Raw genomic sequence first — 115,343 nt, 5'->3', positions numbered from 1 at the left:
TGATCGTACTAAATGAAAATTATTCAAACTTTTTGCTGAGGTGTTTACCCTCGGCCTCCGTGTAGTGAATGAAAAGCAATCTTATTCGCACTCACTTCACACGGATCACCACTCATGAAACACCCTGCAGCGATGGCACCCGGCGCCGAGATGGCGGCACAGTTGGCGATTGGCGGCGTTTGGATCGGGGGCAAGCCCCCTCGCTACAAGGGCGCGGCGTGCGCGGCAGGCGTGTTGATGCTGGCGCTGGGGCAACCGGTGTGGGCTGCTGACGCGGTCGAAATCGGCGCCGTGAACATCGACAGCAGCGCCGACCAGACCGCCACCGAAAAAAGCCAGGTCAGTTACCAGGCGGTCAGCTCGACAGTGGCTACGCGCACCGAGACGCCGCTGATCGAAACGCCGCAGTCGGTCAACGTCGTGACCCATCGGGTCATCGAGGACCGCGCGCCGCAGAGTCTGGACGAAGCGATCAACGCGGTCAGCGGCGTCAAGCAGGGCAACACCCTGGGCGGTACCCAGGACGCGATCATCAAGCGCGGCTTCGGCACCAACCGCGACAATTCGATCATGCGCGACGGCATGCAATCGGTGAACGCGCGCAACTTCACCCCCACCACCGAGCGAATCGAGGTGCTCAAGGGCCCGGCGTCCATGCTCTACGGCGTGCAGGACCCAGGCGGCGTGATCAATGTGGTGACCAAGAAGCCGCAACTGACCCAGGCCAATTCCATCTCCGCCTGGGGCACCAGCTTCGGTGGCGGCGGCGCACAGATCGACAGTACCGGGCCGCTGGGCAATACCGGCCTGGCCTATCGCTTCATCTACGACAAGCAGCAATACGATTACTGGCGCAACTTCGGCAGCACCGATCAGGAAGTGATCGCGCCGTCGCTGTCCTGGTTCGGTGAAGACACCACGGTCACCGCGGCCTACGAGCACATGGAGTATTCGGTGCCGTTCGACCGCGGCACGCAGATCAACACCAGCACCGGCAAGGTCCTGGACATCCCGCGCTCGAGGCGCCTGGACGAGCACTTCAACATCACCACCGGGCGCTCGGACGCTTTCAACCTCACCGCCGAGCATCGCCTCAACGACGACTGGACCCTGCGCGCCGCCTACGGCTACAGCCGCAACTATTACAACGACCATCAGCAGCGCTACATCTCCGGCAACTTCGTCACCGGCAAGATCACTCGCCGCGGCGACGCCACCCGCGATGCCGTGCAGTACGCCCACACCGCCACCGTCAATGCCCTGGGCAACCTCGAGTTCGCCGGCATGCGTCACGAGCTGCTGGTGGGCGTCGACTTCATGAAGAATGACCGCACCCTGGGCGACTTGATGCGCAGCGCCAACGAGAGCTCCTTCAACTACAACGATCCGGTCTACGGCAACGTACCGGTGCCCAGCACCGTCAGCGCCAAGGACAGCGACCAGACCGACAACCTGAAAACCCATGCGCTGTTCGTGCAGGACAACATACACCTCAACGATCAGTGGATCCTCCAGGCCGGCCTGCGCTATGACTCGTTTACCGAATACACCGGCAAGGGCCGCCCTTTCATCGTCGGCTCCGATCAGGATCGCAGCAAGGTGGTGCCGCGCGTAGGCCTGGTGTACATGATCCGCCCGGACTGGTCGGTGTATGGCAGCTATACAAAGTCGTTCCGCCCGAACACCTCGATCGCCACGCCGATCGGCGACCTGCCGCCCGAAGAAGGCACCTCTTACGAGATCGGCACCAAGTTCCAGAACGACAGGGTCACCGCCACCCTGGCGGCGTACAACATCGTCAAGAAAAACGTGCAGACCAGCGCCACCTGCGGCACCGAGACCTGCACTCGAGTGGGCGGCGAAGCGCGCTCGCGTGGCGTCGAACTGGACGTCACCGGGCAGCTCAGCGACGCCTGGAGCGTGACCGGCAGCTATGCCTACGACGATACCGAATGGACCGAAGACCCGATCCTCAAGGGCACCCCGTTGGACGGCGTGTCGAAAAACACCGCGGCGCTGTACCTGACCCGCGACTTCGGGCAGGTCGGCATCGGCAATCTGCGCGCCGGCTTCGGCGGCCGCTACATGAGCAAATGGGGGGTCAACGACGGTGCGACCGGCGCGGCCAACCACGAGTACTACCTGCCTGAAGCCAAGGTCGCAGATGCCTTCGTCGCCTACAAGCTCAAGGTCGACCAGAAGGATGTGACCCTGCAGCTCAACGTCAAGAACCTCTTCGACGAAACCTACTACGTCAGCAGCAGCGGCCTCGGCTCCCCCGCCATCGTGATCGGCGAACCGCGCCAGGTCATCGGCAAAGTGACCCTGGCGTTCTGATGCCCGTTACCCTTGAAGGACCGACCATGACCACCACTCTCCTGCGCGCCCTGGCCCTGGCCACGGGCGCCCTGCTCGCCGGCCACGCCAGCGCGGCCAAGCCACCGATGCTGGATGCCGGGTTGAGCGACTACAAGGCGCAAACCTTGAGCCCGACCGCAGGCGCGTCCTACCTCGACGCTACCGGTGCCATCCGTATCGGCGGTGCCGAACACGTGAACTACATCGTCGAGCGCTTCAACACCGCCCTGCGCAAGACTCATCCGGGCTGGCGCTTCGTCAACGAGTCCAAGGGCACCACCAGCGCGGTGCCCTTGCTGACCCACGGCGTGACGCTGTTCGGTGCAATGGGTCGCGGCATCAACGAACTGGAAACCAGCGCCTACAGCAAGATCGTCGGCACCGCGCCGCTGGAAATCCGTATCGCCTACGCGGCCAACGACACCTCCCAGCACCTGGCCACTTCGCTGGCGGTTTACATCAACCGTGCCAACCCGCTGGCGCAGCTCAGCGCCTTGCAGGTGACTCGCGCCTTGAGCGTCGGCAATCCGGAAGGCGACCTGTCGACCTGGGGCCAGTTGGGCCTCGCGGGCGAGTGGCGTCTGCGGCGTATCCATCCTTACGGCACGCCGGAGTTCACTGGCTTCGGCACCTATATGCAAGCCGCTCATCTGCGCGGCCGTCCCTTGGCGCCGGGCTATGAAGCCTATGGCAACACCGAATCGATCCTCGAGCGTCTGGCTGCCGACCCGGCCGGCCTGGCCGTGGCCGCCATCGGCCTGGAGAACGCGCAGATCAAGCAGTTGCCGATCGCCGACGACACCGGCGCCTTGACCACCGGCACCCCGGCTGAAGTGCGCGAGGGCCGTTATCCCTATGGCCGTTATCTGTACCTGTACCTGCGTCGCGAACCGGGCAAGGCCATCGACCCTGTCGCCCGGGAATACCTGCGTTTCGTGCTGTCGCGTCAAGGTCAGCAGATCATCGCCGCGCAGCCCAAGGGGTACTTCCCGCTGAGCGCTGCGGATGCCCGTGCCGAATTTGCCAAACTGGATGAGGTAGCACCGCAATGATCGGCCCTGCATTGATCAAAATGACCCAACGCGCCGCGTTGCTGGCACCTCTGCTGATCGCCACGCAACTGTATGCAGCGGTGGCTCGGGCGGACGACCTCCGTGCACCGGCCAAGGCCGGCTACCTGACCGCCGACGGCGCCATCGCCATTATCGGCAACGACGGCATGCAACCCTTGATCGAGCAGCTGGATGCGCTGTTCATCAAGCAGCATCCGGGCTTTCGCTTTGCCGTGCGCGGCGAAGGTTCTTCGGTCGGCTTGCCGGCCCTGACTGCGGGCGCCGCGGCGATTGCGCCGCTGTCGCGGGAAGCCTGGCTGGGCGACATGCACGGCTATGAGCAGGTATTCGGACGCAAGCCGCTGGACATCCGCATCGGTTATTCCGGCTGGGGTCCACGGGACAGCGGCAAGACGCCGCCGGCCGTGTATGTGCATCCTGACAACCCGCTGGCACAGCTGACGCTGCAGCAATTGGCGCGGGTGGTCACCGCCGGGCAGGCCGAAGGCGATATCAATACCTGGGGCCAATTGGGGCTTGGCGGCGACTGGGCGGCGCGGCGCATTCATGTCTACGGGCTGCGCGATGACGGCGGTTTTGCCACCAACCAGCGGATGGATCGCTTTGGCGGCCTGCCGTTCAGCCTGCACTACGAGGCGCTGGACAGCGTCGCCGAGGTGCTCAAGGCGGTGGCTGGAGATAGCCATGGCATTGCCCTGACCGGTTGGGCCGACGCTGGCAAACTGGCGCCGGGCTTGCATCTGGTGGCCTTGAGCCGTGCAGCGGGAGAAGCGCCCCATGGCCCGGCCTATGACGAGGTCGCCAGCGGCGCCTATCCGTTGTCGTCGTACCTGCACTTGTTCGTCAACGGCACGCCCGGGCAACCGCTGGAGCCGTTTATCAAGGCGTACCTGCAGGTGGCATTGAGCGATGAGGGTCAGGCGCTGGTGAAGGCGCAGCGCGATACCGCCGAGGGGTACGTGGCGCTGAGCCCTGAGGATCTGGCGAAAGAACGCAAGAAGCTGGAGGGGTTGTAAGGTCGATCCAACCCTGTAGCGAGGGGGCTTGCCCCCGATATGTCGTGTCAGGGACTGATGCAGTGTCTGACACGGCGTATCGGGGGCAAGCCCCCTCGCTACAGAGAGATGCGTCAGCGGTCAGGCCAGCTCGCTTAGGTCGGCGGCATTGAAAGGCTTGAGGCTTTCGCTGTCGCCCGCGCGGACCTTGGCGACCCAGCGTGGATCGCTGAGCAGGGCGCGGCCCACCGCGATCAGATCGAACTCGTCCTTTTCCATGCGTTTGACCAGCTTGTCGAGGCTGGTTGGTTGCGAGCTCTCGCCGCCGAATGCGGCCATGAAATCCCCGGACAAGCCCACCGAGCCGACGCTGATGGTTGCCGCACCGGTGAGCTTTTTCGCCCAGCCGGCGAAGTTCAGGCCGTCTTCACCGTCCAGCTCCGGGAACTCCGCTTCCCAGAAACGCCGTTGCGAGCAATGCAGAATATCGACCCCGGCTTCGACCAAGGGCACCAGCCAGTCGGTCATCGCCTGCGGGGTGGTCGCCAGGCGCGCGGTGTAGTCCTGCTGCTTCCACTGGCTCAGGCGCAAGATGATCGGGAAGTCCTCGCCCACCGCGGCGCGCGTGGCCTTGACCACTTCGGCGGCGAAGCGCGAGCGCTCCTTGATGGTCGCGCCGTTGAACGCGTCGGTGCGCTGGTTGGTGCCGCCCCAGAAAAACTGGTCGAGCAGATAACCATGAGCGCCGTGAATTTCCACGGTATCGAACCCCAGCCGCTGGGCATCGGCGGCGGCCTTGGCATAGGCGGCGATGGTATCGGCGATGTCCTCATCGGTCATGACGGCGCCGCGCGGGGTATCCGGGGCTACCAGGCCCGACGGACTTTCAATGCCGTGGCCCGGCGTCCAGTCGGTGAGGAAGCTGGCGACCGCGCCGACATGCCAGATCTGCGGGCCCATCTTGCCGCCTGCCGCGTGGACTTCGTCGATCACGTGCTGCCAACCGGCCAAGGCTGCTTCGCCATGGAAAAACGGAATGCCTGGATCGTTGCGCGAGGCCGGACGGTTGATCACCGTGCCCTCGGACAGGATCAAGCCGACATCGCTTTCGGCACGGCGGCGGTAGTAGGCGGCGATATTGGCGTCCGGCACGCCTTCGGGGGCGAAGGAACGGGTCATCGGCGCCATGACGATGCGGTTCTTCAGGGCCAGTGATTTGAGCTTGAAAGGCTTGAACAACGGATCGAGGCTGGATTGGCTCACGGCGAAAGGCTCCATTGGAAATGAACGCCCATAGTATAAGATGTATACCTGATATCAATCAGGCACCACCAAGCTATCAGGTATACCCGAGGAAACCACCCATGCCCGCCCAGCCAGATGAACACGCCGAACCCAAGGTGTTTCGCGCCGATTGCTCCAGCCGTTTGTTGCTGGAACAGATCGCCGACAAGTGGTCGGTGCTGATCCTTGCGGCGTTGTGTCCGCAGCCGTTGCGCTTCAACGAAGTGCGCCGACGCCTCGACGGCATCACCCAGAAAGCCCTGACCCAGGCGCTGCGGCGCCTGGAGCGCAGCGGCATCGTCGCGCGGCGGGTGATCCCCAGCTCCCAGGTGGCGGTGGAATACAGCATCACGCCACTGGGGCGGACGCTGGAGGAGCCGTTTCGGGTGTTGTATCTCTGGACGGTGAAGCATTCGGATCAGGTGCTGCAGGCGCAGCAGGCGTTCGATGCGCGGGCGCTGGAAATGGCGGAGTGACGCCGGATGCTGTGGCGAGGGGGCTTGCTCCCGATAATCGGTACCGGCACCTTGCGGTGTGTCAGTGAAGGCCTATCGGGGGCAAGCCCCCTCGCTACAGGGAGCTTACTTGGCCAGTTCGGCTTCGATCGCCGCCAGCAACTGCGGATCATGGGCGGCGATGTCCGGCGTGAAGCGCCCGACCACTTCGCCGGTACGGCTGATCAGGAATTTCTCGAAATTCCACTGCACTTCCGGCACCGGACGTACCGCAATGCCCTTGCCCGTCAGACGCTCACGCCAAGGTCCCTCGCCAACAGCGTCCGGTTTCGCCGCAGTGAGCGCCTGGTACAGCGGATGCTTGTCTTCATCCACCACGGAAATCTTCGAGAACAACGGGAATTTCACGCCGTAGGTCAGGCTGCAAAACGCTTTGATCTCGTCTTCGGTGCCCGGCTCCTGCGCCTTGAAGTCGTTGGCCGGAAAGCCCAGCACTTCCAGCCCTTGCTCGTGCTTCTCCTCGTAGAGTTTTTCGAGGCCTTCGTACTGCGCGGTCAGGCCGCACTTGGACGCGACGTTGACCACCAGCAGCACCTTGCCGGCGTAGGCTTTCAGGGTTTGCGGGGCGCCGTCGATGGTGGTGACCGGGATGTCATACAGGTTGCTCATGCTCAGTTCCAATAGAGAAGTCGGGCAACCACTGTAATGTTGGAGGCCGGCACCGACAATCAAATGTTCCCGTCGCGCGGCCCTGTCGATTCAGGCCTGGCGCGGCTGATCGTCATCGCTGAGGCGCTGCGCATCATGCAGATCCATCGGGCTGCCGAGCAGAAATCCCTGGATACGATGCACGCCCAAGGCGCGCAAGGCGTCCAGCTCGCCGGTGGTTTCAACGCCTTCGGCGATCACCGTGCTGTCGGTTTCCCGCGCGAAGGCGATCAGCGCCGAGGCCATGGCGCGCAAGGTCGGGTCCTGATCGATGCCACGGGTCAGGCTCATGTCCAGCTTGATCATGTCGGGCGCCAGCTTGACGATGTGACGCATGCTGGCAAAACCCGCACCGGCATCGTCGATGGCCAGGCGTACGCCTGCACGGCGCAGGTTGACCAGAGCCGTCTGCAAGCGTTCGTAATCGCAAATCACTGAGTGTTCGGTGATTTCCAGCACGATGCGGCGGGCCGAATAACCGTGCAGCAACGGCGTCAGGCGACCACTGAAGATCAATTGCGGTGAGCAGTTGATACTTACATAGATGTTATCGGGCAACCGCGACAGTCCCAGCAGCGCCAGCTCGACCGCCCGACACTCGAGCTCGATCCCCAGGCCGGCCTCCGTCGCGTCCTGAAACCACACGTCTGGCGTGCGCACGGTATCGCTGGTGAATCGGGACAGCGCCTCCCAGCCACTGATGGCCAGGCTCGTGGCATCGAAGATCGGCTGATAGACGATCGAGGGCTGAAACTCCTGGAGCAAGGCCGTGATTCGGCGGTGCTTGACGGTGCGCTCGCTCACGGCCTGGAGGTCCAGTTCGAGCTGCTCGGTGACCAGGTCGGCGAAGGCGCGCATCATTTGCAGGTCACGGTCGCTCAGGCTCTGGTCAGGGGCGAAGCCAAAGCAGCAGAAGGTGCCATACAAATTGCCGTCACTGAGGTAGATCGGCACGCTCATGTGCGAACCGATCGGCAAGGCCAGGGTTTCCGGCAAACTCATGGCCAGGGGCACCTGAGAGGTATCGGCGATCAGTTCGGGCAACACGCCGTCGACCACGCGTTGGCAGTATCCGACTTCCAACGACAGCACGTCGCCCTGTTTGATGGGCGAAACGCCCTCGGCATCGACATGCATGAACACGCGGTCGGCACTGCGAAAGCGGGAAACGAAGGCGACATCCATGCCCAGATGTTTGCGCAGGGCTCGCAGGACCCGTTCGATATGCCCGGCATCGGCATTGACGGTGTCCTTGAGACTGATCAGTTCGGCGAGTTGAACGGCTGACATTCCATTGACCTCCAGTGGCCTGCGACTACCAAAAAAACACGCGGGTATAGGGGGAGCACTGTGCTTAGGTTAGCAGCATTATGTAACGCCAGTGAACCAGGCGCTGAACGGCCGTCAATCAACTGACGAAGCCGCCAAGCCGAGGAACCAGAAGGGATTTGCAGCGTATCGGCGATAAAGATAGCGCCGCGCCTCGAACTCCCGGCGATGCGTGCCTACACTGCTAAGCAGTCAATTAACGCACCAGATTAGGACGTCTATGAAGCGTTTAGCAGCGACGGGACTCTGCTGCATTTTGGCAGGTTGCAGCACAGGACAATTTTCTGACGGGCAGAACAGCAGCTTTCCGGTCCAGATCGAACAGATGAACGCCTCGATCAACAATGCCAACGACAGTGTCGACGTCGCGGTGCAGGTCAAGAACGCCTCGGGGGTGGCCATCCGCTCGATCACCCTGGTGCTCACGCCCTATGACGTGGGCGGCAACCGCACCGCGGCGCCTGGCGGCGAGGTCACCTTCAACGGCCCGTTGAAATCTGGCGATAGTGCCGGGCCGCAGACGTTCAACAACGTCTGGCAGGGCTCCGATGTACGCTGCGTGGAAGTGCGGCTGGTCAAGGTCACGCTGATGGATTACTCCAGCTCAAGCATCAGCGGCCAGGCCGCTAACAATCTGGTGGCCAACAACAGCCGACGTCAATGCCATATCGACAGTGACAGCTGAACAGGATCCTGTATCACCGCCGTTACTCACTGGATACGCGATTTCACTTGCCTGGCCCGGGGTGCAAAGATGAGCATCGCGCACCTTTTTCTACCTGTGTGAGTCATGCGAATGAAAGTCCTTTCTGCCCTGGCCCTGGCATTGTCCCTGGCAAGCACCGGCGCCCTGGCCAATGAAGTCGTGGGCGCGGTGGTAGGCGGCGCCGCGGGTGCCGTGGTGGGCAATCAGGCGGCCGGTACTCAGGGCGCTGTCGTCGGCGCGGTGGCTGGTGGTGTGCTGGGCGCAGTGGTGTCCAACCTGCTGGATGACGGCCACGGCGGTCATCACGACCATCGTGACGAGCGCGGCCACGGCGGCGGCCCTGGGCCAGCGATGATGCGCGGGCCAGGCCCCGAGCACTTCCACGATGATCGTCGTGGCCCGCCCGGTGAAGGCCCGCGCTGACCCGAATGATCGCCAGCGCCTTGCCAGCGCCGTGACTGCGGTGCCAGGCAAGGCGGTCAGTCAGCTCAGAAGACCACCTGCAATATTCCTTGGCGGCACTCCTTCAAGGCTTTCTTGATGCTGTCATGGGCCTCGGCGATTCGCGCGGTGGGGCCGACCACAGAAATCGCATAGCGCCCCTGATCTGTCTGCAGACTGGTCGACACTGAACCCACCCCGATTCGATGCTCGCCCGTGTCATAGGCGAAGCCCTCAAGGCGAACCGCCGCCAGCTCGACCAGCAACTGCTCCAGCGACAGCGTAAACGGTGTCAGTTGCTTCATCTTGCCGCGCAACATTTCGATCACCACTTCATCGCTCTTCGATGCCAGTTCCACTTTGCCAGCGGACGACGCATAGACTGTCAGAAAAGTCCCGGAACCAGGCGCTACCCGCAGCTCCTGGTGGGACACCACCGAATGCAGAATCAGCATCTCCAGACCGTTGGCGTGGGTCAGCACCGCGGTTTCACCGGTTTGGTGGGATAACCCTTCGAGGAAAGTACGGGCGCGGTGGGTGATGTCGACGTGGCTGCGCGAGGCGAGGCGCATCAGCATCGGCCCCAGGCACACACCACCCGCCCCGCGGACCTCCAGCAGTTGCTCCAACGCCAATGCATCGACCAGCCGCTGCACGGTGGAACGGGGCAGTTCGATACGTTTGGCGATCTCCCCCAGGCTCAGCCCCGTGGGCTCGTCTTCGAGACTGCGCAGGATCGCCGCCGCGCGAGAAATCACCTGAATGCCGCTGCGCTCTGCATCGTCGGAACTCATCTGTCTTGCCCTCTGTATCGCTGATCGGTACACTGCATCGAATTCTAACCCATTTTATGTTTGGCGCCGCCAGTTTAATTCAGCTGGTCGGGCGTCGAGCCCTCTTGCGATGAAACCTCCGTCATGAGCCCCCCTCCTGCTCCACCTGCCCCCGCGCCCTTTACCTGGCGCCTGGCCCTCGGCCTCGTCGGGGTGCTGATCGCAGCCCTGACCTCGGGGATCAACGACCGCGTCACCGACATCGCCCTGATCGACTTGCTCGGCCATTTCGGCCTGGGCCACGACCAGGGCACCTGGATCAGCACCGCCTACGCGGCTGCCGAAGTCTCGGCCATGCTGCTGGCGCCGTGGTTTGCCGTGACCCTGTCGCTGCGCCGCTTCGCCATCGTCGTGACCTTGCTGTTCGTGACCTTTGGCATGCTCTGCCCGTTCGCCCCCAACGTCGCCAGCCTGGTGACCCTGCGCGTTTTGCAGGGCCTGGCCGGGGGCGCGCTGCCACCATTGCTGATGACCGTGGCGCTGCGGTTTCTGCCCTGGCATATCAAACTCTATGGCTTGTCGGCCTATGCCCTGACGGCCACGTTCGGCCCCAACCTGGCGCTGCCGTTGACCGCCCTGTGGACCGAGGGCGCCGACTGGCGCCTGGTGTTCTGGGAGATCGTTCCGGCCGGGCTGCTGGGCGCGGCGCTGATCGCCTTCGGCTTACCTCAGGACCCGGTGCGCTTCGAGCGCTTCAAGCAATTCGACTGGCGCGGCGTGCTGCTGGGCGCTGGCGGCCTGAGCATGCTGATCGTCGCCCTGACCCAGGGCGAGCGCCTGGACTGGCTGGAATCCCCGCTGATTGCCTGGCTGCTGCTGGGTGCCGCGGCGTGCCTGCCGTTGTTCGTGCTCAACGAGTGGTTCCACCCGCTGCCGATCTTCAAGATCCAGCTGCTGGAGCGACGCAACTTCGCCTTCGGCGTGCTGACGCTGATGCTGTTCCTGTTCGTGAGCATGGCCGGCAGCGCAATTCCGACGGCCTATCTGACCTCGGTCCAGGGTTACCGCCCGCTGCAAAGCATGCCGCTGGCCCTGAGCATCGGCCTGCCGCAACTGGTGCTGGCGCCGCTGGTGGCGACACTGATCAACCGCAACTGGGTCGACGCGCGCTATGTGATCGGCACCGGCCTGGTGTTGCTGACCCTCGCCTGCCTGGGCGGATCGCAACTGACCGCTGAGTGGAACCGTGACAACTTCTATTGGCTGCAGGCCCTGCATGCCGTGGCGCAACCGATGATCGTGGTGCCCCTGCTGATGTTGGCCACCGGCGTGATCCACCCGATGGAAGGCCCGTTCGCCTCGGCCATGGTCAACAGCATGCGCGGCCTGGCCTCGGTATTGGCCAGCGTCGCCCTGGAGAATTTCATCACCGCCCGCGAACACTTTCATTCCAACGTACTGCTCGACCAACTCGGCAACCAGCGCACGGCGCTGACCCCGCTGCTGGACAGCAGCAGCGCCGAGCTGGCCGCCCGGGTTCATCGCCAGGCCTTGGTGCTGACCTATGCCGACGCCTATCTGGGTGTGCTGGTGATCATCGCCATCCTTGCCGTGGTGCTGTTGATCCTGCCCAAGCGCGCCCTTCCCCCGCAACCTCCGATACCCACGTGAGTCCTCGTCCGATGAAACATAGAACCGCTGTCTCCCTGGTCAGCCTGGCCGTCGTCCTGTGCGTCGCCTATGGCGCCTTCCACCTGCTGCGCAGCGATGCCCGGCAAAGCACCGACGACGCCTACATTCGTGCTGATTCGGTGCTGATCGCGCCCCGTATTGCGGGCCAGATCAGCGAGGTGGCCGTCGAGGACAACCAGCGCGTCAAGGCCGGCCAATTGCTCGCACGCCTGGACGACGGCGATTACCTGGCCGCCCAGGCGGCTGCGGCGGCGACCCTGGCCGGGACCCGCGGCGAGCTGAAAAACCTCGATGCCAGTATCGCCCGCCAGGCGGCGATCATCGACCAGGCCGCCGCCGCCACCCGTGCCAGCAGCGCCGCGCTGAAATACGCCCAGGCCAATGCCCAGCGCTATCGCAACCTGTCGAGCAGCGGTGCCGGTACCCAGCAGGAAAGTCAGCGCTCCGACGCCGACCTGCAAGGCGCCGAGGCCGCCCGCGATCGCGACGCCGCCGCACAAGTGGCCGCTGCCCGCAGCCTCGACGTGCTCAGGGCGCAACGGGAAGTGGCTCAGGCTACCGTGGACCACGCTGGGGCCGCGCTGCGCCAGGCTGATCTGAACCTCAGCTATACCCGCATCACCGCGCCACAGGACGGCATGATCGGTCAGCGCTCGGCTCGCGCCGGCGCCTATGTAGCGGTGGGTACACCGTTGATGGCGGTGGTACCACTGAACGACATCTACGTGGTGGCCAACTTCCGCGAAACCCAGTTGGCCGACATGCGCGCCAACCAGCCCGTGAGCATTCATGTCGACAGCCATCCGGACCAGGTCTTCAAGGGCCATCTGCAGAGCCTTTCGCCGGCCACCGGCCTGAGCTTCTCGGCCATCGCCCCGGACAACGCCACCGGCAACTTCACCAAAGTCGCACAGCGCATTCCGGTGAAGATCATCTTCGAGCCCGGCCAGGCGCATATGGATGCGCTGCGGGTAGGCATGTCGGTGGTGGTCGATGTCGACACCCATGGGGGCCAGTGACATGCGTCGTCTTGCCCTGTTATTGAGCATCGCCAGCCTCGCCGCTTGCAGCGTCGGGCCGGATTTCATCAAGCCGGTGCCGGCGCTGCCCAGCCAATGGCAGGCGGACCAGACCAAGACCCAGGCCGCCCCAGTGGATCGCCAGTGGTGGCAACAGCTGGGTGATCCACAACTGACCGCGCTGATCGAACGCGCGGCCAAGGCCAACCTCGATATACGCACCGCCAGCAATCGCCTGGATCAGAGCCGCAACAGTCGCCAGATCAGTGGGGCCGCGCAGTTGCCCGGCGTCAGTGCCAGTGGCAGCTATCAACGGGCGCGCAACAGCGCGGATGGCCTGAACGATCCGTCATTCGAGAGCGGCAAGGCGCCCTATGAACTGTGGAACAGTACCGTCGATGCCAGCTGGGAGGTCGACCTGTGGGGCCATGTGCGCCGCAGCCTGGAAGCCGCCGATGCCGACATCGCCTTCACGCGGGCCGAACGCGATGGCGTAGTGCTGAGCATTACCGCGCAGATGGCCGACGATTATCTCCGCCTGCGCGGCGTTCAGGCACGTCTGGACGTGGCCCGGCAGAACCTGGAGATCGCTCGCCAGAACCAGAAGCTGACCCAGACCCGCTTCGACAACGGCGTGACCACCAACCTCGATACCGCCAATGCAGCGGCGGCGGTCGAAACCATCCAGGCGACATTGCCGATGCTGGAGGCGGAGCAAGCGCGCTTGATCAATGCCATGAGCTTCTTGCTGGGGGCGGCGCCCGGAGCGCTACACGGCGAGTTGCAGACAGCCAGGGCGATTCCCCATCCGGCGCCGGATGTGCCCTTGGGACTGCCGTCGGAACTGGCCCAGCGCCGTCCCGACATCCAGCGCGCCGAGGCCGCCCTGCACCGTGCCACCGCCGCCATCGGCGTGGCCAAGGCGGACTTCTATCCGCGCATCAGTCTGGGCGCCAGCGTCGGCTTTCAGGCGCTGGATGGCAGTGACTTCGGCGGCTGGAATTCCCGGGAATGGAGCTACGGGCCGAGCCTGTATCTGCCGATCTTCCAGGGTGGACGCCTGACTGGCACGCTGGCCTTGCGCGAGCATCAGCAACAGGCCGCGGCCATCGACTATCAACGTACCGTACTGGCCGCCTGGCATGAAGTGGACGACGCGCGCACCGACTACGCCGCCGAACAGCAGCACTACGCGGCGCTGAACCGCGCGGTCGAGCAGAACCAACTGGCCTTGAGCACCGCGCGCCAACGCTACAAGGAAGGCGCGATCGACTTCATCAATGTGTTGAACGTGCAGCGGGCGTTGCTGGAGACGCAAAGCGCGCTGGTGGGCAGCGCGACCCAGGCGGCGCTGGATCGAGTGCAGTTGTACAAGGCGTTGGGCGGCGGTTGGCCGCAGGATCTGCGGTAAGTCTGCCGGCCTCTTCGCGGGCAAGCCTTGCTCCTACAGTGCAAACAGTTGCAGCGACGTGCGCTTGTGGGAGCAAAGCAAACAGCCCAGCGGCGTGCATTTGTGGGAGCAAAGCTTGCTTGCGAAGAGGCCATCAACCGCAGCACAGAACTCAGCTCTCGCGCACCATCAGTTCGAACCCCAGATCCTGCACCTGCGCCCCACCGGGCTTGTGATCCAGCAGATCCAGCAGCTTCTGCGCCGCCAAGCGGCCGATGGCGGCGCGCGGGGTGCGGATCGAGGTCAAACGCGGTACCACATGAGCCGAGGCCGGCAAGTCGTTGAAGCCGATCATCGCCACCTGCTGCGGCACCGCGATGCCCTGCCGCGAGGCTTCATAGATCGCACCATGGCCCAGGTCGTCATTGCAGAAGAACAAGCCATCGACCTGCGGGTGATCGCGCAGCACCTGGGCGAACATTTCGCCGCCCAGGCCGATGGACGATGGCAGCGGCGACATGAATTCCAGTGCCGGGTCGTAGCAGCCGGCCTCGCGCAGCGTCTGGCGAAAGCCTTCGGCGCGCTGCATCACCCGCGGATCCAGCTGCGCCGCGACATAGCCGATATGCCGCCGCCCGCGCTCCAACAGATAGCGGGCCGCCACCTGCCCTGCCTGTTGCTGGGAAAACCCCACGCACGGCGCCTCGCTCTGCGCCTGCAACTCCATCATGTGCACACAGGGCACGCCGCTGGCCGCCAGCATGCGCCGGGATGCCTCGGTGCGATCGAAGCCGGTCAGCAGAAAGCCGCGCGGCTGATACGCCAGGTAGTTGCGGATCAGGTTCTCTTCGGCGCCGACGTCGTAATGGAAGTTGCCGATCAGCACTTCCAGACCACGGCCATGCATGACCTGGTGAATGGCTTCGAGGGTATCGATGAACAGTTGGTTGGACAGCGACGGGATCAGCACCACGATCGACTGGCTCTGGGCACTGGCCAGCGCGCGCGCCGCGTTGTTGGCGACATAGCCCAGGCTGGCGGCGGCCGCCTGGACCTTGGCCACCAGCTCGGGGGCGACAGTGGGCACGCCACGCAAGGCACGCGAAGCGGTAATGGGAGAAACGCCGGAGAGCTTGGCCACCTCGCTGAGCGTAGGACGACCGGTGGTACGGGTGCCGATTCGGGTCATGATTTTTGTTTTTTTCGACTTGCAAGGACAGGGAACGGGCACTAAGGTAGCGCTGTCTCAGCGTAGTGGCAATATTGCTTTGTAACGCGCTGCTACACTGCGCCGATCAATGCGTATGACGACGTTGCGCAAACAACATAAATAAAATCAAGGGCATGGCAGATCTCGACACCTTTGACGGTGATCGATGACCGTTATGACCCCCCTGGAGGTACCGATGGTTTCCCCTCTTTCCGCGATCGTGGTCATGGGCGTGTCAGGTTGCGGTAAAAGCAGCGTCGGCGCCGAAATTGCCAAGGTCAGCGGCGGTCACCTGATCGAAGGTGACAGCTTTCACCCCGCTGCCAATATCGAAAAAATGAGCGCCGGCCATCCGCTGGATGATACCGACCGTGCCGGATGGCTCAGCAAGCTGGGCGAAGAGCTGGCGCGCTGCGTCAACGCCGGTGAACGGCCGATCCTGACCTGCTCGGCGCTAAAGAAAGCCTACCGCAAGACCCTGCGTGACGCGGTGCCCAACCTGGGCTTCGTGTTCCTTGAACTGACGCGCACCGACGCCGCCTACCGCGTGTCCCATCGCCCAGGGCATTTCATGCCTGCCAGCCTGATCGACAGCCAGTTCGCCACGCTCGAATCACCTACCGGTGAACCCCTGACCTTGACGGTAGATGCGTCAGTGCCTATTCCCGAGATCGCCGTGCAGGTCGATCACTGGATCGCCGACCTCGGCGCACCGACCCTTACCCGTACGGCTTGAAACGCGCATTCGCGGGGTCGCAAAGACAGCGCTACCCCACAATGATCGGCCTTGAAAAAAACCACAAACAAGATGAGGCATTGAGTCCATGTTTGGATTAGCGAACGACACCTACCTGCTGCTGGATGCGCTGGTCACCATTATCGGCCTGATCCTGCTGATCACCTGGGCCAAGGTTCACCCCTTCGTGGCCTTGACCATCGCCGCGGGCTTTCTGGGGCTGACCTCCGGCATGCCAGTGGCGAAGGTGATGAAGTCCTTCCAGGACGGCTTCGGCGGCGTACTGGGTTTTGTCGGCATCGTACTGGCGCTGGGCACCATGCTCGGCAAACTGATGGCCGACTCCGGCGGCGCCGACCAGATCGCGCAAACCCTGATCCGCAAATTCGGCAAGCAGAACATTCATTGGGCGATGATGTTCTCGGCATTCCTGGTGGGCATCCCGCTGTTCTTCGAAATCGGCTTCGTGTTGCTGATCCCGCTGGTGTTCATCGTCGCGCGGCGCTCCGGTGTGTCGCTGGTGAAGATCGGCATTCCGCTGCTGGCCGGCCTCTCCGTGGTTCACGGCCTGGTGCCGCCGCATCCCGGCCCGCTGCTGGCCATCGGCGTGTTCGGTGCCGATATCGGCAAGACCATCCTCTACGGCCTGATCGTCGCCCTGCCGACCGCCATCGTAGCGGGTCCGATCTTCGGCAACTGGATCTCCAAGCGCATCCCGGGCAATCCGTCCACCGAGCTGATGGACCAGATCGCCAAGGAATCGACCCACGAGAACCTGCCAAGCTTCAGCATCACCCTGATCACCATTCTGCTGCCGGTGTTCCTGATGCTGCTCAAGACCTTCGCGGACATCATCCTGCCGGCCGATCACATCTTCCGTCAGTGGATGGACTTCCTCGGTCACCCGATCACCGCGCTGCTGGCGGCGCTGCTGCTGGCCTTCTACACCTTCGGTTCGGCGCGTGGCTTCAGCCGCCAGGCGATCATGAAGATGCTCGACCAGAGCCTGGCGCCTACCGCAGCCATCGTGCTGATCGTCGGTGCCGGCGGCGGCTTCAAGCAGATGCTGGTGGACACCGGTGTCGGCAACATCATCGGTCACATGGCCGTGCAGGCGCAGATCTCGCCGATTTTGCTGGCATGGCTGGTGGCGGCGGTGATTCGCGTGGCCACCGGTTCCGCGACCGTGGCGACCATCACTGGCGCCGGTATCGTCGCGCCGGTGGTCGGCCTGATTCCGGGCGTCAACCGCGAACTGCTGGTACTGGCGACCGGCGCCGGTTCGGTGATTCTGTCCCACGTCAACGATGCGGGCTTCTGGCTGGTGAAGCAGTATTTCAACATGACCGTGGCCGAGACGTTCAAGACTTGGAGCATGATGGAGACCATTCTTTCGGTGGTCGGCATCATTCTGATCATGCTGCTGTCGCTGGTGGTCTGACCCACAACCTGTAGCGAGGGGGCTTGCCCCCGAAAGATCTGCCTGTCATCGCCCTACTTCAGGGGATGGCGTCGGGGCTGAGTCTTTCGGGGGCAAGCCCCCTCGCTACAGGCTGAGGAACATCCGATACGCCGGAGTTAGAGTCAGCTGAGAAACATCCGATACGCCGGGTTATCGCTCTCATCCCAGTAGCGGTAACCCAATCGGCTCAACGCCTGCAGCAACTCCCCCCGCGAGCCCTGCCCCACCTGTAACGCCACCAGCACTCGCGCATCCGCCGAACCATGATTGCGGTAGTGGAACAGGCTGATATTCCAGCGCTCGCCCAATGCCCGCAAAAATGTCAGCAAGGCGCCCGGCCTTTCGGCGAACTCGAAACGCAACAGGCACTCCTCGCCATGGTGCAAGGCATGGCCGCCCACGGTATGGCGCAGGTGCGCCTTGGCCAGTTCGTCATCGGTCATGTCGAGCACCGCAAAGCCCTGCTGGCCAAGGCTCTTGAGCAGCTGCGCGCGCGGATCCTGCTGCGGGTGAGTCTGCACGCCAACGAACAGATGGGCCGCGCGGTCGCTGTGGTAGCGGTAGTTGAACTCGGTGATCTGGCGTTTGCCCAGCGCCTGGCAGAAACGCTGAAAGCTGCCAGGGCGCTCGGGGATGGTCACCGCGATGATCGCTTCGCGCTGTTCGCCGACTTCGGCCCGCTCGGCCACGTGGCGCAGGCGATCGAAATTGACGTTGGCACCGGAATCGATGGCCACCAGCGTCTGACCCGTGACGCCATAGCGCGCCACATAGCGCTTGATGCCTGCAACGCCCAGCGCGCCCGAGGGCTCGGTGATCGAGCGGGTATCGTCGTAGATGTCCTTGATGGCCGCGCATAATTCATCGCTGCTGACCGTGATCACTTCATCCACCAGATGCCGGCACAGCGCGAACGGGTACTCGCCGATCTGCGCCACTGCCACACCATCGGCAAAACTGCCGACCTGGGGCAACACCACCCGCTCGCCTGCGGCCAGGGCCATCTGCAGGCAATTGGAGTCATGGGGTTCGACACCGATCACCTTGACCTCCGGGCGCAGGTACTTGACGTAGGCGGCGATGCCGGCGATCAAGCCACCGCCCCCCACAGGCACGAAGATCGCGTCCAGTGCGCCAGGTTGCTGGCGCAGTATCTCCATGGCCACGGTGCCCTGGCCGGCGATCACGTCGGCGTCGTCGAAGGGTGCCACGAAGGTGTAGCCCCGCTCCGCGAGCAGGAGTGCATGGGCCAGCGCCTGGGGGAAGGCATCCCCCTCGAGCACCACCTGGCCACCCCGTGAACGCACGCCTTCGATCTTCAGCGACGGTGTGGTGGTCGGCATGACGATGATCGCCTCGATGCCCAGCTCCCGCGCCGCCAGCGCAACGCCTTGGGCATGATTGCCCGCCGACGCGGTGACGACGCCCTTGGCGCGCTGCTCGGCGGTCAACTGCGCCAGCTTGTTGTAGGCACCGCGAATCTTGAAGGAGAAGGTCGGCTGCAGGTCTTCACGTTTGAGCAGCACCTGGTTGCCCAACCGCTCGGACAACGCCGGGGCGGCGTGCAGCGGTGTCTGCACGGCGACGTCGTAGACCGGCGCGGCGAGGGTCTTCTTCACGTATTCGGCGAGCAACGGCGCGAGTGCCGGGGGCGGCAACAGCGCCGGGCGATGGACAGGCTCGGGTGACGTCGGGGTGGTTTCGGCGCGGGTGGCAAAGGTGCTGGGCATGCAGGTCTCCGGATTGCGGTACGCCCAGAGACAGAGAAAAAACCCGCCTGTTGGGCGGGTTGGGTGCAGATGTGCGCTAGCCCGCCAAGTGAGGAATGGCGGTAATAATAATGCTGGCGGTAAACATCGGCGTGGTCAGATTCATGGCAGCGAAACTAACCCGGGGCGCGGGCGGCCGTCAACCACTCGTCGCCTCGACGGCACCTGCGTCGCGCAGCGGCAGCCCAACTACAGGACACCCAAAATAACGGAGATCGACCATGATCCGCACATCGTTCACTGCCTTGACCTTCGCACTGGTGATGGCCGGTTGCAGCATCGGCGCACAGGCCGACGACAGCACCGGCCCGACCAACCCGGCCCCCAAGGGTACCAACCCGTCCACCGTCGGCGTGCCTGCCGGCACCAGCAAAGGCATGCCCAACGGCAACACCGACGGCTCGGCCACTACCGGTTCGGCCGGCAGCAGCGGCGCCAACATCACCCCGCAGAAATCCGGCAATCCGGAGGGCAGTTCGATGGGCAACCAGACGAACAAGGCCAACAGCGCTGGCGATGATGACGACGACGATGATGACGCCAAATAAATAACCGTACGGGAGAACAGCATGAGCACTCAAACGCCAACTCCGAATGAAGACACCCCACGCACCCCTTCGGACCCCGCAGCTGGCCGCAATGATCCGGCGATCGACCCGGACGGCAAGCTGCCCGAAGGCAGCGAGACCACCAGCGGTGCCGGCGACGACAAGGCGAAGGAAAACAGCTTCAGCCCGGACTTCGCGCCGGAACCCGATCCGGACAAAACCAGACCGGGGGTCGCCAAGGATGCCGATATCGATACCGACGGCGGCTAGTCGCCGCCCGCTGTAGCGAGGGGGCTTGCCCCCGAAAACTCTGGCGGTCATCGCCGTGCTTCCAGGATGGCGCCGGGTTGGAGTTTTTCGGGGGCAAGCCCCCTCGCTACAGATTCGATGGGGCATCGCGTCAATTTCCTTCAATACCTCCCTGCTCCCGCCTCGCTAAGGTCAGTGCTCCTCTGGCTATCTGGCGATCCTCGCATGTCTCTGTTGCTGTCCATGGCCGCCTTCGCGCTGGTCTCATCCATCACCCCCGGCCCGGTCAATCTTGTCGCCCTCGGCAGCGGTGCCCGCCATGGTCTAAGGGCCTCACTGGCGCATATCACCGGCGCCACCGCCGGGTTCACCCTGCTGCTGGTGCTGATCGGCCTGGGGTTATACGAAGTGCTGATCCGCTGGCCATTGCTGATCAGCGGGATTCGCCTGGCCGGCGTGCTTTACCTGCTGTATCTGGCGTGGAAACTGGCCAGCGATAATGCTCAGCTACAGGCCGACGGCGGCGCGCCACGTCCTACCTTGCTCGGTGGCGCGGCCATGCAATGGCTCAACCCCAAGGCCTGGCTGGCCAGCGTCGCCGGCATGGGCGCCTTCGCCGCCGATGGCAGCAGTGGCACGGTAGGGTGCTTTGCGTTGATCTACTTCGTCGTCTGTTACGCCTCCATCGCCTGCTGGGCAGTGGCCGGCACTTATCTGCAGCGTCACCTCGACAAGGCCGCGGGGGTGCGCTGGTTCAACCGGGTCATGGCGTTGTTGCTGATGCTGTGCGCGGTGGGGTTGCTGATGCAATGACCGACACAAAGTTGACGACTTCGGCGGCGAACAGGCCAATGAATGCGCCGCAACCTTACCGCCCTTGGCGATAGTGCCCGGGCGTGGTCGCCAGGCTGCGTTTGAACAGCCGTTGCAAGTGCGCCTGATCGGCAAAACCCGCTGCCTGAGCGGCATCAGCGATCGCCACCCCTTCGCGCAGCTGTCGGCGCGCGTGCTGCAGCCGTGCGTCATTGAGCCAGGCGTGGGGCGTCATGCCGTAACGCTGCTTGAACGCGCGGATCAAATACGACGGTGACAGCGCCGCCACTTCGCTCATCTGCTCCAGGGTCAATGCCTCAGTGCACTGCGCACGAATGAACGCCGCCACTCGCTGCAACGGTTCACTGGCAAGCCCGCTGCCCTCATCGACGACCGCCAGCGTGCGCAGCATGGCGGTAAAGAAGCCCACGGCCCGGTGTTGCTTTTCGGTGGTGGCGCAGTGCGCGTCGACCAGACAGGCATGCAAGTCGACCACCCCATTGAACCAGCGCTCGTCGGTCGACAGCAGCGGCGCCAGAGGTACTAGCCGCTGGCCGTCACCCAAGCCCAGGCGCCCCTGCAGCGCCGCCAGCCAAGGTGCATCGACGTAGAGCATGTGATATGCCCAGGGCTGATCGTCGACTGGATTGCAGGCGTGCACCGCCCCAGGGTTCATCAACACCACGGTACCTGCACGGATATCGCAGCGCAGGTCACCGTTGAGGTAGGTGCTCTGCCCGGCGATGACCGCGCCAATCGAGAAGCTCTCATGGGAATGCAAGGCATGGCTGATGAAGCGGCCATCGTTGACATCCCGGGCTTCGATGAACGGCAGCGCCGGGTCTCGCCAGAAACGCGAAACGGCGTCGGCTTTTATCGAAGCAGGCACGGGCAAGGCCATGGCAGTTCCTATGCTGAAGGCACAATTCCCCAAGGTTACCCCATCGTCGTCACGGTGACACCGGTGGCAGGTACGTCAGGGTGGTACCCAGCACCCACAGCAGGAACAACACCAGCGGCGCATGCACCAGCAACTGCACGAACGAGAAGCCGATCAAATCTCGCGCCTTGAGCCCCAGCACCCCCAGCAGCGGCAGCATGTAGAACGGGTTGATCAGGTTCGGCAACGCCTCGGCGGCGTTGTAGATCTGCACCGCCCAGCCCAGATGGTATTGCAGGTCCTTGGCGACCTGCATTACATAGGGCGCCTCGATGATCCATTTGCCACCGCCCGACGGAATGAAAAACCCCAGCACTGCCGAGTAGATGCCCATCAGCAAGGCGTAGGTATCGTGGGAAGCGATCTGTACGAAAAAGCTCGAAATATGATGGGCCAGCGTCTGCCCGTCAGCACCCTTGACCGTGGTCATGATCGCTGCGATCGAGCCGTACAACGGAAACTGGATCAATACCCCGGTGGTGGTCGGCACCGCACGTGCCACCGCATCCAGGAAGCTGCGCGGGCGCCAGTGCAACAACGCCCCGAGCATGATGAACAGAAAGTTGTACGTGTTGAGGCCCGAGATCGCGGTGATCGCCGGCTTGCTCGAAAATTCGTGGTACAGCCATCCCACCGCCAGCAGCACCAGCAGCAAGGTCAGCACCGGGCTGTATTCCAGCCATTCGCCAGGCCGCGTGCGCGCTGTGATCGGGGCCACGCTGACGCCCGGGTCGATACCGCAGGCCTTGGCGTCCCGGGCGCTGTCAGGCCCAGGTGCAGTGGCGTAGGCGACCACCAGCGAGACCACCATCAACACCAGCAGCATGAGCGCCGATTGCCAGAGGAAAATGGTCTGGGTGAACGGGATAAGCCCGGTGATCGACAGGATCGAAGGCGGCAGGCTCGCCGGGTTGGCCTGCAACTGCGCCGCCGAAGACGACAGCCCCAGCGCCCAGACCGCGCCCAGCCCCAGATAGGCGGCGGCACCGGCGGCGCGGTAGTCCATCTTCAAATCGGTGCGGCGGGCCAGCGCTCGCACCAGCAAGCCGCCGAACACCAGCGACAGGCCCCAGTTGAGCAGGGAGGCGACCATCGAGATCACCGCCACCCAGGCCACTGCCGAGCGACCGTTGCGCGGCAGCCGAGCCAGCTTGTCGATCAGCCGCGCAGCCGGTGGCGAGCTGGCCACCACGTAGCCACCAATGACCACGAAGGCCATCTGCATGGTGAAGATGATCAGGCTCCAGTAGCCATCCCCGAAGGCCGTGGCGGTCGCCGTCGGCGTGCCACCGATGGCCAGGGCGCCGATGGCCACCACCAGCACCGCAACGGCGGCAAAAATATAGGAATCGGGGAACCAGCGTTCCGCCCAGTTGGAACACCGCAGGGCGAACAGGGCGTAACGGCTTTCCTGCAACGACGCAGCCATCGGTTAGTACCTTTTTCTTGGAATTATTATGAGCGACACATAGCGTTTGCAGCGGTGCTCCGGGCCCTGTCAGGCGGCGAAGGTCATCTCGGGTACATGCTCCGGCACGATCAGTTTGCCGGCGGTCTTGGCGACGATCTCTTCGACACTCACGCCAGGCGCTCGCTCGCGCAGGATGAACGCACCGTCTTCGATCTCCAGATAGGCGAGATCGGTCAGCACCTTGCGAATGCACCCGGCGCCGGTCAGCGGCAGGCTGCACTGCGCCAGCAGCTTGGACTCGCCGTCCTTGGAGGCGTGGGTCATGGTAACGATGATGTTGTCGGCCCCCGCCACCAGGTCCATGGCGCCGCCCATGCCCTTGATCAGCTTGCCGGGGATCATCCACGAGGCGATGTTGCCCTGCACATCCACCTCGAAGGCGCCGAGCACGGTGAGGTCGACATGGCCGCCCCTGATCATGGCGAACGACTGCGCCGAATCGAAGATCGACGCGCCTTTGCGTGCAGTGACCGTCTGCTTGCCGGCGTTGATCATGTCGGCGTCGATGGTCGCTTCGGTGGGGAATTCGCCCATGCCCAGCAGGCCGTTTTCCGACTGCAGCATGACGTCGATGCCTTCGGGCACATAGTTGGCGACCAGGGTCGGAATGCCGATCCCCAGGTTGACGTAGAAACCGTCCTTGAGCTCGCGCGCCACACGCTGAGCCATCTGTTCGCGGGACAATGCCATGATCGAACCTCTTGTTATGGTGGGTTGGCCATCAAGCCTTGAGGGTGCGTTTTTCGATGCGTTTCTCGAAGCTGCCGAGGATCACGCGGTCGACGAATATGCCCGGGGTGTGGATCTGGCTGGGCTCGAGCTCGCCGGGTTCGACGATCTCTTCCACTTCTACCACGGTGATCCGACCCGCGCTGGCCGCCAGCGGATTGAAGTTCTGCGCCGTGTGCCGATAGACCACGTTGCCGAAGTGATCGGCCTTCCAGCCCTTGACGATGGCGAAGTCGCCAATGATGGCCTCTTCGAGGATGTAATGGCGGCCGTTGAACTCACGTACCTCCTTGCCTTCGGCCACTGGGGTGCCGTAGCCGGTGGCAGTGTAGAACGCCGGGATGCCGGCACCGCCTGCGCGCATCTTTTCCGCGAGGGTGCCTTGGGGGGTCAGTTCGACTTCGAGCTCGCCATCGAGCAACTGCCGCTCGAACAGCGCGTTCTCGCCTACGTAAGAGGCGATCATCTTGCGAATCTGCCGGTCTTCGAGCAACACGCCGAGGCCGAAGCCGTCGACGCCGCAGTTGTTGGAGACCACCGTGAGGCCGCGTACGCCCTTGCGCTTGATCTCGGCGATGAGGTTTTCCGGGATGCCGCACAGACCGAAACCGCCGGACAGCACCGTCATGTTGTCGGTCAGTCCTTCCAGGGCCTGTTCCAGGGTTGCGACACGTTTGTCGAGTCCAGCCATGCTAAATCCGCCTTTTTGTCGTTATAGAGTCGGCCGCGGATCGCCGGGGACCCGCGTAATAGAGCGTAGGGCTATATTCCTCTGTACGCAGTCATTTGATAATTTTGTTTTTCTGATAGATTCATTTGCATACCTCATCAATCCACGATCGAGCCTCGCCGTGAACCTCAAGCAACTGCGTGCCTTTCTGGCGGTAGCCCAACACCTCAGCTTCGTCCAGGCCGGCGAGCGCCTGCATTTGTCGCAGCCGGCCCTGAGTCTGGCGATCAAGAGCCTGGAGGACGATCTCGGCGGCGCGCTGCTGACCCGCACCACCCGCAGCGTCGCCCTCACCCCTGAGGGTGAAACCCTGCTGCCCCTGGCGCGGCAACTGCTGGCCGACTGGGACAACACCGAGGAGCTGCTGCGCCAGCATTTCACCTTGCAACTGGGCAAGGTTTCGATTGCGGCCATGCCCTCCTTCGCTGGCAACCGGCTGCCCGAGGCGCTCAAGCGCTTTCGCGACCATTACCCCAAGGTCAATGTCGCCGTGCACGACGTGATCAACGAACAAGTACTGGAGATGGTCCGTCATCGGCGCGTCGAATTGGGCATCGGCTTCGAGCCGGAGTCCACCCAGTCGCTGGTGTTCGTGCCCTTCCATACCGATCGTTTCGTCGCGGTGGTGCCGGCGGATTCGCCCCTCGGTGAACGGCCTCAGGTGACCTGGAAAGAACTGCTGGCGCACGATTTCATTACCCTGCAACGCCCCTCGGCGGTACGGTTGCTGCTGGAGGCGGACCTGCACGAGCGCCATGGCAAGCTGGCGGTGGCCTTTGAAAGCCATCAATTGAGCACGGTCGGACGCATGGTCGCTTGCGGCCTGGGCGTCAGCGCCGTGCCGTCATTGTGCATCGAGCAGATGCAGGAGCTCGGCGCGCGCTGCGTCCCCCTTGAAGAACCCCGTATCGAGCGGCGCATTGGCCTGATGCATCTGGCCGATCACAAACTCTCCGCCGCCGCCCAGGCACTGCAGGAGGTGCTGATCGCCTGTGCATCAGGTTGAACCCGCACTGGCTGCGTCTGCCAAAGCAGAACTATCGCCATCGTCATCAATTTGCCAAAAGGCAGGAGAACCCCATGAAAACCCTGCAACTCGCCGGCCGTACCGTCCCCGTCATCGGCCAAGGCACCTGGCGCATGGGCGAAGACCCCAGCCAGCGCGCTCAGGAAGTACGGGCGCTGCAACAAGGCCTGGAACACGGTCTGAGCCTGATCGACACCGCTGAAATGTACGGCGAAGGCGGCGCTGAAGAAGTGGTCGGCCAGGCCATTCGCGGTCAGCGCGACAAGGTCTTCCTGGTCAGCAAGGTCTATCCCCACAACGCCAGCCGTCACGGCGTGCGCGAAGCCTGTGAACGCAGCCTCAAGCGTCTGGGCACCGAGCATATCGATCTGTATCTGCTGCACTGGCCCGGCAGCGAGCCATTGGAAGAAACCGTCGCGGGCTTCGAATCACTGGTGGCGGACGGCAAGATCGGCCGTTGGGGAGTATCGAATTTCGACGTGGCCGACATGGAAGCACTCGCCGACAGCCGCTGCGCCACCAATCAGGTGCTCTACAACCCCCAGGCCCGCGGTATCGAGTTCGACCTGTTGCCATGGGCGCAGGCGGCGGATCTGCCGATCATGGCCTACTGCCCGATTGCCCAGGGTGGCGGCGTATTGCAGCATCCGGCGTTGCGCCAGGTCGCCGAGCGCCACCGCATCACCGCTGCCCAGGCGTGCCTGGCCTGGGTGCTGCGCCATCCAGGGATGATCGCCATTCCCAAGGCCAGCAGCAGCGCCCATGTCGTCGAAAACGCGGCCGCCGCGAATCTGCATCTGGATGCCGAAGACTTCGCGCTGATCGACGCTGCCTTTGCGCCACCCCAGCGCAAACAGCGGCTGTCGATGGTCTAGCACGGCTCTTTCCTACTTCAGCATCGGGTACAACGAAGCCACCAGCAGCGCCGCCATCAGGCCATTGAACAGCAGCAGCCAGCGGCGCTGCTGCAGCACCCGGCGCAGGGCGCTGCCGCAGCCTACCCAAATGCACACACTGGGCAGGTTGACGATGGCGAACACCAGCGCCACCACAAAGACATTGGCTACGTAACCATCAGCCGGCGTGTAGGTAGTGATCGCCCCTATCGCCATCACCCAGGCCTTGGGATTGACCCACTGAAACGCCGCGGCGCCGAGGAAGCTCATCGGCCGACGCTCGCTGGCCTGGCCGTCGGCATTCATCGGCCCGGACGTGGCGATCCGGTAGGCGAGATACAGCAGGTACGCGGCACCGGCATAGCGCAGGATGGTATAGGCCACCGGCACCGCCTTGAACACTGCGCCCAGGCCCAGGCCCACCGCCAGCACCATCAGCATGAAACCGATGCTGACTCCCAGGGCATGGGGGATGCTGCGACGAAAGCCGAAGTTCACCCCTGAGGCCAACAGCATAGTGTTGTTCGGCCCCGGCGTGATGGAGGAGACAAACGCGAAGAGGGTAAAGGCAGCGAGCAGATCAAGGGTAAAAGACATCAGTGCACATCCAGGCTAAGGTTTCTGGTTATGCACCCACGGTATCGATTCACCCGGCGCGCCGACCCGTACAGTTGCCACAAATTGTTACATGACACTTTTCTGTACTGTCAGCAGCGCAATATCCTCATCAACCATCGGCGCAATCGCACACCAGCGTCTATGCTGCAACCCGTGAGCAATTTCCCTTCGTCGGTGCGTCTTCAGGCGCCCTACAGAAGCAACATCCGGCGCCGATAGGATCGGTACCGCGCGACACTTTCGCCGTAGCGCGAAAGATAACGCCAACAAGACTCTTTGTCGTACAGGGAAGCAGTAGACATGAAAAAAGCCAGCAGTCGCTTTGCCCGTCTTTCTCTCGCAATGCTGATGAGCGCCCCGCTCGCTCATGCCGCGGATCTGGTGATCTCCAACTGGGACGGTTACATGGCACCGGAGACCACCGACAACTTCGAAAAGCTCACCGGGGCCAAGGTCATCACCGACATCCATGCCACCAACGAGGAGATTCTCGCCAAGGTCCTGCCCAAAGGCGGCGAAGGCTTCGACGTACTGTTCGTTTCTTCGCCGACTGCGGAGATCCTGCGCAACAAAGGCTTGCTGGCAGAGATCGATCCCGCCAAGGTGCCTAACCTCAAGAATCTCTATCCCGAGGCCACCCGCCTCGACTATGACCCTGGCAATCACTTCTCCGTGCCCTATGCCTGGGGCACCACTGGCATCTGTTACCGCGCCGACAAACTCTCACCCGCTCCAGACAGCTGGAAACAACTGCTCAACCCCAGCGACGCGCTCAAAGGCAAGGTGACGCTGTTGAGTACCGAGCGCTGGCTCATGGCGGCGGGGTTTCTGGCCAACGGCTGGGATGTCAACGACAGCAACCCGGCGCATATCAAGGCGGTGCGCGATCAATTGCTCAAGACGCGCAAGCGCATACTCGGTTTCGATGACACCACCTTCCACGCGAAGCTGGTTTCCGGCGAGACCTACATGGCCCATGCATTCGATGGCTGGTGCAACTACGGCACGGCGGAGAACCCGGACGTGAAGTTCATAGTGCCCAAGGAAGGCTCCGACCTATGGGTCGACACCATGGTGATCCTCAAGAGCTCGAAGAACATCGATACCGCCCAGGCCTTCATCAACTTCATTCTGACGCCGAAGAACCATGTCTGGGTGGTCGAGAACGTCGACTACAAGATCCCCAACAAGGTGGCGATGGAAGAGGTCGATCCGGCGTTGCTGGCGAAGTTTCCCAACTTGACGACAGCACCCGCCGATCTCTTGAAACTGCATTTGCTACGAGATGTCAGTGATGCGACTCACAAGGCCTATACCGAAACGGTGAAGGACGTGGTCACCGCACACTGAATACTGTCACGAGGCATGGACCTTGAGCGCCTCTTCGACAGAGTCGATCATTTGGCCGATGGTCCAAGGCTTGCGCAGGAAGGTCACTTCCTCGCCCACACCGGAACTTTCTCGCGTCTCGTGCCCGGACATCACCAGAATGGGCAACTGCGGCCAGGTGTCACGCGTTCTGTTCGCCAACTCGACGCCGTCCATGCTGCCCGGCATACGGATATCGGTCATGAGCAAGGCGAACCGTTGCGCATTCTTCTCAAGCTCTTCAAGAGCGCGATCGGCATTTTCCACTGCGAACGTAGAAAATTTTTCCGACTCCAGCATCTCGCATACGAACTCGCGAATGATCGGTTCGTCTTCAACGACCAATACCAAGCCCCGATCTTCGGGGGAGCGTTCCATCATGATTGCATTCACGTTCAGTTACCCATCGTCAGTGGTGCCATCGAGCATTTTCAACAGCCTGTGCAAGATGTGAGCGACGAAGGGCGACAAGATTCAGTTTTGATACAACCGATTGTCTACTTGGCGGGTGAAAAGGCCATTTTCAGGCCTTGCACAGCACGTAAACGCGCCAGAGGGCGTAGAGAGGAAAGGCATCGAGGCGTTCCTGTACGCGAAAACCCGCCTGGCGGAATTCGGCCTCGACCGTTGCGCGCGGGATAACGAAGCGGTGATGTTCGTCCCGTTGCGGCCCCAGCAGGTGACGGCGCTGCTCCAGACGCTTGCGTTTCCAGGACTTGAAATTGCCATCGATCCACAGCGAGACGATGAGGGTTTCACGGGTCACGCGGTGAAATTCCTTGAGCATCTTCAGGCGCTGGGCGGCGTCACCGACGCGATGCAGCATGCGCATGCTGAAGATGCTGTCCACGGCGTTGTCAGGCAGATCGATCGCGAAGGCCGAGGTCTGCAAGGGCCGGATGCGCGCCGCCAGCTCGGCGGGCTGCAAGGCTCTGGCGGCGGCGATGGAGGCTGCCGAGCTGCCGGCGGCGATGATCACGCGATTGGGTTTTTCCCCGAGCATGGGCCAGAAACGCCCATTGCCGCAGGGCAGATCGAGAATCAACCCCGGGTCGCCCGCGCGGGACAGCGCCTTGCGGGCCAGTTGTTCGTCGCGGTGCTGCGACAGTCTGCGTGAGAGCGTTGCCTGATCTTTCATAAAATCGCGCGAGGCATGTTCCTGATCGTTTTGATGAGGTGTGATCGGGCCGCTCATGGCGCTCTCCGGTTATGCATGAGCGATAGATTACCGCGTTAGTTCGCGCAGCATGGCCAACCATTTGTGAAAAAACTGTCATGTTTTCGGGGGCTTGGGCGATCAGGTCAGGCTTTTGCCAATGCGAGCGGATGAACGGCGCCCCATTCGACGCTGAAGCGACAGCCGTGGGGCTCGCGGCTGGTGAGGGTCACGTGCCAGCCCTGGCTGTTGCAGATGCGCTGCACCAGCGACAGGCCAAGGCCCAGACCTTCGCCCCGCCGCTCGTCGCCGCGTACGAAAGGCTGGAACATGGCGTTGCGCTTTTCCTCGGGAATGCCAATGCCGCTGTCCTCGACCATGAAGCCATTGGCCTGCAGGGTCAGGCGCACGAAACCCTGGTCGGTGTAGTGCCAGGCGTTGCGCAACAGGTTGCCCATCACCGAATACAGGCAGGTGTGGTTGAACAGCGTCGGGCTGTCGACCTCGCACTCGTAGGAAAACTCCAGGCCCTTTTCGTTGATCTGCCGCCCCCAGATTTCCGCCAGATCGTCGGCCACCTGATGCAGGGTCGCCTGTTGGCCGGACCCCGCGGCTGGGTCACTGGCACGGGCGAGCAGCAGGAAGGTTTCGATCAACTGGTGCATCTCGGCGCTGGCGCGGGCGATGCGCACCACCTGGCGCTGGGCGCGAGGGTCGATGTCGGGGTTATCGAGCAAGGACGTGCAGGCTTGCTGCAGACCTTGCAGCGGCGTGCGCAGTTCGTGGCTGACGTCGGCGGTGAACTGCTGTTCCCGGCCCAGGGCCGCGCGCAGCTTGCCCAGTGTCTGGTCGAAGGCCACTGCCAGTTCACCGACTTCGTCAGCGGCATAATCGGTAGACAGCGGCGGCGCCAGAGCGATGGTCTCGTCGCGCTGGCGGATCTGCCGTGCCAGCAGAATCACCGGCGCCATCACCCGCCGCGCGAGCAGACGCCCCAGCACCATCGCCAGCACCACGCTCAAGGCAAAGCCGCCGACCACCACGGCAATGAGCAACTGCTCGCGATGCTCGACGCTCTGGCGATCGCGCAACAGCACGTACTTGCGTCCATTGACCTCGCCGACCATGGCGAAATACGGGTCCTGGTTGAACACCGCGTCCTGAAAGCCGATGGGCAGCGCGCGCAGTTCGTCGGTCAGGGCCAGGTCGCGCGGGCCGTTGTCGGCGAAGAACAGTTCGTCCTTCTCTGGCCGATGCACCCAGTCCTGGGCGTTGTCGACCTTGAGCAGGCGATTAAGGTTGCCGCCCATGCTGGCATCGGTCAGGCGGCGTTCGACCACGTGTACCGCGGCGACGATACCGATCGCGAAAATACCCGCCACGACGGTGCTCATCAGCGCGAAGACTATGACGATGCGCTGCGCCAGGCTCTGTTTGAAATCCATGGTGGTTCGGTGTTCCTTATGACAGACGAGATCGAAGCGATGCAGAAGATAACTACTTGTGGCGTGCAAGTCCCGTGGCCTGGAGAAAAAACGCTACGGGGCTGCCGGTTTCACGCCATCAAAAGCGCCGCCGAAGCTGCCATGGAAACAATAGCCCGCGCCAGCCACGGTACGGATCAAGGAATACCCGAAGCCCTCGTCGAGTTTGCGCCGCAAGCGGTGGATATGCTTGTCGATGACGTTGTCATTGGGGTCGAAGGCATAGTCCCAGGCGCTGTCGAGCAGCATGTCCCGCGTCACCACCTGGCCGCTGTGGCGCATGAGCTTCTCCAGCAGCAGGGTCTCGCGGTGCTGCAGGGCGATGAGCCGACCCTGGCGCGTGGCCACCCGAGTGGCGCAATCCAGGCTCAGCTCACCCACCGTCAGGCGCCGCGGCTGGTTCAGCGACTGGCCCTGCTGCTGGCGCCCTCGGCACAGCGCATCCAGGCGGGCCAGCACCTCGGCGAAGGCATAGGGCTTGGCCAGATAGTCATCGCAGCCGGCGCGCAGTCCCTCGACACGGTCCTGGGTCGAGGCTTGGGCGCTGAGCATCAACACCGGTGTCTTCACGCCTTGCTGACGCAGACGCGCGATCACCTGCAGACCGTCGATCCCCGGCAAGCGTCGGTCCACCACCAGCACGTCATGAATGGCCTCCAGGGCCATGGCCAGGCCGTCATGCCCGTCCACGGCGACATCTACCACATGGCCGCCCTCGGTCAAGCCGCGCAACAGGTAATGGGCTGTCGGGCTATCGTCCTCTATCACCAGCACCCGCACGCTGCACCCCCATAAACTTTTGTTTAGGTGACGGCGACATTTGCCGCCCTCACCCCGTGGCACACTATGCCATGCAGCCTCATTGTAAAAGAGCCTCGTAAAGGAGTGGTGCCCCGCCATGACCCACGTTCTGGTCGTCGAAGATGACTTCACCACCGCCCGCGAAATCGAAGCCGCTCTGCAGGACCACGGTTTCAGCGTCAGCCACATCGACAACGGCCGCGATGCGCTGGTCAAGGCGCTGAGCGAAAGCTTCGATCTCATCGTCCTCGACCGCATGCTCCACGGCGCCCTCGACGGCCTCGCCGTGCTCACCGCCCTGCGTGCCGCCGGGGTGGCCACGCCGGTGCTGATCCTCAGCGCCCTCAGTGCCCTGGACGAACGCGTGCGCGGACTGCGTGCCGGCGGCGACGACTACCTGACCAAGCCCTTCGAGTTCATCGAGCTGACCGCGCGCCTGGACGCCCTCGACCGGCGCCGTACCGGCCCCCTCGCAGGGCACAGCGACAGCCGCCTGAAAGTCGGCCCGCTGGAGGTCGATCTGCTCAAGCGCAGCGTGCGCCGCGGCGAACGGGTCATCGAACTGGTGCCGCGCGAATACGCCCTGCTCGAACACCTGATGCGCAACCCGGACCAGGTGGTGACCCGCACCATGCTGTTCGAAGCCGTGTGGAACTACAGCTACGACGAACGCACCAACGTCATCGAAGTGCACATCGGCCGCCTGCGCCGCAAAATCGACGCCGAGCACGAGCCGCCCATGCTGCATACGGTCAGAGGAGCCGGCTATGTACTCCGTGCGCCTGAGTGATATTCCGCGCACCATCAGTTTCCGTACCGGCCTGATGTTCCTCGGGCTGTTCCTGTTCTCCTTCCTCGCGCTGTTCGGCTACATCTACTGGCAGACCACCGGCTACCTGCGCGCCGAAGCCGATGCCGCCCTGCATCGCCAGGCCGACAACCGCAACCGCCTGAGCAGCGTCGATCGCCTGCAGGAAATCCTCGGCCATGCCCGCCAGGACGCCGAGCAACGCACGCCGCACTCGCTGTTCGACGCCCAAGGCAATCATCTGGCCGGGGCAGTCAAGCAGCTGCCGGACACCAAGGCCTTCGATCGCCCCCAAGACTACAACTGGCACAAGGCCGACGACCGCCACCGCCCTCTGCGCTTCATGCTCCACCGCTTGGACGACGGCAATATCCTCATGGTCGCCCAGGACGCGCACGACATTCACGAGTTCAACGAGTTGCTGGTGCGCGCCATGATCTCTGGCGGCGTGCTGTTGTTGCTGGTGGGTCTGGTGGGGGCGATCGCCCTGGGCTATTTCGCCCGGCGCCGGCTGGATGCGCTCAGCCATTCGATCAGCGAAATCGTCAAGGGCGACCTGTCGCGGCGCCTGCCGACCCGCGGCAACAACGACGACGTCGACCGCATTGCCATGGTGGTCAACGGCATGCTCGATGAACTGGAGCGATTGATGAGCGAGGTCAAGGGTGTGTGCGACGACATCGCCCACGACCTGCGCACGCCGCTGACTCGGTTGATGGCCGGCCTCGAACGCGCCCAGCGCCGCGGCGTGACGCCCGACGACTACGCCCGCACCATCGATGCGGCGCTCAATGAAGCCGGGGCGCTGCTGTCGACCTTCCGCGCGCTGCTGCGCATTTCCGAGATCGAAGACAGCGCGCGCCGCAGCCACTTCGCCCCGGTGGACCTGAACCTGATCGCCGCCGATGCCACGGAACTGTTCGAGCCGCTGGCCGAGGAGCGCGGCATCAGCCTCAGCTACGCGCCCTGCCCCAACCCCCCAATGATCCCGGGTGATGCCCAACTGCTGTTCGACGCTACCTGCAACCTGCTGGACAACGCCATCAAGTTTTCGCCGGACCAGGGCGCAGTACGGCTGACCATCAGCGAAGGCCCTGAGGGCGTGAGCCTGCAGGTCAGCGACAACGGCCCGGGTATCGCCGAGGCCGAGCGCGAGGCGGTGCTGCGCCGCCTGTACCGCGCCGAAGCCAGTCGCCACACCCCAGGCAACGGCCTGGGCCTGAGCATGGTCGCCGCCGTGGCGCGGCTGCACGACATGACCCTGCGCATCGGCGACGCCCAGCCTGGCTGCCTGGTGGAGTTGCGAGTCAAGCCGGTGCGCGGTTGATACTGGACGTGATCTTGCGAGGCTTGCTTCGACTCAGGACAGTGCACCCTGGGCGATGCCGGTGCGTCCTGGGGTGGAAACGGCCCACCAAGGTGGCGCAACGCCATCTATCTTGTCGATTACGTTGAACCATCCATCCCGTCAACCCACCAATACCCTATGAATCCAGGACCGTGACCTACGGAAATCGCAAATCGCGCCGATTCAAAGGTATCGCAAGCGTAACGCCAGCATTGGCGCAGCCCTTGCATATGACAGATTGATGAAGGTTTTATGACAGCAGGTGCACCCATGAAGCAGCGCGCCACTATTCTCTGCAAACGCGACCGCGAAATCCTCTTCGTGCGCAAGCCCAAGGCCAAGTGGAATCTCCCCGGTGGCAAGGTCGAAGACGGTGAAACGCCCTTCGAAGCCGCCCTGCGCGAGCTCGCCGAGGAAACCGGGATGCTGGTGCCCAACCTCGACTTCGTCGCCCTCTATGAAGGCGACAATGTCCTGCATCACGTCTTCGCCATCGACGTGCCGAAATCCACCAAGGCATCGGCCCAGAACGAAATCGCCAGCTGCAAATGGCTGACCTGGAAAGAACTCGGCGACCGCCAGCTCAGCTCTTCGATCAAGGGCCTGGTCAAGGTGCTTGGGCGCTAGGCAGGACGTTCTCCTGGGGTATTGATTCCCTCTGCCGTTTCTGTATCCTTGCGGATACAGTGCGCAGATGTCTTATTCAATCGAACAAACTCAATCATTTGCGCATTGGCACGCCAATTTACGGGATCTGCGAGCCAGAATGGCCATTGCGCGCAGAATCGATCGCGCTGCAGCTGGCAATCTCGGTGATGTAAAGCCGGTCGGTGCGGGCGTCAGTGAGCTGCGGATCGATGTTGGAGCGGGGTATCGCATCTACTTCATCCAGCGGGCCGAAATGATCATTGTGTTATTGGCTGGCGGCGACAAGTCATCGCAACGGCGAGATATTCAACGGGCTCATCTGCTGGCCTTGGAGGTACGAACGTGACCAACACCCTCATTCCATTCGACATGGCTGCGCTACTGGATACCGACGAGGCCGTCAGCGAATATTTGTCGCAAGTACTTGCCGATGGTGACAACGCTGAATTTTTGCGCGCCATTGGCTACGTCGCCAAAGCACGCGGAATGGCACAGATCGCAAAGGACTCTGGCATGGGCCGCGAAAGTCTTTACAAGGCATTCGCGCCAGGCGCCAAGCCCCGCTTTGATACTGTGCTCAAGGTATTACATGCGCTTGGGCTTAGCCTCGTCACTCAGCCAGGCCACGCACGCCTCCCTTGAGCACGGGTTTTACTCCACCACCACCTCACTGATCTGAATCAGCGGCACCAGGTCGGTATAGTTCTTGATATCGCCATTGACGATGTCGGCATGTGGCCCCATGCCGGCCTGGAACGCTTCCACCGATTCGCAATACAGATGGCAGGCCGCGATGTAGATCGGTGGCTTGCCTGGCTCATCGCTGCCCAGGCCCTTTTCGATGCTGTAGCGCAACAGGCTGGCGCCCATGTACTGCTTGACCAGCGGCAAGTGACTGTCACGGTAATAGTCGTGGTCGAAACGGGCATCGGCTTGGTAGGGGTACAGCACGCTGACTTTGATCACGAAGCGGTTCCTCGGGCGCATAGGGTAGCGGCCAGTATGCAGCGATGCCGTGCAGCACGCCAACTGCCCTGCCCCATATAGCCAATGCAGCATCTTCGCGATAGGCAAATAGCCAATCGGTCTTGCACCGCCTTGCAGCTCATCCCCGCTGCCTTGACGCATCACAGTGCCACTACTAGATTTGACGTCAACAAACAGTCAAAAGCGCTGTTTCGTCGCGTGCCAATCTTAGGTCGGACGAGCGGCGTCATCTTCCCGTTGTCGTTGCCGATGGATAAGCAATGCCCTGAATAACGCGCGTAAGAGCACGCGCGCTCAGCGGCGGGGAATTTCAAGTCGTACGGCCGGAGGCCTGCCCGAACATGAACAAAAAACGTCATTCGCACAGTTCTTCCATTCGAATTGCCCTGGAAACCCGAATGATGTTCGACGGCGCTGCCGTCGTCACCGCAGATGCCGCTGCCCATGCGCCCGCCGCGGCGGCGGTTGCAGCGGCGGCTGCGGCACCGGCGGTGGATGCCCATGCCACGGCACCGGCCGATGCGCATACCGCAGCGCCCTCAGACGCGACCCATAACGATCCAACCCAGACGCCCAGTGCCGCTCAATCGGCGACACACAGCACCGATGCGCCGCCGGCCGCCGACGCCGGGCATGCCGTTGCAGACCAGGATCAACACCATTCGAGCGTGACCGATGCCCTGCACGACGCCCTCACCGCTACAGCCCCAGTGGATCTCGCTTCGGCCCGCCAGGAAATCTTCTTCGTCGACTCCAGTCTGCCCGACCTCAACACCCTCGTCGCCAACCTGCCAGCCCATGCCGACATCGTCTACCTGGACAGCCACAGCGATGGCCTGACGCAGATCGCCGCCGCCTTGCAGGGCCGGGAAAACGTCGACGCTATCCACATCATCACCCACGCCACCGAGGGCTCGGTGGTGATCGGCGACAGCATCCTCAACACTGCCTCGATCGAAGGCCAGTATCACGAAATCCTTGCCGAAATCGGCGCGCACATGAGCAGTACCGGCGATGTGCTGATCTACGGTTGCGACTTCGCCGCCGGCACCGATGGCGCGGCCACGGTGATGTCGCTGGCCCAGGCGCTGAACGCTGACGTCGCGGCGTCGACCAACACCACCGGTGTCGATGGCGACTGGGTGCTGGAAGACCATGTCGGCACCATTGAAACCGCATCCATTCAAGCCACCGACTGGCAGCATGACCTGCTGCTGACCAATGCCGACTCGGCCACGGTGTTCTACGGCAAGGGCAACGTCATCAACGTATTGGCCAACGATGCGCTCGGTGGTCTGCTGCAGTCGATGACCATTGGCGGCAATCCGACCCACGGCAGCATCGTGCTCAATGCCGACAACACCATCACCTACACGCCGACCGCCGGATCGTCCTATACCGGCACCGATACCTTTACCTACACCGTCAAGCTGGCCGGCATTCTCTTGCCGGAAACCCAGACCGTCACCGTATTCCTCGACCATCCACCGACCATCACTGCCCCCGCGCTGGTGAACGGCACCGAGGACAGCAACCTGACGTTGTCCGGCAGCAATGCCATCGTGATTGCCGACAGCGACGTCAGTCAGACCACTACCACCGTCACCCTGAGCGTGCCGGCCGGCAGCCTCGCCCTGGCCAGTGCCGCCGGCCTGACCTTCAGCCAAGGCAGTGCCAGCGGCAGCTCGATTCTGACCTTCAGCGGCAGCATCACGGCGGTCAACAGCGCCCTCAATGGTCTGACCTATACACCGATCGCCGACGCCAACAGCACCTCGGTCGCGCCGATCAACCTGACGGTCACCGCAGTCGACCCTTCCGGTGGCACCACCGTGTCCAACGTCGGCCTGGTGCTGGCGCCGGTGGCGGACATCGTCGCCGATACGGTGATCACCAAACAAAGCACTCCCGCCAGTTTCAACGTGCTGGCCAATGACAATTTCGAGAACGCCGGGCGCGTGGTCACCGGCTACAGCGCGCCGGCTCACGGCAGCGTGACCGTCGACGCGCAAGGCAACGCGGTGTACACCCCGACCGCCGGCTATGCCGGCACCGATACCTTCACCTACACCGTCACCTCCGGCGGCAGCAGTGAAACCGCCACCGTCACCGTCACCACCCTGCTCAACTACGCGCCCACCATCAGCGCCCCGACCACCCAGACGTTCAACGAAGACACCACCCGGGTATTCTCCAGCGCCAACGGCAACGCCATCACCCTGGCCGATGCCAACAACGACATCCTCACCGTCACCCTGGCCTCGACCAAGGGCGTGCTGACCCTGTCGCAAACCACCGGCCTGACATTTACCAGTGGCGACGGCGTTGCCGATGCCAGCATGGTGGTGAGCGGTACCGCCGCCGCCATCAACGCCGCGCTCAATGGCCTGCAGTTCATTCCGGTGGCCGACTACAACGGCGCCGCGACCATTTCAGTGCAAGCCAGCGACGGCATCGCCGCGGTGCAAAGCACCAGCGTCGCGCTGAACCTGACCCCGGTGGCCGACGGCGTGGCCGACAGCGTGACCACCTCGATACTCACGCCGATCACCTTCGCGCCGCTGGCCAACGACAACTTCGAAGGCACTCCGAACGTCACCGCCATCAGCGCCCCGCTGCACGGCATCGCACTGCTGGTGGGCAACAGCATCACCTACACCCCGGCGCTGGGCTATTCGGGCACTGACACCTTCACCTACACCGTGACCTCCGGTGGCGTCACCGAAACCATCCCGATCACCGTGACCGTCGGCGATAACGCCCCCACCGGCCCGGCCTCGCTGGGCGCCCTGGCGACCGTCGACAAAGGCCTGGTGCTGGTCAATGTCGGCTTGCAGTTCCAGGACGCCGACCTGCTCGACGTACTGCGCTTCACCGCCACTGGTCTGCCAGCCGGCCTCACTATCGACCCGCTGCTGGGCACCATCACCGGTATCGTCGATGGGCATGCGTCGGTCAACGGCGTCAATGGCACCGGCACCTATAACGTGGTGGTCACGGCCACCGACCTCGCCGGCGCCAGCGTCAGCTCCAGCGGCACTATCGTGGTCACCAACCCTGCGCCGATCCCCTTGCTGGGCCTGTCGGTCGGTGGCAGCCAGGACGCCTTACTGGGCATCGGCGTACAGGCGCTGGCGATCATCGATCCGGACGGCGATGCCTTCAGCATCACCGCCGCCACCGCCGCCCATGGCACCGTGACCATCAACAACGATGGCTCGCTGAGCTACCAGCCGAATGTCAATTATTACGGTGCCGACACCATCACCTACACGGTGCGTGACGTCGACGGCGGCCAGGCCACCGGCTACGTCGCCGTGTTGCTGGCACAGGTACCGCACCTGCCGGTGCTGAGCCTGCCGACCATCCCGCTGCTGCTCGAAGACACCCCGTTGATCTTCGCCAACCTGCTGGGCCAGCAGATCAGCGTCGGCAACATCGATGGCGATGCGGTGACCATCGACCTGAATCTGCCGATCGGCGTGGGTGCCTTGAGCATCGCCAACATCAGCAACCACACCGGTGTGTCGCTGACCCAGACCAGCGATACCCTCGGCACGCACCTGAAAATCAGCGGCCTGACCGCCGACGTCAACGCCGCCCTCAACGACTTGATCTACACGCCGGCCGCCGACTACAACGGGCCGTTGAACATCACCATCGGCCTGGGCAAATTGCTGGGCGGCATCATCAGCGTCAATGCCACGCTGCCGATAGGTATCGCTGCGGTCGCCGACATCAATGACGACAACGTCACCGCCGTGCTCAACACGCCAACCTCCTTCAACGTACTGGCCAACGACACCTTCGAGAACGCCGGGCGCGTGGTCTCCAGCTACACCACACCGCTGCACGGCACCGTGACCATCGATGCCCAGGGCAACGCGATCTACACGCCGACCACCGGCTACACCGGCAGCGACAGCTTCACCTATACCGTCACCTCCAACGGCACCGTCGAGACCGCCACCGTCCATATCAACGCCATACTGCCCAACTATGCGCCGACCATCAGCGCGCCGACCACGCTGACCCTCAACGAGGACACCACCCAGGTGTTCTCCAGCGCCAACGGCAACGCCGTGACCGTCGCCGACCAGAACAACGACATCCTCACGGTCACCCTCAGCACCAACCATGGTGCCCTGACCCTGCAGCAAACCACCGGCCTGACCTTTACCAGCGGTGACGGCAACGCCGATGGCAGCATGACCTTCTCTGGCAGCTCGGCGGCGATCAACGCCGCACTCAACGGCATGAGGTTCATCCCCACCGCCGACTACAACGGCAGCGCCACCATCAGCGTGCAAGCCAGTGACGGGATCGCCGCGGTGCAGAGCTCAAGCATTGCCGTGACCATCAATCCAGTGGCCGATGGCGTCGCCGACAGCATCAGCACCGGGCCCCTGGCGCCGGTGACGTTCTTCCCGCTGGCCAACGACAATTTCGAAGGCACACCGATGATCACCGGCATCAGCCAGGGCGCTCATGGCCTGGTAGTGCTGGGCCTCAACGGCGCGGTCACCTACACCCCGGCGCTGGGCTATCTGGGCGCAGACAGCTTCACTTACACCGTGACCTCCGGTGGTGTCAGCGAGACCGTCACCGTCAACGTCACGGTCGGCAACCATGCGCCTACTGCCAATGGCAACCTCGGCACTCTGGCGGTGTTCGACAGTCAACTGGCGATCGCCGTACCGACGGCCCAGGCCTTCAACGATGTCGATACCCTCGACGTCCTGCACTACAGCGCCACCGGCCTGCCCGCTGGCTTGACCATCAACTCGCTGACCGGGCTGATCTCTGGCCAGGTCGATGGCCATGCATCGGTCAACGGCGTGAACGGCACCGGCACCTACAACGTAGTGGTCACCGCCACCGACCTGGCCGGCGCCAGCGTCACCTCCAGCGGCACCATCGTGGTCACCAACCCGGCACCGGTTCCGCTGGTGGGCCTGGTGGTCACCGGCAACGAAGACGTGCCGATCGACATCAGCGCCGCCGCCCTGGCGATCGTCGATCCGGACGGCGACGCCCTGACCATCACCGGTGCCACTGCCTTGCACGGCACTGTCGCCATCAACGCCAACGGTTCGATCCGCTACACCCCGAACGCCGACTACAACGGCATCGACACCATCACCTATCAGGTCCGCGATGCCGATGGCGCCACGGCCACCGGTTATGTCGCGGTGACCGTGCTGCCGATCGTCGACCTGCCGACCATCAAGCTGCCGTCCGTGACCCTACTGGCCGAAGACACGCCCCTGGTGTTCGCCAATATCCTTGGCCAGCATCTGGAGGTCGGCAACGTCGACGGCGATCTGGTCGACGTGCGCTTGAGCGTACCGGCGGGCCTGCTCAGCCTGACCAACAGCACCGGCGTCTCTTTGTCCGAGGGCAGTACCACCGGCTCCACCGTGCTGCATTTTTCCGGCACCACGGCAGCGATCAACGCTGCTCTGAACAACCTGGTCTACACCCCGGCCGCCGATTACAACGGCCCGCTCAATATCACCATCGGTCTGGGCCATTTGACGGCCGGCATCCTGACCGTCAACACCCTGCTGCCGATCAGCATCGCGCCGGTGGCCGATATCGTCGACGACCATGTCTCGACCGTGACCAACGCCGCGGTGTCGTTCAACGTCCTGGCCAACGACAGCTTCGAGAACGCCGGCCGCGTGGTCGACAGCCACACCGATCCACTGCACGGCAGCATCAGCATCGATGCCCCGGGCAACGTCACCTACACGCCTGCCACCGGTTTCACCGGTACCGACAGCTTCCAGTACACCGTGCTGTCCAATGGCACCTACGAGACCGCCACGGTCACCATCGCCATCAACACCGCGCCCAACACCAATCCGGTGGCCACGCCCATCGGCAACCAGAGCGGCACTGACAGCCAGCCCCTGAACATCGATGTGCACGGTTATTTCACTGACGCCGACACCAACGACACCCTGTCCTACAGCGCCACCGGCCTGCCCAGCGGCATCAGCATCTCCAGCACCGGGGTGATCACCGGCACGCTGGGCAGCAGCGCCTCGACGGCGGTGCCCAGCGGCGCTTACTCGGTAGTGGTCACCGCCAGCGACGGCCACGGCGGCCTGGTCAGCCAGAGTTTCGTGCTGGTGGTCGCCAACCCGGCACCGACCGCCAATGACGACACTGCCAGCGGCGCCGAAGACAGCGTCATCACCGGCAACGTGCTTACCAACGACTCCGATATCGACCGCGATACCCTGCAGGTCAGCACTACCCCCGTGCAAGGCCCGGCCCACGGCACCTTGGTACTCAACAGCGACGGCAGCTTCGCTTACACGCCGAATGCCAATTTCAACGGCACCGACTCCTTCACCTATCGGCTCATCGATGCCGATGGCGGCACCTCCACCGCTACCGTCATCCTCACCGTCAACCCGGTCAACGATGCGCCGATCAGCACCGGTACCATCGGCACGCAAACCAGCACCGACAGCAGCAACTTCAGCATCAACGTCGGCAACCGTTTCACCGATGTCGATGGCGACGCTCTGGCCTATACCGCGCTGGGCCTGCCGACCGGCCTGAGCATCAGCTCCGCCGGCCTGATCAGCGGCCAGTTGGGCAGTAGCGCCTCCCACGGCGGGCCTAATGGTGACGGCAGCTACAGCATCACCGTGACCGCCAGTGACGGTCACGGCGGCTCGGTCAGCCAGACCTTCGTACTCAATGTCGGCAACCCGGCGCCCACCACCGCCGACAGCAGCCAGACCACCAACGAAGACACCGCCTTCACCGCGACCCTGTCGGCCAACGATGTCGATCGCGATACCCTGACCTTCTCCGCCACCACCCCACCGGCCCACGGCACCCTGGTGCTGAATGCCAGCACCGGGCTCTATACCTACACCCCGGCGGCCAACTTCAACGGTACCGACAGCTTTACCTACCGCGTGGTGGACGCCGATGGCGGCGTTGCTACCGCGACCGTCAATATCACCGTCAACGCCGTCAACGATGCCCCCGAAGCGGTGGGCAGCATCGCTGCGCAGACCGGCATCGACGCCGCCGGCTTCAACCTCGACGTTGCCAACCGCTTCAGTGATGTCGATGGCGACACCCTGAGCTACAGCGCCAGCAACCTGCCGGCCGGTCTCGGCATCGACGCCAACGGCGTGATCAGCGGTACCCTGGCTCCCAACGCTTCCCATAGCGGCCTCAACGGCACCGGCCTGTACAACGTGGTCATCACCGCCAGCGACCCGAGCGGCGCGAGCATCACCCAGAGCTTTACCCTTAACGTCAGCAACCCGGTACCGCTAAGCGCCAACAGCGCCCAGATCACCGCCGAGGACACGCCGATCACCGCCACGCTGACCGCGACCGACGACGATGTGGTGACCTTCACGCCGGCCACCGGCCCGAGTCACGGCACTCTGGTGCTCAATGGCACCACCGGCGTGTATACCTATACGCCGAACAGCAACTTCAACGGCAGCGACAGCTTCACCTACACCGTCACCGACGCCGATGGCGCCACCACCACCGCCACCGTCAGCTTCACCGTCACACCGGTCAACGATGCCCCCGTGACCAATGGCACCATCGCGGCGCAGACCGGCAATGACGGCGCGCCATTCAGTCTCAACGTCGCTGGCGCCTTCGCCGATGTCGACAACGACACCCTCAGCTTCGGCGCCACTGGCCTGCCGGCCGGGCTGAGCATAGATCCGGCCACCGGGCTGATCTCCGGCACCCTGGCCAGCAGCGCCTCGCAAGGCGGCACCGGTGGTGTCTACAGCGTCACCATCATCGCCAACGACGGGCATGGCGCCACCGTGGCCCAGGTCTTCAACCTGACGGTCAGCAACCCGGCGCCCACCGCCAGCAACAGCACCCTGGTGCTCGACGAAGACACCGTCGCCACCGGCAACCTGCTGGTCAACGCCAACGATATCGACGGCGACACCCTGCGCCTGGATACCACCCCGGTGACCGCGCCACAACACGGCACACTGGTACTCAACGCCAACGGCACCTACATCTACACCCCGGCCAGCGATTTCCATGGCAGCGATACCTTCAGCTATCGGGTCATAGACGCCGACGGCGCCGCGGTCACTGCGACGGTCGCCATTACCGTCAATTCGGTCAACGATGCGCCCGTCGCCAACGGCACCCTCGCCGCTCAGAGCACCAACGACAGCAGTGCCTTCAGCCTCGACGCCAGCAATGCCTTCCGCGACGTCGACAGCACCTTGAGCTACAGCGTGACCGGTCTGCCCACGGGCTTGAGCATCGACCCGGCCACCGGGCTGATCTCCGGCAACGTGGCCAGCAGCGCCTCGCAAGGTGGCAGCGGCGGCGTCTACAGCGTGGTGGTCAGCGCCAGCGATGGCCAGGCCAGCGTCACCCAGACCTTCACCCTGACGGTCAGCAATCCGGCGCCGACCGCCAACACGCTCACCGTCACCCTGGCCGAGGACGCCAGCGCTACCGGCAACCTGCTGCTCAATGCCAACGATCCGGACGGCGACGTTCTGCGGCTCGACACCACGCCCGTGAGCGCACCACTGCACGGCAGCCTGACCTTGAACGCCAATGGCACCTACACCTACACGCCCAACGCCAACTTCAATGGCACCGACAGCTTCAGCTACCGGGTATTCGACGCCGACAATGCGTCGGTGATCGCCACCGTGAACTTCACCGTCACGCCGGGCTATGACGCCCCCGTGGTCAACGGCACCTTACCGGCCCTGAGCGCCAACGATCACGGCCCGGTCAGCGTCAACGTCACCGGCGCGTTCACCGACATCGACGGGACCGCGCTGACGTACGCTGCCAGCGGCCTGCCCAGCGGCATCAGTATCGACCCCGCGACAGGCCTGATCAGCGGTACCCTGGGCAGCAGCGCCTCCACCGAAGGCCCAGGTGGCCACGGCGTGTACACCATCGTGGTGACTGCCAGCGATGGCCAGGGCGGCATTGCGACCCAGACGTTCACCCTGACTGCCAACAACATTGCGCCCACGGCCAGCAACGGTACCGTGCCGGTGGCCGAAGACAGCGTCGCCAACGGCACCCTGCTGAACAATGCCAGCGATGCCGACGGCGATGCCTTGACGTTCGTTGCCACCAGCCAGCCGACCCATGGCACCTTGGTACTCAACGCCAATGGCAGCTACAGCTACACACCAGCGGCCAACTACAACGGCAGCGACAGCTTCAACTATCGGGTCACCGACGCTGACGGTGGTACTACCACGGCCACTCTCACTTTCAACGTCACCCCGGTGTACGACGCCCCAAGCGCCGGCGCGCCGATCGCCGCAGTAAGCGCCAACGACAGCAGCGCGGTCAGCCTCAATGTCGCCGGCAACTTCAACAACGTCGACAATGCGGCGCTCATTTACAGTGCCAGCGGCCTGCCCAATGGCATCAGCATCAACCCCACCACCGGCCTGATCAGCGGCACTTTGGGCAGCAGCGCTTCGACCTCGAGCCCCGATGCCAATGGCGTCTACACCATCGCCGTGACCGTCACCGACACCACCGGCGCCACCGCGACCCAGCTGTTCACCCTGACGGCGGTCAACACCCTGCCAGTGGCCAGCAACAGCACCGTCAACCTGCTCGAAGACAGCGCCGCAGTGGCCGGCGACCTGCGCGGCAGTGCCAGCGACGCCGATGGCGACGCCTTGACCTTCGCCGTCACCAGCGGCCCGAACCACGGCAGCTTGACCTTCAACGCCAACGGCACCTACAGCTACACCCCGAGCGCCAACTACAACGGCGCCGACAGCTTCACTTACCGCGTCACCGATGCCGACGGCGCGGTCAGCACGGCGGTGGTCACTTTCAATATCGCCCCGGTGTACGACGCCCCCGTGGCCGGTACCCCGATCAGCACCCAGGTCGCCAACGACAGCAGCGCCATCAGCCTCAACGTCGCCGGCAACTTCAGCGATGCCGACAACCGAGCCCTGACCTACAGTGCCAGCGGCCTGCCCGCTGGCCTGAGCATCAACGCCACCACCGGCCTGATCAGCGGTACCCTCGGCAGCAGCGCCTCGGCCTTGGGCGCCGGTGGCAACTACAACGTGGTCATCACCGCCAGCGATGGCCTGGGCGGCATCGCCACCCAGGCGTTCACCTTCACTGCGGTCAACACCCTGCCGGTGGCCAGCAACGCCACCATCGACCTCAACGAAGACAGCGCTTTCAACGGCGACCTGCGCACCAACACCGCTGATGCCGACGGCGATTCGCTGACGTTCGTGGTCAGCAGCGGACCGACTCACGGCAGCCTGACCTTCAATGCCAATGGCACCTACACCTACACCCCGACCGCCAATTTCAACGGCAACGACAGCTTCAGCTACCGTGTCACCGACGCCGATGGCGCGGTCAGTAACGCGGTCATCACCTTCAACATCGCCCCGGTGTACGACGCTCCCGTGGCCGGCACGCCGGTCAGCGCCCAGACTGCCAACGACGGCAGCGTTGTCAGCCTCAATGTGGCCGGCAACTTCAGCGATGCCGATAACCGCGCCCTGGTCTTCAGCGCCAGCGGCCTGCCCACGGGCCTGAGCATCGACGCCAATACCGGCCTCATCAGCGGCACCCTGAACAGCAGCGCCTCCACCCAGGGCATCAACGGCAGCGCCAACTACAGCGTCATCGTCACGGTCAACGACGGCCTGGGCGGCAGCGCCACCCAGACCTTCACCTTCACTGCCGTCAATACCTTGCCGGTGGCCAGCAATGCCACGGTCAATCTGCTCGAAGACACTTCGGTGACCGGCACCTTGGCCAACAACGCCAGCGACGCCGACGGCGACGTGCTGACTTACGCCGTCACCAGCGGCCCAAGCCACGGCAGCCTGCAGTTCAATCCTGGCACCGGTGGCTACACCTACACCCCGGTCGGCAACTACAACGGCAGCGACAGCTTCAGTTACCGGGTCACCGATGCCGATGGTGCCGTCAGCACCGCCGTCATCACCTTCAATGTCGCGCCGGTCTACGATGCTCCCCAAGCCAACGGCAACCTGCCGGCCCTGAGCGCCAACGACAGCAGCGTCATCAATCTCAACGTCGCCAGCAGCTTCAGCGATGCCGACAACCGTGCCTTGACCTACAGCGCCAGCGGCTTGCCCGCCGGCCTGAGCATCGACGCCAACACCGGTCTGATCAGCGGCACCTTGAACAGCAGCGCCTCGACCCAGGGCAATGGCGGCAGCGGCAGCTACAACATCGTAATCACCGCCAGTGACACGCTGGGCGGCAGCGCTACCCAGGCGTTCGTGCTCACCGCAGTCAACACCCTGCCGACCGCCAGCGGTACCAGCCTCACCCTGGCCGAAGACACCGTCGCCACGGGCGATCTGCACACGCTGTCCGGCGATGCCGACAACGACACACTCACCTACAGCGTTGCCCAGGCCCCGGCCAACGGCGTCCTGGTGATCAACGCCAACGGCACTTACAGCTACACGCCGAACGCCAACTTCAACGGCACCGACAGCTTCAGCTATCGGGTCACTGACGCCGACAACGCCACCACTGTCGCCACCATCAGCCTGACCATTACCCCGGTCTACGACGCACCGAGTACCAACGGCCCGATCGCGGCGCAACAGGCCAACGACAGCAGCACCTTCAACCTCGCTGTGGGCAATCGTTTCGCCGACGCCGATGGCGCTACCCTGACCTTCAGCGCCACCGGCCTGCCCGCTGGCGTGAGCATCGATCCGACCTCAGGCCTGATCAGCGGTACCCTGGGCAGCAGTGCCTCAAGCCAAGGCACCGATGGCAATGGCGGCGCACCTGGCAGCGGTGGCAACTACAGCATCGTCGTCACCGCCAGCGATGGTGTCGGCGGCAGTATCAGTCAGACCTTCGTGCTCACCGCGATCAACCCGGCGCCAGTGGCCGGCGACGCGGCCATCAGTCTCGGCGAGCACAGCAGCACCAGCGGCAACCTCAACAACTACGCCACTGACGCGGACCGCGACGCCCTGACCTTCAGCATCGTCAGCCCGGTCAGCAACGGCAACCTGGCGCTCAATGCCAACGGCAGCTTTACTTACACACCCAATAACACCTTCGTCGGCAGTGACAGCCTGACCTACCGCGTCACCGATGCCGACGGTGGCACCAGCACCGCGGTGCTGGTCTTCAACGTGGTCGCCGACAATGGCGGTCCGGTGCCCAACGGTACGATTTCGACCCTGGTCGCCAACGACCACAGCGCGGTCAATCTCAACGTCGCCGGCGCCTTCATCGACAACACAGCCGGGGCGCATCTGACCTACAGCGCCAGCAATCTGCCCACCGGTTTGAGCATCGACAGCGCCACCGGGATCATCACCGGCACCCTCGACAGCAGCGCCTCTGCCTTGGCGCCCGGTGGCGGCGGCAACTACCAGGTGACCATTACCGCCACCGACGATTTCAACCGCAGCGCGACCCAGAGCTTCACGCTCAGCGCGGTCAACACGGTGCCGATCGCCAACAACGCCACCTTGACCATCGGTGAAGATGGCACCGCGACAGGTAACCTCAACGATTACGTGACCGATACCGACGGCGACGCCCTGACGTTCTCGACCGTGCAGCAGCCAAGCCACGGCACCCTGACCATCAACCCGGTCACGGGCGCCTACACCTACGTGCCGAACGCCAATTTCAACGGCACCGATAACTTCATCTATCAGGCCACCGACGTCGACGGCGGCTTCGGTCGCTCCACTGTCATCACTATCGTCACCCCGGCCTACGATGGCCCGTTGCCCAACGGCACGCTGCCGACCCTGACCGCCTTCGATCACAGTAGCGTCAACCTCAACATCGCCAATGCTTTCAGCGACGCTGATGGCACCGCCTTGACCTACAGCGCCAGCAACCTCCCCACCGGCCTGACCCTCGACCCCAACACCGGGCTGATCACCGGTACCCTGAGCAGTAGCGCGTCGACCCTGGGCAGCAATGGCGCCGGTGGTGCCGGCGGCAACTACACGGTGATCATCACCGCCAGCGACGGCCTGGGCGGCTCCGCGACTCAGAGCTTCACCCTGGTGGCGGTCAACACCCTGCCAGTGGCGAGCAACGCCACCGTCAATCTGCTCGAAGACACCCCGGTGAGCGGCTCTCTGGCCAGCACCAGCAGCGACGTCGACGGCGACACCCTGACGTTCGCGGCCATCACCCAACCGGCCCATGGCAGCCTCAGCCTCAATGTCGCGACCGGGGCCTACACCTATACCCCGGCGGGCAATTTCAACGGCACCGACAGCTTCAGCTACTCGGTGACCGACGCCGATGGTGCGGTCAGCAACGCGATGATCACCTTCACTGTGGCGCCGGTCTACGACGCCCCCGTCACCACCGCACCGATCACCGCCATTACCGCCAACGACCACAGCAGCGTCAGCGTCAATGTCACTGGCAACTTCAGCAGCCCCGACAACCTGCCGTTGACCTACAGCGCCACCGGTCTGCCCGCTGGCATCACTCTGGACCCGAACACCGGCCTGCTCGGCGGTACCTTGAGCAGCAGCGCTTCGACCTTGGCCCCGGGCGGCCTGTACACCATCGTGGTCAGCGCCAGCGATGGCCAGACCAGCATCAGCCAGAGCTTTACCCTGACGGCGGTCAACACGCTGCCGGTCGCCAGCAATGCCACCGTCAACCTCGTTGAAGACAGCACCAGCACCGGCGACCTGCGCAATAACGCCACTGACGCCGACCAGGACGCCCTGAGCTTTGCCGTGACCACCGGTCCGACCCATGGCAGCCTGCTGTTCAACGCCAATGGCAGCTACACCTACACGCCAAACGCCAATTTCAACGGCAGCGACAGCTTCAGCTACCGCGTGACCGACGCCGACAGTGGCACCAGCAGCATCGCCACCATCACCTTCAACGTCGCTGCGGTGTACGACGCGCCGACCACCAATGGCACCATCGCCGCGCAGACCGGCAACGACGGCAGCAGCTTCAACCTCAATGTCGCCGGCAATTTCAGCGACGTCGACAACACCCCGCTGACCTACAGCGCCAGCGGCCTGCCCACAGGCCTGGCCATCGATCCCGACACCGGTCTGATCAGCGGCACCCTGGGCAGCAGCGCTTCTACCGGCGGCAGCAACGGCGCCGGCGGCCCGGGCAACAGCTACACCGTGACGGTCAGCGCTACCGACGGCCTGAATACCGTTACCCAGACCTTCACCCTTACCGCCTTCAATATCGCGCCAACGGCCAACAACGCCACCGTGCCGCTCCTCGAAGACAGCATCGCCACCGGTAACCTCAACAACTACGCCAGCGATACCGACGGCGACGCCCTGACCTTCAGTGCCAGCACTCAACCGACACATGGTGTGCTGGTGCTCAATGCCAACGGCACCTTCACCTATACCCCCGTGGCCAACTTCAACGGCGCGGACAGTTTCAACTACACGGTCACCGATGCCGACGGCGCCAGCCGTACCGCGACCCTGACGTTCAATGTCGCACCGGTCCACGACGCGCCGGCGGTCACTACGTCGATCGCCAACCTGACCGCCAACGACCATGGCAGCGTCAGCGTCAATGTCTCAGGCAACTTCACCAGCGTCGACAATCTGCCGCTGACCTACAGCGCCACCGGCTTGCCTGCGGGCGTCACCCTCGACCCGGCCACCGGCCTGCTCAGTGGCACCTTGAGCAGCAGCGCATCGGCCCTCGCACCGGGCGGCCAGTACAGCATCGTGGTCAGCGCCAGCGACGGCATCAGCAGCACCAGCCAGACATTCGTGCTGACCGCGGTCAACACCCTGCCGACGGCCACCAGCAGCACCGTCAACCTCAGCGAAGATACGACTGCCAACGGCGACCTGCGCCTTAGCGCCAGCGATGCCGACCAGGACGCGCTCAGCTTTGCCGTCGCCAATGGCCCCGCCCACGGCAGCCTTGCCCTCAACGCCAACGGCACCTACAGCTACACCCCGGCCGCCAACTTCAACGGCAGCGACAGCTTCACCTACACCGTCACCGATGCCGACGGCGCGGTCACCAGCGCGACCCTGACCTTCAACGTGGCACCGGCCTATGACGCACCCGGCGCCGGCACGCCGATCGCCACGGTCACCGCCAACGACCACAGCAGCGTCAGCATCAACGCGGGCGGCAATTTCACCAATGTCGACAACGCCACCCTGACCTACAGCGCCACCGGTCTGCCCACTGGCCTGAGCATCGATCCGGCCACCGGCCTGATCAGCGGCACCCTCAGCAGCAGCGCATCGGCGCAGGGCAGTAACGGCAGCGGCGGCGCCAACACCGGCGGCAACTACAGCATCGTGGTCAGCGCCAGCGATGGCATCAACACCGCCACCCAGACCTTCACCCTGACGGCCGTGAACACCTTGCCGGTGGCCGCCAACGCCAACCTGGCGCTGCCTGCCGGCAGTAACGTCAGCGCCAGCCTGCTCAACTATGCCCAGGACGCCGACGGTGACGTGCTGAGCTTCACCGCCAACAGCGTGCCGACCCACGGCACCCTGGTGCTCAGCGCCAATGGCAGCTTCACCTACACCCCGACGCTGGGCTACATCGGTACCGATACCCTGACCTACACCGTGACCGATGCCGATGGCGCCAGCACCACCGCGACCCTGACCTTCAACGTTGCGGCCGGCTACCTGCCGCCCGCCGCCAACGGCAGCGTGGCGCCGCTCAATGCGGCCGATCATTCTCAGGTCAACGTCAATGTCGCGGGCAACTTCAGCGATGCCAACGGCAACCCCCTGACCTACAGCGCCGCCGGCCTGCCCACCGGGTTGAGCATCGACCCCGGTACCGGCTTGATCACCGGTACCCTGAGCAGCAGCGCGTCGACCCAGGGCATCGGCGGCAGCGGTACCTACACCGTGGTCATCACCGCCAGCGATGGCTTGGGCGGCAGCGCCACGCAAACCTTCGCCCTTACCGCGATGAACACCCTGCCGAGCGCCACCGGCACCACCCTGAATGTCAACGAGGATGGCACCGCCAGCGGCGATCTGCGCAGCGTGGTCACCGATATCGACGGCGACGCCTTGAGCTTCGCCGCCGTCACCCCGCCGGCTCACGGCACCCTGGTGCTCAACGCCAACGGGCTCTACACCTACACGCCAGCGGCCAACTTCAACGGCAGCGACAGCTTCACCTATCAAGTGACCGACGCCGATGGCGCCAGCGCAACGGCGACCATCGTCATCAACGTAGCGCAAGTGCTCGATGCGCCGAGCGCCAATGGTAGCGTCGCGGCGCAAGCGGCCAACGACGGGTCCAGCTTCAGCCTCAGCGTGGCCGGCAACTTCAACAATCCTGACAACGTGCCACTGAGCTACAGCGCCACTGGCTTGCCTGCCGGCCTGGCCATCGACGGTAACGGTCTTATCACCGGTACCCTGGGCAGCAGCGCTTCGGTGCTGGGCAGCAATGGCGCCGGCGGGCCCGGCGGCAACTACACGGTGGTGGTCAGCGTCACGGACGGCACCCATACCGTCACCCAAAGCTTCGTGCTCACCGCCATCAACACCGTGCCCACGGTCAGCAACGCCAGCGTGCCGGTGCCCGAGGACGGTTCCGTCACGGGTGACCTCAACAGCATCGCCAGCGATGTCGACCAGGACGCCCTGACCTTCAGTGCCAACAGCCAGCCGGCCCATGGCGTGCTGGTGCTCAACGCCAACGGGAGCTACACCTACACGCCGGTGGCCAACTTCAACGGCAGCGACAGCTTCAACTACACCGTCACCGACGCCGATGGCGCCAGCCGCACCGCGACCCTGACCTTCAACGTCACCCCGGCCTACGATGCGCCGAGCGTGACCGCGCAGATCGCCACCCAGACCGCCAACGACCACAGCAGCGTCAGCCTCGACGTCGCCAGCAATTTCACCAGCGTCGACAACCTGCCGCTGACCTACAGCGCCACCGGGCTGCCGGCCGGCCTGAGCATCGATCCCAACACCGGCCTGATCAGCGGCACCCTGAGCAGCAGTGCGTCGTCGCTGGGCAGCAACGGCAGCGGTGGCCCCGGCGGCAACTACAGCGTGGTCGTCAGTGCCAGCGATGGCATCTCGAGCGTAAGCCAGACGTTCACCCTGACCGCGGTCAACACCCTGCCGACCGCCACCAACGCCAGCGTCACCGTACAACAAGGCAGCGACCTCATCGGTAACCTGAGCAACTACGCCAGCGACGCCGATGGCGATGCCCTGAGTTTCACTGCCGCGACCCAGCCCGCCCACGGCGTGCTCAGCGTCGGAGCCAATGGCGTCTACACCTACACGCCGACTGCAGGCTTCATCGGCCAGGACAGCTTCACCTATCAGGTGACCGATGCCGACGGTGGGGTGACCTTGGCCACCGTGGTCGTCAACGTCTCGACCCAGCCGGACCAGGCGCCCGTGGTCAGCGCGCCTGTGCCGACTCAGACGGCGACCGATGGCGCCACCTTCAATCTCAACGTCGCGAACGCGTTCAGCGATCCGGATGGCGACACCCTGACCTACAGCGTCAGCGGGCTGCCCAACGGCCTGACCTTCAATCCGCAGACCGGGCAGATCACCGGCACTCTACCCGGCAATGCCTCGAGCCAGGCACCCGGGGGCGTCTACACCCTGACCCTGACCGCCAGCGACGGCACGGTCTCGGTCAGTCAGCAGGTCGAACTGGTGGTCAGCAACCCGCTGCCCGTCACCACCGGCGCGAGCTACACCCTGCCCGAGGACAGCTCGATCAGCGGCGTGCTCACGGCCAGCGATCCGGACGGCGACAGCTTCACCTTCGGTATCGCCCAAGGCCCGACTCACGGCAGCCTGACGCTCAATGCCAACGGCAGCTTCACTTACGTGCCCAACCCGGACTTCAACGGCACCGACAGCTTTACCTATCAGGTCCGCGACAGCGACGGCGGTATCACCAACGCGGTGGTGAGCTTCACCGTGACGCCGGTCAACGACACGCCCGTGCTCGTCACTCCGCCGGGAACCGTCGTAGTGCCTCCTGATGGCCCGACCGTCATCGATGTGCTGCCCGGTATCAGCGATGCGGATGGCGACCCGCTCACCGTGGTCGGTGCCGGCGCCAGCAGTGGCACCGTGGTGATCAACCCCAATGGCACGCTGACCTACACCCCGGCCCCAGGCTACAGCGGCCCAGCCACCCTGACGTACACGGTCAGCGATGGTGCCGGCGGCAGCCTCACCGCCACGATCACACTGTCGGTCAGCGCCGCGCCTGGGAACGGCGGTGGTACGGGTACTGGCTCGGGGACTGGTACGGGAGGGGGAACGGGAACGGGTGCTACCACGCCGGACGGCTTCGTCGGCGTGACCAGCACGCAGATCGTCACCGCTGGCCTGACCGGCATTCCGCCAAGTTACACATCGCCTGAATTCTCGACCTACGCCCGGGTCACCCACTACGACCCGGTGCTGCTCGATGCGGTCAACGGCGTCAAGCGCCTGGACGGCCTGACTCAGCTCAGCGAAGACCGGCCCATGCAGGAGGTCGCCACCGGCATGGCACCGCTGGCCGCCACCACCGAGATCAGCAGCAACGCAGCGCCCATGGCTCAGGCTACCGGCGATCTGCAGGAGCAGAACCGTCAGCAACTGGACGTCGATGACATGCGTGCGGGCGCACCGGGCACCACTCAAGAGGCGCCCACTCAGGCGCCGCCAGCCGCCACCGAGCCTGCCACTGCCCCAGGCGCCGCCGCCCCTGAGACAGCGCCACAACAGGCGCCTGGCAGCGGTGGCGATAATCCGCAGGCCAATAACGTGACGCCGCTGCCGTTGACCCTCAACGAGCAGCTGCAGGCCGCCAGTCAGGCACGCCTGGCCGAACGTGACGCGCTGGCCCGGTTGCTGGCGAGTTGAAGAGCGTAGCGAGGGAGCTTGCTCCCTCGCTGCAGGGCACCATTAGCGTCATAAGCGGCGTAGCGCACATATAAATTCGCCATTTTTTTGCTTAATCAGCGGGGCCTGCTTCACTAAGGAAAGAAGTTCCGGATTCAGCTCCATTGGAGCCGCAGCTCTAGCGTCATGGTTTCAACCCCCGCGCCATCCTTCGTCGGCCAGGCCCTCCCTGTCGACAGGGCGCCGGTCCAGCCGATACAGACAGGAGTCGATCGTGAGTCATGTACCCGTAATGAATACTTTGACCTTTCGGACAGAATGCCTGCAGCCATGCACGCCCTTGCCGATGCCAAGGTAATGAAAATAAAGGTCGCATCCGAAGCCTTCGCTGCACGGCAGCAGTCGGGTCGCTAGCCAACCCACGGTCATTGACGCAGAGAACTTATGGACAAGCCAATTCCCCTGGCGTTGGGGTCAGCTGTACGCCAATGCTTGTTGTTGATGGTGGGTTGCCTCTATCTGTCGGCCTGCACCATCGTTCCGCAGCCGGTAGATGTCGATCAACAGGCCCTCGATCAAAAGGCCAAGATCGACGCGGTGATCGCCTCTGAAGAACCGGTCACCCACCCCCTGAGCCTCTACGAGGCCATGGCCCGGGCCCTCAAGTACAACCTCGACCAGAAGATCGAGGTGCTTGACGAAGAACTGCGCCAGAAACAACTGGAGCTCAACCGCACCGGCATGCTGCCCGAGTTGTCCCTCGGTGGCGGCGTCGCCAACCGTAGCAACGAGGCAGGCTCCAGCAGCCGCTCGCTGCTGTCCGGCAACCAGTCGTTGGAGCCCTCGACCTCCAGCGATCGCACCACCGAAAACGCCAACCTCACCGCCAGCTGGGACATCCTCGACTTCGGCCTGTCCTACGTGCGCGGCCTGCAGGATGCCGACGAGCAGCTGATCTCGGCCGAGCGGCGGCGCAAGGTGGTCAACCGTATCCAGGAAGACGTGCGCACCGCCTACTGGCGCGCGGTCAGCGCCGACCGCACCTACAAGAAGCTGGTCGACCTCGAAGCCCTGGCGCAAAAGGCCCTGCTGCAGACCCAGCAACTGGAGTCGCGGCGCCTGGTACCGCCGCTGACCGTACTCGACTATCAGCGCAACCTCCTGCAGGTGCAGGGCGATGTGCAAAAGCTGCAACGCGAACTGTCGCTGGCCAAGAACCAACTGGCGGCGCTGATCAACCTCAAGCCCGACACCCGCTTCTCGCTGGAATTGCCCGACCGCACCGACGTCGTCCCCGAGCTGCCCGGCTCGGCCGATGAAATGGTCATGGTCGGCCTGCGCTTTCGCTCCGAACTGCGCGAAGGCAGCTACCGCGCGCGCATCAATAAGAACGAAATGAACGCCGCACTGATCCGCGCCCTGCCCAGCCTCAAAGGCGTGATCGGCCTCAACTACGACTCCAACAGCTACCTGTACAACCAGAGCTGGGCCAACGCCGGCGCGCAGATGACCTGGAACCTGATGAACGTGTTCCGCTACCCGGCGCAAAAACGCGCGCTGGTGGCCGAAGGCGCAGTGATCGATCAACGTCAGCTGGCGCTTACCTTGGCGGTCATGACCCAGATCCACGTCTCGCGCGTGCGCTTCATCCGCTTCTCTCAGGAACTGGGCACCATCCGCAGCTCCGAAGAAGTCCAGGAGCGCATCCTGGCGCTGTCCCGTGGCGGCTTCCAGGCCCACACCGTCAGCCAGCAGGACCTGGTGCGCGAAGAGATGAACTCGGTACTCGCCGAGATCAAATACGACGCCGCCTACGCCGACGTACAGAACGCCTACGCCAACCTCTATGCGTCGATGGGGCTGGACAACTTCGATATCGATATCCAGCCCGATACGCCAATTGCCGAGATCGCCAGCAAGTTGCAACAGCACTGGACCGAACGCGCCAGCAGCCTGCCACCGATGCCGGAACCCCCGGCCGCTGATGACACCTCCAATACCGCGACGCAAGGGAGCACGCCACAATGAGCCGCAAGTCACTAGGCTTGATCATGCTGTCCGGGACGGGCTTGCTGATCGCCGCGATGTATCACGCTAACTCATCCAACACCCTAGCCAGCGCGCCGGTACCACCGCTGATGCTGATCAGCAGCGCTCAGGCTGCCGATGGCCCGGCCGTGGCCAAGCCATTGGTGGCGCTGCCCCCGGCGGTACCCGGCACGCCGGCCACCGCCTCGCCGCTGGTCTCGCCCTTGCCGGCTGCCATGAGCGGCCCTGGCCCTGCCGACCTGCAAAAGAAGCCGTCGGACAACGGTTCCCAGACCGACGCCAACGGCGGCAAGGCGCGCGGCGTGGTTCGTGCAGTCAATGAAGCGACGCTGTCGTCATCGATGGTGGCGCAGATCACCCAGATGAACTTCAGCGAAGGCTCAGCCTTCAAGAAAGGTGACTTGCTGGTGGCGTTCAACTGCGATCGCGCCCAGGCCGATCTGCGCGCCGCCCAGGCCGGGTTGCAAGTGGAGCAGAAAACCGTCGAGACCAATCAGGAGCTCGAGCACTTCAACTCGGTCGGCAAGTTCGACGTGCTGATCTCGCAGTCCAAGCGCAACAAGGCCAAGGCCGAAGTCGAGGCACTGCAGGCGCAGATCAAGGAATGCAAGGTCTACGCGCCCTTCAACGGCCGGGTCATCGAGCGCATGAAGCACGTCCACGAATCGGTAGCGGTGAGTGAAGCGATGCTCAAGATCGTCGACACCAGCAGCCTGGAAATGGACCTCATCGTGCCGTCCAAATGGCTGCAATGGCTCAAGCCCGGCTCGCCGTTCACCTTCGCCGTGGATGAAACCGGCAAGAGCAGCGAGGCAGTGGTTGATCGCCTGCTGCCCGAGGTCGACCCGGTCAGCAAGACCTTGAAGATCATCGGTCGCTTCAACTCCAGCGACCATGGCCAGACCATCCCCGGCATGAGCGGCACCGCGACCTTCAAGGCGGGAGGCTGACTGCGCCATGAGCATCAACATACAACTGCCCCCGCAGCCGCCCACGGATGACGGCAAGGCGCACATGGCGGCGCTGCACCTGTTGACCCTGGAAGCAGAGATCCGCCGCCAGCCCTCGCGCCAGGACCTGCTGTTCCATCTGGTCAACGCCGTGCAGGACATGATCCCGTACGGTCAGGCCATGGCCTGGCGGCGCACGCACAAGGGCGGCAAGTTCCAGCTCAAGATGGTTTCGGGCATCCCGGTCGCCGATCGACACACGCCGTTGGCCGAGGCCCTGCAAGGGGTATTGAGCGAGCACGACAAGGCCGGCTTCCTCACTTCCCAGGTAGCCTTCGAGCTGCGCCCGCCTGCCGGTGCCGGGGCGGTGCGCTCGCCCCTGGCCGACTTTGCCCTGGGCCATGCCTTGTGGATTCCACTGCGCGACTACGATGGCGCGGTCAATACCGGTGCGCTGCTGCTGCGCGATACGCCGTTCAGCCCCCGCGAACAAACATTGATGCAGCGCCTGGGGGAAACCTACGCCCATGCCCTGCGGGTGTTCGGCCGCCAGCGGCGGCTGATCGACCGCTTGCCCCTGAACAAACGCACCCTGGCCATAGGCGTGGCGATGGTGGTCGCGGCGGCGTTGATTCCGGTGCGTCTGAGCGTGATGGCGCCGGTCGAGGTGATCGCCGATCAACCGTACATCCTCACCGCGCCGATCAACGGTGTGATCCGCAACATCCTGGTGGCGCCCAACACCCAGGTGACCGTCAATCAGGCGCTGGTGCAGTTCGAAGATATCCAGCCACGCAACGAAATGGTCCTCGCTCAACAGCAACTGGCCGTGGCCCAGGCCAAGGACAGCCGCACCTCTGCAGCGGCGTTCAATGACGCCGAAGCCGCCCACGAACTGGCCATCGCCGCCGCCGAGCATGATCTGGCGCGGGTGAATTACGAGTACACCCTCGAAGTCCTGCAGCGCACCTTGATACACACCCCCAGCGCCGGCCTTGCGGTGTACAGCGACCGGCGCGACTGGGAGGGGCGTTCGGTGCAGGTCGGCGAGGAGATCCTGCAAGTCGCCGATCCGCAGCGCATCGCCTATCGCATCGACCTGTCCACCGGTAACGCCATCGAACTCAAGCCCGGCAATCCAGTGGGCATCTACCTTGAGAGCTCGCCACTGGGCGGCATCGACGCCGATCTCAAGTCGGTCAGCTACACGCCCAAGACCACTGGCGGCAACCTCACCAGCTACACCGCCATCGCCATGCCGTCTGGTGCTGAACGACCACGCATCGGTTCGCGCGGCACCGCCCGGGTCTACGGTGAATACGCGCCGCTGGCCATCCAGTTGCTGCGCCGGCCGATTGCCGCCGTACGCCAGTATCTGGGGGTCTGAACATGGCGAGCGCAACGATGGCCACCTCGGTGGCCACGCCCTTGGCGACTGGGCGTGCCCCTTCGCTGCTGCCGGATGAGCTGCCACTGGCACCGCTGCGCCAGGAGCTACGTCTGGAGCAAGCCGCGCCGAGCCCCGAGGGGATACCGCGCTGGCGCTTGTACGACCCATTGCAGCATCGGTTTTTCCTGATCGGCGAAGAAGACGTCATGCTCCTGGCGCTGTGGCCCTGCGGTACCGTCGGCAGGTTGCGCCAGGCCTTGGCGCAGCGGCTGGCGGCCACTGGCGACGAGGATCTGGCCGGGGCCGAGCTGGACGAAGAGCTGCTCGACGGCTTGCTGCGCTTTCTCAACACCCATCATTTGCTGCAGACCTCGGGCAAGCAGGCTTATCAAACCCTTGCCGATCAGGCCAGGCGCATGCGCGGGCACGGCCTGCGCGGGCTGATCAACCGAGTGTTGGCCATGCGCTTGCCGGTGTGGAGCCCCCATGCCCTGATCGAATACTTCATCCCCACCATCAAAGCCATCGGCCATCGCTCGGTACTGACGGTCTGGACGCTGCTGACGCTGCTAGGCATCTACCTGACGACCCGGCAGTGGGACCAGTTCATCGGCACCTTCAGCGACTTCTTTTCAGCCTCCGGCATGCTCGCCTATGGCGTCGCGCTGGCCGGCCTGAAGATCGTCCACGAGCTGGGCCATGCCTACATGGCGACGATCCGGGGCGTGCGGGTGGGCAACATGGGCGTGTCGATCTTCATGGGCATGCCCATGCTCTACACCGAGCTCGGTGATGTCGCGCGTCTGAACAACCCGCGCCAGCGCATGTGGATTGCTGCCGGTGGCGTGCTGGCGGAAAGCTTCGTTGCGGGCCTGGCGACCCTGGCCTGGGCGGTGTTGCCGGAGGGCAGCCTGCGCAGCGTGGCCTTCGTGATCGCCACCACCAGTTGGCTGACCAGCTTGCTGGTCAACCTCAACCCGCTATCGCGCTTCGATGGCTATTACTTTCTGGCTGACGCGTTGCGCCTGGACAACCTGCAACCCCGGGCGCTGGCGTTCAATCAATGGCTGATCGGGCGCATGCTGCTGGGCCCGGTGGAGGCGCCGCCGGAGCCGGTGTCGCGACGCCGCGCAGCCTTGTTCGTGACCTACGGGACACTGTCCTGGTGCTACCAGATCATGCTCAGTTGCGGCATCGCCTGGCTGGCCTACCGAACGTTGTTCAAGACCGCCGGCGTGCTGTTGCTGGCCTACGCCCTGTGGCAGTTCGTGGGCCGACGCGTCCTGCGTTCGGTGCAACACTGGTGGAGCCTGCGTGATCGGGTGGGCAGCCGTCGACGCCTGGGTCTGGCGATCTTCGGCGGCGTGCTGTTGCTGCTCTTCGTGCTGCCGCTGGACCGCCGCGTGGAAGTCCCGGCGATGGTCGGCTGGCAGTCCGAGACACCGATCCAGGCCCCCGAAAATGCCCGCATCGAAGCGCTGCCCATGCGCCCCGATAGCCGAGTGAAAAAAGGCGATCTGCTGGTGCGGTTCTACTCGCCCGAGCTCGACAGCAAACGCGCCACCGCCCAGCTCAACCTGACCATCGCCAGCGAGCGCCTCGACCGCATCGGCGGTGACGACCGCGACCGCGCTGAAACCATGGTCCTGCGCCAGCAGCAGTTGCAGGCCCAGGCCGATCTCGCCGGGCTGGCCGACCGGGCGCGCATGCTCGAATGGCGCGCGCCCCAGGATGGCTTGCTGGTGGACGTCCCGGCCAACCTGCAGGTCGGCCAATGGGTCAAACCCAGCACCACCCTGGGCCGCCTGCTGCACGGCGACGCGCTGGACGCCATCGGCTTCGTCAACGAGAAGGAGCTGGCGCGCCTGCACCCCGGTGCCCAGGGGGTGTTCATCGCCGACGAACCAAGCCTGCCGCGTCATCAGGTGAGTCTCAAGGCCATCGACAACAACGCCAGCGAGTTCATCAGCCCCGACAGTCTCAGTTCCCGCTACGGCGGCCCCATCGCTACCCAGCCCAACGACCAGGGCAAATCGGTGCCGGTGGTGGGTCAGCATCGGGTCAATTTCGGTGTCAACGAAGGCACTACGCCGGGCCTGCCGTTGCGGGTAAGGGGCGAGATCCAGCTGGCGGCCACGCCGCAAAGCCTGGCCGAACAAACCATCCGCCGAGTCTGGCAATTGCTGGTGGCAGAACTACGGGAATAACCGCTGCGCGACGAGTTGCGTGAAGGTTTCATAGAGCAGTTTCATGCATGAGTATCGAACATGATCAAACGTAGATCCTTTATCCAGGGCGCCGCGGCCTTGATGGTCGGTAATGGCCTGTTGCGCAGCCCTTGGGCCCAGGCCGCGAGCGGCGGGCGCCTGCTGTACGGCTATCCGTCGGGCGCCGTGGGCGACAAGTTGGCCAACGGCATATTGCCGCTGCTCGCGGCCCAGAACGGTCCCGAGTATCACTTGCAGAATATCGAAGGGCGCAATACGCGCCTGGCAGCCTTGCAGGCCAAAGCGGCGCCTGCCGACGGCACGACCCTGCTGCAAGTGCTGTCGTCATCTTTCACCCTGCAACCACAGATCTACCGCAAGCTGGATTTCGATCCGCTCGCCGACTTCGAACCCATCGCCACCCTGGGCGATGTCACCTATGCCCTGACCCTGGGCCCGGCCGTGCCGGCGACGGTGACCTCGGTAAAAAGCTTTTTCGCCTGGCTGGAGGACAATCCGGACTACCGCAATATCGGCGTGTCGATCTACGGCACCCTCGGGCATCTGGCGTTGCGGATTCTCGCGCTCAATAGCGATATCCAGGATGTGCCCCTGCGCGGCCAGCCATACAAGGGCACCGCCGCCATGCTCACCGACCTGCATGAACGAGGCCTGGCGGCTGCGTTCACAGTGGCCAGCAATTTCAGCGACAAGGCCGCCCACAAAGACCTGCGCCCCATCGCCATCACCAGTCGCGAACGCCTCAAGTACTGGCCCGAAGTGCCGACCTTATATGAACAAGGGTTCCACGATCTCGACATTACCGGCTGGTTTGGCTGGTTCGCGCCGCGGGGCACGCCGGCGTCGGTTACCGGACCTCTGCGCGAGCGCCTCAAGACGCTGCAGAGCAGTGCGCCCTTCGGCACATTGCAGGCGCAACTGCTGATGACCAACGCATCGGTGGATCCCGGGCTGATCGATGCGCGCATTCGCGAAGAAGGCGCGCGCTACGCCAGCCTGCTGGAAACCTACAAGCTGGGCAAGATCGACTGAGGGGCCGGCGAGCACAGGCCTTACAACAACAATGTCAATCCATGGCGACGCGATCGCCGTTATTGCGCGAGGCCTGTTACCTCGCCGGGAGTTGAAGATGATCAATCGCAGACGTTTTCTGGCCAGTTCCGCAACACTGCTGGCCGGTGCCTCGATTGGCGCTGGCAGCGGTTGGGCACAGGCCGAGGGCGAGCGGCGCATGCTCTTCGGGTATCCGCCGGGCGCCCTGGGCACCACGGTCGGCACCGAAACCCTGAAACTGTTGGCCAGCGCTGGCGGGCCCAGTTATAGCCTGACTAACGTCGAGGGCCGCAACACCCGCGTCGCGGCCGAGACCGCCAAGGCGGCGGCAGGCGATGGCCTGACCCTGCTGCAGGCGCAGTCGACCAGCATGTGCCTGCTGCCCAACGTGTACAAGACCACCAGCTACGATCCGATCAAGGACTTCGCGCCACTGGCGACTGTGGGCGAGATGACCCTGTCGCTCACCGTTGGGCCGGCGGTGCCGAAAAGCGTCACTACGCTCGCGCATTTCTTCGACTGGCTGTCCGACAACCCGGAATCGAACAACGTCGGTTTTTCGATCTACGGCTCCGACGGCCATCTGGCCACACTTATCCTGGCGCGCACCAAAGGCGTCTCGATCAGGCCGCAGCCCTACACAGGTTCGCTGATGATGATCAAGGATCTGGCTGGCGGCAATATCGCCGCGATCATCACCGCGGCGGGCAATGGCCCGTCCGACTTGTGGGCCAGCGGCAAGCTGCGCTCGCTGGGCGTTACCACTGCCGAGCGCCTGAGCTACTGGCCCGATGTGCCGAGCTTGGCCGAGCAGGGGGTACAGGACATGAATCTGCGCGCCTGGTACGGCTGGTTCGCCCCTGCCACGACGCCTGCCTCGATCACCACCCCGCTGATCGACAAGATCCACGCCATGCAAGCGCTACCTACCTATAACGAGCTGCACAAGCGGCTGCTGCTGGGGCAGGACAACCGAGGTCCGGAGCAGATTCGCGAACGCATCCGCACCGAGACCGCCCGTTACGCACAGCTGGTGAATACTTACCAATTGGCCAAGATTGATTAATAGCCATCTGCCAGTCGTCGGCCCGCACGCAGCGCAGGGCCGGCGTGACGGCAGGTATCAAAGTGGTGACTATACTGATATCACCGCGCCCCTCGGCCACCCTTGCTGCATGCAGGGTCGTTACCACGGGAAGCGGATGCAACACGCGGAACGCCGAAATCACCGCACTTGCGCAAATCAGCGTTCCACACGGAAGGCAACAGTGGTTCAACGGTGACGGATTACCAAGGCCATAGAGCCTTGAAGGGAGTCAGAAAATGATCAACCGTAGAAGCTTTCTCGGCAGCGCCAGCCTGTTGGCGATCGCCGCGTCACTACCTGGGTTCGTGCGTGCCAATGACGCCGCCAGAGGCCGTCTGGTATTCGGGATCGCACCCGGCGCCGTCGGCAATCAGCTGGCAGGCACCACCCTGAAGATCCTCGCGGCGCAGTTCAACACCGACTACCAACTGCAAAACATCGATGCGCGCAACACCCTGCAAGCCTCGGAGACGGTCAAGCTCGCTCCTGCCGATGGCGCGACCCTGCTGCAGACCCAATCCAGCTCGATGACGCTGTTCCCCAGCCTCTACCGTTCGCTGGCCTACGATCCGATGAAGGATTTCACCCCGTTGGCGCTCATGGGTGACTATTCGTTCGCGCTCACGGTCGGCCCAGTGGTGCCCACCAGCGTCACCACCGTCGACCAATACCTGGCATGGGTAAAGGACAACCCTGAGTTTCGCGATATCGGCTTCTCGGTCTACGGCTCGCAAAGCCATCTGATCGGCATGATTCTGGGCCGCGGCAAGGAGATCGCCATCCGTCCTCAGTCCTACAAATCGGTCCCGTCACTGATGGGCGACTTGCAGAATCAAGTGCTGGCGGCGGCCATTACCGTTGCGGGCAATACCACCCTGGCCGACGCCAAGGGGCTGCGGCCGCTCGCGGTGACCGGCCGCGAGCGCCTGCAAGGTTGGCCCAATGTGCCGACCTTCGCCGAAGCCGGGGTCAAGGATATGGAAATTCAGGGCTGGTACGGCTGGTTCGCCCCGGCCAATCTGCCCGCCGCCACGGCCCAGCAGTGGCGCGAGAAACTTGCAGCGGTGCAGGCCACCCCGGACTACGCCGCGCTGCAGAAGCGCCTGCTGCTCAAACAGGTATCTATGTCACCCGATCAGATCCACGCGCGCATGCGCTCGGAGATGGCCGGCTACGCCAAACTGGTCGAGAGTTATGGCCTGAGCCAGATCACCTGAGGTCAACAGGGTCGACTGCGCTGTTGCGAGACCACTACAAGGAGCTTCACGTGATCGATCGCAGAACTTTTCTTTCCAGCAGTGCGCTTTTGCTGCTGGGTGCGGCGTTGCCGCAAACAAGTACGGCCGCGCCGGTCACAGGTCGCCTGGTATGGGGGGTGGCATCCGGCAACCAAGGCAGCAGTATCGGCAGTCGGTTGGCCAACGGCGCACTGGATATACTCGCCACTCAATTCAGCCTGCGTTATCAATTGGATGTGCTGGCCGCGCGCGACACCCAGCAAGCCAGCGAGACCGTCAAGCTGGCACCACCCGACGGCGCTACCCTGCTGCAAGTGCAGTCCGGCTCGATGGTGCTGTTCCCGGCCTTGTACAAGTCGCTGCAGTACGATCCCCAGAAAGACTTCACGCCCCTGGCCTCGCTGGGCGATTTCGGCTATGCGTTCAGTGTCGGGCCAGTGGTCCCGGCGAGCGTCACCAACATCAATCAGTACCTGGCGTGGGTCAAGGACAACCCGGATCTGCGCGACATCGGCTTTTCGGTGTATGGCTCGCACAACCATCTGATCGCGCTGATGCTTGCGCGGGAGAAGGAGGCGGCACTGCGCGCGCAGTCGTACAAATACCCTGAAGCCATCCTCGCTGACATGAAAAACAATCAGCTCGCCGCTGCGATCACCTCCGCCGGTAACGCACCATTGCTCAAGGCCGTTGGCGCCCGGGTGCTGGCAGTCAGCAGCAGCGCGCGCCTGGCGGCCTTGCCGGATGTGGCGACCTTCAAGGAACAAGGGCTCGACAAGATCGTGATCGATGGCTGGTACGGTTGGTTCGCACCGGCACGCACCCCGCCAGCGACCGTCCAGGCGCTGATCGACAAGATCAACGCCATGGCCGCCCTGCCGCAATTCGCCGAGCTGCAGAAAAAATACTTCCTGACGCCCAACCCCATGACCCCGGCGCAGATCACCGACCGCATGAAAAAAGAGATGGTCAGCAATCAGAACCTGGTCAACAGCTACAACCTCAGCAAACTTGGCTGAGCCGACTCGGCTGCACCGCGCAGCCGAGCCTTGGGTCAAACGCCCAGTGTCCCCAACCGCCGCGACAACGCCTGCATGCCCTGGCTCAACTCGCTCAATGCCGAGGCGTCACGGGCGCCCTCCTCGCTGGCGGCATGGATACGCAACGCCAGTTCGTTGATCTCATGGGTCACGTGGCTTTGCTGCTGCGCGGCCACGGCGATCTGTTGCGAGCGCTGCACGATATCGTCGAAACCGACCACGGTGCTGCCCAAGGACTGCGCCAGCAGGTCGGCCTGCTCCACCACCGTGCGCGTACGGCCTTCGCCGGCAACCATGGTGTTGACGGCGGTTTCCGACGCCTGGCGCAACGCCCCCATCATTTCCTGGATCTGATCCGCCGAAGTCTGGGTACGGCCCGCCAGGGTCCGCACTTCATCCGCCACCACGGCAAAGCCGCGGCCTTGTTCGCCGGCCCGGGCGGCCTCGATCGCCGCGTTGAGCGCCAACAGGTTGGTCTGCGCCGAGATCGCTTTGATCACCTCCAGCACTTCGCTGACGTTCTCGATATCTGACCCCAGGCGGGTAATGGCCTTGGCCACGCTGCCGATATCGCCGGTCAGCGAATTGATCGCCTGGCTGTTCTGCTCCATGTGGTCCTGGCTTTTGCGCGCGGTGGTCAACGACTGCTGAGCGGTGCCTGAGCAGTCCTGGGTGTTCTTCGCGACCTCTTCGGCACTCGCCGACATCTGCGTCACGGCAGTGGCCAGCAGGGTGTTGTCCTGACTCTGCAACTGCGCCCGTTCGGCCATCAGCACCGACAGGCGTGCCACGTCATCGGATTGCTGCTGCAGCTGGCGTGACTCTTCGGCGATGATCCGCAACATGCCCCGCAGGCTGCCGGCATACCGGTTGACGGCATGGCGCAAGCCGCCGATCTCGTCCTCGCGGGCGATCTCCAGTTCCGCACTGCTGCTGCCGCCCTGCTCGCTGAGCTTGTCGATCTGCGCCGTCGTCTCGTCCAGTTGCTTGAGCAGCAGCTTGCCGCCCCACCAGGCCAGCGCGAACATCAGCACCAGCACTGGCAGCAGTGTGGTGAGAATATCCACGGTGAGTTTGCTGGCGATGGCGGTCATCTGCGCCTTGGGGGTGACCAGCCCGATCACCCAGCCGGTGCTGGCGATACGCGTCAGGCTGACGTAACCGGCGCTGCCGAGGCGGCTGTCGGTGTCGAAAGCGAAGGTCTGGGCATCGCCGCTGCCCCTCTGCCGCCACTGCGAGACCTGCGCGAACCAGGGCGTCGACGCTGTCAAACCGGCCTCATCCGTTGCCGGTGCGCCATTGCCCGCCGGGAAATACAAGACCTTGCCCGAGGCGTCCAGGGCGAAGGCATAACCGCCGGTGACCTTGCCGTTGGCCTTGAGGAAGTCGGCCAGGCCGGTCAGGGTCAAATCGATGGTGGCCACGCCGGCGAACTGGCCGCCACGCAGGTAGGGAATGGTGCAGGTGGTCATGAGGATCTTGCTGACCGGGTCTTCATAGGCGTCCGACCAGCCGCAATGGCCAGGTGTCGAGCGTTTGCCCTGCTGGTACCAGTCGGCGCTCTGGTAAGCGTCGGCCTTGGGGTCGTTGTATTCCTCGGAAAAGCTCAGGCCGCCTGGCGTGCGCGCCCAGTAGAAGCTGCGGCGCTCGACACCCGCAGCAAAGGCGTTGGGCTCGGGCCACAAGCCGCCACCGGCCACGGCGCTGTCACCCTGGGAGTCGATGATCGGTGCCAGGCTGGCCTGCACCTGCGCAGGATCGGCCGGCAGCGTGGCACCGAGGCTGGCCAGGGCGGCGACCCGCCCCTCGACCTCGGCCAGCTTGATCGACAACTGGCGGGCGATGGCCGTGGCCGATTGCTCGGCGCTCTGGGTGTTGGACTGGATCAGCTTGGGTTCGCCGCTGAGGACCATGACGGTGTAGATCGCCAAGGCGCTGACGAGCACGATCAAAGCCATCGCCAGGCTGAAACGGGACATGATTTTTACAGGTAACAGGCGCACGGCGGGCCCCTCGGTCAGGCAGATGATGCCTGCCCTATCGACCTTGCCGCTGAAACCTTTAAGCCGCCCGTCGCTTATGCACGTGTACCTGTAGCGAGGAGGCTTGCCCCCGAAATGTATCCATATACAAAAATGTACGTTGGCTGGACTGTTTTTTCGGGGGCAAGCCCCCTCGTTACACATCACTGCCCTGCGCGCATGGCCTTGACCAACTGGTCGACGTTGTAGCGGAACATCTGCGCATAGCTCGCCGCCGGGCCGTCGGCAGCCGACAACGCCTCCACATACAACTCGCCGCCGGGCTGGGCGCCGCTGGCCGCGGCGATCTGCTTGACCAGCCGCGGGTCGCCGGAGTTCTCGAAGAAGTACGCGCTGACGTGCTCGGCCTTGATCTGGGTGATCAGGCGCGCGACGTCGGCGGCCGAGGGCTCGGCTTCGGTCGAAAAACCCAGGGGCGCGAGGAAGGTCACGCCGTAGGCATCACCGAAGTAGCCAAAGGCATCGTGGGAGGTGAGCACTTTGCGCTGCGCCTGGGGGATGCTCTGCACCTGAGCGCGGGCGTAGGCGTCCAGCGCCTGCAACTGGGTGATGTAGCGGTCGCCGTTGGCCTGGTACTCGGCGGCGCCGGCCGGGTCGACGCGCTTGAGCGCGGCGATGATATTGCGCACATAGATCACCGCGTTGGCTGCGCTGTTCCAGGCATGAGGATCGGTGATGCGCTCGCCGTCTTCTTCCATGCTGCGGGTCTTGATGCCGTCGGACAGCACCACCGGCTGGCCCCGATAGCCCGAGGAGACGATCAGGCGGTCCAGCCAGCCTTCAAGATGCAGCCCGCTGACGAACGCCACGTCGGCGCGCTTGAGCGCCTGGGCGTCGGTGGGGGTGGGCTCGTAGACATGGGGATCGCCATTGGGGCCGATCAGCGAGGTGACATGCACCCGCTCGCCACCGACGTTATGGACCATGTCGGCAATGACCGTGAACGAGGCCACGGCTTCCAGCGGCCTGGCCTGGGCAGTGAGAGAAAACGCGGACAATACAAGGGCTGCCATAGCCCCCACTAACAGGGATGGTTTCATGATGCTCCTCGGGGTGGTGGTGGTTGGAGATTCCTGTAGCGGGGGGGCTTGCCCCCGACAATTTTGTGTCTGACTCGATATATTCGGGGGCAAGCCCCCTCGCTACAGGCGGTAAATCAATGCGTCAGATGCGGCTTGGGGAACAACTTGCGCAAGATCCCGGTCCGCCCGAATAGCACCGACACACCATAAAAGGCGCTTGCGGTCAGCACGATGGACGGCCCGGAGGCGACCCCGGCGTGGTACGAAACGATCAGCCCGATCAATCCGGACAAGGTGGCGATCAGCGTCGAGATCAGCATCAAGGCGCTCAACGAGCTGGCCCAGAAACGCGCGGCGGTGGCCGGCAGCATCATCATCCCGACCGCCATCAAGGTCCCCAGCGCCTGAAAGCCGGCGACCAGATTGAGCACCACCAGCAGCAGGAACAGCACGTGGTACAGCGAACCACGGCCGCCCACCGCACGCAGAAAGCCAGGATCGAAACACTCCAGCACCAGCGGCCGGTAGATCACTGCCAGCAGCAGCAAGGTGAACGAAGCGATGCTGCCAACCATGTACAGGGCGTTGTTGTCGATGGCCAGAATGGTGCCGAACAACACATGCAACAGATCGACATTGGAGCCATGCAGCGACACGATCAGCACCCCGGCGGCCAACGAGGTCAGGTAGAAACTGGCAAAGCTGGCGTCCTCGCGCAGGCTGGTCAGGCGGCTCACCAGGCCTGCCAGAAGTGCCACCAGCAGCCCGGCGATCAAACCACCGAAGCCCATGGCCGGCAGCGACAGGCCGGCGAACAGAAAGCCCACCGCCGCCCCCGGCAGCACCGCATGACTCATGGCATCGCCCACCAGGCTCATGCGCCGCAGCATCAGCAGCACACCCACCGGCCCGGAGCCGATACCCAACGCCAGGCAGGCCACCAGCGCGCGACGCATGAAGCCGAATTCCACGAACGGCTGGACCAGCGCGGTATACACCATCATCCCCGACCTCCACGGTCCGCGATGCCGCACAGTTCGGCATCGGCGCTCCAGAACTCGCCCAGTTGCCGGGCCTTGCGCAAGTTGTCGACACTCAGCGCCGTCGCGGTGTCGCCCCAGGCGATCAGCTCGCGGGCCATGAGCAAGGTCTGCGGAAAGTGCTCGCGAATCTGCTGCAGGTCGTGCAGCACCGCGATCACCGTACGCCCCTGGCCATGCCAGACCCGCACCAGGGCGAGCAAGTCGGTGGTGGTGCGCGCATCGATGGCGGTAAAGGGTTCGTCCAGCAGGATCACTGCAGCGTCCTGCAACAGCAGGCGGGCAAACAGCACCCGTTGAAACTGCCCCGACGACAAGGAGCCGACGCTGCGCTGCTCGAAACCCTCGAGGCCCACTGCGCGCAAGGCTTCCTGAGTCTGCTCGGCCTGGCGCCTGCTCAGCCCGCGAAAGGCCCCAATGCTGCGCCAGGCGCCCATGGCCACGGTATCGGCCACCGACAACGGGAAACTGCGATCGATTTCCGCCGCCTGGGGCAGATAACCCAGCTCGCGGGTCGGCAAGCTGCCCCGGTCGACACGACCGGCCGCCGGGCGCAAGGTGCCGGCGATGGCCTTGATCAGGGTCGACTTGCCGGCACCGTTGGGGCCGACGACAGCAGTCAGGCTGCCCGCCTCGAAGCGGCCACTGAGGTGATGCACCGCCGGGCGGCGTTCGTAGGCGACGGTCAGGTCGTCCAGGGCGATAGCGGCGCTCATGGAATGGCTACCGCCCAGACGATGGCCAGCCACAGCACGGCCAGCAGAACGATTGCCAGTACCAGGCGCTGGCTGACCGAACGCGCCAGGGCGCTGCCGGTAATGGAAGGGAGTCGAGTGTTCTTCAAGGCAGGTCGTCCGGAATCAATTTGATACAATATAACATCTCTTTTATTACATAGAAGATGAAATTACCGCCATCTGCACCTCGACCCTGTAGCGAGGGGGCTTGCCCCCGAAAAAGGCCCTCAAAGCACCACCGCGCCTGACACACCGCAATCGGGGGCAAGCCCCCTCGCCACAGGGTCCGCGGGATAATTGAGTCGAACCATTTGCCTGTCGCGGCCCTCGAACGCCAACAACTGTCGAGATCATGGTCATGCGCATCGGTGTCCTCACCCACCTCAAACACCCGGTCCGGCAACCCTTTCCCGGTGGCCTGGAAGCGTTCACGTATGACGCGACTCTCGGCCTGCGTGCCCTCGGCCATGAGGTCACGCTGTTCGCCAGCTCCGCCAGCGCGCCGGAACTGCACGCCGTACCGATTCTCGACGACAGCACCTACCAGCACGGCAATCGCCCGCTCGCCAGCGAGTACATCGACGAGCACCACGCCTACCTCAAGACCCTGCTGCAGATCGACCGCTATGGCTTCGACGTGATCTTCAACAACAGCCTGCACTACGTGCCCGTGACCATGGCCTCGCTGATCCAGACGCCCATGCTCACGGTGCTGCACACGCCGCCGTTCTTCGAGCTGGTCGAAGCCCTGAGCAATAGCCGCCGCAGCGGCTGGTTCTGCACCTGCTCGAGCGCCAACGCCCGCGCCTGGCAAGCTCAGGTGCCGGAGTGCGAGGTGATCGCCAATGGCATCGACCTGGACTTCTGGCGCCCACGCGGCGCGGTCGGTGAGCAGGTGCTGTGGTTTGGTCGCCTGGTGCCCGACAAGGGCCCGCACCTGGCGATCGCGGCCGCGCTGCAGGCCGGCGTGCAGTTGCGTCTGGCCGGGCAGATCACCGATCAGGCCTTTTTCGATGAGCAGATCGCCCCGCACCTGGGCGAACAGATTCGCTACCTCGGCCATCTGGGCCGGGACGCCTTGGCCGATGAACTGGCCAGCGCCTCGGCGGCCTTGGTCACGCCGTGCTGGGAAGAGCCCTTCGGCCTGGTGGTCGCCGAAGCGCTGGCCTGTGGCACCCCGGTCGCCGCCTTCGCCCGTGGCGCCCTGCCCGAACTGCTCAGCGCAGAGACCGGCGCGCTGGCACCGGCCGGTGATGTCCCGGCGCTGGCTGAAGCACTGCTCGCCGCCCGGGGCAAATCCCGCGCGGCCTGCCGTGAACGCGCGCAAGCGCAGTGGAGCCAGACGCTGATGCTCAAGCGCTACGAGCGACGCCTGTACGAGGTGATGGCCGCCCATGCCGAGCAGCAGCGTGGCAACCCATCCGCCACTGCAACCCTGTCGCTTTCGGGTGGCTGCGGTGTCTGACGCCATGATCCCAGCGCCCCAGGTCGGCTACTACGTTCACCACCATGGCCATGGCCATTGGCGCCGCGCCCAAGCCATCGCCGAACGCCTGCACTGCCCCGTCACCTTGATCGGCAGCCAACTGCCGCCACTGCCCGCACCATTGCAGCGCCTGGACTTGCCGGGCGACACCGCTGCGGGCATGCAGGTCGAACATTTCGCCACGCTGCACTATGCGCCCCTGGCCGTCGATGGCCTGCGCGCACGCATGGCGCTGCTGGCGGACTGGATGCACCGCCACTGGCCCTGCCTGTTGGTGGTGGATGTCTCGGTCGAGGTGGCCTTGCTCGCGCGCCTGCTGGGGGTACCGACGGTGTACATCCGCCAGCACGGCCAGCGTGACGATCCAGCCCATCTGCAAGCCTACGCCTGCGCCACCACCCTGCTGGCGCCTTGGCCGGCGATGATGGAAAGCCTGGAAACCGAGGGTGCGCAATGCGCCGCTATCGTTCAACGCACGCGCTACAGCGGCTGGCTGTCACGCTACCCCCAAGGCCGCCAGGCCACCGCTGAAACCGGTCGGGTGCTGGTGATCATCGGCCAGGGCGGTACGGCTATCGGCCACCGCGAACTGCAGGCCCTGGCCACGGCTTGTCCCGACTATCGATTCCGGGTGCTGGGCCTGGCGCCCGAGAACGGCGCGCCGTCGGTTGCCAATCTGGTCAATCTGGGCCATGTGCCTGAACCCTTCGATGAATTGTGCCGCGCCGAAATCGTCATCGGCAGTGCCGGCGACGGCGTGGTCTCGGAAGTCGCCAGCCTCGGCTGCCGTTACGTGGCAATTGCCGAATCACGCCCCTTCGACGAGCAACTGCATCAGGCCCGCCGTCTGCAAGCGCTGGGCCTGGCCCTGGGGCTCGATGCCTGGCCCGCCGCCGAGCAGTGGCCTCAACTGCTGGAGCGCGCACGTGCCCTGGATCCTGAGCAATGGCAACGCGGCGGCTCGATGGCCGACTCTCCCGCCCAGGCGGCGCGGATGATCGAGGCCACCCTGCACCAGCACTTCGTCAATAACCCCGGGTCGTGAGGCAGGCGTCGATTTGCGCCTGGCTGGGCACGCGCAGCAGTTCCAGCTCGGTCGCGCTCCAGCGCACCAGGCCGCGGTCGACGAAAGCCTGCAGCCAGCCCTCCATCGGCCAGCGTTGCCACTGCCGATAAAAGCGCCGGGCATTGGCGACTATGGCCTCAAGGTGATTGAGCGGCGGATCGTACATCGGGTGGTACTGGTGGAAGGCCAACGCCGCCGCGCTCAGCAGCACCACCCCCTGAGCGCGGGCGCGGAAGGCGAAGTCGGTGTCCTCGCCGCCGTAACCGGTGTAACCCTCGTCGAAGCCGCCGATGCGCTCGAAGGTCGCTGCGTTGCAGGCGAAGTTCAACGACCAGAACAACTCATAAGGCATGGCAGTGCCCGCGGCCGTCCGATGCACCGCCAGCGGATGGGCTACCGCTTCACGCAACAAAGACTCGGCGCTCCACTGGCCGATGTCGGCGGTTTCAGGCAAATAACGCACTTCTCCCAGATGCAGCGCCGCGGGCGCCACTTGCAGCGCGTGGCAATAGCGGGCGATCAAGTCGGCAGCCGGAATGCAATCGACGTCGAGGAACACCCAATCACCGCCCATGCCGCTGACCGCATTGCGCGCCCGAGCCAGAGGCAGACGTGCGTCCGCCTCATCGATGCGCAACCCGTGAATCGGGAAGTGTCGACTCGCCAATGGCAATGGCGTCTGATTCATGAACACCACCCACAGGCCCGCTATGGGCTGGGTAGAGCGTTCGAGACCGAGGATCAGGTTGCGCAACTGAGGCTCGCGCCCGTGGACCAGAGTGATGACGTTCATGAAGGATTCCGTGGCAAGCGTCAGCAATGGACCCCGCGCGCCCCGCGATGATTCCCGGCCGTCATCGCTGCGCCGGGCCGAGGCACCAATGGCCACGGCGCCGGTCTAACGTTTTTACCTGTCGCAGGAGCGCGATCGCCATGACCCTCCCCACATCTGCGGATGTTTCCACCGACCCCGCCGAGCTCGACGACGAAGACCTGATCAACGATCCGGGCAATGAAGATCCGGGCTCCATCGAAAAGGACGCACTCGTACCCCTGATCGAGGACGAAGACGCTCCCTGATCGCGATATCAGGGCGTTGCAGCACAGTTGTCGGAGGGCCGGCGCCCTTCTCGCAGCGCCATGGCGCTAAAGGTTCAAACAAATACGGCCCGCGCGCTATATGCTGGGGGATATTTCCATCGCGAGCAGCGCGCACCCTCGCCTGCCGATACCAGGCTTGCCCATGACATCGACGTCTTCCAGTGCTGTGCCACGTGATCACAGCTCATCCAGCGGCCTCGCGTTCCCAGTGGTCGGCATCGGCGCCTCGGCCGGCGGCCTGCAAGCCATCAAGGAGTTCTTCGAATACGCCCCGCGCGACTGCGGCATGGCCTTCGTGATCATCCTGCACTTGTCCCCCGATCATCAGAGCATCGCCGGCAAGATCATCCAGGAATCCACGCCCATGCCGGTGCTGCAAGTCACCGAAGGCGTGCCCATCGAGGCCGACCACATCTATGTGATCTCCCCCGCGCAGACCCTGAGCATGGACGACGGCTGGCTGCGCATCGAGCCGCCACAGCCGCGCAACGGCATGCATGTGGCAATCGATCTGTTCTTCCGGGCGCTGGCCGATGTGCACCAGGAGCGGGCCTTTTGTATCGTCCTCTCGGGCACTGGTTCCGACGGCGCCGTGGGCCTGACGCGCATCAAGGAACAAGGCGGCGTGACCATGGCCCAGGCACTGGACGACGCCGAGTTCGACGGCATGCCGCGCGCCGCCATCGCTACGCAGATGGTCGACCTGGTGCTGCCCGTGGCGCAGATGCCCGCCAAGCTGGTGGAACTGTGGCAAAACTCGCGCGCCATCCAATTGCCCTTGACCGGCGAAGACGCCCTGCTGCGCACGTCCAGCGAGCGTGAGGCCCTGGCCGCCGAACAATTGCTGCAGGACATTCTCGCGCAACTGCGGGTCGGCACCGGCCACGACTTCAAGCATTACAAACGCGCCACCGTGCTGCGCCGCATCGAGCGGCGCATGCAGGTCACCGCTCAGCCGGACCTGCGCGCCTATTACCTGTTCCTGCAGGACCGCCCCGACGAAACCCGGGCGCTGCTCGGCGACATGCTCATCGGCGTGACCAACTTCTTCCGCGACCGTGAAGCATTCGAGGCCCTGGAGCGCGATGTGCTGCCGCTGGTGATTCCGGGAGGCGATGGCCCGCGGCCGGAAAAAGACGAAATTCGCGTGTGGTCGGCGGGTTGTTCGACCGGCGAGGAAGCCTACAGTCTGGCCATGGCCTTCGGCGATCGCATGCTTGCCCACAACAGTCAGGCCAAGCTGCAGGTATTCGCCACCGACATCGACGAGCGCGCCATCACCCATGGCCGCCTGGGCCTTTACAACCAGGCGATCATCACCGATGTGCCAGCGGCGCGCCTGCGCCAGTACTTCGTCAAGGAAGAGGACCACTTCCGCATCCGCAAGGAGGTCCGCGAACGGGTGCTGTTCGCCAAGCACAGCCTGCTCTGCGATCCGCCCTTCTCGCAGATCGATCTGATCACCTGCCGCAACCTGCTGATCTATCTGGATCGCGAAGTACAGCGTGAAATCCTGCAGATGTTCCACTTCGCCTTGCGCCCGGGTGGCTACCTGTTCCTTGGCTCGTCAGAGTCGACCGACGCCTGCACCGACCTGTTCTGCGCGGTGGACAAGCGCAACCGCATCTTCCGCGCCAAGACCGGCACCGCCAGCAGCCGGCGCACCCCGACCATGCCCCGCGGCGGCTACGTGCGCAGCCAACCCAGCAGCAAGCCGGAGCAGATTCATTCTCCGCGCAAGCTGTCGGTGGCGGATATCCACCTGCGCGCCATCGAACAAAGCGCGCCACCGAGCCTGATCGTCGACGCCAACGCCGACATCCTGCACATGACGCAAAGCGTCGGCCGCCATCTGCGCATGGTCGGCGGCGAACTGAGCCGCAACCTGCTGACCCTGATCCACCCGGATCTGCGTCTGGAAATCCGCACCACGCTGTTCCAGATGCATCAGAGCGGCGCCGCCGTGCGCTCGCGTCAGGTCAAGGTCGAGCGCGAAGGCCGCCAGTATCTGGTCGAGCTGACCGCGCAGCCCTACAAGGACGTGGAAGTCGAAGGCGAGTTCGCCCTGGTGCTGATCGCCGAAACCGAACTCGATGCCTCGCAGCAGCAGGATCTGGCCGCGGTGCAGACCGACAACCAAGTGCTGTCCAACCTCGAGCGCGAGCTGCAGCGCACCAAGCTGCACCTGCAGGACACCATCGAGCAGACCGAGGTGTCCAGCGAGGAGCTCAAGGCCTCCAACGAAGAAATGCAGGCCATCAACGAAGAACTGCGCTCAGCCACCGAGGAGCTGGAAACCAGCAAGGAAGAACTGCAGTCGATCAACGAAGAACTGCTCACCGTCAACTACGAGCTCAAGACCAAGGTCGAAGAAACCGACAAGATCAACGACTACCTGACCAACCTGATCGCCTCCACCGACATCGCCACGGTGTTCGTCGACCGCAGCATGCGCATCAAGTGGTTCACCCCGCGCGCCACCGAGATCTTCAGCATGCTGCCGGTCGACACCGGCCGCTCGCTGCTCGATATCACCCATCGCCTGGATTACCACGACCTGGCCGGTGACGCCGCCAGCGTGTTCGAGACGCTGACCCTGATCGAGCGCGAGGTCAGCAGCAACGACCAGCGCTGGTACATCGTGCGCCTGCTGCCGTACCGCTCCAGCGAAGACCATATCGACGGCACCGTGCTGACTTTCATCGATATTACCCAGCGGCGCCTGGCCGAAGAGGAGCTGCGCCACAGCGAGGAAGGCATGCGCCTTGCGGTGGGCCAACGCGCCACCAGCCTCAAGGACGAGTTCTTCGCGGTCATGTCCCATGAACTCAAGCACCCGCTCAACCTCATTCAGCTCAACGCCGAACTGCTGCGCCGCCTGCCTGAGTTGAACAAGCCTGGCCTGGCCGCCAAGGCGCTTGACACCATTCGCGATGCGGTCAGCAGCCAGGCGCGGATCATCGACGACCTGCTCGACGAAGCGCGGGTGCGCACCGGCAAGCTCAAACTGATGCGCGGGCCGCTCGATCTGATCAGCGTGCTGCGCAGTATCCATAACGTGGTCAAGTTCGACGTCCAGGGCCGTGAAGTGCAGTTGCAAGTACCGGGCGCCGCCGAGCCGGCGCTGATCATCGACGCCGATCCGACGCGCCTCGAACAGGTGCTGTGGAACCTGATCAACAACGCCCTCAAGTTCACCCCGGCGCCCGGCAAGATCTGGATTGTCGCCGAACGCGACCAGGACATGGCCCGCGTACGCATCATCGACAGCGGCGTCGGCATCGGCAACGAGCATCTGGACAAGGTGTTCGACCTGTTCGGCCAGGCTGGCGGCGGCCACACCACCTATCAGCGCGAAGGCCTTGGCATCGGTCTGTCGCTGGTCAAGCAACTGACCGAAGCCCATGGCGGCCGTGTTCAGGTCGAATCCGACGGCATTGGTCGCGGCAGCACCTTCACCCTCTGGCTGCCGCTGAACCTGCATGAGTGCGAGCGCCCGCCGGTGGAATTCAAGGAACAGGCCGGGCGCCTCAAGGGCCTGACCGTATTGCTGGTCGACGATGCCCCGCAGGTACTCGAAACCTTGCAGATGCTGCTGGAAATGGAAGAAGCCCAGGTCACCGCCTTCAGCGATCCGCTGCTGGCACTCGATGCTGCGAATCGGCAGCTCTTCGACCTGATCGTCTCTGACATCGGCATGCCGAAAATGAACGGCCACGAGCTGATGAGGGCCCTGCGCATGCTGGCCAATACCAAGGACACCCCCAGCCTGGCCCTGACCGGCTACGGCGCCAGTGATGACGTGCTCAAGGCCCGCACTGCGGGTTTCACTCGGCACCTGAGCAAACCGGTGGCTTATGACGATCTGATCGACGCTCTGGAGGAGATCCGCCAGCCGCTACGCTGATCAGGCCGCAGTGACGATAGCCCGCTGCGCAGTGAACCCGGTCACGCTACGGGACATTGGCCGGGCAAAAACTGGACGTTCGTCGGAAACCCGCCAAACTTCACTCATATACCCCGCTTTGGGTCCGATATCCCGGCTGTACACAACTGACTTCAAGGTCATGTCCAGTCGGGGCCGAACGCCCCTTCAGCAAGGTCGCCGGCAATGTCGCCAGAGACCGGCAACACCCACGCCAAGGTATCGATGAGCAAAGGACTTTACTCTCCGTATTCGCGCAAGGACCCTTGGTGGCGGCGCTACGGCCATTTCCTGCTGCCGACCTGCATCTTGCTGGTCGGCCTGGCATTGTCGGTGTTCGTCGGTCTACTGGACCTGCAGTACCGTCACAACGAGGAGCGCGCCGATATCCGCCTGCGCCTGAGCCTGCTCAGCGCCCAGGCGCAGACCCAGGTGCGCAACACCTTCAGCCAGACCGAGGGCATCACCCAACTGTTGAGCGTCGACGGCGACATCAGCGCCGCCCATTTCCACGGCATGACCGACGAGGCCAAGGCCGCCGTGCCCTCGTTGCAGCACATTGTCCTGGCGCCCAACGATGTGATCAGCGACGTCTGGCCACTTGCAGGCAATCAAGTGCTGATCGGTCTGGACTTTCGCAACATCGCCGACCAATACCCCATGGTCCACCTGTCACGAGCGCTGGGGATTCCCATCCTCACCGGCCCCATCGATCTGATCCAGGGTGGCCGCGCGCTGGTCTATCGGCGTCCGGTGTTCCAGGCCTCCGGTACCGGCAGCACCCACTATTGGGGCATGGTCTCGGTGGCAGTGGATGTCGATGCGCTGATCCGTGCCACCGGCATGAACGCCGACGGCCCATTGTCGCTGGCCCTGCGCGACCGCCAGAACAAACCGGTGTGGGGCGATCAGAGCAGTTTCGACCGTGACCCGGTCACCACCGGCGTCGAGATACCCGGCGGGCGCTGGCAGCTGGCGGGTATCCCAAGGGGCGGCTGGTCGGCGTTCACCTTGCTCGACTCCGGGGTATTCGCCCTGAGCCTGCTTGCCACGGCGATCTTCACCGTCTTCGCGCTGCAGATGACCCGTACCCAGATCCTCATGCGCCGGCGCAACGACGAACTCAACGGCGAGATCAGCGAACGCCTGCAGGCCGAGCAGCGCCTGGCGCAACTGGCCCATTACGACTCGATCACCGGCCTGGCCAACCGTGTGCTGTTCCGCCAGCGGCTGGTCGAGGCGATCGAATCGGTCGTGGGTCGGCGTGCGTGCCTGGCGGTGATGATTCTCGACATCGACGGCTTCAAGACCATCAACGACACCCTTGGCCATGCCATGGGCGACCTGCTGCTGCGCCACGCGACCCAGCGCTTCGTCGACAGCGTGCATGGCAACGATACCGTCGCGCGCCTGGGCGGCGACGAGTTCGGCTTCATCCTCCAGCACCTCGAGCGCCCCGAAGATGCCGTGCATGTGGTAGGCGAGCTGTTGCGCTCGCTGGCCCTGCCCTTCGATCTCAATGGCAATGCCGCCCTGGTGACCGCCAGTATCGGCGTCGCCATCTGCCCGTTGGATGGCAGCAACGCCGAGGATCTGCTGCGCCATGCCGATACCGCGATGTACAGCGCCAAGGAATCCGGGCGCAACGATTTCCGCTTCTATCAGGCGACCATGACCCAGCAGATCAAGCGCCGGGTCGATATGGAACATGCCATGCGCCGGGCCTTGAGCAATGGCGAGTTCGAGGTCTGGTATCAGCCGCGCCTGAACCTGCGCAGCGGCCGGTTCGAAGGCGCCGAAGCCCTGTTGCGCTGGCGCGATCCGCACCTTGGGCTGATCATGCCCAGCGATTTCATACCACTGGCCGAGCGCACCGGACAGATCATCGCCATCGGTGAATGGGTGCTCGATCAGGCCTGCCAGCACATCCGCGAATGGCGTGCTCAGGGCTGTCTGATCGACCGGGTGGCGGTGAATGTCGCCGCACCGCAGATCGAGCGCAGCGATTTCGTCGCCACAGTGCGCGCAGCACTGCAGCGCCATCAATTGCCGGGCCAAGCACTGGAAGTCGAGGTCACCGAGAGCCTGTTGCTCGAAAGCCACGAGGCGGCCAGTGGCGTGCTGCGCGAGTTGCAAGGGATGGGCGTGACCACCGCCATCGATGACTTCGGCACCGGCTATTCTTCGATGGCCTACCTCAAGCGTTTGCCGATCGATCATCTCAAGGTCGACCAGGCGTTCATTCGCGACCTGCCGCAGGATCAAGGCGACGTGGCGATCGTCCAGGCCATCATCGCTCTCAAGCGTGCGATGAACTTCCGCATGACCGCCGAGGGCATCGAGACCCGCGCCCAGTATGAGTTCCTGCGTGATGCCGGTTGCGATGCCGGGCAGGGTTACTTCATCAGCCGGCCGTTGCCCGCTGCGGAGTTCGCCACCTGGCTGTTGCGTCATGGCGCCTGTGCCGTGGTGTGAGCTGCGGCAGATGGGTGGCAAGGGCCGGGATTTCCGTCCAATGGTCGGGATCGATATGGCCGCCCCCGGGTCAAATCTCCTGATCAGATCGCGCCAGCTCTCGCGGCGTTTTTTCATTGGCAGAGCATTCTCCCGAAGGGAATGGACGTCCCGCCGCCTCATCTGCAAGGAATCGACAATGGCCTCGATCGAAGAAGTGCTGGACAGGCTTGACCCGCCGCTCAAGCACTCGTGCGAAAAACAGGGCAGCAGCCTGCTGCTGACCCTTACCGACCCCCGCGTGCACCAGAGCGTCGAACGACGCCTGACGCGCAAGGAGCTGCAGAATTCCCTGGCGTTCCAGATGGTGTTGCTCTATGCCGTCAATGAAATCCGCGGACTGGGTTCCCATGCCAAATTGCAGGTGCTGCCGATGGTGGATCCGCTGGATTTCGACTGACACCGGTAACGCCGCGAAAGTCTTCATCCACGAAGTTCGAACCTTTGCCCGCAGCCCCTCGTCGTAACTCCAGGGTCTCGACAACCGAGGCCCTGCCCCTTAGGCGACGAGGACTGCGGCATGAACATCATCCACCCCCAGACAGCACGCTACCGGCCCTACGCGGATGCCTCGGGAGGCTGGGGCTCGGCGTTCTCGGTGATGAACATCCTCTGGCGCCAGCAGGCCCTGGCTCAGGCCCCATTGGCGTTGTTCAAGCAGAACAAGCCCGACGGCTTCGCTTGCGTCAGCTGCGCCTGGGCCAAGCCCGGCGATCCCCACGCGCTGGAATTCTGCGAAAACGGCGCCAAGGCCACGGCGTGGGAGCTGACGGCGAAGAAGACCGGCCCGGACTTCTTCGCCCAGCACCGGGTCAGCGATTTGCGCGGCTGGAGCGATTACGATCTGGAACGCCATGGGCGCCTGACCCATCCGCTGCGCTTCGATGCCGCCAGCGGCCATTATCAGGCCGTCGAGTGGGAGCAGGCCTACCGCGAGATCGGCGCGCAACTGCGGACTCTGGCGCCCGACAGCGTGGTGTTCTATGCCTCTGGCCGCGCCTCGCTGGAAGCCTCCTTCATGTGGCAACTGTTCGCCCGCGCGTTCGGCACCAATAACCTCCCCGACAGTTCCAACATGTGCCACGAAAGCACCTCCGTGGGCTTGCAGGAGAGCATCGGCGTGCCAGTAGGCACCGTGACCCTGGCGGATTTCGAGCACACCGACTGCATCTTCTTCTTCGGCCAGAACGTCGGCAGCAACAGCCCGCGCATGCTCCATCCGCTGCAAGAGGCACGCAAGCGTCAGGTGCCGATCATCACCTTCAACCCGATCCGCGAGCGTGGCCTGGAACGCTTCGTCAATCCGCAGTCGCCCGCCGAAATGCTCGGCCCCGATTCGACCATCATCAGCACCCAATACCATCAGGTGAAAATCGGTGGCGACACTGCGGCGGTGATGGGCATCATCAAGGCGTTGCTGGCGATGGATCGCCAAGCCCTTGCCCAGGGCCGCCCGGCCGTGCTCGACCATGCCTTTATCGCCGAGCACACCGAAGGCCTCGATAGCCTGGTGGCCGAAGCCGACGGACACGACTGGGCGCAGCTCGAACGCCGCTCCGGCCTCGACCGCGGCGCGCTTGAAGCCGCCGCCACGGTCTACGCGCGCAGCGACAAGGTGATGATCGTCTATGGCATGGGCATGACCCAGCACCGCCACGGCGTGCAGAACGTGCAGATGCTGGTCAACCTGTTGCTGCTGCGCGGCAACATCGGCAAGCCCGGCGCCGGGATCTGCCCGGTTCGCGGCCATTCCAACGTGCAGGGGCAGCGCACGGTGGGCATCACCGAAGACCCGGCCAAGGTGCCGAAGGACAAGCTCGAGGCGCTGTTCGGCATTCAGGTACCGACCAACAAGGGCCTGGCCACGGTGGACGCCTGCAAGGGCATCCTCGATGGCAGCGTGAAAGGCTTCATCGGCCTGGGCGGCAACTTTCTGCGCGCCGTGCCGGACACCAGCCGCATGGAGCCGGCCTGGGCGGGTTTGAGCCTGAACGTGCAGGTGGCGACCAAGCTCAACCGCACCCATCTGTTCCCTGGCGCCAATGGCTGGCTGCTGCCTTGCCTGGGCCGTATCGAAAGCGATCGGCAAGACGGCGTCGAGCAGGTCTACAGCACTGAAGACAGCACCGGCTGCGTGCGCGCCTGGAAAGGCACCAGCACCCCGGCCAGCGAGCACCTGCGCGCCGAAGTGGCGATCATCGCCGCCCTCGCCCAGACCACCCTCAGCGGTGCCGAGCGTATTCCGTGGGAGGCCTGGCGCCGCGACTATGCGCTGATCCGGGCGGCCATCGCCGAGGTTTATCCGCAGATTTTTCATGACATGGAAACGCGCATGTGGGAGCCCGGCGGCTTCCATCGGCCCCTGGGCGCCTATGAGCGCAAGTGGACCACGCCTTCGGGCAAGGCGCAGTTCGTCGCCCCCCAAGGTCTGGATGAAGACGACGACGTCGCCACTTCGCCGACCCGCCGCGATGTGCTGCAACTGATGACGCTGCGCAGCAACGACCAATTCAACACCACGGTGTATGGCTACAACGATCGCTTCCGGGGTGTGCAGGGTACGCGCACGGTGATCTTTCTCAATCGCAGCGATATCGTTCGATTCGGTCTGGCGGCGGGTGACTGGGTGACGGTGCGCACGGCCATCGAGCCCGAGGTGCTGCGGGAAGTGGGGCCGTTGCAGATCATCGCCTACGATATCCCGGCGGGCTGTGCGGCAGCTTATTACCCGGAGTGCAACGCGCTGGTGCCGCTTTGGCATCATGCCGAACGCAGCAAGGTGCCAGCGGCCAAGTCGGTGCCAGTGACCTTGCGCAAGGTACAGCCAGGGCCAGAGGATCTGGCGCATGCGTTGCCCGCCAAGGATCAGGTCGCCTGAACCGCAGCGTCACGGCTGCCCGCCTCTTCGCGGGCAAGCCCGGCTCCTACAGGGGTGTGATGTGGGAGCAAGGCTTGCCTGCGAAGGGGCCCCTCAAGTCGGCGATGACGTCCGATCAAACTACCGCGGCTCGTGCATCGGGCAACCGTTGTGGGTGGCGCGGAACCCGGAGGACATCTCGTACGCCGGCTTGCGTACCCGCATCACCCCACCCAGCGGTCGGTGCTGGGCCAGACCATGCCACGGGCTGAAGGCCATGCCATCGTCGATGTCCCTGACCCCTTCGCTGCTCCAGGCCGGTTGCGCCGCAACTTCGATGCGCGCCACGGTGACATAGGGGCTGAGGTCCTCGGGCCAGATCGCCGAGGCATCCTCGATCGGCATCTTCTCGGCATCGGTCGCCAGCTGTATGCGCACCTCCCAGATCCCGCCTTGCTCGGCGAAGTACTCGCTCACAGCCTCGCGCAGACCGTCGGGCTTGTCGTCCAGATCCACCGGCTGGTCGGTCAAGGCAGTCAGCGCGGGCGCCACCGGCACCACCGCCAGCTTGGCGTAATACGGGCCATAGAGAAACGGCACCACGGTGTTGAAGCTCTCGCCCAGGACGTGGGTCTGCGGATGACCGCCGAGGCTCTTGAGGGTCGGGCTTTCGCCGCCCATGGATTCGATGGCCGACTCCACCCCGCGCAGCACCGCTGAAAACGCCTTCTTCAAGCCAGGCCCCTTGTCGGTGGTCTTGGCCAGCAGCTTCAAGGTCTTGAGAAAGGCTTTGGGCGTGGGCGCGGTGAAGGCCTTGGCGTTCTGCATGACGAAGTCCTGGGTCACGTCGCCTTCGCTGCCCGGCAACCGCGCGCCTTCTACCCCGATGATCTTCAGCGCCAGCCCGCGCGGAGTCGAAACCTTGTCGTCAAGCACATCGCCAGGGTTGGTGGAAAAGCGCATGACCACCGGCAAGGTGCCCGGTTTGGCGAAGGCGCCCTGGGCCAGCTCCGGTGGCAAGTTGTCGAGCACGGTGATGTGCCCGCGCAACAAGCCGTGGCCCTTGGCATGCACGCTGCGATAGGCGTGCGCGTGGTCGTCGAAGGTGGTCTGCATGATGCTGCGCAGGGTGTCGGCCAGCTCCTTGGCTGTTTCGCCTTCGTCCTCCGGGATCTGTTCGAAGGACGGCTGAAACGGGATCGGGTGCACGCGGTTCAGCGTCGCGGGGGTCGGGTTCGCGGGAAGGTCGCTCATCGGGTGTTTCCTCAGGGGCTGGTCGTCACGGTTTATCAACGGGCATTGCATCGACCCCGAGCACTGTCGCGGTGCTTCTTGCGCGTCGATGCATAGCCAATGACCGGTACGCGGGCGAGGACGTTCAAATGGCTTGGGGGCAATGCCGACCAGTGGCCGCCCGGATACGACGCCTCACATTGGTTTGAACGGCCGCCCCGCAGGCAAGGTCGGTATCAATAATCCCGGCCCATCCGGCCCCACCCTGCGAACGAGGTATCTATGGATCTGGCAATCAAAGGGCGCGTTGCGCTCATCACCGGCGCCAGCGGCGGTATCGGCTTGGCCACCGCCAAGCAACTGAGCGAGGAAGGCGTGCACTTGATCCTCAGCGACTTGAAACTCGATGCACTGCAAAAGGCCACGGCGGGCCTGCCCGGCGAACCCCTGCTGCTCGCCGCCGACATGACCCAGCAAGCCGAGGTCGACAACCTGATCAAGCAAGGCGAGGCGCGCTTTGGCCAGGTCGATATCGTCGTGCACACCGCGGGTGTCACAGGTGCCAAAGGCGACCCGTTGGAGCTCTCCGACGAGGACTATCAGGAAGCCTGGAGCACTGACTTCTTCTCGGCCGTGCGCATCGCCCGCGCCGCCATCCCGGCCATGCGCAGCCGTGGCTGGGGCCGCCTGGTGTGCATCACTTCGGAAAACGCCGTGCAGCCTTACTGGGAAGAAGCCGTGTACAACGTGGCCAAGGCCGCACTGGGCGCCTTCATCAAGAACCTCTCGTACAAGGAGGCCGCCCACGGCGTGCTCTGCAACACCGTGGCCCCGGCGTTCATCGAGACGGGCATGACCGACGGCATGATGAAAAAGCGCGCAGAAGAACTGGGCGTGTCGTTCGAGCAAGCCATTGAAAGCTTCCTCGAAGAAGAGCGCCCCGGCATCGTGCAGAAACGCCGCGGCAAGGTCGAAGAGGTGGCCGCCGCAATCGCGCTGCTGGTTTCGGAGCGCGCCTCGTTCATCAACGGCTCGAACCTGCGGGTGGACGGCGGCTCGGTCCAGGCCATTCAGAATTGATCGGCCGTTAGTGAACAGGAGGCCGGGATGCGGATCTCTCGGCCATTGTCGCGCCCATCGGCCGAGCACGTGAAAGCTGCCGCGCCGTGGTCTGCGCCTCCCTTCCGTGCTGTCACCGATGCTTGCCTTTCGTACAAGGGCAACACCCGCGGCGCCGCTGAGCGGTCCGTATTTCCAATGGCATACGCGGGTGTTGCTGCATGTGCAGGATAGGAATGTGGCGGCGCTGCCTCGACAGGTAATCCGAGTGGCGCCGTAACCTTCGCAAACCTGCCCTGTTTTGAAGCCCTTCCGGTAGCGGCGCACCATCGTCGTTTCGTTTTCGAATCCAGACTCGGCACCTGCGTGGCACTTCCATTCCACCACGCGATAAGTAATGCCACTCCTACGTCTTTCAGGCGCCGATTCACTGCCCATCGCACCGTGCATGCTCCTCCTCCGGCTCAGTGACACTACTTATCGACCGCTCTAGATCGCCACTTTCAGCCGCATGAACTGGCACGCATCTCGCAATACCTCTCCTGCAACACAAGTGTATTCACTTTGGAATGCACCCTTGTCAGCCGTTCAGGAGAGCACCCGATGCCGATTCAACGTTTCAACAGCAATGCGCGCATGAGCCAGATGGTCATCCATAAGGACCTGGTGTTCCTCAGCGGCCAGGTGGCCGACGACACCAGCCTCGACCCTGCCGGCCAGACCACCCAGATCCTCGCCAAGATCGACGCCTTGCTCGATCAGGCCGGCTGCGACAAGACCGCGATCCTCAGCGCCACCATCTGGCTCGCCGACCACCAGGACTTCGCCGCCATGAACGCGGTCTGGGATGCCTGGGTGCCCGAAGGCCACGCCCCGGCACGGGCCTGTGTCGAGTCGGCCCTGGCCTTCCCTCAGTACACCGTCGAAATCGGCGTGATCGCCGGCCTCTGACCGCTGCCAGGAACCCACCAATGGCCACCACCCTCGTTCTCGGTGCCGGCGTCATCGGCATCACCACTGCGTACTACCTGGCCAAGGCCGGACGTGAAGTGACCGTGGTCGATCGCCAGCCCGAATCGGCGAACGAAACCAGCTTCGCCAACGCCGGCCTGATCGCCCCGGGGCACTCCTATACCTGGGCGTCGCCCAAGGCGCCGAAGATTCTCCTCAAGTCGCTGTTTCAGGAAGGTCAGGCGCTGCGTCTGAAACTCAGCGCCGACCCGCAGATGTGGGCCTGGGCGGCCAAGTTCCTGAGCAACTGCAACGCCGAGCGCTCGCGGCTCAACACCTCGCGCAAGCTGGTGCTGTGTCGTTATTCCCAACAGCAGTTGCAAGCCCTGACCAGCGCCGAAGACCTGCACTACGACCGTCTGAGCAAAGGCCTGCTGTACCTCTACCGCGACGCGGCCTCCTTCGCCAAAGGCTGCGCCAACATGCAGGTGCTGGCCGATGGCGGCATGCCGCTGGAGATCATCGACGTCGACCGCGTCATCGCCCTGGAACCGGCCCTGAGTCACGCTCGCGAGCATATCGCCGGAGCGATCCACTGCCCCAGCGACGAGAGCGGTGACGCGCGGTTGTTCACCCACGACCTCACCGAGCGCTGCAGGCGCATGGGCGTCCAGTTCGCCATGGGCCACAGCATTCAAGGCTTCGAACACAGCGGCGAGACCATCGAGGCGGTGCTCACCGACAAAGACCGACTGGTCGCCGATGAATACGTCCTGGCGCTGGGCAGCTACGCGCCCATCGTCGCCCGGCCGCTGGGGTATCGCCTGCCGATCTACCCGGTCAAGGGCTACTCGGTGACCTTCCCCAGCGGCCCGGGCTACAACCCGCCCGACATGGGCGGCGTCGACGAAAACAATCTGGTGGCGTATGCGCGCTTCGGTGATCGCCTGCGCTTTACCGCCACCGCCGAATTCACCGGTTACCAGACCCGCCACTCACCCGCCGACTTCGAGCACATGCTGCGGGCCGGGCGCGAGCTGTTCCCCGAGGGCGCCGATTACACCCGGCCAAGCTTCTGGGCCGGATTGCGGCCAATGACCCCTGAAGGCACGCCGATCATGGGCCGCAGCCGCCATCGCAATCTGTTCCTCAACGTCGGCCACGGCCATATGGGCTGGACCATGTCGTGCGGTTCGGCACGCATCCTCACCGACCTGATGCTTGGCCGTAGCCCTGATATCGACCTCACCGGGATGACCCTGTCATGAACCTGAGCGCAACCCTTGAAAAACCCTATGACCACTTCGGCTTCGCCATGGACAACGGCATTGCCGCCCGTGCCAGCCTCGGCCTGGTAGTGCTGGCCACCGACCAGACCATCGAGCACGAATGGCGCCAGTTGCTCACCCAGCCGGGGGTCGCGTTGTACCACAGCCGGCTGTACAACGACGCGCAGATTTCCCCCGAGACCCTGGCACTGATGGAGGCTGACATTCCTGGCGCCGTGGACCTCATTCTGCCGGGCCAGCCGCTGCAGGTGGTGGCCTTCGGGTGCACCTCGGGGACCATGGTGATCACCGAGCAGAAAGTCTTCGAGGCCATTCGTCGCTCGCGCCCGGACGTCGCCTGTACCACGCCGCTGACCGGCGCCATGGCCGCGCTGCGTGCCTTGGGTGCTACGCGCATCGCTTTGCTGACGCCCTACGTCGCCAGCATCAATCAGCTGTTCTGCGATTACATCGAGGCCGCTGGCGTGCAGGTCACCCGGGTCGGCAGTTTCAACCACGACAACGACAATGAAGTGGCCCGTATCGACAGCGCCTCGTTACGCGTGGCGGCGCTGCAACTGGGGGCCGATCCCGAGGTGGACGCCGTGTTCGTGTCCTGTACCAGCCTGCGCATGGTGCAGCTGATTCCGGCCCTCGAGGCCGAACTCGGCAAACCGGTGATCTCCAGCAACTACGCCATGGCCTGGCATGCCCTGCGGTTGGCCGGTGTCGATGAAAAACAACCTGAACTGGGCCGCTTGTTCGAGCAGTGAACCTTATGAATAAAAAACTTGCAGCACCGCTTGCCCAGCCTGCCAAGGACGCCGTCAAGCGCTCGGGCCTGACGGCCACCGACGTGTACCACCAGCTCAAGGAGATGGTCATCCTGTTCAAGATCCGTCCTGAGGAAAGGGTCAACGAAAGCGAACTCGCGGCGGCGCTGGGCGTCAGCCGCACACCGTTGCGCGAAGCCCTGCACCGGCTGGTGGCCGAGAACATGCTGACCCTGGTGCCCAACCGCGGTTTCTACGGCCGCAAGCTGGTGCGCCAGGAAGTGTTCGATCTCTACGAGCTGCGCAACGCCCTGGAAATGTCTGCCATCGCCCTGGCTCTGGAACGCGCCAGCGACGAAGCCATCGAGTCGTTGCGCCGCTCCTGGACCGAAGTCATGGCCCTCGCGCCGCAGCGCAGCACCCTGGAGCTGGTGCTGGAGGACGAAGCCTTTCATGTGGCGCTGGCGCAGTTGTCCGGCAACCAGGAAATGGCCAAGTCCCTGAATGCGATCAACGCACGCATTCGCTTCTTTCGCTGGATCGATCTGGAGGAACGTCGCGCCGAGCTCTACGACGATCACCTGGTGATCCTCGATGCCCTGCAAAAACGCGATGCGCCGGCCTGCGCGAGTTTGGTCCGCGAGCACATTTCGCAGCGTATGGAAGACATCGTCGCGTTCATTCAAGCAGGCGTCGTGCGCCTGTATGCCCCCCATTAGCACATCCCCATAGCGGTCAATCGGAGAGCACCACCATGTCCCCACGGCATCTGTTTACCCCGCTGTTCACCGGCCTCGCCCTCACCCTGCTGGCGTTCCAGGCCAGCGCCGTGACCCTCGGCGCCGTGCTGCCCCTGACCGGTTCGAGCGCCAGCATCGGCGACGATCAGCGCCGCGGCATCGAGCTGGCCGTCGCCGATATCAACGCCAAAGGTGGCGTACTGGGCGAACCGCTGAAGGTCACCATCGAGGACTCCGGCGATGGTGCCACCGGCGCGCTCGACGCGGCCACCAAGCTCAACACCGTCAACAAGGTGCCCGTGGTGCTCGGCGAGTACTCTTCCAGCGTGTCCATTCCATTGGGGCAATACCTGGTCAAGCAGGGCCTGGTACACCTGAACATCGGCAGCTCGAGCCCGGCGATCCGCAAGATCGGCGCGACGTCCTACAGCCTCATCGGCCTCGATGACCTGTCGGCGCAATTCGCCGCCAAGGACGTGCTTGGCATGGGTTACCGCAAGATCGCCTTTATCGCGCCGAACGGTGCCTATGGCCAGGGCATCTACGAGCAATTCAAGAAGTACATCGAGGCCGGCGGCGGCAGCGTGGTCGCCCAGGTGCTGTATACCCCGGGGCAGTCCAGCTACCGGCGCGAGTTGCAGCAGATGCAACGCAGCCAGCCCGATGTGTTCGTCTACAGCGCTTACGGCCAGGAAGCGGCGGTGATCAACCGTGAATCCTTCGACCTGGGCATCGCCAAGACGCCCTGGTACGGCATCTACCTGAGCATGTGCACCACCGACACCCCGGCGCAGATCGCCAATGGCCAGATCGGCATGGAGGTCGCCAGCCTTGGCCCGACCGGCAAGGCCTTCGCCAGCGAGTATCAGAGCAAATACGGCTTCGCCATGAAATCCTCCTACAGCAGCTACGCCTATGACGGCGTGATGCTGGCGGCGGCGGCGATCACCCAGGCCAAGTCCGCCGACCCGAGCAAGATCGCCGCGGCCATCAAAGCCCTCGGCAGCACCTTCGACGGCGCCACCGGCACCCTGGCGCTGGATGCCGAGGGCCAGCGCACCGAGCAGCCGTACGACAAGCTCGTCTACAAGGACGGCGCCCTGCAGCCGCGTACGTAAGGCTCGCTGTGGCGATGGCTCATGGATGTTGCGTGAGACTTGCCGGCCTCTTCGCGGGCAAGCCTTGCTCCCACAGTGTATGGCGCTGCGCACCTGTGGGAGCACAGCTTGCTGGCGAAGGGGCCAGCCAAATCACCCACATCGGCAAGCTGGACTCGCTGAATGGATCGAAGGCAAACAAGGAGCACACCATGCTGCAATTCTTGCTCGACACCCTGGCCCGTACCGCCGACCTGGGGCTGATCGCCCTCGGGCTGAGCCTGGTCTACGGGCTGGCGAAATTCCCCAATGTCGCCCATGTGCAGTACGCCATGCTCGGCGCCTTTATCGCGGTCGCCCTGCAGCGCAGCGGCTGGCCGTTGCCCTTGGCGGTGGGCGCCAGCTGTGTGGCCATGGGCAGCCTGGCGGTACTGCTGCACATCGGCGTGTTCCGTCGCCTGCTGCGCTCGGGCCCGGCGATCGCCATGATCGGCTCGCTGGCGCTGTCGATGATCATCGGCGCGCTGGTACTGGGGATCGCCGGTTCCAGTCCGCTGTCCTATCGCCTGCCAATCGAGGCACCCTTGTCACTGGGAGACGCCATGCTCGCCCGCAGCCAGTTGCTGTCGATGATCACCACGCTGGTGCTGTTGCTGCTGTTCGCCGCGCTGTTGTTCAAGACCCGCCTGGGTCGCTCGATGCGCGCGCTGGCCTGCAATGCGCCGCTGGCCGCGGCAGCCGGATTGAACGCTGACGGCATCACCTACTGGGTCAATTTCATGAGTGGCGCCCTGGCCGGGTTGGGGGGCAGCCTGCTGGCGCTCAACACCAGCGCCTATACCAACCTGGGCAGCGACCTGCTGCTGCCGATATTCGCCGCGGCCATTCTCGGCGGCCTGGGCAACCCGCTGGGCGCGGTACTGGGCGCGTTGCTGATCGCCGTTACCGAAACCCTGGTGACCAACCTCAACATCGGCTGGCTGTACGGTCAGGCCATGGCGTTCATTCCGGTCAGTTACATCGGCGCGGCGTCCTTCCTGATCCTGCTGTTGGCCTTGATATTCCGTCCCTATGGCTTGTTCGACCGCGAGGTGCGCCGTGTTTGAGTTTTGTCTGCATGTACTCACCCTGGCCTGTCTCTACGGCCTCATCGCCCTGGCGCTGAATCTGCAGGCGGGATACACCGGGCTGCTGAATTTCGGCCATATCGCCTTCGTCGGGATCGGCGCCTATGCCGTGGGCATCGGCCATCTCGCCGGGTGGCCGCTGCTGCCGAGCGTTATCGGCGGCGCGCTGGCGGCCATGGCCCTCGCCTGGCTGGTGGCGCGGCTCGGGCGCAATCTGGCCAGCGACTACTGGGGGATCGCCACCCTCGCGGTGGCGGAAATCGTGCGCATCGTCGCCCTCAATCAGGACAGTCTCACCGGCGGTGCGCAGGGCATCAGCGCCCTGCCGTCAATATTCAGCAGCGCCAGCAACACCCATCAGGACCTGTACATGGCGCTGCTGATGGTGCTGCTGGTAGCGCTGTTCGCCGGGCTCAGTGTGCGCCTGGCCAACAGCCGCTTCGGCCGCGCCCTGCGCTTGCTGCGCGAGCAGCCACAACTGGCCAGCTGCCTGGGCTACGACCTGCTGCAACTCAAGACCCGCGCCCTGATGGCCAGTGCCGCGCTGGCGGCATTGGCCGGAGCGTTGCTGGCCTGTTACACCAGCTACGTGAGCCCCGATTACCTGCTGGCGGCGCAGACGTTTCTGGTCTGGAGCATGGTGATGATCGGCGGCCTGGGCAGCGTGCGCGGCATCCTGCTGGGGACATTGCTGGTGCAGTGCGCTTACTCCTTCGTGCCTTTCGCCAAGGACTACCTGAACATCGGCAGTGATGTCGCCGGCGCCCTGCGGCTCGGTCTGGTGGGGGTCATCCTGCTGGTCTGCCTGCTGTGGCGCAGCGGTGGACTGCTGCCCGAACGCCTGAGGATCATGCCATGAGCGCATTGCTCAAGGTCACCGCAGTGGCCAAGGCCTACGGTGGCAACCGGGTGCTGGAATCGGTCGATTTCGCGGTCCGCCCCGGTGAAATCATCGGGGTGATCGGCCCCAACGGCTCCGGCAAAAGTACGCTGCTCAATGCCATTTCCGGCTTCACGCCTATCGACAGCGGCGAGATCCTCCTGCAGGGCAAGGCCCTGCACGGCATGGTCCCGCACCGTATCGTCGAACAGGGCCTGGCGCGCACCTTCCAGCTGCCGGCCATGCCGGAAAAGATGACGGTGATGGAAGTGCTGCTGGCCGCCTCCACTGCCCACCACGGCTTCTGGGGCAGCCTGCTGGGCAGCCGGGGCCATCGGCAGGCCGAACTCGCAAGCCGCGAGCGCGCCGAGCAGTTGCTCGACGAACTGCTGCTGCGCAAGGTCCGCGACAACGCCGCGGCGGCCCTGTCGGGCGGGCAGAAGAAGCTGCTCAGTGTCGCCTGTGCGCTGATGGGCAAGCCGCGGTTGCTGATGCTCGACGAACCCACCGCCGGCGTGCATCCCAACCTGCGCCGCGACATGGTGCAGACCCTTCAGCGCATCAACCGCGAGGGGCTGGCGTTGATGATCGTCGAGCACGACATGCACTTCATCCGCGACCTCTGCCACCGCTGCATCGTCCTCGACCGCGGGCGCATCGTCGCGGTCTGCACCCCGACCGAGCTGTCTTCCAACGAGCATGTGCTGGAGGCGTATCTGGGCCGCGGCGCCCGTCAACCCAAGGAGGCTATCGCATGATCAGTGTCAAAGGCCTTACCGCCGGCTATACCCCGGGCATCGACATCCTCAATGGCATCGACCTGGAAGTCGGACGCGCGCAAATCGTCACCTTGCTGGGGCCCAACGGCTGTGGCAAGTCGACCCTGCTCAAGTGCATCGCCGGCTACCTGTTCCCGCGCCAGGGACAGATCCACCTCGAAGGCGATGAGGTCGGCCGCACTCCGGTGCACCTGAAGGTGCGCCACTGCGCCCTGGGGTTCGTGCCGCAGACCGAGAACGTCTTCGCCGCCCTGAGCGTGCGCGAAAACCTGCTGATCGGCGGCCAGTTCTTGCATCCGCGCGCGTGCCAGGAGCGCCTGCAGGCGCTGTGCGAGCTGTACCCGGTGCTGGCGCGCAAGCTCGATGCACCGGCGGCGTCGCTGTCGGGTGGCGAACGGCAGATTCTCGCCCTGGGGCGCGCGCTGATGCCCAGCCCACGAACCTTGCTGCTGGACGAGCCTTCGGCCGGGTTGTCGCCCAAAGTGCTGGCCGAGGTGTTCGAGGCGATCGAGCACACCCGCACCCAGGAAGTGGTGGCGATCCTGATGGTCGAGCAAAACGCAATGCAAGCGCTGGGGATTTCGGATCGCGCCTATGTGCTGGCGCAAGGCCGGGTCGCCCTTGCCGGCCCGGCCCGGGAGTTGCTCGAGGACCCGCGCATGCGCGAGCTGTACCTCGGCGGCCGGGCAGCCTGAGGTGCGCGCGCCACGCGACTATGTCGCCTATGTGATGGTCATGGCGCCGCTGCTCAACAGCGTCAGCGGCATCGCCATCGACTTGTTCGCCCCGAGCATGCCGGCCATCGCCCGGGAGTTCGCAGTCAGCGATGGCGTGCTGCAAGGGAGCATTTCCATCACGCTGGTGGCCTACGCCCTCGGGCAGTTGTTTTTCGGGCTGCTGGCCGATGGACGCGGTCGGCTCCCGGCGTTGCTGCCCGGGCTGGGCCTCTTTGTCGCGGGCAGCCTGCTGGCGATGCTCGCGCAGAACATCGAGACCTTTGTCCTGGCGCGGGCACTGCAAGGGTTCGCCGTCGGGGCTTGTCAGGTCTGCGCCAGGGCACTGCTGGTGGATAACGTCAAGGGCGAGCGGTTCTTCGTCGCCGTGGTGTACCTGAGCCTGGCGTGGGGCTTGGGCCCGGTATTGGCACCGTTCATCGGCGGGCTGGTGGAGCAGTACCTCGGCTGGCGCTGGAACTTTGCCCTGTACGCGCTCTACAGCGCAGCCCTGCTGCTGTTGAGCCTGCGCCTGGGTGAATCCTTGCCGGCCGCTGCGCGCAAGACACTGCGCCAGTCGCTGGGTGGCTACCGGATCATCCTCGGCAATGGGCGCTTTCTTGGCGCTGCACTGGCGCTGGGCACCAGCCTGACGATGTTCCTGGTCTGGAACATCATCGGCCCCTTCATCGCCCAGTTGCAGCAACGCGGCCCGACCTGGTTCGGGACCACGGCCCTGGCGGCCGGCCTTGCCTATCTGCTTGCCACCCTGCTCAACCGCGCGCTGATCAAACGCTGCACGGCCAAGGCGCTGATGAACAGCGGCCTGTGCATCGGGCTGCTGGGAGTGGCCGCTATGCTGTTGACCCCCGGCAGCATCGGCATCCCGACCCTGTTGGCCGGGGTACTGCTGAGCAACTTCGGCCAGGGCCTGCTGTTCTCCAACGTCGTCGCCCTCACCATGACCCTCTACCCCGACCGCGCCGGTGCAACGGCCAGCCTGCTGGGCTGCGGCATGATGATCTGCGCGGGCCTCGGCTCGGCGCTCACCGGGCATCTGACGATGACCAGCAATACCGGGGTGGCGCTGCTGTTCGGCGCTCTGCTCGGCCTGCAAGCCCTGGGTGTCTACACCGTTCTGCGTGCGCAACGCGCAAGGGAGATTGACCATGAACGCCAAGCTGTCCACTGATGCACGTAGCCTCGATCATCAGGTGCTGCAATGCCTGCGCCAACGCGCTGTGGCCGCCGTCGAACAAGGCTTCAGCGTGGCGCAGGTCGCGGCCACCTTCGGCCTGAACCGCCGCACGGTATTTCGCTGGGTCGCGGATTACCGCCGGGCCGGGCCTGTGGCCTTGCTGGCCAAGCCGATTCCGGGGCGGCCGAAACGCAAGCCAGCACAACCGCCAGGCTGAAAGACTGGATAGACCTGCGGGGCCGGTAGAGATACCGGCCCCGCTGCGTTTTGCATGAGGTAAAGACGTGCATCGAGAGGGCGCACTGCACTGTTTTCAAGCTCTAGGAGGCATCATCGTTCAAGCCCCGGCAGTGTACTAGACTGGCGCCAGGCACGAACCTGTCATTGCGATAGAAGCAACTCTTGAAGTAAGGACACTCTCCATGAAGTTACAGTTACGCATCAGCGGACATGACGACGCAGCCACTCGCCTCAATATCCGAGCGAGTGGCATTACTTAAGCCTTAGTTACAGCAAACAGTGGCACTACTTAATGATGTTTATCGAAGGCCGACTATAAAAATAAATTGGCACAAATATCGCTTTATTCCCTGCGCTCACATTCATGCCTCAAACCCATCCAACTCAGGAGTCGAGTCCATGTCTTCCATTGTTCGTCGCTATACCGGTGCCTACTCGGTGGCGCCCACCATTTTCAATGAACGGGGCGCACTTGATCTCGAAGGTCAGAAACGCTGCATTGATTTCATTATCGATGCCGGCGCCGATGGCCTATGCATCCTGGCCAATTACTCGGAGCAATTTTCACTCACAGACAGTGAACGCGAACTGCTCACCCGGACTATCCTCGAACACGTCGCCGGGCGCGTGCCAGTGGTCGTCACCACCACCCATTTCAGCTCGCAGATCTGCGCTGAGCGAACCCGCCGCGCCCAGGAATACGGGGCTGCAATGGTGATGATCATGCCGCCCTACCACGGTGCGACCATCCGGGTGAGCGAGCCGGTCATGCATGACTTCTTCAGCACCGTGGCCGACAACCTGGATATCCCGATCATGTATCAGGATGCGCCCATGAGCGGCACCAGCGTCTCGGCCGCCAGCCTGGCGCAGTTGGCCAAGGACATACCCGCCGTGTGTTATTTCAAGATCGAGGTAGCGCAATCCGCCAACAAGCTGCGCGAACTGATCCGCCTGGGCGGTGACGCCATCGAAGGTCCCTGGGACGGAGAAGAAGCCATCACTCTGTTTGCCGACCTCGAAGCCGGCGCCACCGGCGGCATCCTGGGGGGCGGCTATCCCGATGGCCTGCAACCGATCCTGCGCGATTACGCCGCCGGGCGCCGTGAAGAGGCCAAGCAGCAATACGCGCGCTGGCTGCCGCTGATCAACTTCGAAAACCGTCAGGCCGGGCTGCTTGCCGCCAAAGCGCTGTTCAAGGCAGGGGGCATCATCAACTGCGATGCGCCCCGCCATCCGCTGGTGCCCCTCAACGACGCCACCCGCGAAGGCCTGCTGGAGATCGCCCGCGACCTCGATGCGCTGGTCTTGCGCTGGGCCTGAATCCATTGTGCGGACCCGGCCCCGCGCCGGGTGTCCATTTTCGCGTGCAGAGGGGCTTCCCGATGACAACGCAAGCGCTCACCTTGCAGCAAGTGACGGGCAAGATTGCTCGCCGGTTATTGCCGTTCCTGTTACTGATGTACATCGTCGCGTTTCTTGATCGCGCCAATGTAAGTTTCGCCAAAGTGGCCTTCCAGGCCGATAACGGTATCTCCGACGCAGCCTTTGCCTTTGGCGCGGGGGTGTTCTTTGTCGGCTATGCGTTGTTGGAAGTCCCGAGTAACTTGATGCTGCATCGATACGGCGCAAAAGCGTGGATGTGCCGCATCATGGTGACTTGGGGACTGGCATCGGCGGCAATGATGTTCGTCAACAGCGAAACGAGTTTTTATATAGTGCGGTTTTTACTGGGTGTCGCCGAAGCAGGCTTTTTCCCCGGGGTCATTCTTTATCTGACTTATTGGTTTCCTGACCGGGCCAGAGCCAAGGCCATGGGCATCTTCTATTTCGGTGCGCCATTGGCATTCATTCTTGGCAGTCCACTTTCCGGATTATTACTGGAACTGGAAGGTTATGCTGGATGGCACGGCTGGCAATGGATGTTCGCGATAGAAGGACTATTGGCAGTAGCGGTGGGTGTTTGCGCTTATTTATATCTTGACGATAAACCCGTCAATGCCCGCTGGTTAAGCGTTGAGGAACGGCAAACGCTGAGTAAAGCACTGGCTCAGGAGCAAGGCGCCGCTCAAGGCCATAGTGGCAGCCTGCTGGAAGCGCTGGTCAGGCCTACGACCTTGTACCTGTGCCTGACCTATTGCCTGATCCAGGCCAGCGTCTACGGCGTGGTGTTCTACTTGCCCACCCAGGTTGCAGCGCTGATGGGCAGCCAGGTCGGCTTCAAGGTCGGCGTCGTCGCGTCGCTGCCCTGGTGCGCAGCATTGCTGACCACTTACCTGATTTGCACCTGGGCCGACCGACACGGGCAGCGGTGCCTGCCGGCCGCGCTGTGTCTGTTGGCAGGCGGCATCGGTATCGCCGCCGGCGCAACCGTCACCACCCCGCTCTGGGGGCTGCTGGCGCTGTGCGCCGCGGCCTCCGGATTCATCGCGGTGCAGCCGCTGTTCTGGACCTACCCGACGCGAATCCTGAGCGGCTCGGGCGCCGCGGGCGGCATTGCCCTGATCAACTCCATCGGCGCGCTGGGCGGGTTCCTGGCACCCAACCTGAGGCAGTGGGCCGAAACCCATTTTCACTCCCCTGTAGCAGGCCTCTATGCCTTGGCGACGCTGACGCTGATCGGCGCCGGGATGATTCTGGGTCTCGAGCGGCTGCGCACCGCCACCGCAGGCCGCCCAAGGCGCAACGCGGTGGCATAGGCGCTCACACGTCTTTTTTCTATCCCCCTGATCGTGAGGAATCAACCATGAGTATCCCTACCATCAAGCACGTACGCGCCTTTGTTCTGCGTGGCGGCGGCGCCGACTACCACGATCAGGGCGACGGCCACTGGATCGACGATCACATCGCCACCCCCATGAGCAAATACCCGGAATATCGCCAGAGCCGCCGCAGTTTCGGCATCAATGTGCTGGGTACGCTGGTGGTCGAGGTCGAGGACAGCGAGGGCAATATCGGCTTCGCGGTGACCACCGGCGGCGAGCCGGCCGCCTATATCGTCGAAAAACACCTGGCACGCTTCGTCGAAGGCGCCAAAGTCACCGACATCGAAAAGATCTGGGACCAGATGTACTTTTCCTCCCAGTACTACGGACGCAAGGGCCTGGTGATCAATACCATTTCAGGCATCGATCTGGCGCTCTGGGACCTGCTTGGCAAGGTGCGCCAGGAGCCGGTGCACCAGTTGCTCGGCGGTGCGGTGCGCGATGAGCTGCAGTTCTACGCCACCGGCGCGCGCCCGGACCTGGCACAGAAGATGGGCTTCATCGGCGGCAAGCTGCCCCTGCACCATGGTCCGGCCGAGGGAGAAGAAGGCCTGCGCAAGAACCTCGAAGAGCTGGCGGTGATGCGCGAGCGGGTTGGCAGGGATTTCTGGCTGATGCTCGATTGCTGGATGAGCCTGGACCTCAACTACGCCACGCGCTTGGCTAATGGTGCCCACGAATTCGGCCTGAAGTGGATCGAAGAGGCGCTGTCGCCGGATGACTACTGGGGCTATGCCGCACTGAAAAACAATGTGCCCAACGGCATGCTGGTCACCACAGGCGAGCACGAGGCCACGCGCTGGGGCTTTCGCATGCTGCTGGAGATGGGTTGCTGCGACATCATCCAGCCCGATGTCGGCTGGTGCGGCGGGATCACCGAGCTGCTCAAGATCTCGGCCTTGGCCGATGCCCACAGCGCTTTGGTCATCCCCCATGGGTCCTCGGTGTACAGCTATCACTTCGTTGCCACGCGCACCAACAGCCCATTCGCCGAGTTCCTGATGATGGCGCCCAAGGCCGATGAGGTGGTGCCGATGTTTCACCCGCAGTTGCTCGGCGAGCCGGTGCCCGTGAACGGCCGTATGCGTCTGTCGATGCTTGATCAGCCGGGTTTTGGCGTGACGCTGAACCCTGAATGTCAATTGCACAGACCCTATCGGCACTGATCGCCAATCCAGGCCGATCTCTGTAACCGCCTCGCCCGCCTCGTGCGGGCGATTGCCGTCGCCAGCGCACCCTGCGCCAGGGTCTTCCTACCGCTATTTCGAAGACAGATGTTGCGGTGGCGGCCAATCCGATGCAACCAACGGCTCCCGCCAGGGCTCTCAAAAGCATTGATCCAGAGCCATCGAGGACATGCCATGAGCCAGTTCGACCGCCGCCAGATTCTGCAGATGATCGCCGTCAGCAGCGCCGCCCCTTTCATTCCACCCGTGTTCGCCGCCACCTCTGGCCGCAACGAAATGGTACTGGTGGAAAAGGAAGCGCCGGGTATCAGCTTCTATCAGCTACCGGAAGGCCGACCGCTGGCCCATCTGCCGTTACCCACCCAACCCCATGAAATCGTCGCTGACGCACAGGGCCGATTCGCCTATGTGGCGCAGTATGGCGTGAACAAATGGGCGGCCCCTGGCGACGGTGGCCACCAGGTATTCGTGATCGATCTGCAGGCACGCAAGATCGTTCGCAGCCTGGATCTGACGCCGTACCACCGCTTGCATGGCATCCGCCTGGACGCTGCTGGACGCCTCTACGTCTTGAGCGAAACCGACTCGGTGATGATCCGCTTCGACCACCCCGCTACCGATCAATACCCGAGCCAGATCGTGCCGGTGGGCGGTACGCGCAGCCATTACTTCGTGATCACCCGCGACGGCCGCCGAGCCTACGTGTCGGACACCCTGTCGGGCATGGTGATCATGCTCGACCCCCATGATCCGACCTTCGCCCCGGTCAAGCGCCTGATTGGCGAAGCGCCCGAGGGCTGCTGCCTGAGCCCGGACGAACGGACCTTCTACGTGATCGATCGTTATCAGGGCGAGTTGCACGCCTTCGACGCCGTCACGCTGGCACCGCAGGAGCAAGTGAAGCTGCGCGGTGAGGCGGTGCGAGTGGTGGCCCTGCCCGATGGTCGGTTGATCGTCTCCAATCAGGCCGACAAGAGCCTGAGCCTGTTGCGTGCCGGTACCCTGGCAGAGGAACGACACCTGCCGCTGGAGGCTGCGGCACCAGGGCTCAATCTGGCGCCGGGGGGTGATCGCCTGTACGCCTCGCTGGAATCCGACAAGGAGGTGATCGTGGACATTGCCAAATGGCAGATCGTCGGCTCGTTCGCCACGCAAAAAGCACCGGACTCGGCGGCCTTCGTGCAGAACGGATAACCCCGACTTCAGGTCTTTTCAGTCACCTTCAGAACGCTTAAGGGCGCTGCCGCGCCCATCGGGATAGTGTCTGAGGGCTCGCGACCCACAGGCTCGCCCTCAAGGCCCGCGCCACGGCGCTGGCAGCCGCCGCTCTTTCGGCTATGGTGATGAGCAGCCGTGCAGTCCAGGCGAGTCCTTCCCCGACGACAATGCGACAGGAGACAAGCACATGAGCCACTTCACCACCCGCGACGGTACCGACATCTTCTACAAGGACTGGGGCACCGGTCAGCCCATCGTCTTCCACCACGGCTGGCCGCTGAGCGCGGATGACTGGGATGCGCAGATGCTGTTCTTCCTCGCCAAGGGCTATCGCGTGATCGCCCATGATCGCCGAGGTCATGGACGCTCGACCCAGACGGCCACCGGCAACGAGATGGACACCTATGCCGCCGATGTCGCCGCACTGGTCGCCCACCTGGGGCTCAAGGACGCCGTGCACATCGGCCACTCTACCGGCGGTGGCGAAGTCGCCCGCTATGTCGCCCGCCACGGTGCCGGGCTGGTCGCCAAAGCCGTGCTGATTGGTGCGGTGCCACCGATCATGGTCAAGTCGGCAAGCAACCCCGGCGGTTTGCCGATCGAAGTGTTCGATGGCTTTCGCTCGGCGCTGGCGGCCAATCGCGCGCAGTTCTACAAGGAAGTGCCGATCCCCTTCTACGGCTACAACCGGGACGGCGCCAAGGTGCTCGAAGGGGTCAAGGACAACTGGTGGCGCCAGGGCATGATGGGCGGCATCAAGGCGCACTACGACTGCATCAAGGCGTTCTCGGAAACCGACTTCACCGAAGACCTGAAGCAGATCACCGTGCCGGTGCTGGTGCTGCACGGCGACGACGATCAGATCGTGCCCATCGGCGACTCCGCCGAACTGTCGATCAAGCTGCTGCAGCATGGCACGCTCAAGGTCTACAAGGGCTACCCGCACGGCATGTGCACCACCCATGCGCAAGTGATCAACGAAGATCTGCTGGCGTTTATCCAAGCGTGAACTAGGGGGCATCTTCATTGACGGTGCCCTTTCAAGAAAACATTACCGGCAGATGCCGCCGCCCCCCTCGCAACCGTGGCAAAATCCACCCCACTCCCCGTCTGGAAGAACCGCAATAGAGCGGCCGGGAGTTTTTGCTGTGGAGCGTGCCGTGTCTGCGAGTTCGAGTCGTTCGTTTTTAGGTAGCCTGCCAGCGTGGGTGCAATGGGCAGCATTGTTGCTGTGCGCCGCTGGGGCGGGGCAACTGCTGGCCACCGCGCAGATCCCTGCGGGGCGGTTCCTCGGGCCGATGGTGGTGGCCATTGCTTTCGCCGTGGCGGGCTGCACCGTGCGTTTGCCCAAGGTGGCCTTCCAGGGCGGGCAGAGCGTGATCGGGCTGATGGCCGCGCATGCGATCACCGCCGGCGTACTGTTATCGCTGGCGCAGACCTGGCCGGTGATGATCTTTGCCACGGTGTGCACCATTGCCTTGAGCCTGGCAGTGGGCGTGGCCGTGGCGCACTTCGGCGACCTGCCGGGTACCACGGCGATCTGGGGCAGCGCACCGGGTGCGGCCTCGGCGATGATTTCCATGGGCGAGCAATATGGTGCGGACGGTCGCGTGGTAGCGACCATGCAGTATGTGCGGGTGGTGTGCGTGGTGTTGTCCGGGGCAGTGGTCAGCCATGTCATGGGCATCAGCTCGGCTCACGCGGTGGCCGCAGCGCCCGTGGTGTCATGGATGACCTTTATCGGTGGCCTGGTGGTGATCGCCATCGGCATCAAGTTCGGTAACCGAGTGCCGGCCGGTGCCTTGTTGATCCCCCTGGTGCTGGGCGCAGTCCTGCAACTGACCGGCGTGCTGCACGTCGCCCTGCCCAGCTGGTTCACTGCCTTGGCCATGGCCGCCATCGGTGGCTATGTGGGTTTGCGCTTCGACCGACCCACGGTGCTCTATGTGTTCAAGCGGCTGCCGACCATGATCTGCTGCTCGCTGTTGTTGATCGCCGCCAGCGCGGCACTGGCCTACCTCATCGCGCTGATGCTGCATAAGGACTATCTATCGGTGTACCTGGCCACCAGCCCGGGCGGGCTGGATTCAATGGCAATCATCGCGGTGGACAGCCAGGCCGATGTCAGCCTGGTGCTGGCGATGCAGACGCTGCGGTTGTTCACGGTGATTCTGGTGGGGCCGTTTCTGGTCAAGTGGGTGATCGAGCGGATCAGCCGGTTTGCTTGACGAGGCGTTTACGAACGACGCGAAAAATCCCCGCTCTGGAACGGGCAAGATTCCAAAAAGTTGCTGACTGCCTTTGACGTCAAACCTTCAAGCATTCGCCCTATGCCCACTACCGCCGCATGTGTGAGCCCAGCGCCTCATGCTCATGAATGCCGAGGCGCGAGGGTTACGGGGCGAGGCGCCTCTACCGCCACATCATCCTCGAGCTCGACTCGCTGGATATCCGGAATGATGAACAGATAGGTCACCACACCGAGGATGCAATGCGCCGCCACGTACACCAGCGCCGCCTCGTAGCCCCCGGTGATGCCGACGATGTAACCGATCACGATGGGCGTGACGATGCTGCCGATGTTGCCCACGGTATTGAAAACTGCGCCGCTCAGCCCGGTCAGGCGTTGTGGCGAGGCATCGGCGATGCAGGCCCAGCCAATGGCGGCAAAGCCCTTGCCGAAGAACGCCAGCGCCATCAGCGGCACCATCAGCCACAGCGAGTCGACGTAATTGCACAGCACCAGGCTCGCCGCCAGCACGAACCCCACCAGCGCCGGGATCTTGCGCGCCCAGGTCAGGGACATGCCGCGCTTGAGCAGGCGATCCGAGGTGATGCCGGACAGCAGTCCGCCGAGGAAGCCACACACGGCCGGCAATACCGCGATAAAGCCGACCTGCAGGATGTCCAGATGACGGGCCTGCACCAGGTACAGGGGAAACCAGGTGATGAAGAAATACGACATCGAAATGATGCAGTACTGGCCGAGGTAAATGCCCATCAGCATGCGATTGCGCAGCAGGTCCTTGAGGTATTTCATTTTCGGCGAGCGATCGGCACGCCCCTCTTCGTCCATGTGCACCAGGCCGCCGCCCTGTTCGATGTAATCGAATTCGGCGCGATTGATGCCCGGGTGATCCTTGGGCGTGTGAATGGCCTTGACCCACCCCAGCGCCAGCACAAAGCCCACACCGCCCATGAACACGAAGACGTATTTCCAGCCGAAGCTGTGCACGATGTAGCCCATGATCGGTGAGAACAGTACGACAGCGAAATACTGCGCCGAGGCGAAGATCGAGGTCGCCATGCCCCGTTCCGAGGTCGGGAACCAGGAGGCGGCGAGCCGGCCGTTGGCGGGGAATGCCGGCGCCTCGACCAGCCCGAGCATCAGCCTCAGGAAGAACAGCATCATCACCGCAGTGGTCGCTTCGAAGCCGCCGACGAAGGCCTGCAGAAAGGTCATGGCCGACCACAGCAACAGGCTCATGCCATAGATGCGCTTGGAGCCGTAGCGGTCGAGCAGCCAGCCACCGGGTATCTGGCCCAACACATAGGCCCAGCCGAAGGCTGAAAACACAAAGCCCAGGGCAATGGGTTTGAGGTCGAGGTCGGCCGACAAAGCCGAGCCGGCAATAGAGAGCGCCGCACGATCGGCGTAGTTGAGCGACGACACCACGAACAGCATCGCCAGCACGTAAAAGCGGACGCGGGTCCTCTTTTCTGTCTGCATCTCCAAGTCCACCTTTTTCTTGTTGTTCGACCAGAGCAAGCCCGCTCGCAATCGCGGGGCTTTCGCCATGCGCTTCGATCTTGAGGGCTGGGATTGCCGAGGTCTAATTCAAAAAAAGATGCGATTGATACCTGGATTGGATCGATCGGTGTGCTGCTTTCGCTGATTTCAGGGCGGCGAGCGCGCTCAGGTACCGGCTAAGGCGCGGCGACCTGATGGCATTTGAAGCCTCGGGACTCGTCCTGATCGGCCCGTGCCTGGGCCTTGGCCGCGCACACTTCGGGGTTCTGCAAGGCGTTCCAGAGCACCGACGGGGCCTGCTGGGCGACCTGATACATGGCGCGGCAGACGTAACCGGCGTTAGGGTCGGCGGGTAGCAGCCAGATGGCGCGGCTATCTCCGCCGCGTTCGCAGATGATCCGTGCGCCAGTCGCTACCGGCGCTGGGGCAGCTGTCGGCGATGGCTGCGGCGCGGGTGCGGAATCACCACTCTGGGTCAGTACCACTGCCGGATACAGCACACCGCGTTCAACGCCTTGTGGCATCTGCCAGGCGAGCGTCCACCCCTGATCGAGGGCCAGCGCCCCCTGCGGACGTGGCAGCGTCGGCACCTGACTGCCCGGTTCGAATGGCGCGAAGTCCATGCCGACGCCCGGCGCGACCGGTTGCAGCTGGTCCAGCGTGCGTCCTGTCCGATTGGCCGTAGCCACTGCAGGAAGTTTCTGACACTGCACCCGGGCCGAGATGCAGGACAGCTGGGAGCCGCTGTGCAGCAACACCGCAGCGCCGGTGTCGAAAAACGCTGCCCGCAGCGCCTGCTCGTCGCCTCCCGCAGCGGCGACGGCCACGCCACCCAGTGCGCCAGCCAAGGTGGTGTCATGCATCGTTTGCAAAGCGTCACCCTGCGGATCGCTACCCAGCTCGGCCTCCCACAGACCCTGCCCCGCCAGCAGACCGACACGCAGCGCCTGCAGCGCAGTCCCCCCGGGCTGGCGGTAGGCCCACCAGGCGGCATACGCGGCACCGCCTGGCGGCCCGCCGTAGACGCTGCGGGCCAGCTGCGCTTCGGCACTGGCGAAGGTATAGCTGCGCGCCACCCGCTCGGCCGCCAACTCGTTGCTGGCATCGGCATGGGTGCCGGCCTGCCACAGGTTTTCTATCATCTGCCGTGCTGCAGCGGCGCTGATCGGCGAGGCGCCGGCGGCACCGGCGAGGAAGCCATCGATCAGCGGCTTCGCCTGCGGCCCGTCGCTGACCACGCCAGAGGTCTGCGCCATCTCGGGATGCATCTGCAGCGCGATCGTGCGGATATCGCCCAAGGCCTGCTCGGCGACCGCCTGCCAGCCCGGCAGCAGCACACCGCCGCTGACGGCAGATTCGGCACTGATGGCGGATTGGGCAACGAGGACAAGCAGGCAGGACAAGCGCAAAAGCAGGAAGCGTAAGGTCATGGAGTCACCCGGGATTGGCGCACTGTTGGGCGTCGACGACCACTACCTGAAGACGTAAAGCTGGCCGATAGCATACAGAGCCCATGCCAGGCTGGCGACAACTGAGGTGGAGAGTTGCGAGGGTATTGCCGTGAACCTGACTGGCCATTGGGCTGGCTGCAACCGGATACACGTGAAGAAAATGGCAGGGGCGGCTGGATTCGAACCAACGCATGGCAGGATCAAAACCTGCTGCCTTACCGCTTGGCGACGCCCCTGTATCTCGTAGAGCAACATCGAGATGTTGCGTCCTTGTGAGGCCTTGAAAGGCTTGTCTGCAAGAACGGCGAGGAATTTACCAGCTTTTGTAACATCCGCCAACCCCTGTAACGCACAAATTGTTTTTTAGAACAGTCAGTTAGTGGGGGCTGGCGGCGGGTGTTCAGGAATAACGACTCGCGGGACGCTGCAAGCCCAAGGTATCGCGCAGTGTCGTGCCCGGGTATTCACGGCGGAACACCCCGGCTTCCTGCAACTGCGGCACCACTTGGCCGAGGAACAGGTCGTCCTCTTCTTCCAGGTACGGCGGCAGGATCACGAAGCCGTCGCAGGCTTCGGCCCGGTACCATTCGATCAACTGGTCGGCCACCTGCTGCGGCGAGCCGACCGGTGAAAAGAACGACAAACTCTCGGCATACCACTTGCCCACCTCGCCCACCGTCATGCCGCGCGCCACCGCTTGCTTGATCACGTACTCAAAGCGCCCCTTGCTGCCGGTGATCCGTTCGCTGATGTCCGGCAGCAATGCATCCTGAGGGAACTGCGCGAGGTCGAAGTTCATGCTCGCCGACATGAAGCTCAGACCGGCCTCGGGGCGGATCAGCGACTTGAGCAAGGCATCCTTGGCCAGCGCGTCCTCGGCATCGCGGCCGACCACCGGAACGATCCCCGGCAGCACCTTGATGGAGTCCGGATCGCGGCCATAGGCGATGGCCTTGTCCTTGATCAGCCGGTAGAAATCCCGAGCGCGCTCCAGCGTCGCCTGAACCACGAACACCACCTCAGCGTTCTGCGCGGCCAGATCGATGAAGGCCTGCGACACCCCGGCCTGGATCAGTACGGGCTGGCCCTGGGGCGGCCGCGGGATGTTGATCGGCCCACGCACATCGAAGTTCTCGCCGTGGTGATCGACGTAGTGAAATTTCGAGGGGTCGGCGTAGAGTCCTTCGCTGGCATTCTTGACCAGCGAGTCGTCGCCCCAGCTGTCCCAGAGTTTTTGCACCACCTCGATGAACTCGCTGGCGCGCCCATAGCGCTCGCCGTGGGCAAAGTGTTCGCTGCGGCCGTGGTTGCGCGCCTCGCCATCGCTGACCGAGGTGACCACGTTCCAGGCGGCGCGGCCGCCGCTGATGTGGTCGATGTTGGCGAGCATCCGCGCCGCGGTGTAAGGCGCCGAATAGGACGACGACACGGTACCGCCAATGCCGATCCGGTCGGTCACTGCCGCCAGCGCTGCCAGCAGCGTCAGGGGTTCGGGGCGAGCCACCGGGCGATACTTGACGGTGTTGGCGAAGTGGCCGCCGTAGTTGTCATCGATCGACAGTTTGTCGGCAACGAACAGCATGTCCAGGCAGGCGGCTTCGGCGCGCCGGGCGATTTTCTTGTACAGGCGCCAATCGACGCCGCCACTGGCCGCGGAGTCGGGATGGCGCCAGCCGCCCTGGTGGGTGCCGGCTTCGAGATATAGCGCCAGGTGCATCATGGTTTGCGGGTCTCGTTGGCGGCCGTGGTGGGCGTTGAAAAGAAGCTGGTATCGACCAGGGTGGCGGCGTCGAGGGGCCGTTTGATCAGGCCGGTTTTCACGTACAGGTCGATGGTGTCCTGCTGGCGCTTGCGGATCGCGGCCACGTCAGTCAGCGGCAGGTTGACCTCGCGGGCGACCTTGGACTGCGCCACTGTATCCGGCAGGCGCAGCAATTGGGCGATCACCGCGGCATAGGGTTGCGGATGATCGGCGCCCCACTGCCGCGCCTTGGCCAGGCGCTGGGCGAAGTCCTGCAGTTCGGCATGCTTGCTGGCGATGGCTTGGTCGGAGGCGACCAGATAGTTGAGCGACGGGTAGGCCTTGCCATCGGCAATGATGCGCACCTGGGACTGCTCGACGGCAAAGGAGATGTAGGGTTCCCAGGTGGCGACGGCGTCAACCGCACCATTGCTCAGGGCCAGGGTCGCTTCGGCCGGGGTGGTGAAGACGAACTCCACGTCCTTCTCCCCCAAACCGGCGTCGGCCAGGGCTTGCAGGGCCAGGGCGTGCCCGGAGGAACCTTTGACGGTGGCGATCTTTTTCGACTTGAGGTCAGCGACGCCGCGCACGCTGGAGTCCTTGCCGACGATCAGGCCATTGCCCAGGTAGCCCGAGGCGAATATGGCTTTGGCCTTGACCCCGGAAGCGGCGGCGAAGGTCAGCGGCGCATCGCCCAGCAGGCCGGCGTCCAGGTGGTTGGAGTTCAAGGCTTCGAGCACCGGGGCGGCATTGGCGAACTCGTGCCATTCGATCTTGTAGGTGAGGTCCTGCAGCACCCCGGCGGCTTCCATCACGGCCCGGGCGTTGCCACGCTGATCGCCGACATCGATATCCGCCCGCGCGGCACCGGTAACCGCCAGTGCCAACGCAAGCCCGAGGAACAGTCTGTGTTTCATGCGGTGCATACCCTTGGCCGAAAAGCCCAGCCTAGGGGGCACTCCTTAGATAACCAAATAACATTAAAATATATGCTTATTATGCGTTTTGTTTTGTTCAGAACAGGCTTTGGCGCAGCGCGGTTACACTAGCCGCCCTACCCTGACCCGGAGCCACACATGAACGTCGGCATCATCTCCGATACCCATGGCCTGCTGCGCCCCGAAGCTATCGCCGCCCTGCAGGGCTGCGAGCGAATCATCCATGCCGGCGACATTGGCAGCGCGGCCATCCTCGAGCAACTGGCGGCCATCGCGCCGCTGCACGTGGTGCGCGGCAACAACGACCTCGACGCGCCCTGGGCCGCCTCCATCGCCGACCATCTGCAGTTCGACCTCGGCGGCTGGCGGACCTTGCTGGTGCATGACATCGCTGACGTTGCGGGCCTGATCGACGCAGCCGTGCGCCTGGTCATCACCGGCCACTCGCACAAGCCGCTGATCGAATGGCGCGGGCAAACCCTCTACCTCAACCCTGGCAGCGCCGGGCGGCGGCGCTTCAAGCTACCGGTGACCCTGGCTTTGCTGGAGGTGACGAGTGGAACGCTGGAGCCACGGCTGATCTCGTTACTGGACTGAAGCAACAGCGCCCTTGAGTCCCATCCCCAGAGTGACGAAAATGGGCGCCTTCGTTATTTATAAGCTGCACAGCCTGGAGACAGCATGATCGAGGTAACCGAGGTTTCCATCGCCGCGTTGCGCGCCGCGCTCGAGTCCGGCCAGACCACGTCGGTCGAGCTGGTGGGGGCCTATCTGGCGCGCATCGACGCGTTCGATGGCGCCGACACGCCTACCGCCCTCAACGCGGTGGTGGTGCGCAATCCCCAGGCCCTCGCCGAAGCCCAGGCCGCCGACGAACGTCGGGCCCGCGGTGCGACGCTCGGCCCGCTGGACGGCATCCCCTATACCGCCAAGGACAGCTACCTGGTCAAGGGCCTGACGGCGGCATCCGGCAGCCCGGCCTTTGTTCACCTGGTCGCCCAGCGCGACGCCTTCACCATCGAACGCCTGCGCGCCGGCGGCGCCATCTGCCTGGGCAAGACCAACATGCCGCCCATGGCCAACGGCGGCATGCAGCGCGGTGTGTATGGCCGCGCCGAGAGCCCCTACAACGCCGATTACCTGACCGCGCCCTTCGCTTCCGGATCCTCGAACGGCGCCGGCACCGCCACCGCCGCCAGCTTCTCGGCCTTCGGCCTGGCTGAAGAGACCTGGTCGAGCGGCCGCGGCCCCGCAGCCAACAACGGTCTGTGCGCCTACACGCCGTCGCGCGGGCTGATCTCGGTGCGCGGCAACTGGCCGCTGACCCCGACCATGGACGTGGTAGTGCCCTTCGCGCGGACCATGGCCGACCTGCTCGAAGTACTCGACGTGATCGTCGCCCCCGACCCGGACACCCGTGGCGACCTGTGGCGTCTGCAAACCTGGGTACCCATCCCATCGGTCGAATCGGTACGCCCCAGCTCCTACCTGGAGCTCGCCGCCAAGCCCGAAGCCCTAGCCGGCAAACGCTTCGGCGTGCCGCGCATGTACATCAACGCCGACCCCGACGCCGGCACCAGCGAAGCCCCCGGGATCGGCGGCCCGACCGGCCAGCGCATCAATACCCGGCCCACCGTCATCGCCCTCTGGCAGCAAGCCCGCGAGGCCCTCGAAGCCGCGGGCGCCGAAGTGCTGGAAGTGGATTTCCCGCTGGTGTCGAACTGCGAAGGCGATCGTCCTGGCGCGCCGACGGTGTTCAACCGCGGGATCGTGTCGCCAGAATTTCTGCACCATGAACTGTGGGACCTGAGCGCCTGGGCGTTCGATGACTTCCTGCGTGCCAACGGCGACCCGGCCCTCAATCGCCTGGTGGACGTCGACGGCCCGCTGATCTTCCCCCATGACCCCGGCACCTTGCCCAATCGCGAAGGCGACCTCGCGGCGGGCATGGACGAGTACGTGCGCATGGCCGAGCGCGGCATCACGCCGTGGAACGAGATTCCCACCCTGGCCGATGGCTTGCGCGGCCTGGAGCAGACGCGCCGCATCGATCTCGAAGCGTGGATGGACAGACTGGGGCTGGATGCCGTGATCTTCCCCACCGTCGCCGATGTCGGCCCGGCCAATGCCGATGTCGACCCGCAAGCGGCCGACATCGCCTGGAGCAACGGCGTCTGGGTGGCCAACGGCAACCTCGCCATACGCCACCTCGGCGTGCCTACCGTCACCGTGCCCATGGGCGTGATGGCGGACATCGGCATGCCTTCGGGCCTGACGTTCGCCGGGCGCGCCTATGACGATTCGTCGCTGCTGCGTTTGGCTGCGGCGTTCGAAGCGACCGGCTCGCGTAGGCAGATTCCGCCGCGCACGCCGCCGTTGCAGAGCAGCTGATGGATGAGGATGCCCTTGAGCTGCTCAGGGGCATTTGAGGCAGGCCCATCGCGCGACCACCGCCCCTCTCAGCGCGAGGGCCCCTCAGGCGACTCAAGCGCCGTCAGCACGGCTCAGCGGAATTCATGGGCAGCTGTCAGGCTCGACACCCCTCAACTCGACTCGCAAAACCTGATGCGATTGCCGAACGGATCCGTCACTGTCATTACCCTGCCCCAATCCAGCGTTTCGATCCCGGGCTTCATATAGGTGTAATCCTTGGCCGCCAACTCGCGTTGCAGCCCATCGATGCCGGTCATGGTCACGAAGGTATTGGAGCCCGGGGTGGCATCACCATGATGCTCGCTCAAGTGCAGTACCAAGCCGGTTCGGGAGACTTGCAGGTATAACGGAAAGTTCTCGCCGAAGCGGTGTTCCCAATCGATTTGAAACCCGAGGAATTCCACATAGAATTGCTTGGCCTTGAGCACATCGAAGATGCGCAGGATCGGCGCGGTCTGAGTGAATTTGATATCAGCTGGATCAGGCATCGGCTTCCTCAGGCTCCTTGGCGCAAACGGTACGCTTGCAGACGAGCGGTGAAGGTATCAGGACGGCTACAGCATTCGCCACTCGAAACGCGAGTATTCCCTACAACACTGCACTTCCCGATTGCCCCAATCTCCCACTCACCCAACGCCCCACACTCAACACCCAGATCAACAACGCAATCGACCCCACATACATCAACATGCCCTGCACCCCACCGGCAGCAATCAGCCTGCCAGCCAGAAACGGAAAGCCGAACACGCCGATGAAGTAGCTCAGGCTGAACAGCAGCAAGGCCTGCGCGGTCAGGCCCGGCGGTGCCTCATTGGCGGCCAGACCGTTGATCACCGAGTAATTGAGGCCGTAACCGACGCCGAGCAGCGCCGCCGTCAGGCCGTAACCGAGGCTGTCGTGCACCCATCCGGCAAAGCCCGCCACAGCGATCAACATCAAGGTGGTCAGCGCGCACGAGCACGCCAAGGGGTCACGCTTGACCACCCAGCCGGCGATAAACAGGCGGCAGCAGATCGCGGCGCCCATGAAGCTTATGAAGAACAGCGAATAATCCAGCCCCAGACTCTTGGCATAGCTGGTCTGGAAACTGCCCAGCCCACCGAAGATCGCGCCGCCCAGACCGACCATCAGGATCGACAGCGCCGACTTCGAGCGCAGCACCTGCCAGGCTGCCGAGGCACTCAGCTGGACCCTCTGCGAAGCAGTCTCTTGCCCCCTGCCCAAGCGCCAGAAATACAGCCCACCCAACAATGCCGCCAGCGCCGCGCACAGGAATGCCGACTGCACCGGCAAGCCAAAGTGACCGGCCACTTTGCCAGCCAGCGGGCCGCTGCCGATACCGGTCAACATGCTCCCCGATAACAGCGCGAAGCAGTGGGTGCGCCGCGCCGGTTCGATCATCGCCGCCACCATGATCGGCCCCAGGGTGTAGAACACCCCCCAACCGATACCCAGCACCAGCCCGCACAGCCACAGTGCCGGCCCCAGCGTGGTGACCAGGGCGAAGCCCAGCGAAGCGAGCACCAGGCAGCCCGCGCCGAACGCCACGCTGCGCCCGGCACCCCAGCGCTGCATCATGTGCCCGCTGCCGAGCACCGCCGCCAGCGTGCTGACCATGGTCACGGCGAACACTTGTCCGGCATCGCGCTCGTTGCCGCCGAGCGAGGTCATCAGCAGCGATAACAGAAAGGTTGCGCCATAGGCCAGCGACAGCAAGAAGCTGGCGAAGCAGAAGACGGCGAATCGAGGATCGGAGGGGGAACGGGTCATCGCTGGTTTCCTTGCAGGGACAGGCGCTGTTTTAGCACGCCTGGGCAAGGGAATAGTCATTGCGATGAAGGAGTAAAGGTCGCGAGATTTGCACCTTTGGTGAAACTCACCGCCGCCCGCGACAGGGTATCGAGGGCGGCGGTGAACTGTTTACTTGATCGTTACCTTCTGCTCGTCGCCCCTGACACCCGGCTCCTTCGCCAGATCGCCGAAGTCGCGCAAGGTCTGCGGCTGGTAGGGGTCGCCGATAAAGCGCGTGCGTGCCACGAACGCCGGGCTGACCAGGCTCTTGGAGCGATCGTGCTCGTCGAAGCTGAGCCCGGCCATGTCGGCCCAGGTGTGGATCAGGCTGGAGCTGCTGTACGGTCGGTCGAGGTTGCCGGCGAAATTCCAGTCGTGAGTGGCGCGCCACTTCGGTGAAGCCCAAGCCATGAACGGGATGGTGTACATCGGCGCGGTCGGCCGGCCTTCGTTGCGGCCCAGGCTGTCGTGCTTGCCGGAGTCGTAGACGTCTTCGCCGTGGTCGGACAGGTACAGCAGGAAGCCGTTGGGGTCGGTGGCGCCAAACTGCTTGATGATGCTCGAGACCACGAAGTCGTTGTACAGCACGGCGTTGTCGTAGCTGTTGTAGGTCTTCACCTGCTCTTCGTTCAGGCCCGGCGGCGTGCCTTCGCGGCCACTGAACTTGGCGAATTCCTGCGGGTAGCGGTAGTCGTAATTGACGTGCGTACCCAGCAGGTGGATCACGATCAGCTTGCGCGGTGCCTTGTCGGCCAGCACCTTGGCGAACGGCTCCAGCACGTCGCCGTCATATTGGGCGGCGTTCTGGTTGCGGTTGTTGTTGAGGTAGACCTGCTCATCGGCCTGCTGCGAGAAGGTCGTGAGCATGGTGTTGCGCTTGGTCAGGGTCTGCTGGTTGGTGATCCACCAGGTTTTGTAGCCGGCCTGCTTCATCACATCGACGATCGACGGCGTCGACAGGAACAGGTCTGGATGCTTTTCATCGGCAAAGGTAAGCACCTGCTGCAGCGACTCGATGGTATACGGACGCGGGCTGACCACGTTGGTGAAGACGCTGAGCTGGTCCTTCATGCGATCCAGCTCGGGGTTGGTTTCACGCGGGTAGCCATACAGGCTCATGTGGCTGCGGTTGGTCGACTCGCCGATGATCAGTACCAGCGTGGCGGGCAGGCCGGCGCCGCTGTCCACCAGATGGGTGAGCGGCGGGACCTTGGCGTTGGCCTCGAGCATCGCTTCCATGCCGCTCAGCTGCTGGCGGTAGTTGCGGTAGCCGATCAGCAGCTGCCAAGGCACGGCGGGCTCGATGTGATCTTCGAATTTCTGCCAGGCGTCGACCAGGGTCGGCGTGCGCGGAATCTGCTTGGCGATCGGCATGGCCACGAACAATGCCAACAGCACTATGCTGACGACCAGTGCCTTGGGCCTGGAAATCCGCACCGGGCGTACGCGGGTCCACAGCAGCACGGCGCCGGCCGTATAGGCCAAGAATGCCGGCACCATCCACCAGACGAAATACTGGCTGAGGTACTCCCCGGCTTCGGCGTCGTTGGATTCGAAAATGACGAAGATCACGCTCTGGGAGAATTCCTGCTGGTAGATCAGGAAGTAACCGAAACTCAGCAGCGAACACAGAAACAGCACCAGGCCCAACACGCCGGCAATCAGGCGCCCGCGCTGGGGAAACAGCAAGACCGGGATCAGCCATAGGGTACTGAGGAAAAACGCATCACGAAAACCGGCAAAGCCGGTGGTGCCGCTGAGCTGGATCAACCCTTGGGTGACGCCAGAAAAGTACCAGAAAAACACGAAAAGCCACGCCAGGCCTTTCCAATCGAAGCGCTGCTTGGCGGGGGTCTTGGGGGTATCGGTGGTCATCGGCTTTCCAAAGACGGCATCGGTCGCGCGAATAGTGGCGCGGTGCTATGCCGGGATTAAAACGGGTGGGGCACCCTAAGCCATCAGTTGTGACATTTATGTCAAAAAAGTTAATCAAAATTGTCATGTGCTGGTTGGTAGGCGGATTAGAGCGTTCTTTTCCTTTTGCCTTGAGGGGGGGCGGATCAGTGTGGTTCTGCTTGCGAGCCGGCCTTGGGGTCGCCGCCCCCACCATTGGCCCCTCGCTGGGGCGCCAGCTCTTGAGAAAGTAAGCCCGCGTTCCGGCCCGCTAGCAGGGCACGCCCCGATGGGCCGTCCATGGCCCAGCGGGGCTTGGCCGGCATCCATGCCGGCCATCCCCGCGCAAGCGTACCTCCACGCGGCCTGCTGAAAGGGGGCGGC

General features: G+C 64.0%; 88 protein-coding genes, 1 tRNA gene and 1 pseudogene. 58 read left to right on the top strand and 32 right to left on the bottom strand.

Features of this window, described 5'->3' with window-relative positions; genetic code table 11:
- The first annotated feature begins 237 nt into the window (after positions 1-237).
- From AC3WJP_RS00450 to AC3WJP_RS00440, 3 genes are read left to right on the top strand one after another with little or no spacing between them, the layout of a single operon-like run.
- Positions 238-2,337 (top strand): TonB-dependent siderophore receptor, encoded by a 2,100-nt coding sequence (locus AC3WJP_RS00450; RefSeq protein WP_493719599.1) that lies wholly within the window; start codon positions 238-240, stop codon positions 2,335-2,337.
- 26 nt (positions 2,338-2,363) lie between these two features.
- Positions 2,364-3,410, top strand: a complete 1,047-nt coding sequence (locus AC3WJP_RS00445; RefSeq protein WP_493719267.1) for a PstS family phosphate ABC transporter substrate-binding protein — start codon at positions 2,364-2,366, stop codon at positions 3,408-3,410.
- A gap of 20 nt (positions 3,411-3,430) precedes the next feature.
- On the top strand, positions 3,431-4,447 hold the full coding sequence (locus AC3WJP_RS00440) for a PstS family phosphate ABC transporter substrate-binding protein (protein ID WP_493719266.1): 1,017 nt from the start codon (positions 3,431-3,433) through the stop codon (positions 4,445-4,447).
- Positions 4,448-4,567: 120 nt separating this feature from the next.
- Here AC3WJP_RS00440 and AC3WJP_RS00435 read toward each other — a convergent pair whose 3' ends face one another.
- Entirely contained in the window at positions 4,568-5,689 is a 1,122-nt protein-coding gene (locus AC3WJP_RS00435; RefSeq protein ID WP_493719265.1) for an NADH:flavin oxidoreductase, read from the bottom strand.
- Positions 5,690-5,790: 101 nt separating this feature from the next.
- Here AC3WJP_RS00435 and AC3WJP_RS00430 point away from each other — a divergent pair, with 101 nt between their 5' ends.
- Complete coding sequence (locus tag AC3WJP_RS00430; protein WP_493719264.1) at positions 5,791-6,186, top strand: winged helix-turn-helix transcriptional regulator; 396 nt, start codon at positions 5,791-5,793, stop codon at positions 6,184-6,186.
- Positions 6,187-6,291: 105 nt separating this feature from the next.
- On the opposite strand, the gene AC3WJP_RS00425 is transcribed toward AC3WJP_RS00430, so the two are convergent.
- Entirely contained in the window at positions 6,292-6,834 is a 543-nt protein-coding gene (locus AC3WJP_RS00425) for a glutathione peroxidase (RefSeq protein ID WP_493719263.1), read from the bottom strand.
- 90 nt (positions 6,835-6,924) lie between these two features.
- Positions 6,925-8,163, bottom strand: a complete 1,239-nt coding sequence (locus AC3WJP_RS00420) for a sensor domain-containing phosphodiesterase (protein WP_493719262.1) — start codon at positions 8,161-8,163, stop codon at positions 6,925-6,927.
- Between the two features lie 364 nt (positions 8,164-8,527).
- On the opposite strand from AC3WJP_RS00420, the gene AC3WJP_RS00415 reads away from it, so the two are divergent.
- Together AC3WJP_RS00415 and AC3WJP_RS00410 are read left to right on the top strand one after the other, a co-directional pair.
- Complete coding sequence (locus AC3WJP_RS00415; RefSeq protein WP_493719261.1) at positions 8,528-8,887, top strand: hypothetical protein; 360 nt, start codon at positions 8,528-8,530, stop codon at positions 8,885-8,887.
- Positions 8,888-8,998: 111 nt separating this feature from the next.
- Positions 8,999-9,331: a glycine zipper domain-containing protein gene (locus AC3WJP_RS00410; RefSeq protein ID WP_493719260.1), complete on the top strand. Its 333-nt coding sequence runs from the start codon at positions 8,999-9,001 to the stop codon at positions 9,329-9,331.
- A gap of 65 nt (positions 9,332-9,396) precedes the next feature.
- Here the strand turns inward: AC3WJP_RS00410 and AC3WJP_RS00405 are convergent, their stop codons facing one another.
- Positions 9,397-10,143 carry an IclR family transcriptional regulator gene (locus AC3WJP_RS00405; RefSeq protein WP_493719259.1) on the bottom strand — a complete coding sequence of 249 codons (747 nt, stop codon included), beginning with the start codon at positions 10,141-10,143 and terminating at the stop codon, positions 9,397-9,399.
- Positions 10,144-10,266: 123 nt separating this feature from the next.
- Between AC3WJP_RS00405 and AC3WJP_RS00400 the strand changes: the two genes are divergently transcribed.
- The 3 genes from AC3WJP_RS00400 to AC3WJP_RS00390 are packed head-to-tail and all read left to right on the top strand — an operon-like array spanning position 10,267 to position 14,244.
- Complete coding sequence (locus tag AC3WJP_RS00400; RefSeq protein ID WP_493719258.1) at positions 10,267-11,793, top strand: MFS transporter; 1,527 nt, start codon at positions 10,267-10,269, stop codon at positions 11,791-11,793.
- Between the two features lie 11 nt (positions 11,794-11,804).
- Complete coding sequence (locus tag AC3WJP_RS00395; protein WP_493719257.1) at positions 11,805-12,833, top strand: HlyD family secretion protein; 1,029 nt, start codon at positions 11,805-11,807, stop codon at positions 12,831-12,833.
- 1 nt (position 12,834) lies between these two features.
- Positions 12,835-14,244, top strand: coding sequence for an efflux transporter outer membrane subunit (locus AC3WJP_RS00390; RefSeq protein WP_493719256.1), 1,410 nt, complete (start codon positions 12,835-12,837; stop codon positions 14,242-14,244).
- A gap of 151 nt (positions 14,245-14,395) precedes the next feature.
- Here the strand turns inward: AC3WJP_RS00390 and gntR are convergent, their stop codons facing one another.
- Entirely contained in the window at positions 14,396-15,412 is a 1,017-nt protein-coding gene (gene gntR / locus AC3WJP_RS00385; RefSeq protein ID WP_493719255.1) for an HTH-type transcriptional regulator GntR, read from the bottom strand.
- A 217-nt stretch (positions 15,413-15,629) separates the two neighbouring features.
- On the opposite strand from gntR, the gene AC3WJP_RS00380 reads away from it, so the two are divergent.
- Positions 15,630-16,169 (top strand): gluconokinase, encoded by a 540-nt coding sequence (locus AC3WJP_RS00380; protein ID WP_493719254.1) that lies wholly within the window; start codon positions 15,630-15,632, stop codon positions 16,167-16,169.
- An 88-nt stretch (positions 16,170-16,257) separates the two neighbouring features.
- On the top strand, positions 16,258-17,610 hold the full coding sequence (locus AC3WJP_RS00375; protein WP_493719253.1) for a GntP family permease: 1,353 nt from the start codon (positions 16,258-16,260) through the stop codon (positions 17,608-17,610).
- A 143-nt stretch (positions 17,611-17,753) separates the two neighbouring features.
- On the opposite strand, the gene ilvA is transcribed toward AC3WJP_RS00375, so the two are convergent.
- The gene (gene ilvA / locus AC3WJP_RS00370) at positions 17,754-19,265 is read right to left on the bottom strand and encodes a threonine ammonia-lyase, biosynthetic (protein WP_493719598.1); all 1,512 of its coding nucleotides are present in this window, start codon (positions 19,263-19,265) and stop codon (positions 17,754-17,756) included.
- Positions 19,266-19,621: 356 nt separating this feature from the next.
- On the opposite strand from ilvA, the gene AC3WJP_RS00365 reads away from it, so the two are divergent.
- The 3 genes from AC3WJP_RS00365 to AC3WJP_RS00355 all read left to right on the top strand — a co-directional run bounded on the left by AC3WJP_RS00365 (position 19,622) and on the right by AC3WJP_RS00355 (position 21,010).
- Entirely contained in the window at positions 19,622-19,948 is a 327-nt protein-coding gene (locus AC3WJP_RS00365) for a hypothetical protein (protein WP_493719252.1), read from the top strand.
- A 21-nt stretch (positions 19,949-19,969) separates the two neighbouring features.
- On the top strand, positions 19,970-20,218 hold the full coding sequence (locus AC3WJP_RS00360; RefSeq protein WP_493719251.1) for a hypothetical protein: 249 nt from the start codon (positions 19,970-19,972) through the stop codon (positions 20,216-20,218).
- A 204-nt stretch (positions 20,219-20,422) separates the two neighbouring features.
- On the top strand, positions 20,423-21,010 hold the full coding sequence (locus AC3WJP_RS00355; RefSeq protein WP_493719250.1) for a LysE family translocator: 588 nt from the start codon (positions 20,423-20,425) through the stop codon (positions 21,008-21,010).
- A gap of 55 nt (positions 21,011-21,065) precedes the next feature.
- Here AC3WJP_RS00355 and AC3WJP_RS00350 read toward each other — a convergent pair whose 3' ends face one another.
- The 4 genes from AC3WJP_RS00350 to AC3WJP_RS00335 form a co-directional block, all read right to left on the bottom strand.
- Positions 21,066-21,911: an AraC family transcriptional regulator gene (locus AC3WJP_RS00350; RefSeq protein ID WP_493719249.1), complete on the bottom strand. Its 846-nt coding sequence runs from the start codon at positions 21,909-21,911 to the stop codon at positions 21,066-21,068.
- Between the two features lie 49 nt (positions 21,912-21,960).
- Positions 21,961-23,379, bottom strand: coding sequence for a short-chain fatty acid transporter (locus tag AC3WJP_RS00345; RefSeq protein WP_493719248.1), 1,419 nt, complete (start codon positions 23,377-23,379; stop codon positions 21,961-21,963).
- Positions 23,380-23,448: 69 nt separating this feature from the next.
- Positions 23,449-24,111, bottom strand: a complete 663-nt coding sequence (locus AC3WJP_RS00340) for a CoA transferase subunit B (RefSeq protein ID WP_493719247.1) — start codon at positions 24,109-24,111, stop codon at positions 23,449-23,451.
- 31 nt (positions 24,112-24,142) lie between these two features.
- The gene (locus AC3WJP_RS00335) at positions 24,143-24,841 is read right to left on the bottom strand and encodes a CoA transferase subunit A (RefSeq protein ID WP_493719246.1); all 699 of its coding nucleotides are present in this window, start codon (positions 24,839-24,841) and stop codon (positions 24,143-24,145) included.
- A gap of 160 nt (positions 24,842-25,001) precedes the next feature.
- On the opposite strand from AC3WJP_RS00335, the gene AC3WJP_RS00330 reads away from it, so the two are divergent.
- Positions 25,002-25,886, top strand: coding sequence for a LysR family transcriptional regulator (locus AC3WJP_RS00330; protein ID WP_493719245.1), 885 nt, complete (start codon positions 25,002-25,004; stop codon positions 25,884-25,886).
- A gap of 74 nt (positions 25,887-25,960) precedes the next feature.
- Positions 25,961-26,782 carry an aldo/keto reductase gene (locus AC3WJP_RS00325; protein ID WP_493719244.1) on the top strand — a complete coding sequence of 274 codons (822 nt, stop codon included), beginning with the start codon at positions 25,961-25,963 and terminating at the stop codon, positions 26,780-26,782.
- A gap of 12 nt (positions 26,783-26,794) precedes the next feature.
- Here the strand turns inward: AC3WJP_RS00325 and AC3WJP_RS00320 are convergent, their stop codons facing one another.
- Positions 26,795-27,400, bottom strand: a complete 606-nt coding sequence (locus AC3WJP_RS00320; protein WP_493719243.1) for a LysE family translocator — start codon at positions 27,398-27,400, stop codon at positions 26,795-26,797.
- Positions 27,401-27,721: 321 nt separating this feature from the next.
- On the opposite strand from AC3WJP_RS00320, the gene AC3WJP_RS00315 reads away from it, so the two are divergent.
- A complete protein-coding gene (locus AC3WJP_RS00315) occupies positions 27,722-28,771 on the top strand; it encodes a polyamine ABC transporter substrate-binding protein (protein WP_493719242.1) in 1,050 nt (349 codons plus the stop codon).
- A 6-nt stretch (positions 28,772-28,777) separates the two neighbouring features.
- On the opposite strand, the gene AC3WJP_RS00310 is transcribed toward AC3WJP_RS00315, so the two are convergent.
- The 4 genes from AC3WJP_RS00310 to AC3WJP_RS00295 form a co-directional block, all read right to left on the bottom strand.
- Positions 28,778-29,170: a response regulator gene (locus AC3WJP_RS00310; RefSeq protein ID WP_493719241.1), complete on the bottom strand. Its 393-nt coding sequence runs from the start codon at positions 29,168-29,170 to the stop codon at positions 28,778-28,780.
- Positions 29,171-29,312: 142 nt separating this feature from the next.
- On the bottom strand, positions 29,313-29,984 hold the full coding sequence (locus tag AC3WJP_RS00305; RefSeq protein ID WP_493719240.1) for a class I SAM-dependent methyltransferase: 672 nt from the start codon (positions 29,982-29,984) through the stop codon (positions 29,313-29,315).
- 107 nt (positions 29,985-30,091) lie between these two features.
- The gene (locus AC3WJP_RS00300; RefSeq protein ID WP_493719239.1) at positions 30,092-31,390 is read right to left on the bottom strand and encodes a sensor histidine kinase; all 1,299 of its coding nucleotides are present in this window, start codon (positions 31,388-31,390) and stop codon (positions 30,092-30,094) included.
- 93 nt (positions 31,391-31,483) lie between these two features.
- Positions 31,484-32,209, bottom strand: coding sequence for a response regulator transcription factor (locus AC3WJP_RS00295; RefSeq protein ID WP_493719238.1), 726 nt, complete (start codon positions 32,207-32,209; stop codon positions 31,484-31,486).
- A 118-nt stretch (positions 32,210-32,327) separates the two neighbouring features.
- On the opposite strand from AC3WJP_RS00295, the gene AC3WJP_RS00290 reads away from it, so the two are divergent.
- The 5 genes from AC3WJP_RS00290 (at position 32,328) to AC3WJP_RS00270 (ending at position 35,676) form a co-directional block, all read left to right on the top strand.
- Positions 32,328-33,020 (top strand): response regulator transcription factor, encoded by a 693-nt coding sequence (locus AC3WJP_RS00290; protein WP_493719237.1) that lies wholly within the window; start codon positions 32,328-32,330, stop codon positions 33,018-33,020.
- Positions 32,998-34,365 (top strand): sensor histidine kinase, encoded by a 1,368-nt coding sequence (locus tag AC3WJP_RS00285; RefSeq protein ID WP_493719236.1) that lies wholly within the window; start codon positions 32,998-33,000, stop codon positions 34,363-34,365. Before AC3WJP_RS00290 ends, AC3WJP_RS00285 begins: the two co-directional genes overlap by 23 nt.
- Positions 34,366-34,656: 291 nt before the next feature.
- Positions 34,657-35,013 (top strand): NUDIX hydrolase, encoded by a 357-nt coding sequence (locus AC3WJP_RS00280; RefSeq protein WP_493719235.1) that lies wholly within the window; start codon positions 34,657-34,659, stop codon positions 35,011-35,013.
- 67 nt (positions 35,014-35,080) lie between these two features.
- Positions 35,081-35,380 carry a type II toxin-antitoxin system RelE/ParE family toxin gene (locus AC3WJP_RS00275; protein ID WP_493719234.1) on the top strand — a complete coding sequence of 100 codons (300 nt, stop codon included), beginning with the start codon at positions 35,081-35,083 and terminating at the stop codon, positions 35,378-35,380.
- Positions 35,377-35,676 carry an addiction module antidote protein gene (locus tag AC3WJP_RS00270; RefSeq protein ID WP_493719233.1) on the top strand — a complete coding sequence of 100 codons (300 nt, stop codon included), beginning with the start codon at positions 35,377-35,379 and terminating at the stop codon, positions 35,674-35,676. Before AC3WJP_RS00275 ends, AC3WJP_RS00270 begins: the two co-directional genes overlap by 4 nt.
- A 9-nt stretch (positions 35,677-35,685) precedes the next feature.
- Here AC3WJP_RS00270 and AC3WJP_RS00265 read toward each other — a convergent pair whose 3' ends face one another.
- Entirely contained in the window at positions 35,686-36,000 is a 315-nt protein-coding gene (locus tag AC3WJP_RS00265) for an EthD family reductase (RefSeq protein ID WP_493719232.1), read from the bottom strand.
- 362 nt (positions 36,001-36,362) lie between these two features.
- Between AC3WJP_RS00265 and AC3WJP_RS00260 the strand changes: the two genes are divergently transcribed.
- The 9 genes from AC3WJP_RS00260 to AC3WJP_RS00220 all read left to right on the top strand — a co-directional run bounded on the left by AC3WJP_RS00260 (position 36,363) and on the right by AC3WJP_RS00220 (position 65,922).
- The gene (locus AC3WJP_RS00260; RefSeq protein ID WP_493719231.1) at positions 36,363-54,929 is read left to right on the top strand and encodes an Ig-like domain-containing protein; all 18,567 of its coding nucleotides are present in this window, start codon (positions 36,363-36,365) and stop codon (positions 54,927-54,929) included.
- Positions 54,930-55,352: 423 nt separating this feature from the next.
- Positions 55,353-56,936 carry a TolC family protein gene (locus AC3WJP_RS00255; RefSeq protein ID WP_493719230.1) on the top strand — a complete coding sequence of 528 codons (1,584 nt, stop codon included), beginning with the start codon at positions 55,353-55,355 and terminating at the stop codon, positions 56,934-56,936.
- Positions 56,933-57,907 (top strand): efflux RND transporter periplasmic adaptor subunit, encoded by a 975-nt coding sequence (locus tag AC3WJP_RS00250; RefSeq protein WP_493719229.1) that lies wholly within the window; start codon positions 56,933-56,935, stop codon positions 57,905-57,907. Before AC3WJP_RS00255 ends, AC3WJP_RS00250 begins: the two co-directional genes overlap by 4 nt.
- Before the next feature lie 7 nt (positions 57,908-57,914).
- Positions 57,915-59,294, top strand: a complete 1,380-nt coding sequence (locus tag AC3WJP_RS00245) for a hypothetical protein (RefSeq protein WP_493719228.1) — start codon at positions 57,915-57,917, stop codon at positions 59,292-59,294.
- A gap of 2 nt (positions 59,295-59,296) precedes the next feature.
- Positions 59,297-61,504, top strand: a complete 2,208-nt coding sequence (locus tag AC3WJP_RS00240; RefSeq protein ID WP_493719227.1) for a hypothetical protein — start codon at positions 59,297-59,299, stop codon at positions 61,502-61,504.
- A 60-nt stretch (positions 61,505-61,564) separates the two neighbouring features.
- Positions 61,565-62,557 (top strand): Bug family tripartite tricarboxylate transporter substrate binding protein, encoded by a 993-nt coding sequence (locus tag AC3WJP_RS00235; RefSeq protein ID WP_493719226.1) that lies wholly within the window; start codon positions 61,565-61,567, stop codon positions 62,555-62,557.
- A gap of 97 nt (positions 62,558-62,654) precedes the next feature.
- Positions 62,655-63,644, top strand: a complete 990-nt coding sequence (locus tag AC3WJP_RS00230; protein ID WP_493719225.1) for a Bug family tripartite tricarboxylate transporter substrate binding protein — start codon at positions 62,655-62,657, stop codon at positions 63,642-63,644.
- 257 nt (positions 63,645-63,901) lie between these two features.
- Complete coding sequence (locus AC3WJP_RS00225; protein WP_493719224.1) at positions 63,902-64,882, top strand: Bug family tripartite tricarboxylate transporter substrate binding protein; 981 nt, start codon at positions 63,902-63,904, stop codon at positions 64,880-64,882.
- 50 nt (positions 64,883-64,932) lie between these two features.
- Positions 64,933-65,922, top strand: a complete 990-nt coding sequence (locus tag AC3WJP_RS00220) for a tripartite tricarboxylate transporter substrate-binding protein (RefSeq protein WP_493719223.1) — start codon at positions 64,933-64,935, stop codon at positions 65,920-65,922.
- A 35-nt stretch (positions 65,923-65,957) separates the two neighbouring features.
- On the opposite strand, the gene AC3WJP_RS00215 is transcribed toward AC3WJP_RS00220, so the two are convergent.
- From AC3WJP_RS00215 to AC3WJP_RS00190, 6 genes and pseudogenes are all read right to left on the bottom strand, one after another.
- The gene (locus AC3WJP_RS00215; RefSeq protein WP_493719597.1) at positions 65,958-67,367 is read right to left on the bottom strand and encodes a methyl-accepting chemotaxis protein; all 1,410 of its coding nucleotides are present in this window, start codon (positions 67,365-67,367) and stop codon (positions 65,958-65,960) included.
- Positions 67,344-67,856, bottom strand: a pseudogene (locus tag AC3WJP_RS00210) (cache domain-containing protein); the annotation flags it as partial. The gene AC3WJP_RS00215 and the pseudogene AC3WJP_RS00210, both read right to left, overlap by 24 nt.
- A gap of 272 nt (positions 67,857-68,128) precedes the next feature.
- Positions 68,129-68,998: a metal ABC transporter substrate-binding protein gene (locus AC3WJP_RS00205; RefSeq protein ID WP_493719222.1), complete on the bottom strand. Its 870-nt coding sequence runs from the start codon at positions 68,996-68,998 to the stop codon at positions 68,129-68,131.
- A gap of 143 nt (positions 68,999-69,141) precedes the next feature.
- A complete protein-coding gene (locus AC3WJP_RS00200) occupies positions 69,142-70,011 on the bottom strand; it encodes a metal ABC transporter permease (protein WP_493719221.1) in 870 nt (289 codons plus the stop codon).
- Complete coding sequence (aztA, locus tag AC3WJP_RS00195) at positions 70,008-70,763, bottom strand: zinc ABC transporter ATP-binding protein AztA (protein WP_493719220.1); 756 nt, start codon at positions 70,761-70,763, stop codon at positions 70,008-70,010. The genes AC3WJP_RS00200 and aztA overlap by 4 nt, the downstream gene beginning before the upstream one ends.
- Positions 70,760-70,891, bottom strand: coding sequence for a hypothetical protein (locus AC3WJP_RS00190; protein WP_493719219.1), 132 nt, complete (start codon positions 70,889-70,891; stop codon positions 70,760-70,762). The genes aztA and AC3WJP_RS00190 overlap by 4 nt, the downstream gene beginning before the upstream one ends.
- A 251-nt stretch (positions 70,892-71,142) precedes the next feature.
- Between AC3WJP_RS00190 and AC3WJP_RS00185 the strand changes: the two genes are divergently transcribed.
- Together AC3WJP_RS00185 and AC3WJP_RS00180 are read left to right on the top strand one after the other, a co-directional pair.
- The gene (locus AC3WJP_RS00185; RefSeq protein ID WP_493719218.1) at positions 71,143-72,249 is read left to right on the top strand and encodes a glycosyltransferase; all 1,107 of its coding nucleotides are present in this window, start codon (positions 71,143-71,145) and stop codon (positions 72,247-72,249) included.
- Between the two features lie 4 nt (positions 72,250-72,253).
- On the top strand, positions 72,254-73,315 hold the full coding sequence (locus AC3WJP_RS00180; RefSeq protein WP_493719217.1) for a hypothetical protein: 1,062 nt from the start codon (positions 72,254-72,256) through the stop codon (positions 73,313-73,315).
- On the opposite strand, the gene AC3WJP_RS00175 is transcribed toward AC3WJP_RS00180, so the two are convergent.
- Positions 73,296-74,129 (bottom strand): glycosyltransferase family 2 protein, encoded by an 834-nt coding sequence (locus AC3WJP_RS00175; protein WP_493719216.1) that lies wholly within the window; start codon positions 74,127-74,129, stop codon positions 73,296-73,298. The genes AC3WJP_RS00180 and AC3WJP_RS00175 overlap by 20 nt on opposite strands.
- 140 nt (positions 74,130-74,269) lie before the next feature.
- On the opposite strand from AC3WJP_RS00175, the gene AC3WJP_RS00170 reads away from it, so the two are divergent.
- The 5 genes from AC3WJP_RS00170 to AC3WJP_RS00150 all read left to right on the top strand — a co-directional run bounded on the left by AC3WJP_RS00170 (position 74,270) and on the right by AC3WJP_RS00150 (position 83,754).
- Positions 74,270-74,416, top strand: coding sequence for a hypothetical protein (locus tag AC3WJP_RS00170; protein ID WP_493719215.1), 147 nt, complete (start codon positions 74,270-74,272; stop codon positions 74,414-74,416).
- A gap of 163 nt (positions 74,417-74,579) precedes the next feature.
- Entirely contained in the window at positions 74,580-78,344 is a 3,765-nt protein-coding gene (locus AC3WJP_RS00165; RefSeq protein ID WP_493719214.1) for a CheR family methyltransferase, read from the top strand.
- A 204-nt stretch (positions 78,345-78,548) separates the two neighbouring features.
- Positions 78,549-80,837 (top strand): putative bifunctional diguanylate cyclase/phosphodiesterase, encoded by a 2,289-nt coding sequence (locus tag AC3WJP_RS00160; RefSeq protein WP_493719213.1) that lies wholly within the window; start codon positions 78,549-78,551, stop codon positions 80,835-80,837.
- Positions 80,838-81,015: 178 nt separating this feature from the next.
- Positions 81,016-81,276, top strand: coding sequence for a hypothetical protein (locus AC3WJP_RS00155; protein ID WP_493719212.1), 261 nt, complete (start codon positions 81,016-81,018; stop codon positions 81,274-81,276).
- Between the two features lie 120 nt (positions 81,277-81,396).
- Positions 81,397-83,754: an FdhF/YdeP family oxidoreductase gene (locus AC3WJP_RS00150; RefSeq protein WP_493719211.1), complete on the top strand. Its 2,358-nt coding sequence runs from the start codon at positions 81,397-81,399 to the stop codon at positions 83,752-83,754.
- Positions 83,755-83,874: 120 nt separating this feature from the next.
- Here the strand turns inward: AC3WJP_RS00150 and AC3WJP_RS00145 are convergent, their stop codons facing one another.
- Positions 83,875-84,987 carry a catalase family protein gene (locus tag AC3WJP_RS00145; RefSeq protein ID WP_493719210.1) on the bottom strand — a complete coding sequence of 371 codons (1,113 nt, stop codon included), beginning with the start codon at positions 84,985-84,987 and terminating at the stop codon, positions 83,875-83,877.
- A gap of 261 nt (positions 84,988-85,248) precedes the next feature.
- On the opposite strand from AC3WJP_RS00145, the gene AC3WJP_RS00140 reads away from it, so the two are divergent.
- From AC3WJP_RS00140 to AC3WJP_RS00055, 18 genes are all read left to right on the top strand, one after another.
- A complete protein-coding gene (locus AC3WJP_RS00140; protein ID WP_493719209.1) occupies positions 85,249-86,046 on the top strand; it encodes an SDR family NAD(P)-dependent oxidoreductase in 798 nt (265 codons plus the stop codon).
- A 582-nt stretch (positions 86,047-86,628) separates the two neighbouring features.
- Entirely contained in the window at positions 86,629-86,976 is a 348-nt protein-coding gene (locus AC3WJP_RS00135; protein WP_493719208.1) for a RidA family protein, read from the top strand.
- A 20-nt stretch (positions 86,977-86,996) separates the two neighbouring features.
- Entirely contained in the window at positions 86,997-88,244 is a 1,248-nt protein-coding gene (locus AC3WJP_RS00130; RefSeq protein WP_493719207.1) for a D-amino acid dehydrogenase, read from the top strand.
- On the top strand, positions 88,241-89,017 hold the full coding sequence (locus tag AC3WJP_RS00125; RefSeq protein ID WP_493719206.1) for a maleate cis-trans isomerase family protein: 777 nt from the start codon (positions 88,241-88,243) through the stop codon (positions 89,015-89,017). Before AC3WJP_RS00130 ends, AC3WJP_RS00125 begins: the two co-directional genes overlap by 4 nt.
- Positions 89,018-89,022: 5 nt before the next feature.
- Complete coding sequence (locus AC3WJP_RS00120) at positions 89,023-89,736, top strand: GntR family transcriptional regulator (RefSeq protein WP_493719205.1); 714 nt, start codon at positions 89,023-89,025, stop codon at positions 89,734-89,736.
- 35 nt (positions 89,737-89,771) lie between these two features.
- Positions 89,772-90,875, top strand: coding sequence for an ABC transporter substrate-binding protein (locus AC3WJP_RS00115; protein ID WP_493719204.1), 1,104 nt, complete (start codon positions 89,772-89,774; stop codon positions 90,873-90,875).
- A gap of 191 nt (positions 90,876-91,066) precedes the next feature.
- On the top strand, positions 91,067-91,960 hold the full coding sequence (locus tag AC3WJP_RS00110) for a branched-chain amino acid ABC transporter permease (protein ID WP_493719203.1): 894 nt from the start codon (positions 91,067-91,069) through the stop codon (positions 91,958-91,960).
- Positions 91,953-92,840, top strand: coding sequence for a branched-chain amino acid ABC transporter permease (locus tag AC3WJP_RS00105; RefSeq protein ID WP_493719202.1), 888 nt, complete (start codon positions 91,953-91,955; stop codon positions 92,838-92,840). Before AC3WJP_RS00110 ends, AC3WJP_RS00105 begins: the two co-directional genes overlap by 8 nt.
- Positions 92,837-93,619, top strand: a complete 783-nt coding sequence (locus AC3WJP_RS00100) for an ABC transporter ATP-binding protein (protein WP_493719201.1) — start codon at positions 92,837-92,839, stop codon at positions 93,617-93,619. The genes AC3WJP_RS00105 and AC3WJP_RS00100 overlap by 4 nt, the downstream gene beginning before the upstream one ends.
- Complete coding sequence (locus AC3WJP_RS00095) at positions 93,616-94,335, top strand: ABC transporter ATP-binding protein (RefSeq protein ID WP_493719200.1); 720 nt, start codon at positions 93,616-93,618, stop codon at positions 94,333-94,335. Before AC3WJP_RS00100 ends, AC3WJP_RS00095 begins: the two co-directional genes overlap by 4 nt.
- A gap of 1 nt (position 94,336) precedes the next feature.
- Positions 94,337-95,545, top strand: coding sequence for an MFS transporter (locus tag AC3WJP_RS00090; RefSeq protein WP_493719199.1), 1,209 nt, complete (start codon positions 94,337-94,339; stop codon positions 95,543-95,545).
- Positions 95,523-95,768 (top strand): helix-turn-helix domain-containing protein, encoded by a 246-nt coding sequence (locus AC3WJP_RS00085; RefSeq protein WP_493719198.1) that lies wholly within the window; start codon positions 95,523-95,525, stop codon positions 95,766-95,768. The genes AC3WJP_RS00090 and AC3WJP_RS00085 overlap by 23 nt, the downstream gene beginning before the upstream one ends.
- A gap of 422 nt (positions 95,769-96,190) precedes the next feature.
- A complete protein-coding gene (locus AC3WJP_RS00080) occupies positions 96,191-97,114 on the top strand; it encodes a dihydrodipicolinate synthase family protein (protein WP_493719197.1) in 924 nt (307 codons plus the stop codon).
- A gap of 62 nt (positions 97,115-97,176) precedes the next feature.
- Positions 97,177-98,490 (top strand): MFS transporter, encoded by a 1,314-nt coding sequence (locus tag AC3WJP_RS00075; protein ID WP_493719196.1) that lies wholly within the window; start codon positions 97,177-97,179, stop codon positions 98,488-98,490.
- Between the two features lie 47 nt (positions 98,491-98,537).
- Complete coding sequence (gene rhmD / locus AC3WJP_RS00070) at positions 98,538-99,722, top strand: L-rhamnonate dehydratase (RefSeq protein WP_493719195.1); 1,185 nt, start codon at positions 98,538-98,540, stop codon at positions 99,720-99,722.
- Positions 99,723-99,917: 195 nt separating this feature from the next.
- A complete protein-coding gene (locus AC3WJP_RS00065) occupies positions 99,918-100,937 on the top strand; it encodes a YncE family protein (RefSeq protein ID WP_493719194.1) in 1,020 nt (339 codons plus the stop codon).
- 211 nt (positions 100,938-101,148) lie between these two features.
- Complete coding sequence (locus AC3WJP_RS00060; RefSeq protein ID WP_493719193.1) at positions 101,149-101,970, top strand: alpha/beta fold hydrolase; 822 nt, start codon at positions 101,149-101,151, stop codon at positions 101,968-101,970.
- Positions 101,971-102,121: 151 nt separating this feature from the next.
- Positions 102,122-103,189 carry an AbrB family transcriptional regulator gene (locus AC3WJP_RS00055; protein ID WP_493719192.1) on the top strand — a complete coding sequence of 356 codons (1,068 nt, stop codon included), beginning with the start codon at positions 102,122-102,124 and terminating at the stop codon, positions 103,187-103,189.
- A 143-nt stretch (positions 103,190-103,332) separates the two neighbouring features.
- On the opposite strand, the gene AC3WJP_RS00050 is transcribed toward AC3WJP_RS00055, so the two are convergent.
- From AC3WJP_RS00050 to AC3WJP_RS00030, 5 genes are all read right to left on the bottom strand, one after another.
- Positions 103,333-104,691: an MFS transporter gene (locus tag AC3WJP_RS00050; RefSeq protein ID WP_493719191.1), complete on the bottom strand. Its 1,359-nt coding sequence runs from the start codon at positions 104,689-104,691 to the stop codon at positions 103,333-103,335.
- Positions 104,692-104,888: 197 nt separating this feature from the next.
- A complete protein-coding gene (locus AC3WJP_RS00045) occupies positions 104,889-106,142 on the bottom strand; it encodes a hypothetical protein (RefSeq protein WP_493719190.1) in 1,254 nt (417 codons plus the stop codon).
- Between the two features lie 182 nt (positions 106,143-106,324).
- Positions 106,325-106,399: transfer RNA gene (locus tag AC3WJP_RS00040), tRNA-Gln, on the bottom strand.
- A gap of 164 nt (positions 106,400-106,563) precedes the next feature.
- Entirely contained in the window at positions 106,564-107,883 is a 1,320-nt protein-coding gene (locus AC3WJP_RS00035) for an NtaA/DmoA family FMN-dependent monooxygenase (protein WP_493719189.1), read from the bottom strand.
- Positions 107,880-108,821: an aliphatic sulfonate ABC transporter substrate-binding protein gene (locus AC3WJP_RS00030; protein ID WP_493719188.1), complete on the bottom strand. Its 942-nt coding sequence runs from the start codon at positions 108,819-108,821 to the stop codon at positions 107,880-107,882. The genes AC3WJP_RS00035 and AC3WJP_RS00030 overlap by 4 nt, the downstream gene beginning before the upstream one ends.
- Positions 108,822-108,980: 159 nt before the next feature.
- Here AC3WJP_RS00030 and AC3WJP_RS00025 point away from each other — a divergent pair, with 159 nt between their 5' ends.
- Both AC3WJP_RS00025 and AC3WJP_RS00020 read left to right on the top strand, forming a co-directional pair.
- Positions 108,981-109,439 (top strand): metallophosphoesterase family protein, encoded by a 459-nt coding sequence (locus AC3WJP_RS00025; protein ID WP_493719187.1) that lies wholly within the window; start codon positions 108,981-108,983, stop codon positions 109,437-109,439.
- Positions 109,440-109,523: 84 nt separating this feature from the next.
- Positions 109,524-111,233, top strand: a complete 1,710-nt coding sequence (locus AC3WJP_RS00020) for an amidase (RefSeq protein ID WP_493719186.1) — start codon at positions 109,524-109,526, stop codon at positions 111,231-111,233.
- A gap of 152 nt (positions 111,234-111,385) precedes the next feature.
- Here AC3WJP_RS00020 and AC3WJP_RS00015 read toward each other — a convergent pair whose 3' ends face one another.
- The 3 genes from AC3WJP_RS00015 to cptA all read right to left on the bottom strand — a co-directional run bounded on the left by AC3WJP_RS00015 (position 111,386) and on the right by cptA (position 114,941).
- Positions 111,386-111,763 (bottom strand): glyoxalase superfamily protein, encoded by a 378-nt coding sequence (locus AC3WJP_RS00015; RefSeq protein ID WP_493719185.1) that lies wholly within the window; start codon positions 111,761-111,763, stop codon positions 111,386-111,388.
- A 100-nt stretch (positions 111,764-111,863) separates the two neighbouring features.
- Complete coding sequence (locus tag AC3WJP_RS00010; RefSeq protein WP_493719184.1) at positions 111,864-113,045, bottom strand: MFS transporter; 1,182 nt, start codon at positions 113,043-113,045, stop codon at positions 111,864-111,866.
- Positions 113,046-113,195: 150 nt separating this feature from the next.
- Positions 113,196-114,941: a phosphoethanolamine transferase CptA gene (gene cptA / locus AC3WJP_RS00005; RefSeq protein WP_493719183.1), complete on the bottom strand. Its 1,746-nt coding sequence runs from the start codon at positions 114,939-114,941 to the stop codon at positions 113,196-113,198.
- Positions 114,942-115,343 lie beyond the last annotated feature (402 nt).

This window comes from Pseudomonas sp. GW821-FHT01A09 (assembly GCF_058986725.1).
This window is presented reverse-complemented; position numbering and strand designations above follow the sequence as displayed.

Excerpts from the sequence above, each read along its gene's own strand:
- AC3WJP_RS00375 (WP_493719253.1), top strand. The coding sequence starts at position 16,258 with ATGTTTGGATTAGCGAACGACACCTACCTGCTGCTGGATGCGCTGGTC.
- AC3WJP_RS00200 (WP_493719221.1), bottom strand. The coding sequence starts at position 70,011 with ATGATGGTGTATACCGCGCTGGTCCAGCCGTTCGTGGAATTCGGCTTC.
- AC3WJP_RS00405 (WP_493719259.1), bottom strand. The coding sequence starts at position 10,143 with ATGAGTTCCGACGATGCAGAGCGCAGCGGCATTCAGGTGATTTCTCGC.
- gntR (WP_493719255.1), bottom strand. The coding sequence starts at position 15,412 with ATGACCCGAATCGGCACCCGTACCACCGGTCGTCCTACGCTCAGCGAG.
- AC3WJP_RS00085 (WP_493719198.1), top strand. The coding sequence starts at position 95,523 with ATGAACGCCAAGCTGTCCACTGATGCACGTAGCCTCGATCATCAGGTG.
- AC3WJP_RS00175 (WP_493719216.1), bottom strand. The coding sequence starts at position 74,129 with ATGAACGTCATCACTCTGGTCCACGGGCGCGAGCCTCAGTTGCGCAAC.
- AC3WJP_RS00400 (WP_493719258.1), top strand. The coding sequence starts at position 10,267 with ATGAGCCCCCCTCCTGCTCCACCTGCCCCCGCGCCCTTTACCTGGCGC.
- AC3WJP_RS00135 (WP_493719208.1), top strand. The coding sequence starts at position 86,629 with ATGCCGATTCAACGTTTCAACAGCAATGCGCGCATGAGCCAGATGGTC.
- AC3WJP_RS00305 (WP_493719240.1), bottom strand. The coding sequence starts at position 29,984 with ATGAGCGGCCCGATCACACCTCATCAAAACGATCAGGAACATGCCTCG.
- AC3WJP_RS00445 (WP_493719267.1), top strand. The coding sequence starts at position 2,364 with ATGACCACCACTCTCCTGCGCGCCCTGGCCCTGGCCACGGGCGCCCTG.
- AC3WJP_RS00345 (WP_493719248.1), bottom strand. The coding sequence starts at position 23,379 with ATGGCTGCGTCGTTGCAGGAAAGCCGTTACGCCCTGTTCGCCCTGCGG.
- AC3WJP_RS00355 (WP_493719250.1), top strand. The coding sequence starts at position 20,423 with ATGTCTCTGTTGCTGTCCATGGCCGCCTTCGCGCTGGTCTCATCCATC.
- AC3WJP_RS00140 (WP_493719209.1), top strand. The coding sequence starts at position 85,249 with ATGGATCTGGCAATCAAAGGGCGCGTTGCGCTCATCACCGGCGCCAGC.
- AC3WJP_RS00100 (WP_493719201.1), top strand. The coding sequence starts at position 92,837 with ATGAGCGCATTGCTCAAGGTCACCGCAGTGGCCAAGGCCTACGGTGGC.
- AC3WJP_RS00250 (WP_493719229.1), top strand. The coding sequence starts at position 56,933 with ATGAGCCGCAAGTCACTAGGCTTGATCATGCTGTCCGGGACGGGCTTG.
- AC3WJP_RS00125 (WP_493719206.1), top strand. The coding sequence starts at position 88,241 with ATGAACCTGAGCGCAACCCTTGAAAAACCCTATGACCACTTCGGCTTC.
- AC3WJP_RS00030 (WP_493719188.1), bottom strand. The coding sequence starts at position 108,821 with ATGAAACACAGACTGTTCCTCGGGCTTGCGTTGGCACTGGCGGTTACC.
- aztA (WP_493719220.1), bottom strand. The coding sequence starts at position 70,763 with ATGAGCGCCGCTATCGCCCTGGACGACCTGACCGTCGCCTACGAACGC.
- AC3WJP_RS00150 (WP_493719211.1), top strand. The coding sequence starts at position 81,397 with ATGAACATCATCCACCCCCAGACAGCACGCTACCGGCCCTACGCGGAT.
- AC3WJP_RS00120 (WP_493719205.1), top strand. The coding sequence starts at position 89,023 with ATGAATAAAAAACTTGCAGCACCGCTTGCCCAGCCTGCCAAGGACGCC.
- AC3WJP_RS00340 (WP_493719247.1), bottom strand. The coding sequence starts at position 24,111 with ATGGCATTGTCCCGCGAACAGATGGCTCAGCGTGTGGCGCGCGAGCTC.
- AC3WJP_RS00160 (WP_493719213.1), top strand. The coding sequence starts at position 78,549 with ATGTCGCCAGAGACCGGCAACACCCACGCCAAGGTATCGATGAGCAAA.
- AC3WJP_RS00390 (WP_493719256.1), top strand. The coding sequence starts at position 12,835 with ATGCGTCGTCTTGCCCTGTTATTGAGCATCGCCAGCCTCGCCGCTTGC.
- AC3WJP_RS00230 (WP_493719225.1), top strand. The coding sequence starts at position 62,655 with ATGATCAATCGCAGACGTTTTCTGGCCAGTTCCGCAACACTGCTGGCC.
- AC3WJP_RS00255 (WP_493719230.1), top strand. The coding sequence starts at position 55,353 with ATGGACAAGCCAATTCCCCTGGCGTTGGGGTCAGCTGTACGCCAATGC.
- AC3WJP_RS00380 (WP_493719254.1), top strand. The coding sequence starts at position 15,630 with ATGGTTTCCCCTCTTTCCGCGATCGTGGTCATGGGCGTGTCAGGTTGC.
- AC3WJP_RS00315 (WP_493719242.1), top strand. The coding sequence starts at position 27,722 with ATGAAAAAAGCCAGCAGTCGCTTTGCCCGTCTTTCTCTCGCAATGCTG.
- AC3WJP_RS00410 (WP_493719260.1), top strand. The coding sequence starts at position 8,999 with ATGAAAGTCCTTTCTGCCCTGGCCCTGGCATTGTCCCTGGCAAGCACC.
- AC3WJP_RS00225 (WP_493719224.1), top strand. The coding sequence starts at position 63,902 with ATGATCAACCGTAGAAGCTTTCTCGGCAGCGCCAGCCTGTTGGCGATC.
- AC3WJP_RS00420 (WP_493719262.1), bottom strand. The coding sequence starts at position 8,163 with ATGTCAGCCGTTCAACTCGCCGAACTGATCAGTCTCAAGGACACCGTC.
- AC3WJP_RS00425 (WP_493719263.1), bottom strand. The coding sequence starts at position 6,834 with ATGAGCAACCTGTATGACATCCCGGTCACCACCATCGACGGCGCCCCG.
- AC3WJP_RS00020 (WP_493719186.1), top strand. The coding sequence starts at position 109,524 with ATGATCGAGGTAACCGAGGTTTCCATCGCCGCGTTGCGCGCCGCGCTC.
- AC3WJP_RS00290 (WP_493719237.1), top strand. The coding sequence starts at position 32,328 with ATGACCCACGTTCTGGTCGTCGAAGATGACTTCACCACCGCCCGCGAA.
- AC3WJP_RS00310 (WP_493719241.1), bottom strand. The coding sequence starts at position 29,170 with ATGATGGAACGCTCCCCCGAAGATCGGGGCTTGGTATTGGTCGTTGAA.
- AC3WJP_RS00395 (WP_493719257.1), top strand. The coding sequence starts at position 11,805 with ATGAAACATAGAACCGCTGTCTCCCTGGTCAGCCTGGCCGTCGTCCTG.
- AC3WJP_RS00260 (WP_493719231.1), top strand. The coding sequence starts at position 36,363 with ATGAACAAAAAACGTCATTCGCACAGTTCTTCCATTCGAATTGCCCTG.
- rhmD (WP_493719195.1), top strand. The coding sequence starts at position 98,538 with ATGAGTATCCCTACCATCAAGCACGTACGCGCCTTTGTTCTGCGTGGC.
- AC3WJP_RS00015 (WP_493719185.1), bottom strand. The coding sequence starts at position 111,763 with ATGCCTGATCCAGCTGATATCAAATTCACTCAGACCGCGCCGATCCTG.
- AC3WJP_RS00045 (WP_493719190.1), bottom strand. The coding sequence starts at position 106,142 with ATGACCTTACGCTTCCTGCTTTTGCGCTTGTCCTGCCTGCTTGTCCTC.
- AC3WJP_RS00180 (WP_493719217.1), top strand. The coding sequence starts at position 72,254 with ATGATCCCAGCGCCCCAGGTCGGCTACTACGTTCACCACCATGGCCAT.
- AC3WJP_RS00130 (WP_493719207.1), top strand. The coding sequence starts at position 86,997 with ATGGCCACCACCCTCGTTCTCGGTGCCGGCGTCATCGGCATCACCACT.
- AC3WJP_RS00110 (WP_493719203.1), top strand. The coding sequence starts at position 91,067 with ATGCTGCAATTCTTGCTCGACACCCTGGCCCGTACCGCCGACCTGGGG.
- AC3WJP_RS00335 (WP_493719246.1), bottom strand. The coding sequence starts at position 24,841 with ATGGCTGGACTCGACAAACGTGTCGCAACCCTGGAACAGGCCCTGGAA.
- AC3WJP_RS00035 (WP_493719189.1), bottom strand. The coding sequence starts at position 107,883 with ATGATGCACCTGGCGCTATATCTCGAAGCCGGCACCCACCAGGGCGGC.
- AC3WJP_RS00080 (WP_493719197.1), top strand. The coding sequence starts at position 96,191 with ATGTCTTCCATTGTTCGTCGCTATACCGGTGCCTACTCGGTGGCGCCC.
- AC3WJP_RS00300 (WP_493719239.1), bottom strand. The coding sequence starts at position 31,390 with ATGGATTTCAAACAGAGCCTGGCGCAGCGCATCGTCATAGTCTTCGCG.
- AC3WJP_RS00205 (WP_493719222.1), bottom strand. The coding sequence starts at position 68,998 with ATGGCAGCCCTTGTATTGTCCGCGTTTTCTCTCACTGCCCAGGCCAGG.
- AC3WJP_RS00245 (WP_493719228.1), top strand. The coding sequence starts at position 57,915 with ATGAGCATCAACATACAACTGCCCCCGCAGCCGCCCACGGATGACGGC.
- AC3WJP_RS00115 (WP_493719204.1), top strand. The coding sequence starts at position 89,772 with ATGTCCCCACGGCATCTGTTTACCCCGCTGTTCACCGGCCTCGCCCTC.
- AC3WJP_RS00075 (WP_493719196.1), top strand. The coding sequence starts at position 97,177 with ATGACAACGCAAGCGCTCACCTTGCAGCAAGTGACGGGCAAGATTGCT.
- AC3WJP_RS00010 (WP_493719184.1), bottom strand. The coding sequence starts at position 113,045 with ATGACCCGTTCCCCCTCCGATCCTCGATTCGCCGTCTTCTGCTTCGCC.
- AC3WJP_RS00280 (WP_493719235.1), top strand. The coding sequence starts at position 34,657 with ATGAAGCAGCGCGCCACTATTCTCTGCAAACGCGACCGCGAAATCCTC.
- AC3WJP_RS00095 (WP_493719200.1), top strand. The coding sequence starts at position 93,616 with ATGATCAGTGTCAAAGGCCTTACCGCCGGCTATACCCCGGGCATCGAC.
- cptA (WP_493719183.1), bottom strand. The coding sequence starts at position 114,941 with ATGACCACCGATACCCCCAAGACCCCCGCCAAGCAGCGCTTCGATTGG.
- AC3WJP_RS00350 (WP_493719249.1), bottom strand. The coding sequence starts at position 21,911 with ATGGCCTTGCCCGTGCCTGCTTCGATAAAAGCCGACGCCGTTTCGCGT.
- AC3WJP_RS00440 (WP_493719266.1), top strand. The coding sequence starts at position 3,431 with ATGACCCAACGCGCCGCGTTGCTGGCACCTCTGCTGATCGCCACGCAA.
- AC3WJP_RS00235 (WP_493719226.1), top strand. The coding sequence starts at position 61,565 with ATGATCAAACGTAGATCCTTTATCCAGGGCGCCGCGGCCTTGATGGTC.
- AC3WJP_RS00185 (WP_493719218.1), top strand. The coding sequence starts at position 71,143 with ATGCGCATCGGTGTCCTCACCCACCTCAAACACCCGGTCCGGCAACCC.
- AC3WJP_RS00360 (WP_493719251.1), top strand. The coding sequence starts at position 19,970 with ATGAGCACTCAAACGCCAACTCCGAATGAAGACACCCCACGCACCCCT.
- AC3WJP_RS00050 (WP_493719191.1), bottom strand. The coding sequence starts at position 104,691 with ATGCAGACAGAAAAGAGGACCCGCGTCCGCTTTTACGTGCTGGCGATG.
- AC3WJP_RS00025 (WP_493719187.1), top strand. The coding sequence starts at position 108,981 with ATGAACGTCGGCATCATCTCCGATACCCATGGCCTGCTGCGCCCCGAA.
- AC3WJP_RS00065 (WP_493719194.1), top strand. The coding sequence starts at position 99,918 with ATGAGCCAGTTCGACCGCCGCCAGATTCTGCAGATGATCGCCGTCAGC.
- AC3WJP_RS00060 (WP_493719193.1), top strand. The coding sequence starts at position 101,149 with ATGAGCCACTTCACCACCCGCGACGGTACCGACATCTTCTACAAGGAC.
- AC3WJP_RS00240 (WP_493719227.1), top strand. The coding sequence starts at position 59,297 with ATGGCGAGCGCAACGATGGCCACCTCGGTGGCCACGCCCTTGGCGACT.
- AC3WJP_RS00450 (WP_493719599.1), top strand. The coding sequence starts at position 238 with ATGCTGGCGCTGGGGCAACCGGTGTGGGCTGCTGACGCGGTCGAAATC.
- AC3WJP_RS00320 (WP_493719243.1), bottom strand. The coding sequence starts at position 27,400 with ATGTCTTTTACCCTTGATCTGCTCGCTGCCTTTACCCTCTTCGCGTTT.
- AC3WJP_RS00415 (WP_493719261.1), top strand. The coding sequence starts at position 8,528 with ATGAACGCCTCGATCAACAATGCCAACGACAGTGTCGACGTCGCGGTG.
- AC3WJP_RS00165 (WP_493719214.1), top strand. The coding sequence starts at position 74,580 with ATGACATCGACGTCTTCCAGTGCTGTGCCACGTGATCACAGCTCATCC.
- AC3WJP_RS00155 (WP_493719212.1), top strand. The coding sequence starts at position 81,016 with ATGGCCTCGATCGAAGAAGTGCTGGACAGGCTTGACCCGCCGCTCAAG.
- AC3WJP_RS00285 (WP_493719236.1), top strand. The coding sequence starts at position 32,998 with ATGTACTCCGTGCGCCTGAGTGATATTCCGCGCACCATCAGTTTCCGT.
- AC3WJP_RS00145 (WP_493719210.1), bottom strand. The coding sequence starts at position 84,987 with ATGAGCGACCTTCCCGCGAACCCGACCCCCGCGACGCTGAACCGCGTG.
- AC3WJP_RS00365 (WP_493719252.1), top strand. The coding sequence starts at position 19,622 with ATGATCCGCACATCGTTCACTGCCTTGACCTTCGCACTGGTGATGGCC.
- AC3WJP_RS00170 (WP_493719215.1), top strand. The coding sequence starts at position 74,270 with ATGACCCTCCCCACATCTGCGGATGTTTCCACCGACCCCGCCGAGCTC.
- AC3WJP_RS00275 (WP_493719234.1), top strand. The coding sequence starts at position 35,081 with ATGTCTTATTCAATCGAACAAACTCAATCATTTGCGCATTGGCACGCC.
- AC3WJP_RS00325 (WP_493719244.1), top strand. The coding sequence starts at position 25,961 with ATGAAAACCCTGCAACTCGCCGGCCGTACCGTCCCCGTCATCGGCCAA.
- AC3WJP_RS00430 (WP_493719264.1), top strand. The coding sequence starts at position 5,791 with ATGCCCGCCCAGCCAGATGAACACGCCGAACCCAAGGTGTTTCGCGCC.